General features: G+C 73.2%; 94 protein-coding genes and 1 riboswitch (2 of these 95 only partly in view). Of the genes, 35 read left to right on the top strand and 59 right to left on the bottom strand.

Annotated features, from left to right (window positions below):
* Positions 1-765, bottom strand: the 5' portion of a protein-coding gene (locus tag ACH4OA_RS18340; protein WP_397969777.1) for a sulfurtransferase. 87 nt of this gene lie to the left of the window's left edge; 765 of the gene's 852 nt are visible here — the first part of the coding sequence; the start codon lies at positions 763-765; the stop codon falls past the left edge of the window.
* Between ACH4OA_RS18340 and ACH4OA_RS18345 the strand changes: the two genes are divergently transcribed.
* Complete coding sequence (locus ACH4OA_RS18345) at positions 764-961, top strand: hypothetical protein (protein ID WP_365883702.1); 198 nt, start codon at positions 764-766, stop codon at positions 959-961. The genes ACH4OA_RS18340 and ACH4OA_RS18345 overlap by 2 nt on opposite strands.
* Positions 962-1,087: 126 nt before the next feature.
* On the top strand, positions 1,088-1,873 hold the full coding sequence (locus tag ACH4OA_RS18350) for a VOC family protein (protein ID WP_397969779.1): 786 nt from the start codon (positions 1,088-1,090) through the stop codon (positions 1,871-1,873).
* A 44-nt stretch (positions 1,874-1,917) separates the two neighbouring features.
* On the opposite strand, the gene ACH4OA_RS18355 is transcribed toward ACH4OA_RS18350, so the two are convergent.
* From ACH4OA_RS18355 to ACH4OA_RS18370, 4 genes are all read right to left on the bottom strand, one after another.
* Entirely contained in the window at positions 1,918-2,568 is a 651-nt protein-coding gene (locus ACH4OA_RS18355; RefSeq protein ID WP_365883704.1) for a thymidine kinase, read from the bottom strand.
* Positions 2,569-2,611: 43 nt separating this feature from the next.
* The gene (locus tag ACH4OA_RS18360) at positions 2,612-3,808 is read right to left on the bottom strand and encodes an alkaline phosphatase family protein (protein WP_397946249.1); all 1,197 of its coding nucleotides are present in this window, start codon (positions 3,806-3,808) and stop codon (positions 2,612-2,614) included.
* Entirely contained in the window at positions 3,808-4,404 is a 597-nt protein-coding gene (locus ACH4OA_RS18365; RefSeq protein ID WP_365883706.1) for a DUF5998 family protein, read from the bottom strand. The genes ACH4OA_RS18360 and ACH4OA_RS18365 overlap by 1 nt, the downstream gene beginning before the upstream one ends.
* Before the next feature lie 979 nt (positions 4,405-5,383).
* On the bottom strand, positions 5,384-8,305 hold the full coding sequence (locus ACH4OA_RS18370; RefSeq protein ID WP_397946248.1) for a GNAT family N-acetyltransferase: 2,922 nt from the start codon (positions 8,303-8,305) through the stop codon (positions 5,384-5,386).
* 176 nt (positions 8,306-8,481) lie between these two features.
* Here ACH4OA_RS18370 and ACH4OA_RS18375 point away from each other — a divergent pair, with 176 nt between their 5' ends.
* A complete protein-coding gene (locus ACH4OA_RS18375) occupies positions 8,482-8,763 on the top strand; it encodes an HPr family phosphocarrier protein (protein ID WP_397969781.1) in 282 nt (93 codons plus the stop codon).
* Between the two features lie 192 nt (positions 8,764-8,955).
* On the opposite strand, the gene ACH4OA_RS18380 is transcribed toward ACH4OA_RS18375, so the two are convergent.
* The 4 genes from ACH4OA_RS18380 to ACH4OA_RS18395 all read right to left on the bottom strand — a co-directional run bounded on the left by ACH4OA_RS18380 (position 8,956) and on the right by ACH4OA_RS18395 (position 13,787).
* Positions 8,956-9,642 carry a GntR family transcriptional regulator gene (locus ACH4OA_RS18380; protein ID WP_365874014.1) on the bottom strand — a complete coding sequence of 229 codons (687 nt, stop codon included), beginning with the start codon at positions 9,640-9,642 and terminating at the stop codon, positions 8,956-8,958.
* Between the two features lie 198 nt (positions 9,643-9,840).
* The gene (locus ACH4OA_RS18385) at positions 9,841-10,596 is read right to left on the bottom strand and encodes a M23 family metallopeptidase (protein WP_365874016.1); all 756 of its coding nucleotides are present in this window, start codon (positions 10,594-10,596) and stop codon (positions 9,841-9,843) included.
* Positions 10,597-10,608: 12 nt separating this feature from the next.
* Positions 10,609-10,760: riboswitch (cyclic di-AMP (ydaO/yuaA leader) on the bottom strand.
* Between the two features lie 238 nt (positions 10,761-10,998).
* The gene (locus ACH4OA_RS18390) at positions 10,999-12,387 is read right to left on the bottom strand and encodes a M16 family metallopeptidase (RefSeq protein WP_397938948.1); all 1,389 of its coding nucleotides are present in this window, start codon (positions 12,385-12,387) and stop codon (positions 10,999-11,001) included.
* Positions 12,384-13,787: a pitrilysin family protein gene (locus ACH4OA_RS18395; protein WP_365874020.1), complete on the bottom strand. Its 1,404-nt coding sequence runs from the start codon at positions 13,785-13,787 to the stop codon at positions 12,384-12,386. Before ACH4OA_RS18395 ends, ACH4OA_RS18390 begins: the two co-directional genes overlap by 4 nt.
* Before the next feature lie 328 nt (positions 13,788-14,115).
* Here ACH4OA_RS18395 and ACH4OA_RS18400 point away from each other — a divergent pair, with 328 nt between their 5' ends.
* Positions 14,116-16,572 carry a DNA topoisomerase (ATP-hydrolyzing) subunit A gene (locus ACH4OA_RS18400; RefSeq protein ID WP_397969783.1) on the top strand — a complete coding sequence of 819 codons (2,457 nt, stop codon included), beginning with the start codon at positions 14,116-14,118 and terminating at the stop codon, positions 16,570-16,572.
* Between the two features lie 182 nt (positions 16,573-16,754).
* On the opposite strand, the gene ACH4OA_RS18405 is transcribed toward ACH4OA_RS18400, so the two are convergent.
* Together ACH4OA_RS18405 and ACH4OA_RS18410 are read right to left on the bottom strand one after the other, a co-directional pair.
* Positions 16,755-17,837, bottom strand: a complete 1,083-nt coding sequence (locus ACH4OA_RS18405) for a CobW family GTP-binding protein (RefSeq protein ID WP_397969839.1) — start codon at positions 17,835-17,837, stop codon at positions 16,755-16,757.
* A 168-nt stretch (positions 17,838-18,005) separates the two neighbouring features.
* Positions 18,006-19,172, bottom strand: a complete 1,167-nt coding sequence (locus ACH4OA_RS18410; RefSeq protein WP_397969785.1) for a citrate synthase — start codon at positions 19,170-19,172, stop codon at positions 18,006-18,008.
* Between the two features lie 115 nt (positions 19,173-19,287).
* Here ACH4OA_RS18410 and ACH4OA_RS18415 point away from each other — a divergent pair, with 115 nt between their 5' ends.
* From ACH4OA_RS18415 to ACH4OA_RS18430, 4 genes are all read left to right on the top strand, one after another.
* Positions 19,288-20,583, top strand: coding sequence for a citrate/2-methylcitrate synthase (locus tag ACH4OA_RS18415; RefSeq protein ID WP_397969787.1), 1,296 nt, complete (start codon positions 19,288-19,290; stop codon positions 20,581-20,583).
* 71 nt (positions 20,584-20,654) lie between these two features.
* Complete coding sequence (locus tag ACH4OA_RS18420; protein ID WP_365874028.1) at positions 20,655-21,596, top strand: sucrase ferredoxin; 942 nt, start codon at positions 20,655-20,657, stop codon at positions 21,594-21,596.
* A gap of 99 nt (positions 21,597-21,695) precedes the next feature.
* Complete coding sequence (locus ACH4OA_RS18425) at positions 21,696-23,369, top strand: ATP-binding protein (RefSeq protein WP_397969789.1); 1,674 nt, start codon at positions 21,696-21,698, stop codon at positions 23,367-23,369.
* Positions 23,366-24,040: a response regulator gene (locus tag ACH4OA_RS18430; RefSeq protein WP_397943288.1), complete on the top strand. Its 675-nt coding sequence runs from the start codon at positions 23,366-23,368 to the stop codon at positions 24,038-24,040. Before ACH4OA_RS18425 ends, ACH4OA_RS18430 begins: the two co-directional genes overlap by 4 nt.
* A gap of 31 nt (positions 24,041-24,071) precedes the next feature.
* Here the strand turns inward: ACH4OA_RS18430 and ACH4OA_RS18435 are convergent, their stop codons facing one another.
* The 6 genes from ACH4OA_RS18435 to ACH4OA_RS18460 form a co-directional block, all read right to left on the bottom strand.
* Positions 24,072-25,667 (bottom strand): cation acetate symporter, encoded by a 1,596-nt coding sequence (locus ACH4OA_RS18435; RefSeq protein WP_397969791.1) that lies wholly within the window; start codon positions 25,665-25,667, stop codon positions 24,072-24,074.
* A complete protein-coding gene (locus tag ACH4OA_RS18440; protein WP_365874036.1) occupies positions 25,664-26,221 on the bottom strand; it encodes a DUF485 domain-containing protein in 558 nt (185 codons plus the stop codon). The genes ACH4OA_RS18435 and ACH4OA_RS18440 overlap by 4 nt, the downstream gene beginning before the upstream one ends.
* A 69-nt stretch (positions 26,222-26,290) precedes the next feature.
* Positions 26,291-26,980, bottom strand: coding sequence for a response regulator (locus ACH4OA_RS18445; RefSeq protein WP_397969793.1), 690 nt, complete (start codon positions 26,978-26,980; stop codon positions 26,291-26,293).
* Positions 26,977-28,128: a sensor histidine kinase gene (locus tag ACH4OA_RS18450; protein WP_397946238.1), complete on the bottom strand. Its 1,152-nt coding sequence runs from the start codon at positions 28,126-28,128 to the stop codon at positions 26,977-26,979. The genes ACH4OA_RS18445 and ACH4OA_RS18450 overlap by 4 nt, the downstream gene beginning before the upstream one ends.
* Positions 28,125-28,646: a DUF1453 domain-containing protein gene (locus ACH4OA_RS18455; RefSeq protein WP_397969795.1), complete on the bottom strand. Its 522-nt coding sequence runs from the start codon at positions 28,644-28,646 to the stop codon at positions 28,125-28,127. Before ACH4OA_RS18455 ends, ACH4OA_RS18450 begins: the two co-directional genes overlap by 4 nt.
* 496 nt (positions 28,647-29,142) lie before the next feature.
* On the bottom strand, positions 29,143-31,266 hold the full coding sequence (locus tag ACH4OA_RS18460) for a DNA topoisomerase IV subunit B (protein ID WP_365874044.1): 2,124 nt from the start codon (positions 31,264-31,266) through the stop codon (positions 29,143-29,145).
* Between the two features lie 440 nt (positions 31,267-31,706).
* Here ACH4OA_RS18460 and ACH4OA_RS18465 point away from each other — a divergent pair, with 440 nt between their 5' ends.
* Complete coding sequence (locus tag ACH4OA_RS18465) at positions 31,707-31,937, top strand: hypothetical protein (RefSeq protein ID WP_365874046.1); 231 nt, start codon at positions 31,707-31,709, stop codon at positions 31,935-31,937.
* Positions 31,938-32,037: 100 nt separating this feature from the next.
* Here ACH4OA_RS18465 and ACH4OA_RS18470 read toward each other — a convergent pair whose 3' ends face one another.
* From ACH4OA_RS18470 to ACH4OA_RS18500, 7 genes are all read right to left on the bottom strand, one after another.
* Complete coding sequence (locus ACH4OA_RS18470; RefSeq protein WP_397943278.1) at positions 32,038-32,895, bottom strand: serine protease; 858 nt, start codon at positions 32,893-32,895, stop codon at positions 32,038-32,040.
* A gap of 122 nt (positions 32,896-33,017) precedes the next feature.
* On the bottom strand, positions 33,018-34,562 hold the full coding sequence (locus ACH4OA_RS18475) for an RNA polymerase sigma factor (RefSeq protein ID WP_397943277.1): 1,545 nt from the start codon (positions 34,560-34,562) through the stop codon (positions 33,018-33,020).
* A 432-nt stretch (positions 34,563-34,994) separates the two neighbouring features.
* On the bottom strand, positions 34,995-35,882 hold the full coding sequence (locus tag ACH4OA_RS18480; protein ID WP_397943275.1) for a FadR/GntR family transcriptional regulator: 888 nt from the start codon (positions 35,880-35,882) through the stop codon (positions 34,995-34,997).
* A 162-nt stretch (positions 35,883-36,044) separates the two neighbouring features.
* Positions 36,045-38,729 (bottom strand): ATP-binding cassette domain-containing protein, encoded by a 2,685-nt coding sequence (locus ACH4OA_RS18485; RefSeq protein ID WP_397969797.1) that lies wholly within the window; start codon positions 38,727-38,729, stop codon positions 36,045-36,047.
* Between the two features lie 197 nt (positions 38,730-38,926).
* Positions 38,927-39,685 carry an NUDIX hydrolase gene (locus ACH4OA_RS18490; protein ID WP_365874883.1) on the bottom strand — a complete coding sequence of 253 codons (759 nt, stop codon included), beginning with the start codon at positions 39,683-39,685 and terminating at the stop codon, positions 38,927-38,929.
* A 152-nt stretch (positions 39,686-39,837) separates the two neighbouring features.
* A complete protein-coding gene (locus tag ACH4OA_RS18495; RefSeq protein WP_397969841.1) occupies positions 39,838-41,754 on the bottom strand; it encodes a glycogen debranching N-terminal domain-containing protein in 1,917 nt (638 codons plus the stop codon).
* 929 nt (positions 41,755-42,683) lie between these two features.
* Positions 42,684-44,351 carry a DUF4192 domain-containing protein gene (locus ACH4OA_RS18500; RefSeq protein ID WP_397969799.1) on the bottom strand — a complete coding sequence of 556 codons (1,668 nt, stop codon included), beginning with the start codon at positions 44,349-44,351 and terminating at the stop codon, positions 42,684-42,686.
* Between the two features lie 143 nt (positions 44,352-44,494).
* On the opposite strand from ACH4OA_RS18500, the gene ACH4OA_RS18505 reads away from it, so the two are divergent.
* Complete coding sequence (locus ACH4OA_RS18505; RefSeq protein WP_397969801.1) at positions 44,495-46,660, top strand: RecQ family ATP-dependent DNA helicase; 2,166 nt, start codon at positions 44,495-44,497, stop codon at positions 46,658-46,660.
* Positions 46,661-46,964: 304 nt separating this feature from the next.
* On the top strand, positions 46,965-47,585 hold the full coding sequence (locus tag ACH4OA_RS18510) for a hypothetical protein (RefSeq protein WP_365874891.1): 621 nt from the start codon (positions 46,965-46,967) through the stop codon (positions 47,583-47,585).
* A 484-nt stretch (positions 47,586-48,069) separates the two neighbouring features.
* Here the strand turns inward: ACH4OA_RS18510 and ACH4OA_RS18515 are convergent, their stop codons facing one another.
* The 6 genes from ACH4OA_RS18515 to ACH4OA_RS18540 all read right to left on the bottom strand — a co-directional run bounded on the left by ACH4OA_RS18515 (position 48,070) and on the right by ACH4OA_RS18540 (position 52,488).
* Entirely contained in the window at positions 48,070-48,699 is a 630-nt protein-coding gene (locus ACH4OA_RS18515; RefSeq protein ID WP_365874893.1) for a hypothetical protein, read from the bottom strand.
* Positions 48,700-48,767: 68 nt separating this feature from the next.
* Positions 48,768-49,469 carry a ribonuclease HII gene (locus tag ACH4OA_RS18520; RefSeq protein ID WP_365874895.1) on the bottom strand — a complete coding sequence of 234 codons (702 nt, stop codon included), beginning with the start codon at positions 49,467-49,469 and terminating at the stop codon, positions 48,768-48,770.
* Positions 49,470-49,550: 81 nt separating this feature from the next.
* Positions 49,551-50,111, bottom strand: a complete 561-nt coding sequence (locus tag ACH4OA_RS18525) for a TetR/AcrR family transcriptional regulator (RefSeq protein ID WP_397969803.1) — start codon at positions 50,109-50,111, stop codon at positions 49,551-49,553.
* Between the two features lie 25 nt (positions 50,112-50,136).
* Positions 50,137-51,042, bottom strand: coding sequence for an ADP-ribosylglycohydrolase family protein (locus tag ACH4OA_RS18530; RefSeq protein ID WP_397969805.1), 906 nt, complete (start codon positions 51,040-51,042; stop codon positions 50,137-50,139).
* Positions 51,043-51,054: 12 nt separating this feature from the next.
* Positions 51,055-51,714 carry a histidine phosphatase family protein gene (locus ACH4OA_RS18535; RefSeq protein WP_397969807.1) on the bottom strand — a complete coding sequence of 220 codons (660 nt, stop codon included), beginning with the start codon at positions 51,712-51,714 and terminating at the stop codon, positions 51,055-51,057.
* A gap of 168 nt (positions 51,715-51,882) precedes the next feature.
* Positions 51,883-52,488 (bottom strand): YdbC family protein, encoded by a 606-nt coding sequence (locus ACH4OA_RS18540; protein ID WP_365874903.1) that lies wholly within the window; start codon positions 52,486-52,488, stop codon positions 51,883-51,885.
* Between the two features lie 148 nt (positions 52,489-52,636).
* On the opposite strand from ACH4OA_RS18540, the gene ACH4OA_RS18545 reads away from it, so the two are divergent.
* Positions 52,637-53,167, top strand: coding sequence for a TerD family protein (locus tag ACH4OA_RS18545; protein ID WP_397943267.1), 531 nt, complete (start codon positions 52,637-52,639; stop codon positions 53,165-53,167).
* Between the two features lie 74 nt (positions 53,168-53,241).
* Here ACH4OA_RS18545 and ACH4OA_RS18550 read toward each other — a convergent pair whose 3' ends face one another.
* Both ACH4OA_RS18550 and nrdR read right to left on the bottom strand, forming a co-directional pair.
* Positions 53,242-56,133 carry a vitamin B12-dependent ribonucleotide reductase gene (locus ACH4OA_RS18550; protein WP_397943265.1) on the bottom strand — a complete coding sequence of 964 codons (2,892 nt, stop codon included), beginning with the start codon at positions 56,131-56,133 and terminating at the stop codon, positions 53,242-53,244.
* A 165-nt stretch (positions 56,134-56,298) separates the two neighbouring features.
* Positions 56,299-56,850: a transcriptional regulator NrdR gene (gene nrdR / locus ACH4OA_RS18555; RefSeq protein WP_365874909.1), complete on the bottom strand. Its 552-nt coding sequence runs from the start codon at positions 56,848-56,850 to the stop codon at positions 56,299-56,301.
* Positions 56,851-57,412: 562 nt separating this feature from the next.
* On the opposite strand from nrdR, the gene lexA reads away from it, so the two are divergent.
* Positions 57,413-58,192, top strand: a complete 780-nt coding sequence (lexA, locus tag ACH4OA_RS18560) for a transcriptional repressor LexA (protein ID WP_365874911.1) — start codon at positions 57,413-57,415, stop codon at positions 58,190-58,192.
* Between the two features lie 170 nt (positions 58,193-58,362).
* Here the strand turns inward: lexA and ACH4OA_RS18565 are convergent, their stop codons facing one another.
* From ACH4OA_RS18565 to ACH4OA_RS18580, 4 genes are all read right to left on the bottom strand, one after another.
* Positions 58,363-60,336, bottom strand: coding sequence for an ATP-dependent DNA helicase (locus ACH4OA_RS18565; protein WP_397943263.1), 1,974 nt, complete (start codon positions 60,334-60,336; stop codon positions 58,363-58,365).
* Between the two features lie 336 nt (positions 60,337-60,672).
* On the bottom strand, positions 60,673-61,443 hold the full coding sequence (locus ACH4OA_RS18570; RefSeq protein WP_397969809.1) for a GNAT family N-acetyltransferase: 771 nt from the start codon (positions 61,441-61,443) through the stop codon (positions 60,673-60,675).
* Positions 61,444-61,554: 111 nt separating this feature from the next.
* On the bottom strand, positions 61,555-63,666 hold the full coding sequence (locus ACH4OA_RS18575; protein ID WP_397969811.1) for an IucA/IucC family protein: 2,112 nt from the start codon (positions 63,664-63,666) through the stop codon (positions 61,555-61,557).
* A 267-nt stretch (positions 63,667-63,933) separates the two neighbouring features.
* Positions 63,934-65,547, bottom strand: coding sequence for a diaminobutyrate--2-oxoglutarate transaminase family protein (locus tag ACH4OA_RS18580; RefSeq protein ID WP_397969813.1), 1,614 nt, complete (start codon positions 65,545-65,547; stop codon positions 63,934-63,936).
* Positions 65,548-66,157: 610 nt separating this feature from the next.
* On the opposite strand from ACH4OA_RS18580, the gene ACH4OA_RS18585 reads away from it, so the two are divergent.
* The gene (locus tag ACH4OA_RS18585; RefSeq protein WP_397946228.1) at positions 66,158-67,381 is read left to right on the top strand and encodes a trypsin-like serine peptidase; all 1,224 of its coding nucleotides are present in this window, start codon (positions 66,158-66,160) and stop codon (positions 67,379-67,381) included.
* Positions 67,382-67,518: 137 nt separating this feature from the next.
* Here the strand turns inward: ACH4OA_RS18585 and hflX are convergent, their stop codons facing one another.
* The 6 genes from hflX to miaA form a co-directional block, all read right to left on the bottom strand.
* The gene (gene hflX / locus ACH4OA_RS18590) at positions 67,519-69,009 is read right to left on the bottom strand and encodes a GTPase HflX (RefSeq protein WP_365877034.1); all 1,491 of its coding nucleotides are present in this window, start codon (positions 69,007-69,009) and stop codon (positions 67,519-67,521) included.
* A 159-nt stretch (positions 69,010-69,168) separates the two neighbouring features.
* A complete protein-coding gene (locus ACH4OA_RS18595; protein ID WP_397969815.1) occupies positions 69,169-70,731 on the bottom strand; it encodes a M1 family metallopeptidase in 1,563 nt (520 codons plus the stop codon).
* An 81-nt stretch (positions 70,732-70,812) separates the two neighbouring features.
* Positions 70,813-73,122 carry a RelA/SpoT family protein gene (locus tag ACH4OA_RS18600; RefSeq protein WP_397943254.1) on the bottom strand — a complete coding sequence of 770 codons (2,310 nt, stop codon included), beginning with the start codon at positions 73,120-73,122 and terminating at the stop codon, positions 70,813-70,815.
* Between the two features lie 187 nt (positions 73,123-73,309).
* Complete coding sequence (gene dapF, locus ACH4OA_RS18605) at positions 73,310-74,179, bottom strand: diaminopimelate epimerase (RefSeq protein ID WP_397969817.1); 870 nt, start codon at positions 74,177-74,179, stop codon at positions 73,310-73,312.
* 76 nt (positions 74,180-74,255) lie between these two features.
* On the bottom strand, positions 74,256-74,912 hold the full coding sequence (locus tag ACH4OA_RS18610; RefSeq protein WP_397969842.1) for a hypothetical protein: 657 nt from the start codon (positions 74,910-74,912) through the stop codon (positions 74,256-74,258).
* 107 nt (positions 74,913-75,019) lie between these two features.
* Positions 75,020-75,958, bottom strand: a complete 939-nt coding sequence (gene miaA, locus ACH4OA_RS18615; protein ID WP_397943250.1) for a tRNA (adenosine(37)-N6)-dimethylallyltransferase MiaA — start codon at positions 75,956-75,958, stop codon at positions 75,020-75,022.
* Between the two features lie 184 nt (positions 75,959-76,142).
* On the opposite strand from miaA, the gene ACH4OA_RS18620 reads away from it, so the two are divergent.
* Both ACH4OA_RS18620 and ACH4OA_RS18625 read left to right on the top strand, forming a co-directional pair.
* On the top strand, positions 76,143-76,553 hold the full coding sequence (locus ACH4OA_RS18620; RefSeq protein WP_365877024.1) for a hypothetical protein: 411 nt from the start codon (positions 76,143-76,145) through the stop codon (positions 76,551-76,553).
* A gap of 31 nt (positions 76,554-76,584) precedes the next feature.
* Positions 76,585-76,980, top strand: a complete 396-nt coding sequence (locus ACH4OA_RS18625) for an antitoxin (RefSeq protein ID WP_397969819.1) — start codon at positions 76,585-76,587, stop codon at positions 76,978-76,980.
* 88 nt (positions 76,981-77,068) lie between these two features.
* Here the strand turns inward: ACH4OA_RS18625 and ACH4OA_RS18630 are convergent, their stop codons facing one another.
* Together ACH4OA_RS18630 and miaB are read right to left on the bottom strand one after the other, a co-directional pair.
* Positions 77,069-77,782, bottom strand: a complete 714-nt coding sequence (locus ACH4OA_RS18630; RefSeq protein ID WP_397943244.1) for a class III extradiol dioxygenase subunit B-like domain-containing protein — start codon at positions 77,780-77,782, stop codon at positions 77,069-77,071.
* Positions 77,783-78,022: 240 nt separating this feature from the next.
* Positions 78,023-79,552, bottom strand: coding sequence for a tRNA (N6-isopentenyl adenosine(37)-C2)-methylthiotransferase MiaB (gene miaB / locus ACH4OA_RS18635; protein WP_365877018.1), 1,530 nt, complete (start codon positions 79,550-79,552; stop codon positions 78,023-78,025).
* A gap of 369 nt (positions 79,553-79,921) precedes the next feature.
* On the opposite strand from miaB, the gene ACH4OA_RS18640 reads away from it, so the two are divergent.
* Positions 79,922-80,443 (top strand): regulator component, encoded by a 522-nt coding sequence (locus tag ACH4OA_RS18640; protein ID WP_365877016.1) that lies wholly within the window; start codon positions 79,922-79,924, stop codon positions 80,441-80,443.
* Positions 80,436-81,605 carry an MAB_1171c family putative transporter gene (locus ACH4OA_RS18645; protein ID WP_397969820.1) on the top strand — a complete coding sequence of 390 codons (1,170 nt, stop codon included), beginning with the start codon at positions 80,436-80,438 and terminating at the stop codon, positions 81,603-81,605. Before ACH4OA_RS18640 ends, ACH4OA_RS18645 begins: the two co-directional genes overlap by 8 nt.
* A gap of 147 nt (positions 81,606-81,752) precedes the next feature.
* Here ACH4OA_RS18645 and ACH4OA_RS18650 read toward each other — a convergent pair whose 3' ends face one another.
* Positions 81,753-82,574, bottom strand: a complete 822-nt coding sequence (locus ACH4OA_RS18650) for an SDR family NAD(P)-dependent oxidoreductase (RefSeq protein ID WP_397969844.1) — start codon at positions 82,572-82,574, stop codon at positions 81,753-81,755.
* Positions 82,575-83,041: 467 nt separating this feature from the next.
* On the opposite strand from ACH4OA_RS18650, the gene ACH4OA_RS18655 reads away from it, so the two are divergent.
* The 5 genes from ACH4OA_RS18655 (at position 83,042) to ACH4OA_RS18675 (ending at position 88,200) form a co-directional block, all read left to right on the top strand.
* Positions 83,042-84,073, top strand: a complete 1,032-nt coding sequence (locus ACH4OA_RS18655) for a LacI family DNA-binding transcriptional regulator (RefSeq protein WP_365877544.1) — start codon at positions 83,042-83,044, stop codon at positions 84,071-84,073.
* 760 nt (positions 84,074-84,833) lie between these two features.
* Positions 84,834-85,961 carry a cellulose binding domain-containing protein gene (locus tag ACH4OA_RS18660; protein WP_397943239.1) on the top strand — a complete coding sequence of 376 codons (1,128 nt, stop codon included), beginning with the start codon at positions 84,834-84,836 and terminating at the stop codon, positions 85,959-85,961.
* Between the two features lie 108 nt (positions 85,962-86,069).
* Positions 86,070-87,188 carry a lytic polysaccharide monooxygenase gene (locus ACH4OA_RS18665; RefSeq protein WP_397969822.1) on the top strand — a complete coding sequence of 373 codons (1,119 nt, stop codon included), beginning with the start codon at positions 86,070-86,072 and terminating at the stop codon, positions 87,186-87,188.
* A 148-nt stretch (positions 87,189-87,336) separates the two neighbouring features.
* Positions 87,337-87,696: a DUF6204 family protein gene (locus ACH4OA_RS18670; RefSeq protein WP_365877538.1), complete on the top strand. Its 360-nt coding sequence runs from the start codon at positions 87,337-87,339 to the stop codon at positions 87,694-87,696.
* A gap of 60 nt (positions 87,697-87,756) precedes the next feature.
* A complete protein-coding gene (locus ACH4OA_RS18675; RefSeq protein WP_365877536.1) occupies positions 87,757-88,200 on the top strand; it encodes a MarR family transcriptional regulator in 444 nt (147 codons plus the stop codon).
* A 50-nt stretch (positions 88,201-88,250) separates the two neighbouring features.
* Here the strand turns inward: ACH4OA_RS18675 and ACH4OA_RS18680 are convergent, their stop codons facing one another.
* Positions 88,251-88,658 (bottom strand): MazG nucleotide pyrophosphohydrolase domain-containing protein, encoded by a 408-nt coding sequence (locus tag ACH4OA_RS18680; protein ID WP_365877534.1) that lies wholly within the window; start codon positions 88,656-88,658, stop codon positions 88,251-88,253.
* Positions 88,659-88,755: 97 nt separating this feature from the next.
* Here ACH4OA_RS18680 and ACH4OA_RS18685 point away from each other — a divergent pair, with 97 nt between their 5' ends.
* The gene (locus ACH4OA_RS18685) at positions 88,756-89,754 is read left to right on the top strand and encodes a TAXI family TRAP transporter solute-binding subunit (RefSeq protein WP_397943234.1); all 999 of its coding nucleotides are present in this window, start codon (positions 88,756-88,758) and stop codon (positions 89,752-89,754) included.
* 124 nt (positions 89,755-89,878) lie between these two features.
* Here the strand turns inward: ACH4OA_RS18685 and ACH4OA_RS18690 are convergent, their stop codons facing one another.
* Both ACH4OA_RS18690 and ACH4OA_RS18695 read right to left on the bottom strand, forming a co-directional pair.
* Positions 89,879-91,309 carry a sensor histidine kinase gene (locus ACH4OA_RS18690; protein ID WP_397943232.1) on the bottom strand — a complete coding sequence of 477 codons (1,431 nt, stop codon included), beginning with the start codon at positions 91,307-91,309 and terminating at the stop codon, positions 89,879-89,881.
* Between the two features lie 9 nt (positions 91,310-91,318).
* Positions 91,319-92,005, bottom strand: coding sequence for a response regulator transcription factor (locus ACH4OA_RS18695; RefSeq protein WP_397943230.1), 687 nt, complete (start codon positions 92,003-92,005; stop codon positions 91,319-91,321).
* Between the two features lie 302 nt (positions 92,006-92,307).
* Here ACH4OA_RS18695 and ACH4OA_RS18700 point away from each other — a divergent pair, with 302 nt between their 5' ends.
* From ACH4OA_RS18700 to ACH4OA_RS18735, 8 genes are all read left to right on the top strand, one after another.
* Entirely contained in the window at positions 92,308-93,084 is a 777-nt protein-coding gene (locus ACH4OA_RS18700; protein ID WP_365877525.1) for an amino acid ABC transporter ATP-binding protein, read from the top strand.
* A gap of 65 nt (positions 93,085-93,149) precedes the next feature.
* Positions 93,150-93,977: a glutamate ABC transporter substrate-binding protein gene (locus ACH4OA_RS18705; RefSeq protein ID WP_397943228.1), complete on the top strand. Its 828-nt coding sequence runs from the start codon at positions 93,150-93,152 to the stop codon at positions 93,975-93,977.
* Between the two features lie 75 nt (positions 93,978-94,052).
* Positions 94,053-94,721 (top strand): amino acid ABC transporter permease, encoded by a 669-nt coding sequence (locus ACH4OA_RS18710; protein WP_358694101.1) that lies wholly within the window; start codon positions 94,053-94,055, stop codon positions 94,719-94,721.
* A complete protein-coding gene (locus ACH4OA_RS18715; RefSeq protein WP_397943226.1) occupies positions 94,718-95,614 on the top strand; it encodes an amino acid ABC transporter permease in 897 nt (298 codons plus the stop codon). Before ACH4OA_RS18710 ends, ACH4OA_RS18715 begins: the two co-directional genes overlap by 4 nt.
* 177 nt (positions 95,615-95,791) lie before the next feature.
* Positions 95,792-97,429, top strand: a complete 1,638-nt coding sequence (locus tag ACH4OA_RS18720; protein WP_397969823.1) for an FAD-dependent monooxygenase — start codon at positions 95,792-95,794, stop codon at positions 97,427-97,429.
* A 271-nt stretch (positions 97,430-97,700) separates the two neighbouring features.
* Positions 97,701-97,907: a putative leader peptide gene (locus ACH4OA_RS18725; RefSeq protein ID WP_365877516.1), complete on the top strand. Its 207-nt coding sequence runs from the start codon at positions 97,701-97,703 to the stop codon at positions 97,905-97,907.
* A 70-nt stretch (positions 97,908-97,977) separates the two neighbouring features.
* On the top strand, positions 97,978-98,520 hold the full coding sequence (locus ACH4OA_RS18730; RefSeq protein ID WP_397943220.1) for a cysteine dioxygenase: 543 nt from the start codon (positions 97,978-97,980) through the stop codon (positions 98,518-98,520).
* Positions 98,517-98,957 carry a rhodanese-like domain-containing protein gene (locus ACH4OA_RS18735; protein WP_365877512.1) on the top strand — a complete coding sequence of 147 codons (441 nt, stop codon included), beginning with the start codon at positions 98,517-98,519 and terminating at the stop codon, positions 98,955-98,957. Before ACH4OA_RS18730 ends, ACH4OA_RS18735 begins: the two co-directional genes overlap by 4 nt.
* A gap of 115 nt (positions 98,958-99,072) precedes the next feature.
* Here the strand turns inward: ACH4OA_RS18735 and ACH4OA_RS18740 are convergent, their stop codons facing one another.
* The 5 genes from ACH4OA_RS18740 to ACH4OA_RS18760 all read right to left on the bottom strand — a co-directional run bounded on the left by ACH4OA_RS18740 (position 99,073) and on the right by ACH4OA_RS18760 (position 103,113).
* Positions 99,073-99,237 carry a hypothetical protein gene (locus ACH4OA_RS18740; RefSeq protein WP_397969825.1) on the bottom strand — a complete coding sequence of 55 codons (165 nt, stop codon included), beginning with the start codon at positions 99,235-99,237 and terminating at the stop codon, positions 99,073-99,075.
* Between the two features lie 99 nt (positions 99,238-99,336).
* On the bottom strand, positions 99,337-100,158 hold the full coding sequence (recX, locus tag ACH4OA_RS18745; RefSeq protein WP_365877510.1) for a recombination regulator RecX: 822 nt from the start codon (positions 100,156-100,158) through the stop codon (positions 99,337-99,339).
* A 3-nt stretch (positions 100,159-100,161) separates the two neighbouring features.
* Positions 100,162-101,292 carry a recombinase RecA gene (gene recA, locus ACH4OA_RS18750; protein WP_365877507.1) on the bottom strand — a complete coding sequence of 377 codons (1,131 nt, stop codon included), beginning with the start codon at positions 101,290-101,292 and terminating at the stop codon, positions 100,162-100,164.
* 231 nt (positions 101,293-101,523) lie between these two features.
* Positions 101,524-102,663 (bottom strand): AI-2E family transporter, encoded by a 1,140-nt coding sequence (locus tag ACH4OA_RS18755; protein WP_365877546.1) that lies wholly within the window; start codon positions 102,661-102,663, stop codon positions 101,524-101,526.
* 255 nt (positions 102,664-102,918) lie between these two features.
* Positions 102,919-103,113, bottom strand: coding sequence for a DUF3046 domain-containing protein (locus ACH4OA_RS18760; RefSeq protein WP_365874227.1), 195 nt, complete (start codon positions 103,111-103,113; stop codon positions 102,919-102,921).
* A gap of 80 nt (positions 103,114-103,193) precedes the next feature.
* Between ACH4OA_RS18760 and ACH4OA_RS18765 the strand changes: the two genes are divergently transcribed.
* The 3 genes from ACH4OA_RS18765 (at position 103,194) to ACH4OA_RS18775 (ending at position 110,300) form a co-directional block, all read left to right on the top strand.
* On the top strand, positions 103,194-104,138 hold the full coding sequence (locus ACH4OA_RS18765) for a hypothetical protein (RefSeq protein WP_397969827.1): 945 nt from the start codon (positions 103,194-103,196) through the stop codon (positions 104,136-104,138).
* A gap of 204 nt (positions 104,139-104,342) precedes the next feature.
* Positions 104,343-109,409, top strand: a complete 5,067-nt coding sequence (locus ACH4OA_RS18770; RefSeq protein ID WP_397969828.1) for an ATP-dependent helicase — start codon at positions 104,343-104,345, stop codon at positions 109,407-109,409.
* 45 nt (positions 109,410-109,454) lie between these two features.
* Entirely contained in the window at positions 109,455-110,300 is an 846-nt protein-coding gene (locus ACH4OA_RS18775) for an Fpg/Nei family DNA glycosylase (RefSeq protein ID WP_397943211.1), read from the top strand.
* A gap of 312 nt (positions 110,301-110,612) precedes the next feature.
* Here ACH4OA_RS18775 and ACH4OA_RS18780 read toward each other — a convergent pair whose 3' ends face one another.
* The 6 genes from ACH4OA_RS18780 to rimO all read right to left on the bottom strand — a co-directional run.
* Positions 110,613-110,879: a hypothetical protein gene (locus tag ACH4OA_RS18780; protein ID WP_397943209.1), complete on the bottom strand. Its 267-nt coding sequence runs from the start codon at positions 110,877-110,879 to the stop codon at positions 110,613-110,615.
* A 135-nt stretch (positions 110,880-111,014) separates the two neighbouring features.
* Positions 111,015-111,485 carry a DNA starvation/stationary phase protection protein gene (locus ACH4OA_RS18785; protein ID WP_365874237.1) on the bottom strand — a complete coding sequence of 157 codons (471 nt, stop codon included), beginning with the start codon at positions 111,483-111,485 and terminating at the stop codon, positions 111,015-111,017.
* A 194-nt stretch (positions 111,486-111,679) separates the two neighbouring features.
* Positions 111,680-112,054, bottom strand: a complete 375-nt coding sequence (locus tag ACH4OA_RS18790; protein ID WP_365874239.1) for a helix-turn-helix transcriptional regulator — start codon at positions 112,052-112,054, stop codon at positions 111,680-111,682.
* Between the two features lie 109 nt (positions 112,055-112,163).
* Positions 112,164-112,709 carry a CinA family protein gene (locus ACH4OA_RS18795; protein WP_397969829.1) on the bottom strand — a complete coding sequence of 182 codons (546 nt, stop codon included), beginning with the start codon at positions 112,707-112,709 and terminating at the stop codon, positions 112,164-112,166.
* Positions 112,706-113,464: a CDP-diacylglycerol--glycerol-3-phosphate 3-phosphatidyltransferase gene (gene pgsA, locus ACH4OA_RS18800; RefSeq protein WP_365874243.1), complete on the bottom strand. Its 759-nt coding sequence runs from the start codon at positions 113,462-113,464 to the stop codon at positions 112,706-112,708. Before pgsA ends, ACH4OA_RS18795 begins: the two co-directional genes overlap by 4 nt.
* Positions 113,461-114,158: the end of a 30S ribosomal protein S12 methylthiotransferase RimO gene (gene rimO, locus ACH4OA_RS18805; RefSeq protein WP_397946217.1), read on the bottom strand. The gene runs 775 nt beyond the window's last position; only the last 698 of its 1,473 coding nucleotides appear in the window; its start codon lies beyond the right edge, outside the window; the stop codon is at positions 113,461-113,463. Before rimO ends, pgsA begins: the two co-directional genes overlap by 4 nt.

Consider the following 114,158-nt stretch of genomic DNA (forward strand, 5'->3'; position numbering starts at 1 on the left):
GCCCGCCACGGCCAGCGCGAGCACCTCGTGGGCGGCGGAGACGCCCGAGCCGCAGTACACGCCGACCTCCGTGTCCCCGGACACCCCGAGTGCCTTGAAGCGGTCCTTCAGCTCCGCCGCGGGCAGGAAGCGGCCGTCGGGACCCACGTTCTCCGTCGTCGGCGCCGACACCGCGCCCGGGATGTGCCCGCCGACCCGGTCGACCGGCTCCGCCTCACCGCGGTACCGCTCCCCCGCGCGGGCGTCCAGCAGTACGCCCGTGCGGGCCAGCGCCGCCGCCCCGTCCGCGTCCAGCAGCCCCGCCTCCCGCGGCGCCGGCACGAAGTCGCCTTCCGCCGGGACGGGTACCTCGGTGGACAGTTCGCCGGTCCAGGACGGCAACCCGCCGTCGAGCACCCGCACGTCCGGGTGACCCGTCCAGCGCAGCAGCCACCAGGCGCGCGCGGCCGCCCAGCCCTGTCCGCCGTCGTACACGACGACCGGGCGGGTGGCCGACACGCCGGCGCGGCGCATCGCGGCGCCGAACTCGGCGAGGTCCGGCAGCGGATGGCGGCCCCGTGCGCCCGGCGCGGCGGCCAGTTCCCGGTCCAGGTCGACGAAGACGGCGCCGGGCAGGTGCCCGGCCGCGTACTCCGCCCGGCCGTCGAAGGCCGGCGCGCCCGCCGCCTTGGCCAGGCTGAGCTGCCAGCGCACGTCCAGCAGCACGGGCGGGTGGCCGCCGGTCAGCTCGGGTGCGAGTTCGGATGCGGTGATGATGGCTGTCATGGCGTCCATCCATACGCCAGGGGTGGCCGCGGCGTCCAGGGACGGCTACTCTGCTCGGCCGGACACGCTCGATCACTACGCGTACCGGATCGAGCACGTGCCGTACAACCGGCGGACATCCGTCGGCCATCGTCAGGAAGCGGTGAAAGACGGCGGATCGGGCATCCTCTCCGGGTACGGCCGGGCGGCGCGGTAACGCCGCGCGGCTCCGCGGGGGGGGTGCGCGCACACCGGTACGGGCGCGCGCGCCGGCGCTCTGGACACCCCTTCCGGGCAGCGGAAGCGACACGGCCACCGCGAGGGGCCGGGGAGAGAGTGATCGATGACCGAAGCACGGGATTCAGCCGGTCCGCACGCGCGGCGGGTGCCCGGCGCACCCTGCTGGGTGAGCCTGATGGCGCACGGGCTGGATGCCACGGAGGAGTTCTACGGCGAGCTGTTCGGCTGGCGGTTCCGGCCGGGCCCGCAGCAGCTCGGGCCGTACGTGCGGGCGCTGCTGGACGGGCGCGAGGTGGCGGGCATGGGCCGGCTGCCGTCGGACCGCCGGCTGCCGGTCGCCTGGACGCCGTACCTCGCCACGGACGACGTGGACCGGACCGCCGACGCGATCCGGCTGTGCGGCGGCACGGTGGCCGTCGGCCCGCTGGACGCCGCCGAGGCCGGCCGGATGGCGATCGCCTCCGACCCCGCCGGTGCGGTGTTCGGGATCTGGCAGGGCGTCAGGCACCCCGGCACGGCGCTCGGCGGCACGCCCGGCACGCCCGTCTGGTACGAACTGCGGACCTACGAGACGGAGAGCGTCACGAAGTTCTACAAGAGCCTGTTCCCCTTCGAGGAGGAGCCGGCGACCGGTTCCGGCCGGACGACGCTGCTTCTGGACGGCCGTCCGGTGGCCGGGCTGCACGGCATGGGCCAGGATCTGCCCCGGGAGCGGGGGCCGCACTGGCAGACGTACTTCGAGGTCGCCGATCTGGGCGACACGCTGCGGCAGGTGGTGGCGCTGGGCGGCCGGATCCTCGCGCCGGCCCAGGACGGCCCGCACGGGCGGGTGGCGACGGTGGCGGACCCGGAGGGTGCCGAGTTCTCGGTGGTCCAGGACCCGCGCTGAGCCTCCGCGAGGGCGGCTGCGCCCCGCGGGCCGGTCCGGCGGGGTCAGGAGGACGAGACGGGCAGCACGTCCGGGGACAGGGCCGCCGCGCGGGCCGACGCGGCGGTCATCCGGCGCCGGTGGTGGCGGCGGCACAGCACCTCGTAGCCGACCTCGCCCGCGGACTGGTTGACGTCCCCGACGACCACCTGGGCGCCCTCGACCACCATCGCGCCGCCTACCGTGCGGGCGTTGTGCGTGGCGCGGGCGCCGCACCAGCACAGCGCCTCCACCTGGAGCACCTCGATCCGGTCGGCCAGCTCCACCAGCCGCTGCGAGCCCGGGAACAGCTTGGAGCGGAAGTCGGTGGTGATGCCGAACGCGAACACGTCCAGACCGAGATCGTCCACCACGCGCGCGAGCTGATCGATCTGTTCGGGCGCGAGGAACTGCGCCTCGTCGGCGATCACATAGTCGGCCCGGCCGCCCTGCGAGAGATGGTCCACGAGGTACGCGTACAGATCCTGGCCGTCCGCCACCTCCACCGCGTTGGTGACCAGGCCCAGCCGGGAGGACAGCTTGCCCTCGCCCGCACGGTCGTCCCGGGTGAAGATCATGCCGGCCAGGCCGCGCGCGGAACGGTTGTGCTCGATCTGCAGAGCCAGCGTCGACTTCCCGCAGTCCATCGTTCCGGAGAAGAACACCAGCTCGGGCATGAGGGGTTGAGCACCTTTCGGCAAGGGAGGGCAGGAGGACGGGTCAGGAGCGTACTTCGAGCAGCGGGACGAGCTGCTCCGCCGGGGTCATCGAGCCGTGGTTGCCGGTCAGCGCCGACTCCTTGGGCTCCCGCTCGGAGGCGATGACCAGCACGTCGTCGTGGGCGGCGGCGACCACGTCCCCGATCCGCGGGTAGACGCGCTCGTCGCATGCGCCGGGCGGCCCGAACCAGCCGGCCGCGATCGCCTCGTCCCGGGAGGCCACCCAGAACTGCTCGCCGAGCACCTCGCGCCACACGGTCAGTACGTCGTTCGCGGCGCCCGGGACCGCGTACACGTGCCGGGCCCGGCCCTCGCCGCCCAGCAGGGCCACGCCGGCGCGCAGCTCCCAGTCCTCGTCGAAGTCGATCCGGTGCTGCTCGTCGAACGGGATGTCCACCATGCCGTGATCGGCGGTGACGTAGAGGGCGCTGCGCGGGGGCAGTTGTTCGGCCAGCCGCTGGGCGAGCCGGTCGACGTGCATGAGCTGGCCGCGCCAGGTGTCGGAGGCGACGCCGTAGCGGTGTCCGGAGCCGTCCAGCTCGGCGTAGTACGTGTACACCAGCGCGCGGTCGCCGGCGGCCAGTTGGGCGGCCGCGAGGTCCATGCGGTCCTCGCCGCTGAGCCGCCCGTGGAAGCGGCCGCCGCTGAGCGCGATCTTGGTGAGCGGGGTGTGCTCGAAGGTGGGCGAGGAGACCTGGGCGGCGTGCACCCCGGCCGCGTGGGCCAGCTGGAAGACGGTGGGGTACGGCTGCCAGGCGCGCGGTTCGGTGTACGGCTGCCAGCGGAGCTGGTTCATCAGCTCGCCGGTGGCCGGGTTGCGTACGGCGTACCCGGGCAGGCCGTGGGCGCCGGGCGGCAGGCCGGTGCCGACGGAGGCGAGGGAGGCGGCGGTGGTCGCCGGGTAGCCGGCGGTGAGCGGGCGGCCGGTGCCGCCGCGGGAGCTGCCGAGCAGGGAGGTCAGGAAGGGCGCCTCGTCCGGGTGGGCCCTGAGCTGCTCCCAGCCGAGTCCGTCGACCAGGAAGACGCAGACCCGGTCGGCCGGGGTCAGTTCCCCGATCGTGGCGGTCAGCCCGGGTACGCCCATGCCCGCGGCCAGCGTGGGCAGCAGGTCGGCCAGGGAGCCGGTGCCGTACTCGGGCAGCGGCGCGGTGGCCGGGGAGAGGGGTTCCGGGTGGTCCCAGGCGGAGAGCTGGGACATCAGCGGGTGAGGTCCGCGGTCGCCTCGGAGATGGCCTGCGCGAAGGCGAGCGCCTGGCGCACCGTCTCCGGGCCGTCCCCGGCCTCGCTGACGCGCAGGCTCAGGTCGTCCGCCGTGGAGCTGCCCGTGTAGCCGTGGTCGGCGTCGCAGTTGGGATCGCCGCAGGCGGCGGGCTCCAGGTCGATGCGGTTGACCGCGCCCCAGCCGATGGTCAGCACGACCTCGCGGGGCAGGGTGCCCGGCGTGTACTGCTCCGGGTTCGCGACCACCCGGCTCACCACGACCGACGAGACCCGGTCCAGCTTCACGGACTCGGTGGAGGTGGTGGCGTACGGCGTCGGCGACGTGGTGTCGGCGGCCTGCTCGTCGGTGTGGCTGACGATGAAGCGGTTGCCGGTGAGGACGAGCACGGTGACGTGCCGGCGGACCTCGTTCTGGTCGAACGTCGTCTCCTGGTGGACCAGGTACGACCGGATGGGCTCGCCGCCCACAGCGGCCTCCACCGCCTCGGCCACGAGGGCCGGGTAGTAGCCGCTGCGCTCGATCGCCGCGCGCAGCCCCTGGGTCGTCGTACTGGTCTTGGCCATGACGTCCATCCTAATCCGTGGGCAAGGGCGCTCCGGGCCAGTCGCGCGGACGGGGGCGGCGGGTACGCCTTGGCGCGGGGGGCCGCGCAGGGGGCCGGGACGCGCCACGGGCCGGCCGGCAGCGGCCGGCCCGGCACGGGCCGCCCGTGCCGCCGTCGCCTCGACGGCCGGGGGGCCAGCTTCGGTCGGCCGGTATCCGGCTCCGGGCACGGTGGCCGGTACTGTCCGGCCGGCCGCCAGCGGCCGACCGGTGGCGGCTGACCCGGCACGAGCCGCCGTGCCGCCGTCGCCTCGACGGTTGGGGGCCAGCTTCGGTCGGCCGGTATCCGGCTCCGGACACGGTGGCCGGTACCGTCCGGCCGGCCGGCCGGGACCCGATCGACAGGCACGCCGTCGGATCACGACGGCCGGGCGCCCGGCGCCGGGCACGGTGGCCAGTACCGCTCGGACGGCTGGGGCCCGGCCGCGGTCATGGCGGCCGGGCCCCAGCGACGGGCCCGCCGTGTTCGACGCCCTCGGATCACGACGACCGGTGCCCGGCTCCAGGCCCGGTGGCCGCCATCCGCATCGGCGGCCGGGGCCCGGATTCGGGCACGGTCGCCTGCCGTCCACCTCCCGGCCGGTGTTCGGCTTCGGGCACGGTGGCCGGTGCCGCCCGGCTGGCCGGGGCCCGGCCGCCGTCATGATGGCCGGCGCCCGATCGACGGGCACGCCGTGATCGGCGCCACTCGGATCACGACGGCCGGGACCCGGATTCGGGCACGGTGGCCGCCGTCCGCCTGGGCGGCCGGTGCCCGCCTCCGGGCACGGTGGCCGGTGCCGCCCGGACGGCCGGGGTCCGGCTTCCGTTACGACGGTCCGTGCCGCCCTGGCGGTCGGTGTCCGGCCGCCAGGGCGGCACGGCCGGTGGCCGCATCGGGCGCGGGGTTTCCCTGGGCGGAGGGACGTAGGCGGCGGGCGGTGATGGCCGCGTGTCCCGCTCCCCCGTTCAGTAGACCGGCATCGTGCGTGGACCGAGGTCGTCGCGGGCGGGCGGGGGTGCGAGCCGTACCGAGGCGCCGAGGACGCTCACGCCGTGCGGCGCGACGACGACCGGCTCCAGGGTGACCGCGACCACCTCCGGGTGGTCGTCGACCAGCCGGGACACCCGCAGCAGCAGCTCCTCCAGGGCCGGGGTGTCGACGGGCGTGGAGCCGCGCCAGCCGAACAGCAGCGGGGCCGTGCGGATCGAGCGCACCAGCGAGGTCGCCTCCCGGTCGGTGACCGGGATCAGCCGGTGGGCCATGTCGCCGAGGAGCTGGGAGGCCGCACCGGCCAGGCCGAAGGACAGCACGGCACCGGCGGCCGGATCGATCACCGCGCGCACGACGGTGTCGACGCCCCGGGGCGCCATCGCCTGCACCACCGGCCGTACCTCCTCGGGCTGCCCGAACAGCTCGGTCAGCTCGGCGTACGCCCGCAGCAGCTGCTCCTCGTCGGCGAGGTCCAGGCGGACGCCGCCCAGGTCGGCGCGGTGTCTGAGGTGCGGGGCGGTGGCCTTGAGGGCCACCGGGTAGCCGAGCGCGCGGGCGGCTTCGGCGGCGGTGTCCGGGGTGGGCGCGGGCAGGGCGCGGCGCACCGGGATGCCGTAGGCGCCGAGCAGCCGGCCGGTCTGCGCGGCCGAGAGGGTGAGCCCCTGTCCGCGCGCGAGCAGCTCGCCGATCAGCCGGGCGGCGCCCTTCTCGTCGATGTCGTCGAACTCCGGCACCCGGCCGGGATCGGCCGCCTCCCGCCGCCACTGCGCGTACTTCACGGCTTCGGAGAGCGCCCGGACGGCGCGTTCGGCGGCGGGGTAGGCCGGGATGAGGTGGGTGCCCTCGGGCGGGGAGCCGTGGGGCGGCCGTACCGCTCCGGTGCCCGCTCCGGTGGCCGGCCGGTCGGGTAGCGCGGTGGTCGGCCGTGCGGCGGGCCGATCGGGCAGCGCGGTGGACGGCCGGGCGGCGGGGCGGAACGGCGGGGTGCCGCTCCCGGTGGCGGGCGCCTTGTCGGCGGCCCCCGGTGCCGTGCTCGTCGCGGCCGACAGCGCTTCCGCCAGCCCGCCCAGTTCCACATGCACCACCAGCACCGGCTTGCCCGGGACCGCGGCCGCGGCCGACCGCAGCGCCTCCGCCAGCTCCGCGTCCCCCGGCGACCCTTCGCCGATCGCGGGTATCGCCGTCACCACGACGGAGTCGCACGTGTCGTCGGCCAGCGCCGCGGCGAGCGCCCGGTGGAAGTCCTCCGGTGTCGCTCCGGTGGTCAGGTCCACCGGCCGCCCCGGCCGCAGTCCTTCGGCCAGACACCGGTCGTACGTCAGCACGCCCAGCGACTCCGAGTTGCCGAGGATGGCCACGCGCGGCCCCGCCGGCAGCGGCTGCCTGGCGAGCAGCAGGCCCGCGTCGACCAGCTCGGTGATGGTGTCGACCCGGATGACGCCGGCCTGCCGCAGCAGCGCGGACACCGTCGCGTGCGGCAGCCGGGTGGCGCGCACTGCGTGGCCCGGCGGGGCGGTGCCGGTGCCCTGGACGACGACGAGCGGTTTGGCGGCGGCCGTGCGCCGGGCGAGCCGGGTGAACTTGCGGGGGTTGCCGATGGATTCCAGGTACATGAGGACGACGTCGGTGTCCGGGTCGTCGTACCAGTACTGGAGGACGTCGTTGCCGGAGACGTCGGCGCGGTTGCCGGCGGACACGAACGTGGAGACGCCCGTGACCCCGGTCACGCCGCCGCCGCGCCGGTGCAGCCGGGACAGCAGGGCGATGCCGATGGCGCCGGACTGGGCGAAGAGCCCGATGCGGCCGGGCCGGGGCGGCTCGGGGGCGAGCGAGGCGTTCAGCCGGACGCCGGGGGCGGTGTTGATGATCCCGAAGGCGTTCGGGCCGATGATGCGCATGCCGTACGCGCGCGCGGCCCGGACCAGGGCCCGCTGCCGTTCGCGGCCCTCGGGTCCGCTCTCGGCGTACCCGGCGGAGAGCACGACCAGTCCCTGGACGCCGCTCTCGCCGCACTCGGCGACCGCGGCGGGCACGTGCTCGGCCGGTACGGCGACGACGGCGAGGTCCACATGCCCGTCGATGTCGCGCACCGAGCGGTACGCGGGCACGCCGTCGATCTCCTTGAGGTCCGCGGGGAACGCCTTGTTCACGGCGTGCAGCGGGCCCGGGTAGCCGGCCGCGCGGAGGTTGCCGAGCAGGCTGCGGCCCACGCCGCCCGGGGCGCGGCCGACGCCGACGACCGCGACCGAGCCGGGCGCGAGCAGCCGGCGCACCGAGCGGGCCTCGGCGCGCTGTTCCCGGGCGTGCTGCACGGCCACGGAGCGGTCGGTGGGTTCGAGGTCGAACTCCAGGCGGACGACGCCGTCCTCGAAGCTGCGCTGCTGTGTGTAGCCGGCGTCCGTGAACACCTTGATCATCTTGGTGTTGGCGGGCAGCACCTCGGCGGCGAAGCGGCGGATGCCGCGCTCGCGCGCGACGGCCGCGATGTGCTCCAGGAGGGCGGAGGCGACCCCGCGGCCCTGGTGGGCGTCCTGCACCAGGAAGGCGACCTCGGCCTCGTCGGCGGGCGCCGGGGCGGGCAGGCCGGCGGCGCCGATGCGGTCGTAGCGTACGGTGGCGATGAACTCGCCGCCGATGGTGGCCGCGAGCCCCACCCGGTCCACGAAGTCGTGGTGCGTGAAGCGGTGGACGTCCTTGGCGGAGAGCCGCGGGTACGGCGCGAAGAAGCGGTAGTACTTCGACTCGTCCGAGACCTGCTCGTAGAAGCTGACCAGGCGGTCGGCGTCATCGACGGTGATGGGCCTGATGCGCGCGGTGCCACCGTCGCGCAGCACCACGTCCGCCTCCCAGTGGGCGGGGTAGTGGTGCCGGTCCTGCCGGTCCGCCGAGGTCTGCATGGGCCCCAGAGTACGGCTCGTGTACGACAATGGCGCGAGGCAGTCCGTGGGGGCGGAACGCCGGACCGAGGCCGCGGTCCGGAGCCGCACCGGGGCGGGACACGGGTCCCCTCCGGGCATGCTTCACGATATGGGAAACTGGTCTAGACAACCTGAACACCGAAGGGCAGCAACACATGGCTGAGCGCCGCGTCAACGTCGGCTGGGCCGAGGGCCTTCACGCCCGCCCCGCCTCCATCTTCGTCCGAGCCGCCACGGCCACAGGCGTCCCGGTGACGATCGCCAAGGCCGGGGGCAACCCCGTCAACGCGGCCTCCATGCTGGCCGTCCTGGGTCTGGGCGCCCAGGGTGGCGAGGAGATCGTCCTCACCTCCGACGCCGAGGGCGCGGACGCCGCCCTGGACCGTCTGGCCAAGCTGGTCGCCGAGGGCCTGGACGAGCTGCCCGAGACGGTCTGACCGTCCGCGCACCGAGGCGGAGCAATACCGGAAGCCGTGCCGTCCGCACCGGATGGCGCGGCTTCCGCGTTTTCCCGGCCGCATTTCCGCCCGGCGCCCGGACGGCCGGTGCCGAGTAATTCCCGGCACCGGGAAAACGGCAGCGGAAAATACCCGCCACCGAATAGCTCTTCTTTGTATACGGTGCCCGTGTTAAAGCCGCAGACCCGATACGTTTACGGCATGTTGCGAAGTCCTCACCCGGTCCCCGGCACGAGTGGAACGCAGCCGGTGCGCGCCCGTGGCCCGCTCGGCGTGCAGCGCCGTCAGCGCCCGCGCGCGCTCGCCGTCCCCGCGCGCCACGGCGTCCACGATGGCGCCGTGCTCCGCCCAGGTCTCCGCCGGGCTCACCGGGGGCTCCACCGTGTACATCCACGCGATCTTGTGCCGCAGCTGGGTCAGCACCGCGGTCAGCGACGGGCTGCCGGACGCCTGCGCCAGGGTCTCGTGGAACCAGCCGCCCAGCGCGCGCAGATCCTCGCTGTGCCCCCTCCTGGCCCGCTCCTGGCCCAGCCGGACCAGGCCGCGCAGCACCTTCAGATGGGCCTCGGTGCGCCGCTGGGCGGCCCGCGCGGCGCCCAGCGGCTCCAGCAGCGTCCGCATCTCCAGCACGTCGGCGGCCTCCTGCTCGGTCGGCTCGGCCACGCACGCGCCCGCGTGCCGGCGCGTCACCACGAAGCCCTCGGCCTCCAGGGTGCGCAGCGCCTCGCGGACGGGGACGCGGGAGACGCCGTAGCGGCGGGCCAGGACTTCCTCGGTGAGGCGGCTGCCGCGCTCGTAGACACCGGCGACGATATCGTCCCGGACAGCGGTGCACACCGAGTGCGCCGGAATACGCATGACCGACCTCCGCCTTAATCCCCGTGAAACGCCGACGATGGACGCGTGTTCCGTGACTCTATGACAATGAGCCGGAATTTCCGACGGCGGGTCGTAATTCATGGATATTTTTTGGTCAGCGGGCCCGGCGGACAGCACGGAATACGGCGAAAGCCCCGGCTCGGAGAGCCGGGGCTGGGAAGGACCGCGCGGGACGCGTCAGATGTGCACGCCGTGGCCGCGGAGGTAGGCGACGGGGTCGACGTCGGAGCCGTACTCGGGAGTCGTGCGCGCCTCGAAGTGCAGGTGCGGCCCGGTGACGTTGCCGGTGGCGCCGGACAGGCCGATCTGCTGGCCCGGGACGACCTGCTGGCCCACGGTGACGCCGATGGACGACAGGTGCCCGTACTGCGTGTACATGCCGTCGGCCATCCGGATCACGATCTGGTTGCCGTAGGCGCCGCCCCAGCCCGTGGAGACGACCGTGCCGGAGCCCACCGCGTGGACGGCCGTGCCGCTGGCCGCGTGGAAGTCGATGCCGGTGTGCGAACCGGAGGACCACAGGGAGCTGCTGGCCCGGTAGGCCGTGGAGACGTAGGAGTGCGCGATGGGGGCGACGAAGGTGTTCAGCCGCTTGCGCTCGGCCTCGCGGGCGGCACGGGCCTTGGCCTGGCGCACCTCCTCGGCCCGCTTGGCGGCGGCCTTCGCGGCGGCCTCCTCGGCCGCCTTCCGCTCGGCGGCCTGCTGCTGCGCGGTGGCCTGGGCGTCGATCAGGCCGGCGACGTCCTCGGTCGCGGCGAGGACCGGGGTGAGGCCGGTCTGGTCCGCGGGGTTCCCGGCGGCGACCGCCGGGGAGGCGGCGAGGGAGCCGAGCACGCCCGTGGTGGTCAGGGCCGCGACGCCGGCCGCCTGCGCGGTGGTCCGCTTGACCCGGCCGGGCTTGCGGTGCTTGCCGGTGGCGCACATGAACGCCATGTGGTGGCTGGTCCTTTCCTTCCCTCTCGCCTACCGGGTTAGCTGACGGGTTCGGAGCAGGAAGGTCTCCTACGGGCCCCCTCGCGGGCGCCCGATTCACCCCAGGGACGTGGGTCCCCGGCTCCCCTGGCTCGCGCCGTACGGGGACTCGGCGATGACTGTCCGGTGCCGCGGGTGCGGCGCACTGCCTGACGAACAGCCCAGGTGACGCTACGGCGGCCCGCTTTCCCACCTCAAACGAATCCGGCTTTTTGTAGCGCATCCCACAGGGCAGACAGGCAACCTCCGCCCCAAAACGGGCACCTGAGGGAGCGAGTGGAACAGTGGAGGCCCTGACGGCCGGTGCACCGTCAGGGCCCCCATGCGCGCTTGCAGTGCCCGCCGCGTACGCCGTGCGGGGCGCTACTCGGCCGACACCACCGTCACTTCACCGATGCCGAGCGCCTCGACCGGTGCCTTGATCTGGGCGGCGTCGCCGACCAGGACGGTCACCAGCCGGTCCACCGGGAAGGCGTTCACGACGGCCGCGGTGGCCTCCACGGTGCCCGTGGCGGCCAACTGCCGGTACAGCGTCGCCTGGAAGTCGTCGGGCAGGTGCTGCTCGACCTGGTCGGCCAGCGTGCTGGCGACGGCCGCCGCGGTCTCGTACTTCAGCGGCGCCACCCCGACCAGGTTCTGTACGGCGACGTCCCGCTCGGCGTCGGTCAGGCCCTCCGCCGCGAGGGTGCGCAGCACCTTCCACAGGTCGTCCAGCGCGGGACCGGTGTTCGGCGTGTCCACGGAGCCGCTGATGGCGAGCATCGCGGCGCCCGTGCCGTCCGGCGCCGAGCGCAGGACCTGGCCGAAGGAGCGCACGCCGTAGGTGTAGCCCTTCTCCTCGCGCAGGACACGGTCCAGACGGGAGGTGAGGGTGCCGCCCAGGCAGTACGTGCCGAGCACCTGCGCGGGCCACACCCGGTCGTGCCGGTCGGGGCCGATCCGGCCGATGAGCAACTGCGTCTGCACGGCGCCGGGCCGGTCCACGATGACCACGCGCCCGGTGTCGTCGGCGGTCACCGGCGGCACCGGCCGGGGCTCGCCCGGCGTGCCGGTCCAGGTGCCGAGGGTGTCGTCGAGCAGCGCGTCCAGGTCGATGCCGGTCAGGTCGCCGACGACCACCACGGTGCCCGTGGCGGGCCGCACATGCCGGTCGTAGAAGGCGCGTACGGCCCCGGCGTCGATCTTCGCGACCGTCTCCTCGGTGCCCTGGCGCGGCCGGGACATCCGGGAAGCCGCCGGGAACAGCTCCCTGGAGAGCTCCTTGGCGGCCCGGCGGGAGGGGTTGGCCAGCTCGTGCGGGATCTCGTCCAGGCGGTTGCGGACGAGGCGCTCGACCTCGCTCTCGGCGAACGCGGGCGCGCGCAGGGCGTCGGCGAGCAGTCCGAGGCCCTTGGCCAGGCGGGAGGCCGGGACCTCCAGGCTGATCCGCACTCCGGGGTGGTCGGCGTGCGCGTCCAGGGTGGCGCCCGCACGCTCCAGCTCCGCGGCGAAGTCCTCGGCGGAGTGCTTGTCGGTGCCCTCGGAGAAGGCCCGCGCCATGATCGTGGCGACACCGTCCAGGCCGGCCGGCTCGGCCTCCAGCGGCGCGTCCAGCAGCACCTCCACGGCGACGACCTGCTGGCCGGGGCGGTGGCAGCGCAGCACGGTCAGGCCGTTGCCGAGCGCGGCGCGCTCGGGGGCCGGGAACGCCCAGGGCCTGGCGTCACCGGGCTGCGGCTGGGGGTGGAACTCCATGGTGGCGAGTTCGGTCACTGGGCCGTCTCCTCGTTCTCGGTCTCGTCGCGGGCCGCCTCTACGGTCGCTTCCTGCTCCGGGTCCTCGGGGATCCCGGTGTCCTCGACGGCCTCCGGGGACTTCGGCTCGTAGACGAGGACGGCGCGGTTGTCGGGCCGCAGGCGGGCCTTGGCGACCTCCTGGACCTCCTCCGGGGTCACCTCCAGGACGCGCTGGACGGCGGTCAGGGCGAGCTGGGGGTCGCCGAACAGGACGGCGAACCGGCACAGTTCGTCGGCGCGGCCGGCGACCGTGCCGAGCCGGTCCAGCCACTCGCGCTCCAGCTGGGCCTGGGCGCGCTCCATCTCCTCGGGCGTCGGGCCCTCGGCGGCGAACCGGGCCAGCTCCTCGTCGATGGCGGCCTCGATCACCGGCACCTCGACGTCACCGGAGGTCTTCACGTCCAGCCAGCCCATGGAGGGCGCGCCGGCCAGCCGCAGCAGCCCGAAGCCGGCGGCCACGGCCGTACGGTCGCGGCGCACCAGGCGGTTGTACAGGCGGGAGGACTCGCCGCCGCCGAGGACGGTCAGGGCGAGGTCGGCCGCGTCGCACGCGCGCGTGCCGTCGTGCGGGAGCCGGTAGGCGGCCATCAGGGCGCGCGCCGGCACCTCCTCCACGACGACCTCGCGCAGCTGCTCGCCGATGACGTCCGGCAGGGAGCCGTCGCGGGGCGCGGGCTTGCCGTCGTGGGACGCGATGGAGCCGAAGTACTTCTCGACCCAGGCGAGGGTCTGCTCGGGGTCGATGTCGCCGACCACGGAGAGCACCGCGTTGTTCGGCGCGTAGTAGGTGCGGAAGAACTGGCGGGCGTCCTCCAGGGTGGCCGCGTCCAGGTCCGCCATGGACCCGATCGGCGTGTGGTGGTACGGGTGGCCCTCCGGGTACGAGGCCGCGGTCAGCCTCTCGAAGGCGGTGCCGTAGGGCACGTTGTCGTAGCGCTGGCGGCGCTCGTTCTTGACGACGTCCCGCTGGTTCTCCATGGACTCCTCGTCCAGGGCGGCCAGCAGCGAGCCCATGCGGTCGGCCTCCAGCCAGAGCGCCAGCTCCAGCTGGTGGGCGGGCATGGTCTCGAAGTAGTTGGTGCGTTCGAAGCTGGTGGTGCCGTTCAGCGAGCCGCCGGCGCCCTGCACCAGCTCGAAGTGGCCGTTGCCCTTGACCTGCGCGGAGCCCTGGAACATCAGGTGCTCGAAGAGGTGGGCCAGGCCGGTGCGTCCCTTGACTTCGTGACGGGAGCCGACGTCGTACCAGAGGCAGACCGCCGCCACGGGGGTCAGGTGGTCCTCGGAGAGCACCACGCGCAGACCGTTGGCCAGGCGGTGCTCGGTCGCTGTCAGGCCCCCGGAGCCTGCCTCGGCTGTGGTCGTGTGACCCATGGGCATGTACGTCCCTTCGCGAGCGGAGGCGGTCGAAAGAAACCGCGGTGTTCCTGCCGTTCCTGCCACTGTATGCAAAGCGTGCGGGGCCCCGGCGAAGTTCCCGCGGCACGTACGCCGACAGCGGATCGCGCGCTTCCCGCCGGACGTGCGCGGCGGCGGATCGCGTAGCCTGCCTCGGACCCCGCCCCGGACGGTCTCCCGCCGCCAGGGCCGGGCCGCTCCCCGGAGCGGCCCGGGCCCCGCACCGGGTCGTGGCACGGCTTGTCAGTGCCTCGGTCCACAATGGTCGGCGTCAGATCCGTCCCACGCTTCAGCAAGGAGCCAGGCAGCGATGGCCCGCCGCAGCACCAAGACCCCGCCGCCCGACGATTCGTTCGAGGAGAGGATCCTCGACATCGACGTCGTGGACGAGATGCGTGGCTCCTACCTTGAATACGCCTATTCGGTCATCTACTCACGCGCCCTGCCCGACGCCCGTGACGGCCTCAAGCCGGTGCACCGCCGGATCGTCTACCAGATGAACGAGATGGGCCTGCGCCCCGAGCGCGGCTATGTGAAGTGCGCCCGGGTCGTCGGCGAGGTCATGGGCAAGCTGCACCCGCACGGCGACGCGTCGATCTACGACGCGCTGGTGCGCATGGCGCAGCCCTTCTCCATGCGCGTGCCGCTCGTCGACGGCCACGGCAACTTCGGTTCCCTGGGCAACGACGACCCGCCGGCCGCCATGCGGTACACCGAGTGCCGGATGGCCGAGGCGACGGGCCTGATGACCGAGTCGATCGACGAGGACACGGTCGACTTCGCCCCGAACTACGACGGCCAGGAGCAGGAGCCGGTGGCGCTGCCCGCCGCCTTCCCGAACCTGCTGGTCAACGGCGCCTCGGGCATCGCGGTCGGCATGGCCACGAACATGCCGCCGCACAACCTGCGCGAGGTCGTCGCCGCCGCCCGGCACCTGATCCGGCAGCCGAACGCCGACCTGGACGCGCTGATGAAGCACGTCCCGGGCCCCGACCTGCCCACCGGCGGCCGGATCGTCGGCCTGGACGGCATCCGGGACGCGTACGCGACCGGCCGCGGCACCTTCAAGATGCGCGCCACCGTCTCCATCGAGGACGTCACCGCGCGCCGCAAGGGCCTGGTCGTCACGGAACTGCCGTTCACGGTCGGCCCCGAGAAGGTCATCGCGAAGATCAAGGACCTGGTCAACGCGAAGAAGGTCCAGGGCATCGCCGACGTCAAGGACCTCACCGACCGCGAACACGGCCTGCGCCTGGTCATCGAGATCAAGAACGGCTTCGTGCCGGAGGCGATCCTGGAGCAGCTGTACAAGCTGACCCCGATGGAGGAGTCCTTCGGCATCAACAACGTCGCCCTGGTCGACGGCCAGCCGCTGACCCTGGGGCTGAAGGAGCTGCTGGAGGTCTATCTGGACCACCGCTTCACCGTGGTCCGGCGCCGCAGCGAGTTCCGCCGCGGCAAGCGGCGCGACCGGCTGCACCTGGTCGAGGGCCTGCTGACCGCGCTGGTCGACATCGACGAGGTCATCCGGATCATCCGGTCCAGCGAGAACTCCGCGCAGGCCAAGGAGCGCCTGATCGAGCGCTTCTCGCTGAGCGACGTGCAGACGCAGTACATCCTCGACACGCCGCTGCGCCGGCTCACCAAGTACGACCGGATCGAGCTGGAGGCGGAGAAGGAGAGGCTCACCGCGGAGATCGCGGAGCTGACCCGGATCCTGGAGTCGGACGCGGAGCTGCGCAAGCTGGTCTCCGCGGAACTGGCCGCCGTGGCGAAGAAGTTCGGCACCGACCGGCGCACGGTCCTGCTGGAGTCGGGGGCCGCTCCGGTGGCCGCCGTCCCGCTCCAGGTGGCCGACGACCCGTGCCGGGTGCTGCTGTCCTCCACCGGGCTGCTGGCCCGTACGGCGACCGACGAGCCGTTGCCGCGGGCGGGCGCCAAGCGGGTCAAGCACGATGTGATCGTGTCGGGGGTGCCGGCGACCGCGCGCGGGGTGATCGGCGCGGTGACCTCGGCGGGCCGGCTGCTGCGGATCAACGTGGTCGACCTGCCGCGGCTGCCCGAGCCGGTGACCGTGCCGAACCTCTCCGGAGGAGCCCCGCTCGCGGAGTTCGTCTCCCTGGACGACGACGAGACGGTGGTCTGCCTGACCACGCTGGACGAGTCGTCCCCGGGTCTGGCGCTGGGCACCGAGCAGGGTGTCGTCAAGCGGGTGGTGCCCGACTATCCGTCCAACAAGGACGAGTTGGAGGTCGTCACGCTCAAGGAGGGCGACCGGATCGTCGGCGCGATGGAGCTGCGCACCGGCGAGGAGGACCTGGTGTTCATCACGGACGACGCGCAGTTGCTGCGCTTCCAGGCGTCGATCGTCCGGCCCCAGGGCCGTCCGGCGGGCGGTATCGCGGGCATCAAGCTGACCGAGGGCGCGAAGGTGATCTCGTTCACGGCGGTCGACCCGGCCGCCGACGCGGTGGTGTTCACGGTGGCGGGCTCGCGCGGCACGCTGGACGACTCGGTGCAGACGACGGCCAAGCTGACCCCGTTCGACCAGTACCCGCGCAAGGGCCGGGCCACGGGTGGCGTGCGCTGCCAGCGGTTCCTGAAGGGCGAGGACTGCCTGTCGCTGGGCTGGGCGGGCCCGGCGCCCGCACGGGCGGCGCAGAAGAACGGCACTCCCGCGGAGCTGCCGGAACCGGACCCGCGCCGGGACGGCTCGGGCACGTCGCTCCCGAAGACGGTATCGGTGGTGGCGGGCCCGGTGCTGTGAGCACGGCCAGTGCTGTGAGCGGGCCGATCCTCTAGGGACGGCCGGTTGCCTGAGCGCGGCCGGGGCTTTGGGGGGTGGTCGGTGCTGGGGGCCGCCGGGGCTTCAGGGCGGCCGGGGCTTCGAGCCCCGGCCGTCCTTCGGGCCGGGGCGCCCGAGCGGGGTCGCGGCGGCCACGGCGGGGGCTAGACGGGCGGGTCCGGGTCCTCCAGGTCGGGTTCCGTCTCCTCCGAGCCCTGTACGTAGCGCAGGACGCCCCACATGCCGTGCTCGTCGGCGTGCGGGGTGTCGTTCTCGCACGCCTGGAGCTCCTTGCGGAGGGCGTCCGCGTCGATACCGGAGCCGATCAGCACGAGCTGGGTGAGCCGGTCGTCGCCGGCCGGCCAGGGCTCGGGGTAGAAGCGCAGGAACCGGCCGACGGCATGCACGGCGTAGCGGTGGAGCGGGTCGTACGGCCCGAAGCCGATGTACCCCTTGATCCGGTACAGCCCCTCCGGCCGGCTGTCCAGGAACCGCATGAGCCGGCGCGGTTCCAGGGGCACGGCGGAGGTGTAGGACAGGCTGTCGTAGCCGGAGTGCAGGTGGCCGGCCCGGTCGTGGCCCCCGTCTTCGTCCTCCTCGTGGTCGTGCAGGTCGTCGAAGGACAGCTGCCCGACGCGCTCCTCGCTCGGCCGGCAGTCGAAGAGCAACTCGGGATCGATCCGGCCGTAGGTGGCGGGGACGACGGCGGCGCGGTCGGCGAAGGAGCCGACGAGCCGCAGGACCCGACCGGGGTCGTCGGCGCGGTCCAGCTTGTTGACGACGACCAGGTCCGCGAGGGCGAGGTGCCGGTCGATCTCGGGATGCTTCGCGCGCGTGTCGTCGAACTCGGCGGCGTCGACCACCTCGACCAGACCGCCGTAGACGATCCCGGGATGCTCGCTGGCGAGGACCATGCGCACGAGTTCCCCCGGCTCGGCCAGCCCGCTGGCCTCGATGACGATCACGTCGACGCCGGTGGCGGGCGCGGCCAGCCGGTCCAGGTAGAGGTCGAGTTCGCTCGTGTCCACGGCACAGCACAGGCAGCCGTTGCCGAGCGAGACGGTGGAGTCGCCGAGGGCGCCCGCGACGGCCATCGCGTCGATCTCGATGGCGCCGAAGTCGTTCACGATCGCCCCGATGCGGCTGCCTCCGCTGCGGTGCAGCAGATGGTTGAGCAGCGTGGTCTTCCCGGAGCCCAGGAAACCGGCGAGCACGACGACCGGGATCTGCCGTGTGACGACCGGGATCTGCCGTGTGCTGCCGCTGTCTTCCGGACCGCTTTCCCAGCTGTTCCCCAACGGGCGACCTCTCTGACGTGACCAACGCGCACCGGCTCGCGTCGGCGGACGGGCAGGGCCGACGCGTCCAGGATACGAGCGGCCGGACACCCGCTCTCGTGCCCGCCGGGGCGTCCGTCACTCGGGCAGGGGCACCGCCGCGTGCGGTTCCGGACCCACGTACCGCGCCACCGGCCGGATGATCTTCGAGTCGGCCGCCTGCTCCAGGATGTTGGCGCTCCACCCCACCACCCGGGCCGCGGCGAAGGTGGGAGTGAACATCTCCCGGGGCAGACCGCACAGTTCCATGACCAGACCGGCGTAGAACTCGACGTTGGTGTGCAGTTCGCGGCCGGGCTTCAGCTCGGCGAGGATCGCCTCCACCCGGCGCTCGACCTCCACCGCGAAGCGCACCCGGGGCCCGCCGAAGCCGAGGGCGATCTCCCGCAGCATGCGGGAACGGGGGTCCTCGGTGCGGTAGACGGCGTGTCCGAAGCCCATGATCCGGTCGCCGGCGAGGACCCGTTCGCGGATCCAGGTGTCGATCCGGTCGGGGGTGCCTATCGCGTCCAGGGTGTCCAGGGCCCGGCTGGGCGCGCCTCCGTGCAGGGGTCCGGAGAGGGCTCCCACGGCGCCGGTCAGACAGGCCGCCACGTCCGCGCCGGTGGAGGCGATCACGCGCGCGGTGAAGGTGGACGCGTTGAATCCATGGTCAATGGTGGAGATCAGGTATTGCTCGACCGCACGGGCCCGCTCCCGATCCGGTTCCGAACCGGTCAACATGTACAGGTAGTTGGCCGCGTACGGGAGGTCTTCGCGCGGTTCCACCGGCTCCAGGCCCCGGCCGAGCCGGTACAGCGCGGTGAGCAGGGTGGGTACGGCCGCGCAGGCGGCCACGGTGTCGGCGCGCCGCTGGTCCGGGCCGAGGTCGTACACCGGCCGGAAGCCCCGCGCGGCGCCCAGCAGGGACAGGGCCGTGCGGAGTCCGGCCAGCGGTCCGGAGCGGTGCCCGGCCCCGGCGATCGCGGGCAGGGCCGCACGGACGCCGTCGGGCAGGCGGCGCAGAGCGGCGGTCTCGGCGGTGAAGGCGGCGCGCCGCCGCGTGCCGGGGAGCGTGCCGTGGACCAGCAGGTGCCAGACGTCCTCGAAGCCGCGGGTGCGGGCGAGGTCGACGGCCGGGTACTGGCGGTAGTGGTAGAAGCCCTCCCTGCCGCGGACGTCACCGACCTCGGTCTCGGTGACGACGACGCCCGCGAGACCGCGCGGGGCGTCGATGAGCGGAGTGGCGGCGTTGTTGACGGTCATGGTCGTCCTCCCTTGAACCTTGATCCGACTGTCCTTGCTTGACTGACTCCCTGTCAACATTGATTACATCAATGTGTAGCCGTCAATGTGTGCAGAGGCGGCTACGGTGGCCCCCATGCGCGATGACGACACCGCTCCCCACCGCCCCGGGCGCCGGCTGACCACGAAGGAGACCGCGGAACTGCTCGGTGTGAAGCCCGAGACGGTCTACGCGTACGTGAGCCGCGGCCTGCTCGGCAGCAGACGCGAGCCCGGCGGCCGGGCCAGCACCTTCGAGGCCGGGGAGGTGGAGGCGCTCGCCCGCCGCAACCGGCGCGAGGCCGCCGGCACTCCGGGCACCGGCGGCGACCTGTCCGTGCGCACCCGGATCACGCTGATCGAGCGCGACCGGTACTACTTCCGCGGCGTCGACGCCGTCGAACTGGCCGCCCGGCACTCCTACGAGGAGGTCGCGGAGTGGCTGTGGACCGGCCGGCTGATCCCGGGGGTGTCGTTCACCGCGCCCGAGGCCACCGTCCAGGTCGCCCGCCGCGCGGTGGACGCCCTGTCCGAGCACGCCTCCCCGGTCGACCGGCTGCGGGTGGCGGCGATCGCCGCGGCGGCGGAGGACCCGCTGCGCTTCGACCTGTCCGAGGAGGCCGTGCTGCACACGGCGCGCCTGCTCGTCCCCACCCTCGTCGCCGCGCTGCCGCCGGCCCTGCACACCCACCGGGACGAGGGTCCGCTGGCGCACCGCCTGTGGGGCCGGCTGACCGGCCGCCCGGCCGACGAGGCGTCGTTGCGCGTCCTGGACACCGCGCTGGCCCTGCTGGCCGATCACGACCTGGCCGCGTCCACGCTCGCCGTCCGGGTCGCCGCCTCCGCCCGGGCGCACGTGTACGCGGCCGTCTCGGCCGGGCTCGGCGTGCTGGAGGGCCCGCTGCACGGCGCGGCCAGCGGCCTGGCCCACCGGATGCTGCTGGACGTGCTCGACCAGGGCACCGCGGTCCCGGTGATCGCCGAGGAACTGCGCGCCGGCCGCCGCGTCCCCGGTCTCGGCCACCGGCTGTACGCGGGCGAGGATCCGCGCGCCCGGGCGCTGTTCGGCCTGCTGGAGCAGCTCCCGCGCGCGGAGTCCGCGCTGCTCGCCGCGCGTGACGTGGTCGCCACGGCCGCCCGGCACACCCCGCTGCACGCGAACGTGGACCTGGCCCTGGCGGTGTTCACCGCGTCCTGCGGCATGCCCGCCGCGGCCGGCGAGACGATCTTCGCCGTCGCCCGGACGGCGGGCTGGATCGCCCACGCCCTGGAGGAGTACGGCGAACGCCCGCTGCGCATGCGCCCCAGCGGCCACTACGTCGGTCCGCGCCCGCCGCAGCCCCTCCCCGACCAGGGACTCGCGCCGGACTCGGCCGCCGCCGGGCCGGCCTGACCGCACGAGAGGGCCGGGACACGGCCGGGGCCGGAAGTCACCGCACGGGCAGTCAGGTTAGGCTCACCTCTGTGAGTAGGTGTGCGACGGTCTCCCGGAGCCTCGACGAGCCGGTTTCCGGTACGGCTGCCACGGCGGCGACGTGGCTGCTGCTGGAACAGCCCGGCCCCTGGGGCGACAAGGCCCTCACGTCCAGTCACCTCGACCCCGCGCTGGGCCGGGCGCTGGAGGCCGCCGCCGACGGGACCGGCGTACGGATCGCGCTGATCCGGCGTCCCGGCCGCCATGCCGACCCCGGCCCGCCCCCGGTCCGGCAGGTGTACGCCGCGCACACCGTGCCCGGGCGGGTGTGGCTGCACAGCGCCGCCACCCGCGATCCGCGGCGCCTGCTCGACCTGGACTTCGCCGGCCTCGGGGCGGGCGACCACCGGTCCTTCGGCGCGGCGCTCGGCGGGCGGCCCCATCAGGGTGACCCGCTGGCGCTCGTGTGCACCAACGGCAAGCGCGACCGCTGCTGCGCGCTCCTCGGCCGTCCCCTCGCCACCGAGCTGGTCGCCTCCGGTGTGCGCGGTGTCTGGGAGGTCACCCATCTGGGTGGACATCGCTTCGCGCCCACGGTGCTCGTCCTGCCGTACGGCTACGCCTACGGCCGCGCCGAGGCGCACACCGTGAAGGAGGCCCTGCACGGTGTCCAGCAGGGGCGTGTGGTGGTCGAGGGCTGCCGGGGCTGCTCGGCGTGGGAGCGGCCCGGCCAGGCGGCGGAGCTGGCCGTCCGGACGGCCGCGGGCGAGTACCGGGCGGGTGTGCTGAGCGTCGTACGGACCGAGGGGACGGCCGCGCGCCGGGAGGTCACCGTCGCGCACGCCGACGGCCGCCGGTGGCGGGTCACCGTGGCGCAGGGCGCGTCACTGCCGCCCCGCGCGGAGAGCTGTGGCGCGGCGGTGCTCGGTTCGCCCGCGCGGATGGACGTGCTCGACGTGCGCGAGCTGCGGACGACGGCACTGGCGAGCTGACCCGGCACCGTCGCGCGTCAACATTGATCAACACTGGATCAAGAGATCCACTCCGGACCGGCTGGGGCGCTTCCGGCCGTCCCACGTACCGTCGTGGGTATGAGCCCCACTCCCCCCGTACGCCGTCTGCGCCTCGGCCTGCCCCGGCGGATGTTCTCGCAGGTGCTGCTGATGCAGGTGGCGATCGCCGCGGGGGTCGCGGTGCTCGCGACCGGGCTCTTCCTGGCCCCGCTGAGCAAGCAGCTGGACCAGGAGGCGATGCGCCGGGCGCTGGCCATCGCCGAGACCACCGCGCAGGATCCGCAGATCGCGCAGGGCGTGCGCGCCACCCGGCCGGACCGGAACGGTCCCGTGCAGCGGGAGGCGGAGCGGATCCGGCGGGCCACGCACGCCGAGTACATCGTGGTGCTGGACCGCGGCTGGGTGCGCTGGTCGCACCCCACGCCTGCGCAGATCGGTCGGCGGGTCTCCACCGACCCCTCCGACGCGCTCGCCGGCAAGGAGGTCATGGAGATCGACAACGGCACCCTGGGCCGCTCGGCACGCGGCAAGGTGCCGCTGTACGACGACGGCCACCGCATCGTCGGCGCCGTCTCGGTCGGCATCGCCTACGACAGTGTGCGGGCGCGGCTGATCAGCGCCATCCCGGGGCTGTTCGCGTACGCCGGCGGCGCGCTCGCGGTGGGCGCGCTGGCGGCCTGGCTGATCTCCCGCCGGGTCCAGCGGCAGACCCGGTACCTGGCCTTCTCCGACATCTCGGCGCTGCTCGCGGAGCGCGAGGCGATGCTGCACGGCATCAGGGAGGCGGTGGTGGCGCTGGACCGGGGCGGCCGCATCCGCCTGCTCAACGACGAGGCACGGCGCCTGCTGGGCGTCGGCGACGAGGCCGTGGGGCGGACACCGGACGAGGCGCTCGGCGCGGGCCGTACGACGGATGTGCTGGCCGGCCGGGTCAGCGGCACCGATCTGCTCACCGTGCGCGGCCAGCGCGTGCTGGTCGCCAACCGCATGCCCACCGGTGACGGCGGTGCCGTGGCCACCCTGCGCGACCGCACCGAACTGGAGCAGCTGGGACGCGAACTGGACTCCACGCGCGGCCTGATCGACGCGCTGCGCGCCCAGGACCACGAGCACGCCAACCGCATGCACACCCTGCTGGGGCTGCTGGAGCTGGAGATGTACGACGACGCCGTGGAGTTCGTCGGCGAGGTGGTCGGCGACCACCGGGCCACCGCCGAGCAGGTCACGGAGAAGATCCAGGACCCGCTGCTGGCCGCGCTGCTGGTCGGCAAGGCGACCGTGGCGGCCGAGCGCGGGGTCGTCCTGTGGGTCTCGGACCGTACCCGGCTCCCGGACCGGCTGGTCGATCCGCGGGGGCTGGTCACGATCGTGGGCAACCTCGTGGACAACGCCCTCGACGCGGCCGCGGGCACCCCGCACGCGCGCGTGGAGGCGGAGTTGCGCGCGCGGGGCCGCGCCGTCGTCCTCAGGGTGCGCGACTCGGGTCCCGGGGTCCCGGAGGACCGACGGGAGCTGATCTTCACGGAGGGCTGGTCCACCAAGAAGCCGCCCGCGCACGGCCGGCGGGGCATCGGGCTCTCCCTGGTGCGCCGGCTCGCCGAACGGCAGGGCGGGAGCGCGGTCGTGGGCCCCGCGGCGGGCGGCGGCGCGGAGTTCACCGTGGTCCTGCCGGAGGCGCTGACCGAGCCGGAACCGGCGGTGCCCGGACAGGCGCCCGGCGCCGCCTGCGTCGCCGTGGAGGAGGCCCGATGATCGAGGTCCTGGTCGTGGACGACGACACCCGCGTCGCCCGCGTCAACGCCGCCTACGTGGCGAAGGTGCCCGGCTTCCACGTGGCCGGCGAGGCGCACAGCGCGGCCGAGGCCCTGCGCCAGGTGGAGGCCCTGCCGCGGCTCGATCTCGTCCTGCTGGACCACTACCTGCCCGACGACACGGGTCTCGCGGTGGTCCGGGAGATGCGCCGGCGCGGCCACCAGGCCGACGTGATCATGGTGACGGCGGCGCGGGACGTGTCGACGGTGCAGGCGGCCATGCGGCAGGGCGCGTTGCAGTACCTGGTGAAGCCGTTCGCCTTCGCCGGTCTGCGGGCGAAGCTGGAGGCGTACGCCGAGCTGCGGCGCACCCTGGACGGCGGCGGCCAGGCGGAGCAGGCGGAGGTGGACCGGATCTTCGGCGCACTGTCCGCACCCTCGGAGCCCGGCCTGCCCAAGGGACACTCCCCTACGACGGCCGAACTGGTCCGCCAGGCGCTGCTGAACGCGGACCGCCCCCTGTCCGCCCAGGAGATCGCCGAGCGGACGGGGGTGAGCCGCCAGACCGCCCAGCGGTATCTGAAGCTGCTGGAGCGCACCGGCCGGGCCCGGCTGTCCCTCAAGTACGGCGACGCGGGCCGCCCGGAACACCGGTACGAGTGGGCGACCTGACCCCGGCCCGGTCCGGATGGTCGGACAGGTCCTAGGCGGCCCCGGCTCCGGTCAGCGCGCGCACTTCCGCCTCGGCGTACTTGGCCTCGTCCACGATCTCGCCCGAGGTCACCGTGCCCAGCCAGCCGGCGAGGAAGCCGAGCGGGATGGAGACGATGCCCGGGTTCTCCAGCGGGAAGTACTGGAAGTCGACGCCCGGGAACAGCGACTCCGGGCTGCCGGACACCACCGGGGACAGCAGGACGAGCGTGACCGCCGGCAGCAGCCCGCCGTAGACGGCCCACACCGCGCCCCGCGTGGTGAACCCACGCCAGAACAGCGAGTACAGCAGCACCGGCAGATTCGCCGACGCGGCGACCGCGAAGGCGAGGCCCACGAGGAAGGCGACGTTGAGATCGCGGGCCAGCAGACCGAGCGCGATCGCCACGGCACCGACGCCGACCGCCGCACACCGCGCCACCGCCACCTCACTGCGCGGGGCCCTGTCGCCGGAGCGGCGCAGCGTCGCGTACAGGTCATGGGCCACCGAGGCGGAGGAGGCGAGCGTGATGCCCGCGACCACGGCGAGGATCGTGGCGAACGCCACGGCGACGACCACCGCGAACAGGACGGTGCCGCCCGTGGAGCCCGGTCCGCCGCCCAGGTCGAGGGCGAGGAGGGGCACCGCGGTGTTCCCCGCCGCCTGGGACGCGCGTACGGCCCCCGGCCCCACCAGCGCCGCCGCGCCGAATCCGAGAACCATCGTCATCAGGGAGAAACCGCCGATCAGACCGATGGACCACACCACGGAGCGACGCGCGGCCCGCGCGGTCGGCACGGTGTGGAAACGGGACAGGATGTGCGGCAGGCCGGCCGTGCCCAGCACCAGCGCGAGACCCAGGCTGATGAAGTCCAGCCGGGCGGTCCAGGTCCCGCCGTACTTCAGCCCCGGCGCCAGGAACGCCCTCCCGTGGCCGCTGCGCTCCGCCGCGGTGATCAGCAGCCGGTCCACGTCGCCGTGGAAGCGCAGCAGCACCAGCACGGTCAGCAGGACCGTCCCGCCGAGCAGCAGGACCGCCTTGACGATCTGGACCCAGGTGGTGGCCCGCATCCCTGCCCACGACACATAGACCACCATGAGCGCGCCGACGCCCGTGACCGCCCAGACCTGGACCGCGCCGCTCGTCCGCCCGAGCAGCAGCGCCACCAGGCTGCCCGCGCCGACCATCTGCGCCACCAGATACAGCACGGACACCACGACCGAGGAGGCCCCCGCGGCGACCCGCACCGGACGCGCGCTCAGCCGCGCGGCCACCACGTCGGCCAGCGTGAACCGCCCGCAGTTGCGCACCAGTTCGGCGACCAGGAACAGGACGACCAGCCACCCGACGAGGAAGCCCACCCCGTACAGCAGCCCGTCGTACCCGTACAGCGCCACGAGTCCGGCGGTGCCGAGGAAGGAGGCGGCCGACATGTAGTCGCCCGCGATGGCAAAACCATTCTCTATCGGAGTGAACAGCCGCCCGCCGGTGTAGAACTCCTCCGCCGAACCGTGCCGCCTGCGGCTCACCCAGGCCGTGATCCCTAGGGTGAGCGCTACGAACCCGCCGCACAGCAGCAGGACCAGAGCCTGATGGTCGCCGGTCACCGGGCGCACCTCCGCGCTCCGCGGGTCAGTTCCTGGGTGGTCCAGCGCAGCTCCAGCGCGGCCGGGTCCCGGCGCAGCCGCGCATGCCGGGCGTAGGCCCAGGTGAGCAGGAACGTGGTGAGGAACTGCCCGAGCCCCGCGACCAACGCCACGTTCACCGCCCCCACCACGGGCCGGGCCATGAACCCGGGTGCGGCCGTCGCGGCGATCACATATCCCACGTACCAGGTCAGGAAGCCCGTGACTCCCGGGACCACGAACCGCCGGTACCTGCCGCGCACCTCCTGGAACGCCGCGCTGCGCTGCACCTCGACATACACGTCATCGACGCTCATCGCCGTCGCGGCGGACCCGAGGCGCGCGGGCGGCACGTCCGGCGCCGGTCCGCCGGCCCCGTCCGGTGTGCCCCAGCCCGTGGTCGGTTCGTCGTGCCACGGGTCCCGGCACGACCCGTGGCAGGAGTGCCCGTCGTGCTCCGCGTGCTCTTCCTGAGTCCCGTCCGCACTCTCGGGACCGTCTCCGGTGTGGTGGAGACGACCGTTGCTTGACTGCATGCCCAAGGATGGACAGAACGGGAAGATCTCTGACTTCTCTTCCTCGCGCTCTTCACCCCATCAGGTGATTCACCAGGTGGGCGGCCGCACCAGCCCCTTGCTATAGGCGTACCGCACGGCCTGGGCGCGGTCCTTGAGGCCCGCCTTGGCGAAGAGGTTGTTGATGTGCGTCTTCACGGTGGCCGCCGACACATGCAGCCGGTGGGCGATCTCCTGGTTGCTGAGCCCCTCGGCGATCAGCACCAGGACCTCGGTCTCCCGTGTGGTCAGCCCGTCGGGCGGCCGGCCGGCCACCGGTGCGGGCTCGGGCTCCGGCTGTGACAGCCGCTCCAGCAGCCGGCGCTGGACACTCGGTGACAGTCCCGCCTCTCCCGACAGCACGCTGTGCACGGCACGCACGATCTCGTCACCGCCCGCGTCCTTGGTCAGGTATCCCCGGGCGCCGGCCCGCAGCGCGGGGAACAGCGACTCGTCGTCCGCGTAGGTGGTGAGCACCACGACCTGGGTTGCGGGATAGCGGGTCCGGATCCTGCGGGTGGCCTCCACGCCGTCGCAGCGCGGCATCCGGAGGTCCATCAGGACGACGTCCGGCGCCAGTTCACCGGCCAGCCGCACCGCCTCCTCGCCGTCGCCCGCGGCTCCTACGACCTCCACGCCGGGCAGCAGTCCGAGCAGCATCACGATGCCCTCACGGACCACGGTCTGGTCATCGGCGACGACCACCCGCGCGGTCTTCGCCACCCTCTCCGGCTCCGTCATAGCGGCACCTTCAGCGTCACCATGAACCCTCCCTCGTCCGGTCCCGCGTCCAGCGAACCGCCCAGCAGTTCGGCGCGCTCCCGCATGCCCAGCAGACCGTACCCGCCGCCGGATCCGTCGAGTTCGCCCGGCCGCCCACCCGAGTCCCGCACGTCCAGCGTCACTTCCTGCTCTCCGTAGTCGAGCCGCACCTCCACTCTGGCGCCGTGGGCGTGCTTGCGGACGTTCGTCAGCGCCTCCTGCGCGACCCGCCGCACGGCCTGGGACGCTTCGGCCGGCAGCCGTCTGCGTTCACCTGTGACGGTGACCTCGGCTCCGTCAGCCGTGCTGACGAGTTCGCTCAGGAAGTCCTCCAGGGGAGTCAGCTCGCCCCGCAGCGCGGACAGCGCCTGCCGGGTCTCGGCGAGGCCGTCGCGGGCCATGCCCCGGGCGGCCACCACCCGCTCCAGAATCCGCCCCCGGTCCGCGCCCCTCTCGATCAACAGCCGGGCAGCCTCCAGGTGCACGAGCTGCGCCGAGAGGCTGTGCGCCAGCACGTCGTGGATCTCCCGTGCGATGCGGGCCCGCTCGGCCAGCGCCGCGGACTCGGCCTCGGCGGCACGTGCGGCACGCTCCTGGGCGAGCAGCCGCTGCGCGCTGCCCCGGGCTTCCGCGTCCAGCCGCAGCACGTACCCCGCGAGGGCCATGCCGGCCACGGTGGCGGCCGTGGTCAGCCAGACGTCGTTGGTGAACGCGGAGTACGAGGCCAGCGCCACCGACGCGACGGGGAGCGCGGCCCCGAGCGGCAGCCGCTCCAGCGCGCCGACTCCGCAGCCGCACCAGATGACCAGGGCCGGCCCTCTGAATCCCGTCGCCTCGGCCGCGACCGCGATGCCCAGGGGCACCCCCATGAGCGCCAGGGACGGCACCAGGCGGTGCCCGTAGGTCGTCCGGAAGAAGGCCCAGGAGACGAGAGCCGCGAGGATGACTCCCCCGACCGCGCCGAGCGCTTCCCAGAGGCCGACGTGCCGCTGGCTGAAAGCGGCCCACAGCAGCATGGCCAGCACCAGCAGGCGGACCACCCAGGCGAGCAGGCGCCGGGACCGGCTGATGCCCAGAGGGCCGAGCGCTTCGCGTGACGGCCAGCGTGTCCAGGCGTTCTCTGTCACACGGACTCCTTCCAGGCCGGCCGGCTGCCGGCACCGTACGCCGGGACGGGACCGCTCTCGCTGCCGAGGCTCCGGGCCCGCCAGGCCAGGACCGCACCACGCACCAGCAGCGTGCCGGCGAGGCCGAGCAGCAGTGCCGAGCTGTCCTGGTGCACACCGCGTAGGGCGCCGAGGGCGAAGACTCCGGCGCGCAGGGCTATGCCGACGATCCATACGGCGATGCTCGCCGTGGTGCTCTTGGCCCACACGGCGTCGTCCGGTGCCGTCCAGACCCGGGTGGTCCAGCCCCAGCCGGCGCCGGTGAGCAGGCCGATGAGCAGTTCGACCGCGAGCAGGACGGCGGATTCCACGCGGTGGTGGGCGTCGAGGACGCCGGGCTCGCGCAGCGCGACGACGGCGAGGACGACGGGCGGCAGCCACCAGCGCCGGTCGGCGTTGATTGCGTGCGCGCGGAACTGCCGCGTGATCACTAGGGCGACGACGGCCACGATCACCAGCGCGTTGACGAGCCCGGACATCGCAGCCTCCGTGAGCGGAAAGGTGAGGCCGGAGCGGGTGCATCCGGCACCTTCGAAACTACGGAGATCCGCAGGTCAGCGAATCGGATCCAGGGTGGATCACGGGTGGATCCGCGGAGCGGCCCGCCTCCACCCGCGGGTGGAGAGACGGTAGGGGGTGGATGAGGGGCTGAGCGAGGGGCGCGGGGTGGGGGCGCGGGACGCGCGGGGTGGGGGCGCGTGGGGCGTGGGGCGCTGTTGCGGCGAGGACGGTGCTGGGGCGTAGGCGGGCGCTCAGGCGCAGGCGGGGGCAGGGCCGTGGGCGGTGGCAGTGGGGCGGGTGGGGGCAGGGCCGGAGGACTCGGTGCGGCCGCACGTTGGCCGTCAGCGGTTGCCCGCCTTCCGCGTCAACCGCTCGGCAGGCTCAAGGGCCCTGCTGGCGGCAGGCCGCGGGCCCTGCTGGATATCCAGCAGGGCCCCGTCCTTCCCGCCTCGCCGGCGATGCCCGGCGCGGCGGCTACGCGTCGATGCGGGAGCGGTCCAGCGTCGCCGCCGAACTGGAGATGAACTCCTTGCGGGGAGCCACGTCGTTGCCCATCAGCAGGTCGAAGACCTGCTCGGCGGCCTCCAGGTCGGAGAGGTTGATGCGGCGCAGGGTGCGGTGGCGCGGGTCCATCGTGGTCTCGGCCAGCTGGTCGGCGTCCATCTCGCCGAGGCCCTTGTAACGCTGGATGGAGTCCTTGTACCGGATGCCCTTGCTCTGGAACTCCATGAGCTTGTCGCGCAGTTCCCGGTCGGAGTACGTGTAGACGTACTTCTCCTGGCCCTTCTTCGGCTGGACCAGCTCCAGGCGGTGCAGTGGCGGCACGGCGGCGAAGACGCGGCCGGCCTCGACCATGGGCCGCATGTAGCGCTGGAACAGCGTGAGCAGCAGGCAGCGGATGTGGGAGCCGTCGACATCGGCGTCGGTCATCATGATGATCTTGCCGTACCGGGCCTGGTCGATGTCGAAGGTACGGCCCGAGCCCGCTCCTATGACCTGGATGATCGCCCCGCACTCGGCGTTCTTGAGCATGTCGGTCACCGACGACCGCTGCACGTTGAGGATCTTGCCGCGGATCGGCAGCAGGGCCTGGAACTCGGAGTTCCGCGCCAGCTTGGCCGTGCCGAGCGCGGAGTCGCCCTCGACGATGAACAACTCGCTGCGGTCGACGTCGTCGCTGCGGCAGTCGGCCAGCTTGGCCGGCAGGGACGAGGACTCCAGGGCGGTCTTCCGGCGCTGGGCGTCCTTGTGCTGGCGGGCCGCGACCCGGGTACGGGCGGCGGCGACCACCTTCTCCATGACCACCCGGGCCTGGGCGGCGGCGTCACGCTTCGTGGCCGTCAGGAACGCCTTGAGCTCGCTGGTGACCACGTTGTTCACGATGCGACGGGCCGCCGACGTGCCGAGGACCTCCTTGGTCTGTCCCTCGAACTGGGGTTCGGCCAGCCGGACCGTGACGACGGCGGTGAGGCCCTCCAGGGCGTCGTCCTTGACGATGTTGTCCTCGGCCACGCGCAGCATCTTCTTGGCGCGCAGCACATCGTTCAGCGTCTGGGTGAGAGCCTGCTCGAAGCCGCTGACATGGGTGCCGCCCTTGGGGGTGGCGATGATGTTGACGAACGACCTGACCGTCGCGTCGTACCCGGTCCCCCAGCGCAGCGCGATGTCGACGCCCAGCTCGCGGGTGACCTCGGTCGGGGTCATCTGACCGTGATCGTCCAGGACCGGGACGGTCTCCTTGAACGTGCCCTTGCCGGAAAAGCGGAGGACGTCGCAAAGCGCCTTGTCGCGCGCCAGGTACTCGCAGAACTCGCTGATGCCGCCGTCGAAGCGGAAGGACTCCTCACCCTTGCTGCCTCCCTCGCCGAGGCCGAACTCGTCACGGACGACGATGGTCAACCCGGGCACCAGGAACGCGGTCTGCCGGGCGCGCTGGTGCAGCGTCTCCAGGGAGAGCTTGGCGTCCTTGAGGAAGATCTGCCGGTCGGCCCAATACCGCACGCGCGTGCCGGTGCGCGTCTTGGGGATCTTCTTGGTCTTGCGCAGGCCGCTCTTGGCCTCGAACGTGGCGTCGGCGCCGCCGGCGGCGAAGGCGCCGGGCACGCCGCGCCGGAAGCTGATGGCGTGCGTGTGGCCGCTGCGGTCCACTTCGACGTCGAGACGGGCGGAGAGGGCGTTGACCACGGAGGCGCCGACGCCGTGCAGACCGCCGGAGGCGGCGTAGGAGCCGCCGCCGAACTTTCCGCCCGCGTGCAGCTTGGTCATGACGACCTCGACGCCGGACAGGCCGGTCTTCGGCTCCACGTCGACGGGGATGCCGCGGCCGTTGTCGCGCACCTCCACCGAGCCGTCGTCGTGGAGGATCACCTCGATGTAGTCGCAGTAACCGCCGAGGGCCTCGTCGACCGAGTTGTCGATGATCTCCCACAGGCAGTGCATCAGGCCACGGCTGTCGGTCGAGCCGATGTACATGCCCGGACGCTTGCGCACGGCCTCCAGGCCCTCGAGGACGAGCAGGTGCCGCGCGGTGTAGTTGGAACCGTCGCGGTCTGCTCCTGCCAGCAGCGCTGTGGACGGCACGGACGTATCGGCGGTCACGCGGTTCGCTCCTCGCTGAATTTCAGGTGGCCCCCTTTTGGGTAAGGGGGCGGCTTCGGTCGCCGCTCAGAGGGTACCGAGCCCTGGTAGAGCCGGTGTAACGCCACCCTCGGCGACACCTCACCCTAGTCCAGGCTCGTATGAGTGTTCGATCCCTCGATGGAGTGAAGCACATATCACGTTCCCTTTGGGGCATGAACCATTTAGGCTCCGGGCACGTCCTCATGAACAACCGGCAACCCGGCCGGGAGGACGAGACAGCAAGACAGCGCGAACCCGTAGGCATACAAGAGACGCAATACGGCACATTCGCCGCCAACCGGCAGCAGACAGCCGGCTCGGAAGATTTTTTTCGAGAAAGGGCCAGGAGCGGGAACGTTTTCGGCCTGGTTGGATGTTGTCCCTGGTACGACAGCTCGTCGAGCTAGAGAAGAGGCGACGTGACTACTGTTCTGACCCCCGCGAGCCCGCTGACGGCCGCCGATCGCTGCGACCGCTGCGGCGCCCAGGCATACCTGCGCGTGGTCCTGCTCAGCGGCGGAGAACTGCTCTTCTGCGCCCACCACGGTCGCAAGTTCGAGCCGGAACTCAAGAAGATCGCCGCTGAGATACAGGACGAGACGGAACGGCTGACCTCCGTTCCGGACACCGCTTCCACCGAAGAGCGCTGATTCTCGCACCCACGACGAGCCAGCCCCGGCACAGGCCGGTGATCGGGCGGCCCCTCCCCACCAGGAGTGGCCGCCCGTGCTCATATCCGCGCGTGCGCCCTCACGAGCCGCCCCGGGACGCCTGCGGGGCCCCGGCGGGCTCCAGCGCCCGTACGACCTCCGAGACGCGCGTGTAGACACCGGGGAGCCCCGGCCGGCCGCAGCCGCTCCCCCAGGAGACGAGGCCGATCAGCCGTCCCCCGGCCACCAGAGGACCACCGCTGTCCCCCTGGCAGCCGTCGGGACCTCCGGTGATCTCACCGGCGCACAGCATCGTGCCGGCCCGGTAGGTGCCCTCGGGACCGCCCGGGAAGGCGCGGGCGCACACGTCGTCGGACAGGACGTGCACCTGGGCGGCGCGCAGCCGCCGCGCGTAGGCTCCTTCACCGGTCGTGTCACCCCACCCGGACACCAGCGCCTTGGTGCCGGGCCGGTAGCCCGGGTCGCCCGCGCGCGCCATGGCGATGACCGCGCTCTGCGGCAGCGGTGCGGCGAGCGTGAGCACCGCGAAGTCGCCGGAGTTCGTCCTGACGTCGTACCGGGGGTTGAGGCGGATCTCCCGTACGGCGATCTCCTCGCCCCGCGCCGACAGCAGGTCCGTGCGGCCCGCGATGACCTTGAGGTCGCGCACCCGGTTCGGCGGGGCTCCGAGGGCCTCCTCACCCAGGCAGTGGGCCGCGGTGAGGACCGTGCTGCGCCCGACGGCCACAGCGCCGCAGAACTGGCCCGCCCGGGTTCCGCCGAACCGGTCACGGCTGGCCAGTGCGACCGTCCAGGGGGCCTGCGAGACATCGATCGGGAATCCTCCGACGACCACGCCGCCGGCGCCCGCGGGGGCGGCGGTCACCAGGGGTATCGCGACCATGGCGGCCAGCAGGGACAGCGGCCGGACCAGCGCCCGGACAATGGAACGGCGCATGCGTGCTCCTCACTCTGGGGACGCCCTGGGGCACCCAGAGTGATCCACGGAGCGGCATCCCGCAGCACGAAGGCCCGGCTCCCGCGATCGGGAACCGGGCCTTCGCCGTCATACGACCGGACCTAGTCGAGGTAGTCGCGCAGCACCTGGGAACGCGACGGGTGGCGCAGCTTCGACATGGTCTTGGACTCGATCTGGCGGATGCGCTCACGCGTCACGCCGTAGACCTTGCCGATCTCGTCGAGGGTCTTCGGCTGACCGTCGGTGAGACCGAAGCGCATGGAGACCACGCCGGCCTCGCGCTCGGACAGGGTGTCCAGCACGGAGTGCAGCTGTTCCTGCAGGAGCGTGAAGCTGACCGCGTCGGCCGGGACGACGGCTTCGGAGTCCTCGATGAGGTCGCCGAACTCGCTGTCGCCGTCCTCACCCAGCGGGGTGTGCAGCGAGATGGGCTCACGGCCGTACTTCTGGACCTCGATGACCTTCTCGGGGGTCATGTCGAGTTCCTTGGCCAGCTCCTCCGGGGTGGGCTCACGGCCCAGGTCCTGGAGCATCTGGCGCTGCACGCGGGCCAGCTTGTTGATGACCTCGACCATGTGCACCGGGATGCGGATGGTGCGGGCCTGGTCGGCCATGGCGCGGGTGATCGCCTGCCGGATCCACCAGGTGGCGTACGTGGAGAACTTGTAGCCCTTGGTGTAGTCGAACTTCTCGACGGCGCGGATCAGACCGAGGTTGCCCTCCTGGATGAGGTCCAGGAAGAGCATGCCGCGGCCGGTGTAGCGCTTGGCCAGGGAGACCACCAGACGGAGGTTGGCCTCCAGCAGGTGGTTCTTGGCGCGGCGACCGTCCTCGGCGATGATCTCCAGCTCGCGCTTGAGCTTCGGGGCCAGCTTGTCGGAGTTGGCCAGCTTGTCCTCGGCGAACAGACCCGCCTCGATGCGCTTGGCCAGCTCGACTTCCTGCTCGGCGTTGAGCAGGGGGACCTTGCCGATCTGCTTCAGGTAGTCCTTGACCGGGTCGGCGGTGGCGCCGGCCGCGGCGACCTGCTGGGCGGGCGCGTCGTCCTCGTCCTCGTCGGACAGGACGAAGCCGGCGCTCTCGGCGCCCTCGGGCTCGTCGGCGACCTTGGTGTCCTCGAGCACCTCTTCTTCGAGGAGCTCGGCGTCGTCCTTCTTGGCCGTGGTCTTCTTGGCGGCCGTCTTCTTCGCGACCGTCTTCTTGGCGGCCGCCTTCTTGGCGGGCGCCGCCTTCTTCGCGGCAGCCTTCTTGGCGGGTGCGGCTTCCTCTACCGAGTCACCGGTGACCGCGGCGGTGGGTGCCGCGGGGGCGGCCGTGGTGGCGGTGGCCTTACGGGTGGTCACCGCCTTGGCCGCGACCGTCTTGGTGGCGGTGCGCTTGGCCGGGCTCTTCGCTGCGACGCTCTTGCGGGTGCGCTTGGGCTCTGCGGCACTGACCATCAGCGTCACACCCTCTTCCTCAAGAATCTGGTTGAGGCTGCGCAGTACGTTCTTCCACTGAGTGGCCGGAATCTGGTCAGCTTCGAAGGCCCGACGCACATCGTCGCCGGCGATCTGCCCCTCAGCCTTTCCCCGCTCAATGAGCGCCATGACAGAGACGGACTCGGCGATCTCCGGCGGGAGCGTACGGGATGTGCTGGCCGACACGAACAACCTCTCGGAACGTTGGAAAACGGCTTCCGGCACCGTCCACTGCGGACAGGAGCCGACCACCGGCCTGGGGACGGGCCGACGGCGCGGGCGGGGCCGGGGAAGATGCACAGCGCCATGCACGGCGTCCGTATTCCCTCCGCGGCTATCACCTCTTAGGTCATCGCGCTGTCTCCACGAGCGTTACGCCCATTCTGCGTGGCCCGAGTCACACCCCGTAAGTATCCAAAAGCGGTCAGATAAGCACATAAGACGTCATCAATGGCCGCATCCCGGCCGCACCCCTGCACCGGAGGCCCCGTCGCACCGTCGGACCCCGCCGGACAGGAATCCGGCGAAGTCCGACGGCGGCCGGTACCCGCGCCCGAGTCCACCGCGAACACCGGCGGGACGCCGCACACCGGCGACCGCACCGCGCCCCTCGCGGGATCAGTGCTCGCGCGGCGCGGGCACCACGCGTTCCACCTCCGGGTGGACCGTCAGCAGCTGGCGCATGGCCGTCTCCGCCGCCGTGGCGTCACCGGCGCCGAGCGCGTCCACGATCCGCGCGTGCTGCGCGAGGGACGTCTCGTTCGGGCGGTCACAGGCGGTGACCGGGCCGCCGGAGACCTGGAGTGCCGCCGAGACGATGCCGGAGAGGTGCTCCAGCATGCGGTTGCCCGCGATCTGGATCAGCATCGCGTGGAACTCGGTGTCCGCGCGCGCGTAGGTGAGCGCGTCACCCTGCGCCATGGCGTGGCTCATGATCTCGACCATGTCGCAGAAGCGCTGCTGCACCTCCTCGCGTCCGTGCCCGGCGGCGAGACGGGCGGCGAGCGGCTCGATCGTCCAGCGCAGCTCGCTCAGCTCCCGGCGCTGGTCGTCGCGCTGCGGCCCGAAGGCCCGCCACTCGATGATGTCCGGATCCAGCAGGTTCCAGTCACTGACGGGACGCACGCGCGTGCCCACGTTCGGCCGGGCGCTGACCAGGCCCTTGGCCTCCAGGACGCGGAGCGACTCGCGGACGACGGTGCGGGAGACCTCGAAACGCTGGCCGATCTCCTCGGGCACCAGCGGGCGGTCCGAGCCCAGATCCCCGGAGACGATCATCTGTCCGAGCTGCTGGACGAGTTGGCCGTGCAGCCCGCGTCCGCGGCTGCCCGCGGCCCGCCGGCCGACACGGCCCAGTTCGGGCTCCCCGCCGTCCCAGGAAGGCGTGCCGACCCGGTCGGCCACCGGGGCTTCGGCGTAGGGGTAGCGGTCGAGTTCGCCCGGGCCGGCCAGACCGGAGTCTGTGGAGCGGGCGGCGGTCATCATGGTGTGCGCAAGGGTACTCACGCATCCTTTGTCGGCGTCGCTTCCAACTCCCTTGAGGTCTTTGGTGAAAAGCACACGAAAGGGTGATCGCTCACCCCGTCGCAATTGACGCCTTATCGGAAAGAAATGGGCTTTCTGCGGGGAGTTGTGGGCAGGGCAGGGCCTCAAGTGTGCGCACAGCGGTCAGCGCAGTCTGGTGCGCAGCGCCGTGCACAGGTACGCGGCGAGCAGCCCGAGGAGCGACAACGCCAGTGATCCGCCTACGGGTTGGGCGAGCACCCGCGCCACGGCGAGCAGATACCGGTCCCCTCCGAAGGGCCACTGCAACAGGTAGACCTCCCGCATCCGCACCGGGAAGTCGGCCGCCAGCCGCGCGGCCGGTCCCTGGAGCGCCTTGTGCGCGAGGGGCACGACGAGAACGGGTACGGCGAGGACGGCGGCCAGTCCGGCCGTCGTGGACCGGAACACACCGGCCGCCAGCACACCGGCCCAGGCACAGCCGACGACCAGCCCGAACCAACCGGCCGTGAGCGAGAGCCAGTCCGCGGGAACTTCCGTCAGCTCCCGTCCGTAGACGACGTAGAGCACTTCGGCGTCGCAGCCCACGGTGAGGAAGGCGAGCAGCGCCGCGGTGGCTCCGGAGACGAGCAGTTTCGCGGTGAGCAGCCCGAGCCGGCGGGGGACGGTGCCGCGGTCCGCCGCCAGGGCGGGGTGGCGGAACTCGTCGCCGAAGGCCAGCGCGCCGAGCAGTCCCGCCGCGAGCGCCGCGGGCGGCAGCGGCAGCTGACGCGGCCAGGCTCCGAACAGCCGCGCCTGCGGAGTGTGCCCGATCCGCGCCAGGAGTACGGCGATGAGCGCGGAGACGGCGAGCGCGGCTCCGCAGGTGACGAAACCGGTGCCGATGCCTGCGGCGCGGCGGATCTCGTAGCGCAGGGGCCTGAGGGGGCTCGGTGCCGGGCGGACGGAGATGGGGGGCGGGAGAGGCGAGGAGGCGGCGCGGACGCCTTCGGTGCGGGCGGCGTGTCCGGGCTGTGGCTGCCGGGCGCCGGGGTTCCTGGCTCCGGGCAGGAGGGTGCGGGAGCCGGTGAGGGCCGTCGCCGGGGCGCTCGCGTCGCCGGGCCGCGGTTCGCGGGTCGGTGTCCCTTGGCCGGGGGCGGTCCGCGCTGCGGCCGTCGAGTCGGCGGACCGGCCGTCACCGGCTCGGGCCTGGCCCCTGCCGGCCGGGTTCTGTGCGCCGGAAGCGGCGGCGTCGTGCGCCGTGCCGGCGGCCGGCGAGGCGTCGCGGGCGCCGGAGACGGCCATGCGGTGATCGGCTCCGGTCCGCTGGTCGACGGCGTGCGTTCGCCCGCCGTCCGCATCGCTCGGCCATGCCGGAAGTCCGCGCCCGGACGCGGACTGCCGCTCTCCCGGGGGCTGGTCCTCCACTGCCGGCACCGCATCCGGTGACGGCGGTGCGGCCACAGCGCGCTGCTGCCGCTGCTCCCGTTGTCCGGCCGGATGCCCGTTGGCCGTGCCGGCACTGGACGAGAACTCCTGTGCCGGGCGGTACGGGTCCAGTGCGGTCCGGTCAACGGCCGCCGACTGATGTCCGGCTGCCGCCGGGCCCGGCCCCGTGCCGCCCGATGCCGCCGATTCGGGGCGCGGTTCCGACACCGGGCAGCCGGTCCCGGCCTCCCGGGACACGGCGGGTCCTGCGTGTTCCGGCTTCGCCGACGCCTCGGCCATGTCCCGGTCACGGTCTGCGGATGAGCCGACGAGCCCGGACCGACCGGCCTCCGGTGCGGGTTCCAGTGTCGTGCGGCCGGGCGCCGTAGGTCCGTGGCCCGTCCGCACCCGGCCCGCCGGGGCGTGCTCCCGGTCCTCCCGCGGGGTGCCGGACGCCGCCGTGCCCCGCTCCGCCGGGCCGCGTTCCGGCTGGGCCCACCGGTCGGCCCGGGGTGAGCCGGGGACGGACGGCCGCGGTTCCCCGTCGACGCCCTCGGCCCCGGCTCCGGGCCCCATGTCTCCTTCCTCGTCGGCCAGTTGATGGACCAGGATGCCGTGGCGGAACGCGATCTCGCCGACATCGGCGGTCGTGCTGCCGTACACCGAGAGGCGGTTGCCGTCCTCGCGTACGACTTCGACGGAGCGGCGGCTCGTACGGGCGTCCTTGGCGACCAGGGCCGCCAGGCGTGCGGCATGGGGGCTGCGGACGGCCACCCGCGGACGCAGCCGGGTACGGGCGAAGGCCCTGGCCTCCTGGTCGGCGACGAGCCTGCCGCCGTCGAGCGTGACGACCCGGTCGGCGGTGCGGGCCGCTTCCTTGGGTTCGGCCGTGGTGAACAGCACCGTGCCGCCCTGGGTGGCGTGGGCCCGCAGCATGCCGTGCAGCCACTGCGCCTCACGGACGGAGAGACCGTCGGCGGGTTCGTCCACGACGAGCGTGTGCGGGTCGGACAGCAGGGCGCAGGCGAGACCGAGTCTGCGGTCCATGCCGCGTGACAGGGTGCCGAGGCGTTCCTCACGGAGACTGACGAGGCCGACCACTTCGAGTACCTCGTCGGCTCGCCGCGCGGCAACTCCCGTCGCGGCGCACAGCATGCGCAGATGACCACGGACCGAACGGGCCGGATGGCCCGGCACGTCACCGAGGAGCACGCCGACTTCCCGCGCCGGATGGGCGATCCGGTGCAGGGGGCGGCCCCTGAAGTAGGTGATGCCGCGCCCCGGTTGGAGCTCAAGCATGAGTTTGAGCGTCGTCGTCTTGCCCGCGCCGGCGCGCCCGAGGAGCGCGGTGACTTGCCCGGCGCGCACTTCGAAGGAGACGTCGTCGACGGCGGGCGGATGCGCCTTGCGGGGATTGCTGGTCAGTCCGAAGGCCTGGATCACCTGCAGTAAGATAGCGCGCTATGTCCTGTTTTTCGGGTATACAACGATTTGCGGGAAGGCGCCATGTGGCCTGACCCCGTCGGTGTGCTCCGTTCGAAGGAACCGGCACCCGGCACGGGAGGTCCGGCGGTCCGGTCGTTCGGGGTGCCGCCGGCCCGTCCCTCAGACCTCGGGGCCCGAAGGGCCCGAACCGTCCCTCAGACCTCGGGGCGCAGCATCGGCGGGTTGAGCAGCGTGGCGCCGCCGGCCCGGAAGAGCTGGGCCGGCCGTCCGCCCTGGCGCGTGGTGGTTCCTCCGGTGGGGACGAGGAACCCGGGCGTACCAGTGACCTTGCGGTGGAAGTTGCGCGGGTCGAGCGCCACGCCCCACACCGCCTCGTACACCCGGCGCAGCTCGCCGACGGTGAACTCGGGCGGGCAGAAGGCGGTCGCCAGTGACGAGTACTCGATCTTCGAGCGGGCGCGTTCCACACCGTCGGAGAGGATCTGGGCGTGATCGAAGGCGAGCGGCGCCACCGGTTCGCCGTCACGACCGTAACCACCCTGCTGGAGCAGTTCCTCGACCGGGGCCCAGCGCGCGTTGCTGGCGTCACCGCCGGCACGCGGCGCGGGCAGGTCGGGCGCGAGCGCGAGATGCGCGACGCTGACCACGCGCATGCGCGGGTCCCGCTTGGGGTCGCCGTAGGTGGCGAGCTGCTCCAGATGCGCTCCGTTGTCCGGGACCGGCACCGAGGCGTCGTGGGCGCACAGCCCGGTCTCCTCCGCCAGCTCGCGCGCCGCCGCCTGGGACAGGTCCTCGTCGGCCCGTACGAAGCCCCCGGGCAGCGCCCAGCGCCCCTGGAAAGGAGGCTCGCCCCGGCGGACCGTCAGCGCGCACAAGGCATGGCGGCGCACGGTCAGCACGACCAGGTCCACGGTGACGGCGAAGGGCGGGAAGGCTGACGGGTCGTAGGGCATGCCGCGATCATAGTCGTCTGCCTGACGATAAACACTCCCTCTACGGTGGCTTCGGTGGTGGTTCCGCTTGTTCCGGCCTGGCGCGCGGGACCGGCCCCCGCGCACCCGCAACCGGTGGCATCGCACGAGGACGTCGTCCTCCTCTTGAGAGGTCAGGCGCCCAGTCGCAGGCCGTCCGCAGCCTCCTCCACCATCGCCAGTCCCAGTCGGCTGACACGTACGGCGAAGGGAGCGCCCGCGACACGCAGCCCGCTGAGGCCCAGTTCGCCGAGGGGCGCGCTCCGCACGGGCCGCAGGGTGACCGTGCGACCCGGGGTGTCGGGGCGGATACCGGCGAGGGCGGTGAGCAGAAGGACCACGGAGGCCGCGGCGGTGGCCGCCGGACGGCAGGCCGCGGGGTGCGGGAGGGGCGCGGAGCCGGCGGTGCGCTGTTCGCCCGCGAACATCTCGGGCAGTCGGTGGCCGAAGTGCTCCGCCGCGTCCAGCAGCCCGGTCAGCAGGCCGGTCGCTTCCTTGTCGTAGCCGGCCGCCGCCAGTCCGGCGACCGCCAGTGCGGTCTCCTGGACCCGCACGGCCCCGGTGCGGTGGCCGAACGGGTTGTGCCCCGCCTCCTTGGCGCCAAGGCCCCGCAGTCCCCAGCCCGTGTCCATGGCGGGGCCGCCGAGGAGCCGGGCGACGTATTCGGTGCGCACCTTGTCCAGCAGGCCCGGGGCGAACCGGCCGGCGCCGAGCAGGCCGGTGTCCAAAAGGTGGACCGCGGTGGCGGTCAGGTGGGGCACGGGGCGGCCGTCCGGTGCCAGGGCCGCGGCCGGGCGCCCGCCGCCGCGGTCCTCCACCCAGAACTCGGCGTGGAAAGCCGCTCTGAGTGCCTGCGCCCACTGGCGCAACTCCGCGGCGCCGGGTCTGCCGTAGGCGTCGAGGAGATCCGCGCCGAGCTGGGCCGCGCGGTGCGCGTGGGCCTGGGTCTCGCAGCGGGCCGGGCCGGCGGGATACGGGTCGGTGAGGTAGGTGCCGTCGCCGACGGTGGTCCGCAACCAGGTCAGACAGCGCTCGGCAGCGGGCAGCAGATCCCGGGTCTCCTCCTCGGGCAGCCCCCAGCGGCGGGCCTCGGCGAGCAGGACCGGGAAGAGCAGCGTGGCTTCCATGCCTGTGCAGCTCGGCGGGAAACGCGGGCCCGTGTCGCGTCGTGGGCCGGGGATCAGACCGGCCCGGGGGCCAGGGCCCGCGAGCTGGGTGCGGGCCAGGGTGCGCAGGGTGCCCGCGGCGAGACGGGTCCCCAAGGGAAGCGTCATGCGGGCGGCGGCGAGGGCTTCGGCCGGGGCCATTCCGCAGCGCCAGGGGGCGCCCGCCGCGAGGTGGGTGTCGGCGGGATGCGCGGGGTCGCGCAGGAGCAGTGCCTGAAGGTCGGCGATGGCCGAGCGCAGCAGCGGGGCCAGCCGGGGGTCGTCGCCCTCCGCCCGTGCGGGAGCGAGAGGTGCGGTAGCGGTGTGCCCCGCGGCCCGCAGAGGGGCCGAGCCGTCGGGCCGCACCCTCAGTTCGACGGCTGCCGTTCCGCCGGGTGGCAGTGCCAGTTCCCAGCGCAGCAGTCCGGCGGACGCCAGGGCGTCGGTGGGTGGCGGGTCGGCGGTGACGCAGGCGGCGGCGTCGGCCGTGGCCCAGCGCAGGCCCGAGCCGTGGACGCTGGCCGGCAGTTCGGGTCCTGCCGTGCCGGCGGCGACAGCACCGAGTTCCGCCAGGTCGGTACCGAGGCTGACCTCGAGCGGCAGGCGCAGCGGACGCAGGGCGGCGTTGCGGAGAGTGATCCGCTCGGTTCCGTCGGCGTGGCGGGTCCGTTCGACGACGACTTCGGGGTCGGGGCCGATGGCCGGGGAAGCGCGCAGTGTCGCCACGAAACGGGCGCTGTCGGCTCCGGTCATCCTGGCCTGCACGGGCAGCGGTTCCCGGCCCGCCACGCGCACCAGGCACCGGGAGAGCAGCCGTCGGCCACCACGGTAGAAGCCGTCCAGTCCCTGTCCGGCGAGCTGCCCCGGCTCACCGGAGATGGCGAGACCGGGCAGAGCCACACAGATCAGCGCGGTGTGCGTAGGCGGCAGCTCGGGCGCGGGGCGGCCGCCCGGGGCCGGGTGCGGCGCGGAAGCCGAGCGGGGTGGCGGCGCGGGGAGAGGCGGGGCCGAGGGAGGTGATGTGGCCGCGGGCGGTTGTGTGGCCGCGCGTGGCGAGGAAGCCGAACGGGGTGGCTGCGCCGAGAGAGGCGGGGTCGAGGGAAGCGATGTGGCCGTGGAGGGTTGTGCGGCCGTACGGAGTGACGGGGCCGTCACTGGCTGGCCCGCGCCGGGTCGGGCCGGGCCGGGGGACGGTCGGCTGTTCTGGGGCGCGAGGGCCCGTTGACGTGGGCCCGTGGGTGGGGCGAGGGGCGGACTGGAGGGTGCTGTGCCGGGGCCGGCACCGTCCGTCGCGAACGGCTCGTGCGTTCCCCCGGGCGGACCTTCACCGGTGGCGTGGGGCGGAGTCGGCTGCTGGTGCATGGGGTGGCTTCTTCTGTGCTCGGTGCGCCTCGTGGGTGCCGGGCGGCCGGTGGGTCGCCCCGGGTGACAGGGGACGTACGGCGGCACCACCCGTACCGGGGTTCCGCCACTCAGGTGAACGGCGGGAGACTCGTCCGGGTCACGGCCGGCGGCGGGGAAGCCCACCGAATGGCGCTGTGGTCCCCTGCGCTGCGCCGGCTCCCTCAGCACCACCGGCTGGATCGCCGGCCGAGGCCGCGCCACGGCGGCCGGCCGACGGGGACGGCCTCGGAGTACGGCCGACCGGATGCGTTCCGCCAGCCGGTGGCGGCCCCGCGCCAGGGGTCCGCGGCGGCACGGAAGGACTTTCCTGATTTCGGTCTCCGCAGGTGGGCCGGCCTTTCCGGCAGAGGCAACCGCCCGCCTGCGCCCGCACCGGCCGGCGATCACCCCACTCCGCCGGACCGCGTCCCACCGCGGCGCCCGGACCACGCTCATCCGTCGTCTCCCGGTCGCGGGCGGCCGCCGTCCGACGGGGCATCGCCGGTCGCGGTGTCACCGGGGCCGGTCACACGCGTGCGCGTGGTGCTCACGCCCCGGCCACCGGGCCGGGTGGCCTCGGTGGCCGACGACCGGGGGCGGGAGTCGGCCGGTCCGCGCCGGCCCGTCTTCACCCGGGCCGTGGGACGTCCGTCCCCGCTGCCCGCGGATCGGGCTCGGCGCCTCCGCCGCCCGCCCGCACGAAAGTCACGGCTCTCGTCGTCGGCCGGGTCCGAGGGACGGTTGGGCTCGGCGTGCACGTGCGAGGCCGCCGGGACGCCCTGTGCCGCGACCTGCCGCCGCGCGCTCTCTTCTCCCGTGGCCCCTTGGCGCGTGGTCTCGTCTTCTGTGAGGTGTTGCCGCGTGCTCTCCTCCGCAGCAGCCCCTTGCCGGAGGGCCTGCCGGCGCGTGGCCGGCTCCGGTGTGCTCCGCGCCGGTGTGTGCTCCTCGCTCTCCGCGCGCAGGCAGCGGCGGACCGCCTCCGGGTCGAGCCCCTCGTTGCACGCCTGGTGCAGCAGGCGGGCGAAGAGGTAGTCGGGATCCGCGCCCAGTGCCATGGCCAGTGCCTCGCGTGCCTCCAGTTCGTCGCCCGTGGACCAGGCGACCCAGCCCGCGAGGGTCAGCGGCGCGGCGGCGTGCTCGCCGTAGGGGCCGACGCAGCGGCGGGCCAGGGCGCGCCAGAGCCGCAGAGCCGGGGCCGCCTCCTCTCCCTCCATCCAGGCAGCGGCCTTGTCGCGGGTCGTGCGGTCCTGGAGTCCGAGGATCAGGGCCGCGGCCTCGTCGGCTGCGAGGAGGCCGTCGTCGCGTACGTCCGCCGGGCGCGTGCCGGGGACCGGTGCGGCGGCGGCGAAGCGGTGGATGACGCGCTCGGCGAGGACGAGGGTCTCCTCCGCCACTTGCTGGCGGCTCGTCTCATCGAGGATGCGGGGCAGCAGGCTCATGCCCGCCGCGTCGAGGGCGATCTGCTGGGGCAGCGCCGCGGCGGATTCCCAGGGCTGCAGCCTGGCGCGCAGCTCCTTCAGCGTGCCGCGCACCTGGAGGCCGGCGTAGGTGGCCGCCGCGGCGATCACGGAGGTGCCGGGCAGGCCCATCGGTGTGCCGTCCTCGGGGCAGCAGCTGCCGGCCGGGCAGCAGTACGACCAGAAGCGCCCGTCGGAGACGCACAGGGCCTCGATGACCGGCACGTCCAGGCTGCCGCACTCGGTGCGCATCAGCTGGGCCAGCCTCTCCAGCCGTCGTTTGACGTCCCGGCCGGACTCTCCGGGGGCCGGTTCCTGGCAGACGTAGGCCACCATCGCCTCGGGCCGGGTGCCGCGCCGCTCGCTGCCGGTCACCAGTCCGCGGGCCAGTTGCCGGGCCGCGGCCTCCCAGTCCTCCCCGTTCGCCGGGATGCCGAGCCGGGCCCGGCCGCCGAACCTGCCGCGGCCCCCGCGGTCGTGCAGGGCGACGAGGACCATGCTGTCCTCCGGGCGGTACCCGAGCAGGTAGGGCAGGGCGTCGGCCAGCTCGGCCGGGGTGCGCAGGGTGACCTGCGCGACGTGGTCCGCCGGTCCGGCCGACGGGGCGTGCGCGGAGATCCCGTCGTTTTCGGAGGGTCCGGCGGTTTCGCTGTGATTCGTCATGCGGCGACCATCTCGCGGATTCCAGAATTCCGCTTAAGGGCCTGTGGATAAGTCGAATCAGGGACACGACAAGACGATCGCTTGTCCACAGCCGCGCCCGGAGACCCGCCCGGTTGTCGGTCCCGTCCTGTTGTATGGAACCCATGGAGCACACGAGCAACGCGGATCTCCGGGCAGCGGCCGATGCCGTTCTCGCCCGGCTCGTCGGGGACGCCACGGGCGCCGCCCGGCTGCGCGAGGACCAGTGGCGGGCGATCGAGGCGCTGGTCGCCGACCGGCGCCGGGCCCTGGTCGTACAGCGCACGGGCTGGGGCAAGTCCGCGGTGTACTTCGTCGCGACCTCGCTGCTGCGGGCCGCGGGAAGCGGTCCGACGGTGATCGTCTCGCCGCTGCTCGCGCTCATGCGCAACCAGGTGGAGGCGGCGAAGCGGGCGGGCATCCACGCCCGGACCATCAACTCGGCCAACACCGAGGAATGGGAGGCCGTCCAGGCCGAGATCGCGGCGGGCGACGTCGACGTGCTGCTCGTCTCGCCGGAACGGCTGAACAACCCCGACTTCCGCGACCAGGTCCTGCCCAAACTGTCCGCGGCCACCGGCCTGCTGGTCGTGGACGAGGCCCACTGCATCTCCGACTGGGGCCATGACTTCCGTCCCGACTACCGCAGGCTGCGCACCATGCTCGGCGACCTCCCCCCGGGCGTCCCCGTGCTCGCCACCACCGCCACGGCCAACGCGCGGGTGACCGCGGACGTCGCCGAGCAGCTCGGGACGGGCGGCACATCCGACGCGCTGGTGCTGCGCGGGCCGCTGGACCGGGAGAGCCTGAGCCTCGGCGTGCTGCGGCTGCCGGACGCCGCGCACCGGATGGCCTGGCTCGCCGACCACCTCGACGACCTGCCGGGGTCCGGGATCATCTACACGCTCACGGTCGCCGCCGCGGAGGAGGTCACCGCGTTCCTGCGGCAGCGCGGACACGCGGTCAGCTCGTACACGGGCAAGACGGAGAACGCCGACCGGCAGCAGGCGGAGGACGACCTGCTCGCCAACCGGGTCAAGGCCCTGGTGGCCACCTCCGCGCTCGGCATGGGCTTCGACAAGCCGGATCTCGGTTTCGTGGTCCATCTCGGCTCGCCCTCCTCCCCCATCGCCTACTACCAGCAGGTCGGCAGGGCCGGCCGCGGCGTCGCCCACGCCGAGGTACTGCTGCTGCCGGGCAAGGAGGACGAGGCGATCTGGGAGTACTTCGCGTCGCTGGCCTTCCCTTCCGAGGACCTGGTCCGGCGCACCCTCGACGTCCTCGCCCGGGCGGACAGACCCCTGTCGCTGCCCGCGCTGGAACCCCTGGTCGAACTGCGCCGTTCCCGGCTGGAGACCATGCTGAAGGTTCTCGACGTGGACGGGGCGGTGCACCGGGTCAGGGGCGGCTGGACGGCCACCGGACAGCCGTGGTCGTACGACACCGAGCGCTATGCGTGGGTGGCCCGGCAGCGCGCGGCCGAGCAGCAGGCGATGCGCGAGTACGCGAGCACCACCGAGTGCCGGATGGAGTTCCTCCAGCGTCAACTGGACGACGAGGGCGCCAAACCGTGCGGCCGCTGCGACAACTGCGCGGGACCGCGCTTCACCGCGGACCTGTCCCCGGACGTTCTGAATGCTGCGCGCAGCGACCTGGACCGGGCCGGGGTGGAGGTGGAGCCCCGGCGCATGTGGCCGACCGGGCTCCCGGCCATCGGCATCGACCTCAAGGGACGCATCCCGGCCGGCGAACAGGCCTCGCCGGGGCGGGCCCTGGGGCGCCTGTCGGACATCGGCTGGGGCAACCGGCTGCGTCCGCTGCTCGCCCCGCAGGCACCGGACGCGGCGGTGCCGGACGACGTGGCGCGAGCCGTGGTGGGCGTCCTGGCCGACTGGGCCCGCGGCCCGGGCGGCTGGGCCTCCGGTGCCCCCGATGCCACACCCCGGCCGGTGGGCGTGGTCACCATGGCCTCGCACACCCGGCCCCGGCTGATCCACTCCCTGGGCGCCCGCATCGGCGAGATCGGCAGGCTCCCGGTGCTCGGCTCGGTGGAATACGCCGGGGATGTGCCCCGGATGACACGCAGCAACAGCGCACAGCGGCTGAAGGCCCTCGCCGGAGCGTTGACGGTGCCGCCGGCTCTGGCGTCGGCGCTCGCCGAGGCCGGCGGTCCGGTGCTGCTGGTCGACGACTTCACGGAGACGGGCTGGACCCTGGCGGTCGCGGCGCGCCTGCTCCGGCGGTCGGGGGCGGCCGGCGTACTGCCGCTGGTCCTCGCCGTTCAGGGATGAGCACGGCGTTGCCGCTGGTCCGCGCCGTCCGGGCGTGCTCGCCCGGTCGTCCGCGGAGAGGTGGCCGGACCGCGGGCGGAGTTGTCAGGCGTCATCGGCCTGCCGTTTGGGTAGGGGATATAAGCCACGCACCACCAGATAACAGCCGGTGGCCCCAATTGCTCGTTGCCGCAACCAAGTTCGACAGGAAGAATCGAGATCCGCTACCCGTGCTGCTCGACCGTGACCGGTTGGGCTCCGGCCCGGTGCGCTCCCCTGAATCCGACCCCGCCCGCAGTGTGGGCGCGTAGCCGAAGGGAGGAACGTGACCTTCGGATTCGCATCGTCCTCGGCCGCCTCCTTGTCGACGTCCGCGTCCGCCGCTTCCGCCGGTCGCCTGCTTGAGCCGGCGGAGTGGGCCGCCGCCGGAATCCCCCTGCTGCGCAATCCCCGCGAGGTCGTCAGCGGGCTGCATACCCGGCACCGCCCGAAGCCGCTCACAGCGGTCGTGGCCGTGCTCGACCCGGACGAACGGGTGCGGGCGAGCGCCTCGTTCACGCGCCGCGCGGACCCCGCAGACGGCTGGATGTTCCGCAACGTCCTGCTGGCCCAGCTGCGCCGGGTGATTCCACACGACCTGCGACGGCGTACCCCGGTGCGCACGGCCGTCCTGCTCTACTGCCGTGAGGGTGACGCGCAGTGGACCGAGGAGGACGGCGCCTGGATGTGGGGGCTGCGCGACGCCTGCACCCTGCACGGGCTGCGCTGCGGCGCGTACATCACGCTGACGCACGACGGCTGGCAGGTGCTCGGCGAGGGCCGCGGCGGACGCCGGCCGAACGCGCACTCGGAGCCGGAGCCGTTCGCCACCGCGGAGGGCCCGCCGCTCGTGCCGCGCACGGGTGGTCCGGTCTCCGAGGTGCTGCGCCGCGCGGCGGCTCGCTGACTCACGGAACAGCGCGGTGCGGCGGTACGACCATGGGTGCCGTGTCCGGGGACAGGTGGCCGCGGGTCCGGACGAGGCGCGTGCGGTGCGGCTGACCGGGCACCGGCCGCGCTCCGCCGCCGCGGCGCACCAACTGGGCTACGCCACGATCAAGCCACCGCGCCGGACCGGACTGGCCCGACCGATCCCGGCCCCGGCCCCAGCTTTTGCGCCCCGCCCCGGGGTGACCCGCGACGGCGCACCGGCGGGCGTTCATGGCCGCGCCGGCGGGACGGGCCGCGGGCGGGCGGGCATCGCCGTGGCGGGGACCGCCGTACCCTCCCGGCGCGCAGCCGCTGCCCGCGTCTCCCGGCGGCGCCTCAGGAGCCGCTCCGCCGGCGGCGCGGCGACGACCCGTCGTCCGGGCACGCCAAAAGCCACACCGTACGGATCGCGCCGGAGCGGCTTCTACGGCACCCCGGTGTCCCGGGGTGCCGGACGCGGCTCAGACGCCGGCGCCCAGCACCGAGTTGATCTGCTGCGGGTCGCCGCAGACGATCAGCAGCGCACCGGCACGGGCATGGGCCAGCGGCAGGGCGGTGGCGGCGACGGAGGCGGGACCTCCGTTGACGGCCACGACGACCACCGCGCGGGACGCGGCGCGGGAGACCGCGGCGGCGTCCGCGTAGAAGACGTCGTCACCGGCGTCGTGCTGCGCCCAGTAGGACGCTTCGCCGAAGGACAACTCGTGCTCCGCCCACGGGTGCTGGGCGCCCGTGGTGATCACGAGCACGTCACCGGGGGCACGGCCCGAGTCCAGGAGCAGGTCCACCGCCTCCTCGGCGGCGTCGAGCGCACCCTCGGCCGAAGCCGGGATCAACTGGATCTGCGGGCTCGCCGCGGCGGCGGGAGCGGCCGGACCGGAAGGGCCGGGCTTGACCGGAGCCACGTCACGCTGCGTGCGCTGCACCGGCGGCGTGGGCCGCAGAGGGCCGGGACGACCGGGGCGGGACGGAGCCGCGGGGCGGGGGCCGGGTACGGGGCGAGGGGTCGGCGCGGTACGGCCACTGGCCGGAGTGGCGCGGGGACCCTGGGCACTCTCGTGAATCTGAGGCTCCTCGGGAATGAGAGGCATGAGCTGATATTTATCAAACGTTGGTGCGGCGCGGATGGCCGGGTGGCACATCAGTGCGAGCGGAACCGTCAGAAATCGAAGCCGAGCTGGCCCTCGATTACCGGAACGTTTCCGTCCGCCCAGCTGCGGACCTTCTTGAGGTGCCGCCACTGAGGCAACGCATCAAGATACGCCCACGACAAACGGTGGTGCGGGGTGGGTCCCCGTTCCGCCAGTGCGGCCTTGTGCACGGGCGACGGATACCCGGCGTTGTCCGCGAATCCGAAGTCTGCATGGTCGATACCCAGTTCGGCCATCATTTTGTCGCGCTGAACCTTGGCGATCACCGACGCCGCCGCCACGGCCACACACGAGCGATCGCCCTTGATCACCGTGCGGACCTTCCAGGGAGCGCCGAGGTAGTCGTGCTTCCCGTCGAGGATCACGGCGTCGGGGCGGGCCGGCAGGGCGTCCAGGGCACGGACCGCGGCGAGCCGCAGCGCGGCCGTCATCCCCAGGTCGTCGATCTCCTCCGGGGAGGCATGCCCCAGCGCGTAGGCCGTCACCCATGACCGCAGGGTCTCGGCGAGTTCCGTGCGCCGCCGGACCGTGAGCAGCTTGGAGTCGGTCAGTCCCTCGGGCGGGCGGCGCAGTCCGGTGATGGCCGCGCAGACGGTGACGGGACCGGCCCAGGCGCCGCGCCCCACCTCGTCGACACCGGCAATGACCTTCGCTCCGGTCGTGGCGCGAAGGGAGCGCTCGACGGTGTGAGTAGGTGGTTCGTACGGCATGGCGCCCTTAGCGTACGCCGCCGGGATCGTCGCGCGACACCCCGGTCACCGGACCGGCGCCGAGGACGGCGGCGCGGGCCGTCAGGCTCCGTAGGGCCGCAGCAGCGGGAGCATGAGCCGGTCGACCATCTCTTCGAGGTTCTGATCTTTCCATTCGCTTGCGCACATCTTCGAGCGGTACATCATCATGGCGGGGACGGCGTCGAGGACATATCCGTTGACGGCGTCCGCGCGGACCTCTCCTCGCTCTATTCCACGGGTGATGACCTCGCGAAGCAGTGTGATGGTCGGCTCGACGACGTTCCCGACGATCACTCCCTGGAAACGCCCCGCTTGCCCGTCATCACATTCGTGAATGACCGAGCGCAGCGCGACACCAGGGCGGGAGTACATGACCTGCCGCACCTGCCGGCACAGGGCGAGCAGGTCCGCGCGCACGCTGCCGAGGTCCGGGGCCTTGTCCACCTGGGGCAGTCCGGACACGAGGGCGTCCGCGACCAGGTCCTCCTTGGAGGACCAGCGGCGGTAGACGGCCGCCTTGCCGGTCTGGGCACCGGCCGCGACACCCTCCATGGTCAGCCCCTTCCAGCCGACCGTGCCGAGCTGCTCCAGGGTGGCGTCGAGGATGGCGCGCTCCAGCACGGCACCGCGCCGACGACGGAACCCGTCAGACGCCCGTGGGCACCCAGTCCGGCAGGGCCTCGGTGCGCTTCACCCATGCGGCGGGCGGGGCCCCCGCCTCACTCGCGGCGAGCACGCCCCCGACGATCGCGCAGGTCGTGTCGATGTCCCCGCCGACCTGGGCCGTGGTCCAGAACGCCGACGCGTAATCACCGAGGGACCGCGCGGCGGACCAGAGCGCGAAGGGGACGGTGTCATGGGCGGTCGTACGGCGTCCGCAGCCCAGGACGGCCGCGACGGTGGCCGCGTCGCCGTAGTCCAGCATGTCCCGGGCGCGGCGCAGGCCCTGGCCGACCGCGCTCTTCGGCACGAGGGCGACGACCCCGTCCAGGAGCGCCTCGGGGGCGGGCGGACCGTCCGGCGAGCCGGCCAGTGCCGCCGCCGCGGCGACGGCCATGGCGCCGACCACGGCTTCCCGGTGCTGGTGCGTGGTGTACGCCGAGATCTCCGCCTGGTGGGTCGCCTGCTCCGGGTCGTCCGCGTACCAGGCGCCCAGCGGCGCGATCCGCATCGCCGCGCCGTTGCCCCAGGACCCCAGGCCGGCGAAGAGTCCGGCCGCCAGCGGACGCCAGTCCTCACCCGCACGGACCAGACGGAGCAGCTCGCTGACCGCCGGGCCGTATCCCCGGTCGACGTCGTGGTGCTCGGCGAAGGAGCGGGCCAGCGCGTCCTGGTCGATCCGGTGGTGGGCGGCGAGGACGGCGACCACGGAGCAGGCCATCTCGGTGTCGTCCGTCCACTGCCAGGGGCCCGCGGGCAGCTCGCGGCGCTTGAGCAGGGGATGGTGCGCGGGCACGAAGAACTGGGAGCCCAGCGCGTCCCCCACCGCCAGCCCGCGCAGGCTCGTCAGCGCACGCGCCAGGCGCCCGGAGGATGAGGAGTCAACGGTCATCGCCCTGCCACTTTATCCGGTGCCCCAGTACGGCACCGGTTCGCGCCACCGCTCGAAGGGCCGGTCGAGTGTGTACTTGCCGTCCTCTCCGAGAACGAGCATCCGCATCTCGGCGTTCCCGGGATTGGACAGCGACTCGAATTCCGCGACCGTCCAGTGGAACCAGCGCATGCAGAACAGCCGCATGGCGAGCCCGTGGGTCACCAGGAGGACGTTCGGCGGGTGGTCGGGGGCCTCGAAGCTGCGGAACAGGCTCTCCAGGAAGCCGCCGACCCGGTCGTACACGTCGGCGCCCGACTCGCCCTGCGGGAACCTGAAGAAGAAGTGGCCGTAGGCGTCGCGGTAGGCCTTCTGCAGCCGTACGTCGTCGCGGTCCTGCCAGTTGCCCCAGTCCTGCTCGCGCAGTCTGGGCTCCTCCCGGACACGTATCAGCCCGGGGTCGAGGCGGAAGCCGTCGAGCGTCTCGTGGGTGCGGCGGTACGGGGAGACGTACACGCTCACCTGCTCCCGGCCGAACAGCTCCCGGAGCCGTTTCCCGGTCTCCTCGGCCTGCTGGCGGCCGCGCTCGGTCAGCGCGAGGGCGTGGTCGGGCTCCCGCTCGTACACGGAGTCGTCGACGTTGCCCATGGACTCGCCGTGCCGGACAAGGACGATGCGCCGTGGTCGTGCCATGCCAAAACCCTAGATCGAACGACGGGGAGCCGAGCACCCGCACCGGCTCCATACGGCGTAGGTCACAGGATATACGGCGTAGGTCACACGTTCCCGGGTGCCGGAACAACTCAGCGTCATCGCGAGACTACCCGGGCGGTACCGGTGAACACCTGTACGGCCGTCGGCTCAGACCGTCCAGGAGGGCTCCAGGTCCACGAGGTCACCGGAGAGCGCCGCGATGTCCGCCTCCGTCTGGGCGCGCAGGGCGAGGCGCTCCACACGCTCCGTCCGGTACTTCCCGTGCTCGGCCGCCGACCGCCACATCGACAGGACCAGGAACTCCTGCTCGGGCGCCTCCCCGAACATGCCGCGGATCATGCCGGGCGAGCCGGCCATCGCGGGGTTCCAGACCTTCTCCTGCATGAGGGTGAAGTGCTCGACACGCTCCTCGCGGACCCGGCACAGGGCCACGCGGACCAGATCGGCGTCGGTGAAGCGCGGCTCGAAGCCCGTCTTCACGTCGAAGCGGTACTCGAACAGCTTGGCCTGGGCGTCCTTGAACGTGCCGGACTGGGCGGCGGCCAGGCGGTCGTGGGAGCGGGCCATGAAGGAGTCGTAGAAGGCCCGGCTCTCCCAGAAGGCGAAGGTGTGCGCCACTCCCGGCCGCTGCCGGCTCCAGCCCCCGCCCTGTCCCCGGAAACCCGGCTCCCCCAGAAGCCCCGCCCATTTCCGCTGCCCCCGCTCGAACCCGCGGCGGTCCACCACGGTGCAGCGAATCCACTTGACCAGCACCGCGCCATCGTAAGGCCACGGACGTGGCGCCGGTCACGCTCCTCGGAGATCGCCCGCACGCGCCCCCTCGTGCATGGCACGATGGACAAGCAATCCCCGCTGCACGGGAGTTGGGGTCGAGCGAGCCACAGGGGGAAGGGGAAGCCCAGTGACCGGCTTCAATAAGGGAATCAGCAAGGTCGAGGTCTCGCTCAAGTGGGACCCCAGTCCTGCGGGCCGTCCGCCGACCGATCTCGACATCGTCGCCGCGACCTTCGAGTCGGGTGACGCGTACGGGAGTCCGGCCTATCTGGTGCACTTCGACAGCCGCTCACCGGACGGCACGATCACCCTCAACCGTGACAGCACGGACGGCAAGGGGTTCGGCTGGGACGAGGTGATGACGCTCGAACTGGAACGGCTCGACGGCCGCTACACGCGCGTGGTGGTGGGTGTCGTCATCCAGCAGCGGTACGGACAGCGGTCCTTCACCGGGGTGCTGAACCCGGCCATGCGCATCCGTGAGGGCTACACCGTGCTCGCCGAGGACGACTTCGCCGCGGTGCCCGCCGCGACGGCCGCCACGATCGCCGAGTTCGTCCGGGACGGCTCCGGGGAGTGGACCTTCCGCCCCGGCGTGCACGGCTTCGACGACTCGGAGACCTTCACCCAGGTCATGGGCCGGGCACACCGGCCCTGACCTGCGCGCGCGATCCGCATGGGTAAGGGGCGCCGGCCATGGCCGGCGCCCCTTACTTCACGGACGGCGTGTCATCAGCTGCAGCCGCTGGTGGAGCCGCAGCCCTCGCAGATGTAGCAGGAACCGGCCCGCTGCATCTTCGTGCCGCAGGAGAAGCACAGCGGGGCGTCGGCCTGGATGCCCAGCTGCATCTCGACCAGCTCGGCGCTGGTGTGGGCCTGCTTCGGGGCGGGCTTGGCCGCCTCGGTCTCCGCCTTCGGCGTGGCGACCGCCTTCAGCTCCTGGGCCCGCGGGGCGGACTGGGCCAGGCCCTCGACGTCGACCTCGTCGTCGGCCGGCTCGTAGGAACCGGTCTCCAGGTGGCGCTGACGCTCCTCGGCGGAGTGGATGCCGAGCGCGGAGCGGGTCTCGAAGGGCAGGAAGTCCAGCGCCAGGCGGCGGAAGATGTAGTCGACGATCGACTGGGCCATCCGCACGTCCGGGTCGTCCGTCATACCGGCCGGCTCGAAGCGCATGTTGGTGAACTTCGAGACGTACGTCTCGAGCGGAACGCCGTACTGGAGGCCGACGGAGACGGCGATGGAGAAGGCGTCCATCATGCCCGCGAGGGTGGATCCCTGCTTGGACATCTTCAGGAAGACCTCGCCGAGACCGTCGTCGGGGTAGGAGTTGGCGGTCATGTAGCCCTCGGCACCACCGACCGTGAAGGACGTGGTGATCCCCGGACGGCCCTTGGGGAGGCGCTTGCGGACCGGGCGGTACTCGACGACCTTCTCGACCTTGGTCTCGACGGCCGCGGGCTCCTCGGGCTTCTTCTCGTCCGCCGTGTCCTTCTTCTTGGCGGAGAGCGGCTGGCCCACCTTGCAGTTGTCGCGGTAGATCGCGAGCGCCTTGACGCCCAGCTTCCACGCCTCGAAGTAGATTTCCTCGACCTCTTCGACGGTCGCCGTCTCCGGCATGTTGACCGTCTTGGAGATGGCGCCGGAGATCCACGGCTGGATCGCGGCCATCATGCGGACGTGGCCCATCGGGGAGATGGCGCGCTCGCCCATGGCGCAGTCGAACACCTCGTAGTGCTCCTGCTTGAGGCCGGGAGCGTCGATCACGTTGCCGTGCTCGGCGATGTGGGCGACGATCGCCTCGATCTGCTCCTCCTGGTAGCCCAGGCGGCGCAGGGCCTGCGGGACGGTGCCGTTGACGATCTGCATCGAGCCGCCGCCGACCAGCTTCTTGAACTTCACCAGCGCGAGGTCGGGCTCGACACCGGTGGTGTCGCAGGACATCGCGAGACCGATGGTGCCGGTCGGCGCCAGGACGGACGCCTGGGAGTTACGGAAACCGTTCTTCTCGCCGAGACGCAGGACGTCCTGCCAGGCCTCCGTGGCGGCGGCCCAGACCGGGTTGTCCAGGTCGTCCATGCGGACGGCCGTGCCGTTGGCGTCGGCGTGCTGCTTCATGACGCGCTGGTGGGCGTCGGCGTTGCGGGCGTAGCCGTCGTAGGTGCCGACGACCTCGGCCAGCTCGGCGGAGCGGCGGTAGGCCGTACCCGTCATCAGGGAGGTGATGGCGCCGGCCAGGGCGCGGCCGCCGTCGGAGTCGTAGGCGTGGCCGGTGGCCATCAGCAGGGCGCCGAGGTTGGCGTAGCCGATGCCGAGCTGGCGGAACGCGCGGGTGTTCTCGCCGATCTTCTGGGTCGGGAAGTCCGCGAAGCAGATCGAGATGTCCATCGCGGTGATGACCAGCTCGACGACCTTCTGGAAGCGCTCCGTCTGGAAGGACTGGTTGCCCTTGCCGTCGTCCTTCAGGAACTTCATCAGGTTCAGCGAGGCCAGGTTGCAGGACGTGTTGTCCAGGTGCATGTACTCGCTGCACGGGTTCGACGCGGTGATCCGGCCGGACTCGGGGCAGGTGTGCCAGTTGTTGATCGTGTCGTCGTACTGGATGCCCGGGTCGGCGCAGGCCCAGGCGGCCTCGGCGATCTTGCGGAAGAGCGCCTTGGCGTCGACCTCCTCGATGACCTCGCCGGTCATCCGGGCCCGCAGACCGAACTTGTCGCCCTCCTCGACCGCCGTCATGAACTCGTCGTTCACGCGGACCGAGTTGTTGGCGTTCTGGTACTGGACGGAGGCGATGTCGTCGCCGCCCAGGTCCATGTCGTAACCCGCGTCGCGCAGGACGCGGATCTTCTCCTCCTCCTTGACCTTGGTCTCGATGAAGTCCTCGATGTCGGGGTGGTCGACGTCGAGCACGACCATCTTGGCGGCGCGGCGGGTGGCACCACCGGACTTGATGGTGCCGGCGGAGGCGTCGGCGCCGCGCATGAAGGAGACCGGGCCGGAGGCGTTGCCGCCGGAGGAGAGCAGTTCCTTGGAGGAGCGGATGCGGGAGAGGTTCAGGCCGGCCCCGGAGCCGCCCTTGAAGATCATGCCCTCTTCCTTGTACCAGTCGAGGATCGACTCCATGGAGTCGTCGACGGACAGGATGAAGCAGGCGGAGACCTGCTGGGGCTGCTTGGTGCCGACGTTGAACCAGACGGGGCTGTTGAAGCTGAAGATCTGGTGCAGGAGGGCGTACGCCAGCTCGTGCTCGAAGATCTCGGCGTCGGCGGGGGAAGCGAAGTACTTGTAGTCCTCACCGGCCTTCCGGTACGTCTTCACGATGCGGTCGATCAGCTGCCTCAGGCTGGTCTCGCGCTGCGGGGTGCCGACGGCACCGCGGAAGTACTTGCTGGTGACGATGTTGACCGCGTTCACCGACCAGAAGTCGGGGAACTCGACGCCACGCTGCTCGAAGTTGACCGAGCCGTCGCGCCAGTTGGTCATGACGACGTCACGGCGCTCCCACGTCACCTCGTCATACGGGTGCACTCCGGGCGTGGTGTGGATGCGCTCGATACGCAGTCCCCTGGTGGCCTTGGCGCCCTTGGCTCGGGAACCTCGTGCCGGACCGCTCGCCGTCTCTGTCATGCCGCCTCCCTGTACGGGCGAAAACGCCCTGAAGTGCCCATTTGTTCCTATGGACACGTGTTTCCGTCTTGCGTCGCGGGCACCCTCAGCCGCCGCCCGCGACAGGTCTTTGTTCGCCGCCGCACGACCGGAACCGGGATCCGTGCCCGGGTTCCGGCCCGCCGGTCAGTCGGCGGCGCGCGCGGGCGCGGGGACCTCGGTGGTCCCGCCGGGCCCGCGATCGTCTTCCTGGCTCCCCGTTCCCGCGTCCTGCCCGTCCACGCCGGGGTCTCGCGTCGCCTGCCTCAGCTCCGCGATGGCAGCCTCGAAGTCCTCGAGCGAGTCGAACGCCCGGTAGACCGAGGCGAACCGCAGAAAGGCGACGAGGTCCAGCTCCTGAAGCGGACCGAGTATGGCCAGCCCCACGTCGTGGGTGGTCAGCTCGGCGCTTCCGGTCGCGCGCACCGCCTCTTCGACCCGCTGCCCGAGCTGGGCGAGCGCGTCCTCGGTGACAGGCCGCCCCTGGCACGCCTTGCGCACGCCGTTGATGACCTTGGTGCGGCTGAACGGCTCGGTGACCCCGGACCGCTTCACCACCATGAGCGAGCACGTCTCCACGGTCGTGAAACGACGGGAGCAGTCAGGGCACTGGCGGCGCCTGCGGATGGACGTGCCGTCGTCGGTCGTACGACTGTCGACCACGCGGCTGTCGGGGTGCCTGCAGAAGGGGCAGTGCATGTTCTCCAACCCTCCTCACAGCAGACTCGTCAGCCTCGCTGGACCCATGGGCCTCGCGAAGCAGCCCTAAGCATAGGCGATCGTCGAGCCGGTTCCGACCGGGGGGACCACAACTTGTGGGCTGCTGTAGCCATCCAACCACTAGATGTGGGGATCGGCCGATACGTGGAGGCAGAGACGCGTGTCGCGCCGGACCGGCGCCCCGGGCGCCGGCGGGGGCCCGCGGAAACACGCGGGCGCACAGCCGCGGCGCCGTGGCGCTCGCGGGGATACGGTGGGCGCCACAGGGAGAAGGCGTGGCGCTCCCGCAGAGAACGGGCCCCGGCTCCCGGACCGCGGGATTCCGGATGGCAGACTGAGAACACCGCTCACGAGGCGACCGGCCTCGGTGGTGAAGAGTACAACAATGGGCGCTTTTGTCCGGCAAGTGTCGCGTGACCTATACACCCAGACACACGATCACGACAGGTGAATCGGACTTTTTCACTCGAACGTGTGTTTGGCGCAACCTTTCGAAAGCAACTACCGTTGTGCAGCAGGGAGACCATCGAGAGGGGCCGACGTGACCACCACCGCAGACAGTGCCGCCATCACCGCCCAGGACCGCTCCCAGGGCCGGGTCGAGCCGGTACACGCGATGAACGAAGCCACGAATCCCGAGGGACACAAGCGCTCCCTGCCGGGCCGACCTCCAGGCATCCGGGCGGACAGCTCCGGACTCACCGACCGGCAGCGCCGGGTGATCGAGGTCATCAGGGACTCGGTGCAGCGGCGGGGCTACCCGCCGTCCATGCGGGAGATCGGCCAGGCCGTCGGTCTCTCCAGCACGTCCTCGGTCGCCCATCAGCTGATGGCGCTGGAGCGCAAGGGCTTCCTGCGCCGCGACCCGCACCGCCCGCGCGCCTACGAGGTCCGCGGGTCGGACCAGACGGTCACCGTGCAGCCCACGGACACCGCCGGCAAGCCCGCCGCGTCGTACGTCCCGCTGGTCGGCCGGATCGCCGCCGGCGGCCCCATCCTCGCGGAGGAGTCCGTCGAGGACGTCTTCCCCCTTCCCCGCCAGCTCGTCGGCGACGGTGAACTCTTCGTCCTCAAGGTCGTCGGCGACTCCATGATCGAGGCCGCGATCTGTGACGGCGACTGGGTCACCGTGCGCCGCCAGCCGGTCGCCGAGAACGGCGACATCGTGGCCGCCATGCTCGACGGCGAGGCCACCGTCAAGCGCTTCAAGCGCGAGGACGGCCACGTCTGGCTCCTCCCCCACAACGCGGCCTACGAGCCGATCCCCGGCGACGACGCCACCATCCTGGGCAAGGTCGTCGCCGTACTGCGGCGCGTCTGACCGCTGTGGCGGGCGAGCCCTGCTCGCCCGCACTCCCTGACCGGGCCCCGGGACCCCTGCGCCGGTTCCGGGGCCCTGCTCGCCTCCGAGGCGGCCCGGCGAGGCCGAGTCGACCGAGGGGTGGCCGATCCGGCCACCCCTCGGTCAGCTGAGGTCCGCCCTCGGCCGGGTCACTTGCCGTCGGCCGTCGCCGCCGCGTCGATCGCGGCGAGGGACCTGCGGACCTGATTGCGGTCCGTGGTGTACCAGAAGTCCGGAAGTGACGCCTTGAGGTAAGCGCCGTAGCGCGCGGTGGCCAGCCGCTGGTCGAGCACGGCGACCACACCGCGGTCACCGGACGCCCGGACGAGACGGCCGGCCCCCTGCGCCATGAGCAGGGCGGCATGGGTGGCGGCCACCGCCATGAAACCGTTGCCGCCGGCGTCCTCGACCGCCTTCTGGCGCGCGCTCATCAGCGGGTCGTCGGGACGCGGGAACGGGATCTTGTCCATGACGACCAGCTGACAACTGGGGCCCGGGACGTCGACGCCCTGCCAGAGCGACAGCGTGCCGAAGAGACACGTCTTCGGGTCGGCGGCGAAGTTCTTGATCAGTTCGCCGAGCGTCTCCTCGCCCTGGAGGAGGATCGGGAACTCCGGGATCCGCGAGCGCAGCTCCTCCGCGGCGAGCTGCGCGGCCCGCATGGAGGAGAACAGCCCGAGCGTGCGCCCGCCGGCCGCCTGGATCAGCTCGGTCAGCTCGTCCAGCATGTCGGCGCGGTCACCGTCGCGCGCCGGACGCGCCAGGTGCTTGGCGACGTACAGGATGCCCTGCCGGGGATAGTCGAAGGGCGAGCCGACGTCGACGCCCTTCCACTTCGGCAGGTCCTCGCCCTCCGCGCCCTCCGGGCCGAGCCCCAGGGAGGCGCCGACCCCGTTGAAGTCGCCGCCCAGCTTGAGCGTGGCCGAGGTGAGGACCACGGACCGGTCGGCGAAGAGCTTCTCCCGGAGCAGGCCGGAGACCGACATGGGAGCGACCCTGAGGGACGCGCCGAAGCGGTCGTGCCGTTCGTACCAGACGACGTCCCACTCCGAGCCGTTCACGACCCGCTCCGCCACGTCGTGCACCGACTCCACCGAGGCGAGCGCCTGCTTGCGGACCGCGTCCTCGTCCTGGACGGACTTGTCGCGGGTCGCGCCGATCGCGGAGATCACCGTACGGGCGGCGTCCCGCAGGGCCGTCAGGGCGTAGCCGAGGTCTTCCGGGATCTCCTCCAGGCGACCGGGCAGGGCGAGTTCCATGAGCCGCTCGAAGCCCTCGGCGGCGGTCTGGAGCTGGTCGGCGGCCTTCTCGTTGACCAGTTTGGCGGCTCGGCGGACGGCCCGGTTGACCTGGCCGGGAGTGAGTTCGCCGGTGGCGACGCCGGTGACGCGGGAGACGAGTTCGTGTGCCTCGTCCACGATCAGCACCTCGTGCTGCGGCAGCACCGGGGCGCCTTCGATGGCGTCGATGGCCAGCAGGGCGTGGTTCGTGACCACGACCTCGGCCAGCTTGGCCCGCTCCCGGGCCATCTCCGCGAAGCACTCCGCGCCGTACGCGCACTTCGACGCGCCCAGGCACTCCCGCGACGACACCGACACCTGCGCCCAGGCGCGGTCGGAGACACCGGGGGTGAGGTCGTCCCGGTCGCCGTTCTCGGTCTCGTCCGCCCAGTCCCGCAGCCGCAGCAGGTCCTGGCCCAGCTTGCTGGTGGGCGCGGCGGCCTCGAACTGGTCGAAGAGCCCCTCCTCCTCGTCCTGCGGCATGCCCTCGTGCAGGCGGTGCAGGCACAGGTAGTTCGACCGGCCCTTGAGCATGGCGAAGTCGGGGCGGCGGCGCAGCAGCGGGTGCAGGGCGTCCACCGTGCGCGGCAGGTCCCGCTCCACGAGCTGGCGCTGCAGGGCGAGGGTGGCCGTCGCCACGATCACCCTGTCTCCGTGCGCGAGCGCGGGCACGAGATAGCCCAGCGACTTACCGGTGCCGGTGCCGGCCTGGACCAGCAGGTGGGATCCGTCGTCGATCGCCTCGGCGACCGCTTCGGCCATGGTCACCTGGCCGGGGCGCTCCGTGCCGCCGACGGCGGAGACGGCGGCATGCAGGAGTTCGGAGAGGGAGGGCTTCGTCATAGCCCGACCACCCTACGGCCCTGCACTGACAAACGGGGGGTCGTGGCGGGGGTGGGGGGCTGGATCACGGCCGGGGCTCCTGGGTGGTGGGCGGGTCGGTGGGGGGTGACTGGGCGAGGGCGGCTCGGGGGCTCACGGGAGGCGGGCGGCTCGGAGACTCAGCTGGGCGAGGGCGGCTCGGATGGTCAGCTGTCCGAGGTCGGCTCGGAGGCTCGGCCTCGGGTCTCGGGTCTCCGCTCTCGGTTGGTGTGGACGCGCGCCGAATTTTTCTCTCCGGTCCGGGAACACCGCGGCACCGCCGTTCGTCTCTCATGGTGAGCACCCGTGCACGGTGCGCTACAGCACATCGCGCAGGACCCGGTCCCGGATCATGAGGGCGGCCCGCTTGCCGGGCAGGTCGACCTCGGCCTCGAACCGGAAACCGGCGCTCAGGAACGCGGCGACGGAAGGAGTGTTGCGAAGATCGGGTTCCGCCACCACCCGTGTACAGGCGGGGCGCCGGTCGAGGATCAGGTCGGCCACGGCACGCAGCAGGACGGAGCCCAGTCCTCGGGCCCGGTTCGCGGCGTCGCCGACGAGGAGATGGATCCCGGCGTCGTGCGGACGGGCCGGGTAGCGGCGGGCCAGCGGATCCAGGTCCGCCCGGTAGACCTCCCAGTAGCTCATCGGGGTGCCGTCCAGCACGCCGAGACACGGTACGCAGCGCCCGTCGCCGTGGAACTGGGCCCGCACGTGGTCCTCGGTCCGCCGCCGGGGCCCGGCGAGTTCCCAGAAGTCGGCGACGGCCGGGTCGTTCATCCACCGGTGGATGAGCGGCACGTCCTGGTCGACGCGTACGGGCACGAGCCGGAAGGCGCCGGCCGGGGTCGTGACCGGGCCCCAGGCGGCGAGCCGGCCGAGGGGTCCGGCCGTCGTCCCGGCCCGCAGGGCGAGGAACTCGGCGGGCAGCTCCAGGTTCAGCGTGTCCTCGCCGTCCGGGTCGTCGTCCTCGACGGTGAGCCCGCCGAACGGGGAGGTCCGGGGGCCCGCGGTGGACTCCCGTGGACCGGCGCTGTTCAGGTCGGCGAAGGCGGGGCCGGTCCCGGCGATCACTTCGGTGGGAGGCACGGATGCTCTCCTCTCAGGAGACGAGGTGGGTCAGGGCCCTCGGAGGACCGGCAAGGCGGTGCGGCGCGCGGAGGGCGCGGTCCGCTCAGGCGGTGCGCGGAGGGGTGCCGCTCAGGAATGAAGGGGGTTGGCGATGGTGACGTAGACGGACTGGGTGTCGACCGGGCCGGCGAGTTCGTCGAGTCCGCGCAGCCGGGTCAGCAGGTTGGCCTTGCAGCGCAAGCCGGGTGAGTCGAGCAGGAGGCCGGGCAGGGAGGAGCGCAGCGGTGCCGGCCCCGACGCCAGGGCGGCGAGGAACCGGCGGAAGGCCGCGAGGAGCAGTCGCTCGTCGGCGAGGTGCTGGGAGCCGAGGGCACCGATCAGGCCGAAGACGTTGTTCACGGCGAGGTAGTAGGCGAAGCGCTCGTCGGCGACCTCGTCCGGGACGAAGGTGTCGCTGTGCTCGCCGATGCCGGGCAGCCGGGAGGCCAGTTCGGCCCGCCGGGACGCGCGGAAGTAGTACCCCTGGTTGTCGCGGTACCGGCCGCCGGCGGGCCAGCCGTCGCCGTCCAGCAGGAGCAGCGTGTTCTGCTGGTGCGCTTCGAGGGCGATGCCGGCCTCGCCGTCCAGCCAGAGGACGGGCCGGACGACCTGCTCCAGGTAGCGCAGGAACCACTCCGCCGCCACGGCGCCGAGGGGCCGGCCGGTGCGTACGGCGAGCCGTGTGAGGAGGTGGGCCAGGCGTGACCGCACCGGCCAGGCGGCCGGCCGCGGTGCGGTGTCGGCGGGCGGTACGGCGAAGGGGCGGGGTGAGAGGAGTCCGGCGACGCAGCCGACGTCGTCGGCCGGGGTGAACGGGTTGTGCCGGATCATCACGTCGAGTCCCGGCAGGGGCAGTCCGTCCGGGTCGTCGACGGCGAGCCAGGCCGGGTCGCGGACGATGTCGAAGGCGGGGTGCGCCGTCCGCCACCGCTCGGCGAGCCCGGTGCGCAGCAGCCGGTGGACCTCGACTCCGCGGTGGAGTTCCTTGCGCAGGTTCTCCCGCCGGGAGTTGGTGATGCGCAAGGCCAGCGAGAGCTTGAGCATCGCGGGGGCGCCGGGCCGGTGGACGGTGCGTACGGAGGAGGTGGGGTGCCAGTGGGTGCCGAGTGGGCCGAGGTCGCGGAGGAGGCCGGAGTCGAGGAGTGCGGCGACGGCCGGGCGGTGCCGTACCTCGCGTGCCTGCCAGGGGTGCAGGGGCAGGGCGGTGTAGCCGTCGGGCAGCGGCAGGCCGGGGCCGGCGAGGTGGTGGACGAGATCACCGGCGGGAACGGGACGGCCGCGCTCGGTCCAGGCCGAGTCGGTGGCGAGGAGGGAGGGGGCGACAGCGAACCAGTGCAGGGGGAAGGAGCCGTGCGTCTCGGGTGAGTAGCGGCCGGCTTCCGCCTCGGTCAGGCCTTCCCGGCTCTTCGGGGCCGGGTGCAGCGGGTGCCCGAGGAGGAGAGCCTGTTCGGCGCTGAGGAAGAGGTCGGGGGCGTCGGCCGGATGGTCACGCCGGTGCCGGATGAACTCCGCGGTACGGCGCACGGAGTCGGCGACCCTGGCTACGAGGTCGCCGTCGTCGGGACCGTGGCCGGTGGCCAGGTCGGGTGCGGGGTCCTCGGCTGGGGCAGGGTGGGAGCCGCTGGTGCCGGGGCCGGCACCCGGTCGAGTGCCGGTGCCGCCCGCGGGCCCAGGGATGGTGCCGGTGCTGCCGCCGGGAGGCGTACCGGGGCCGTCGAGGAGACGTGGTCGGGCCCCGTCATCCGGGGTGTGCGGCGTGGTCGCCTGGATGCCGGGCGACTCCCTGGACAGCAGGGCCGCGAGGGTGACGGCGTCGACGGGTGGCGCGGTGTCGGGCGCGTAGGCGAGGCGCAGCGGGCCGAAGCGGTGCCAGCCGGTCGGGGACCAGTAGCGGACCGGCGCGATCAGGGCGGTGCCGCTGGCGGGCAGCGGGATGCGCAGGCTCGCGGTGGCGGGTGCGGCGAGGCCGGTCTCCCGTACCCAGCACCGCAGGAGGTTCTCGGCGGTGGCGGCCTGGGCCGCGCCGCGGGGATCGGGGTCCTCCAGCGGGTCGGGGCCGGGCACCGTCCGGCGCGCGGGGTCCACCTGGCGCTTCTTCTGCTGGGGGACGGCGTCGGTGAGGGGTACGGCGGGCTGGGCGGCGGGGTCTCCCTGGTCGTCGGGGGCGCCGGAGCGGCCGTCGGGGGTGGGGGTGGCGTTCATGACGGCTCCTCTGGGCTGAAGTGGGGTGGCGCTGCCTGCCTCCGGCACCCGCTCGGCCGTCCCGGACCGGTGACCGGCGGCTGCCTGGGCGGCGTGCGGCCGGGAGCCGGGCGGGCGGGGAGAGCGGGTGGGTCGAGGGGCTGTGAGGTGGTGGCCGGCGGTCGGTGCCGGCCGGGGTGCCCGGAAGGGGGCGGAGTGCGGAAGGGATGCGGGGAGGGCCGTAAGGCCCGGGCCGGCGCCGGTGGCCGGGTGGGGCGTGCCCGCGGGTCAGCCGGTGGGCTGGGCGGAGTCCGGGCGGCGTTGCCGGCGCGGGCCGTGGGTCGGGCCATGGGTCGTCTGGTGCCGGACGGCTGCCGCGATCGCGTCGGTCAGACGGTCGAGTACGGCCGTCACCTGTTCGTCGCTGATCGTCAGCGGCGGAAGCAGCCGGACCACGGACGCGTGCCGGCCGCCGAGTTCCACGATGAGTCCGCGGCGCAGACACTCGCGCTGGACCGCCGCGGCGAGTTCGGGCGCGGCCGGGTACGGAACGCGGCGGGGAACCGGTCGGGTCGGTGCCGAGGTCGGGCCGCCGGGGACACCTGGGGCAGCCCAGGCACCGGGACCGGGACCGGGACCGGGACCGGGACCGTCGAGAATGGTGGGGGCGCCCGTCGCGCCGGGGTGGCCGGCGACGGGGTCGTCGGGGATGCCGGGCGCGCCGGCCGGGCCGCGTTCTGCCGGGGTCGTCCGGTCCGGCTCCGGGTTCACCAGTTCGATGCCGATCATCAGTCCGCGGCCCCGTACGTCGCCCACCCAGGCGTACTCCCGGGTGAGGTCCGCGAGCTGCGTCAGCATGCGGGAGCCGAGGGTGGCGGCTCGTTCGGCGAGGGCGTTCTCGCGGACGTAGGCGAGGGTGGCGGTGCCCGCCGCCATGGCGAGCTGGTTGCCGCGAAAGGTGCCGGCGTGGGCGCCGGGCTGCCAGGTGTCGAGATCGTCGCGGTAGACGATGACGGCCAGCGGGAGACTGCCGCCGATGGCCTTGGACAGGACCATGACGTCGGGCGTGATGCCGCTGTGGTCGACGGCCCAGAAGGCGCCGGTGCGGCCGACTCCGGTCTGGACCTCGTCGGCGATCAGCGGGATGGAGCGGTCCGCCGTGAGCCGGCGCATACGGCGCAGCCAGTCGTCCGGCGCGGGGATCACTCCGCCCTCGCCCTGGACGGGTTCGAGGATCATCCCGGCAGGCAGGGGGACGCCGGACTTGGGATCGTCCAGGAGGGTCTCGGTCCAGCGGGCGGCGAGTTCGGCGCCGGACGGGCCGCCGAGGCCGAACGGGCAGCGGTAGTCCTGCGGATAGGGCAGGCGGGTGACCCGGACGTCCTGGGCACCGCCGGAGGCGGCCAGGGCGCCGGCGGTCATGCCGTGGTAGGCGCCGGTGAAGGCGAGGACGCCGCTGCGGCCGGTCGCGGTGCGGACCAGTTTGAGGGCGGCCTCGACGGCGTCGGTACCGGCCGGTCCGCAGAACTGGACGCGGGCATGGGCGGCGAGTCCGGGCGGGAGGGTGCTGAACAGCTCGGTGACGAAGGCGTCCTTGACCGGGGTGGCGAGGTCCAGGACGGAGAGGGGCGCTCCGGAGTCGAGGACCCCGCGGATGGCTTCCAGGACGACCGGGTGGTTGTGGCCGAGGGCGAGGGTGCCGGCACCGGAGAGGCAGTCCAGGTAACGGCGGCCGTCGGCGCCCTCGATGGTGAGCCCGCGCGCCCGCACGGGGACGATGGGCAGGGCGCGGGCGTAGGTGCGTGCCGAGGACTCCCGCGCCGACTGGCGTCTGAGGATCCCCTCCTGCACGGCCCGCGCTTCCCCGGGTGTGCCTCCAGCCATCGACTCCGTTACGGCCACGGCGCGTTGTCCTCCCGGCTGCTCACAGGCGAGTTGTTCTACGGGTACCGGCCCGGACGCCGGGCCACACCGGCTACAACCGCCGACCGTTCGGGCGGTTACGGGGTCGCGGTGAGAACCTTGGCCGGACGGCGTGGCTGTCGTGACCCGCCGTCTCGCCGACCGGCGCCCGGACGGCGGCCGTTGGGGTCGCCGGGCAGCGCGGGCGCCGGGGCCGTCGGACCGCGCGGGCGCCGGAGCGTGGGTGTCGGGCCGCGCGCGCCGGGTCGTCAGGCAGATGTGTGCGGGGGCGTCGGGCCAGAGTGCGCCGGGTTGACAGGCCGGTGTGCGCCGGGGTTCGTCAGGCCGCGCGCGTGCCGTCAACGGCGGCCGGGGCGCGGCCGAGTCGGGTCGCGCTCCGTCCGGGCGGTGCGCGCGGAGCCGGTTCGTTCCCTGCTCAGGCAGCCTGTGACGGAACCGTTGCCCTCCCGGCAGAACTCCCCCACAGCGACCGCATAGTGTGTGTTGCCGTTCCCAGAAGGTCGCGGGACCGGCAGGAACCGTCCATGGTTCGCCGCCGGTTCCGGGGCCGTAGCGCCGAGTTCCTTTCACAGCAGGGGGAGTCACGAACATGCGATCCATACGGCCGTCGTTCACCGCTCGGCGAGGAAGGGGTGGTCGCCGCACCTCCGCCTCGCTGACGGCGGTCGCCCTCGTCTCGGCGCTGGCGCTGACCGCCACCGCCTGTAACGGCGACGGTGACGACCATGCCGACGGCAACCCGTCCGCGACCGCCGCGGGCACCGGCGACGGAAAGATCAGGATCCCGGAGGACCTCAAGCAGAGGCTCAAGGAGCACGGGATCGACATCGACAAGTGGAAGAACGGCGCCTGGAAGAACTGGAACAAGGACGACTGGCTGCGCGAGGCCAACGACTTCATCAACCCGGTCATCAAGGGCCTGTGGGACCCGGACCGGATGCGCGGCGCCGACGATCCGGACCGGGGCGTCGACGACAACGACCTCTCGGGTGACCAGGGCGTGACGGACCCGACGCCGACGCCGGTGCAGGCGCAGGCGGTCGCGCCGCCGTACCACTCCAGCGCGGCCACGTCCGGCAAGCTGCTCTTCGACTCCCCCGAGGGCACCATGGTCTGCTCGGCGACGGTCGTGCAGGACCCGGCGCACCCGGGCAAGTCGAACCTCGTCTGGACGGCCGGTCACTGTGTGCACGCGGGCAAGAAGGGCGGCTGGTACCGCAACATCGCCTTCGTGCCGTCGTACAACGACCAGGGCATGTCGGCGGCCGGGCTGGAGCACGCGACCCGGGCCGAGGTCGCGCCGTACGGCGTGTGGTGGGCCGACGCGGCGAAGACCTCGCAGCAGTGGATCAGCGAGGGCGGCCAGACGGGCGGCAACGGTGCCTCGTACGACTTCGCCGTCATCCATGTGGCGCCGGAGCAGGGCGGCAGCGGCAAGTCGCTGGAGGAGACGGTCGGCGGGGCGCTGCCGGTCGACTTCGACGCGCCGGCCGTGCCGAAGGTGGACAGCATCACCGCGACCGGTTACCCGGCGGCGGCGCCGTACGACGGCCGGCTGCTGTACCAGTGCCAGGACAAGCCGGGGCGGCTCTCCATCGAGCAGTCCGACCCGACGATGTACCGCATCGGCTGCTCGATGACCGGTGGGTCCTCCGGCGGCGGCTGGGTGGAGACGGGCGCCGACGGCAAGCCGGCGCTGGTGTCGAACACGTCCATCGGCCCGGTGAGCGCCGGCTGGCTGGCCGGTCCCCGGCTGGGCGAGGTGGCCAAGAAGCTGTACGACTCGGTGAGCGAGCAGTTCGCCGGGCGTTGAGAGAAACCGGGCGGCGCGGTCGGTGTGCCGACGCGGTGAACCCGGCGAGGCCCCGCCGCCCACCCGCGCGCTGAACACGGCGAAGGCCCGCCGCCCCTGGAGGGACGGCGGGCCTTCGTGGTGCCGTGTGCCGTGGGTCAGGCTGCGGAGACCGGTGTGTACGGAGTCAGGTCCGCCGCCAGTTCCTCGTGCACCCGGACCTTGAGCAGGGTGCCCTCCGCGGTGTGCTCCTCGGAGAGCACCTCGCCCTCGGTGTGGGCGCGGGCGACCAGCTTGCCGTGGGTGTAGGGCACGAGCGCCTCGATCTCGACCGCGGGGCGGGGCAGCTCGTCGTCGATCAGGGCGAGCAGCTCCGCGATGCCCTGGCCGGTGCGCGCCGAGACGGCGATCGAGCGCTTCTCGACCCGCAGCAGCCGCTGGAGGACCAGCGGGTCGGCCGCGTCCGCCTTGTTGATCACGACGATCTCGGGCACGCCGGTGGCGCCGACGTCCCGGATCACCTCGCGCACGGCGGCGAGCTGCTCCTCCGGGGTGGGGTGCGAGCCGTCCACCACGTGCAGGATGAGGTCGGAGTCGCCGACCTCCTCCATGGTGGAGCGGAACGCCTCGACCAGGTGGTGCGGCAGGTGCCGGACGAAGCCGACGGTGTCGGTCAGCGTGTACAGCCGGCCGCCCGGGGTCTCGGCCCGGCGGACGGTCGGGTCCAGGGTCGCGAACAGGGCGTTCTCGACCAGGACACCGGCGCCCGTGAGGCGGTTGAGCAGGGAGGACTTGCCGGCGTTGGTGTAGCCCGCGATGGCCACGGACGGCACCTTGTGGCGCCGGCGCTCCTGGCGCTTGATCTCGCGGCCGGTCTTCATCTCCGCGATCTCCCGGCGCATCTTCGCCATCTTCTCGCGGATCCGGCGCCGGTCCGTCTCGATCTTGGTCTCACCGGGGCCACGCGTGGCGAGGCCGCCGCGACCGCCACCCATCTGCCGGGACAGCGACTGACCCCAGCCGCGCAGCCGCGGCAGCATGTACTGCATCTGCGCGAGCGCGACCTGCGCCTTGCCCTCGCGGGACTTGGCGTGCTGGGCGAAGATGTCCAGGATCAGGGCCGTACGGTCGATGACCTTGACCTTGGCCACGTCCTCCAACTGGATCAGCTGGCCGGGGCTCAGCTCACCGTCGCAGATGACGGTGTCCGCGCCCGTTTCGAGGACGATGTCCCGCAGCTCGGCGGCCTTGCCGGAGCCGATGTAGGTGGCCGGGTCGGGCTTGTCGCGGCGCTGGATGACGCCGTCGAGCACGAGCGCGCCCGCCGTCTCCGCGAGGGCGGCCAGCTCCGCGAGGGAGTTCTCGGCGTCCTGTGCGGTGCCGGTGGTCCATACGCCGACGAGCACGACCCGCTCCAGACGGAGCTGGCGGTACTCGACCTCGGTGACGTCCTCCAGCTCGGTGGAGAGGCCGACGACACGGCGCAGGGCCGCGCGCTCGGAGCGGTCGAACTGTTCTCCGTCCCGCTCGCCGTCGATCTCGTGGCTCCAGGCGACGTCCTCTTCCATCAGGGCATCGGCCCGAAGACCCTCGGGATAGGTGTGCGCGAGGCGCTTGGTGTCCTGGGGAGAGGAAGAAGAGGAGGTCATTGGATCCTTACGTCGATAGGGTCGCCGTTGCGGCATCGGTGCGGCGGTCACGAGGACCGCTCGTCTTGTTCAACGCACGGGTACCCCGGGAGATTCCCGTGTCCCCTGCGTGCGCCGACCCGTAGATGGTCGCACGGGACGGCGCGTCTCGTCACGGGGTTATCGCCGGGTGTGGGGCGGGGCTCCCTTGGCCGCCGCGGTCGGCTTCCAGTCCGGGTGGCCGGGCATGGGCGGGGTCTTCTCGCCGTACAGCCAGGGCCTGAGGAAGTCGCCCAGGTCGCGGCCGGCGACGGCGGAGGCCAGCCGGACGAAGTCGGCGGTGGTGGCGTTGGCGTCCTGGTGCTCGTCGACCCAGATCCGCTCAAGGCGCTCGAAGGCCGGCCGGCCGATCTCCTGCCGCAGGGCGTAGAGGACGAGGGCGGCGCCGTCGTAGACGTTGGGCCGGAAGATGCCGATCTTCTGGCCGGGGGCGGGCGGCTTGGGCCGGGCGGGCGGACCGCCGGCCTCGCGCCAGCGGTCGGAGGCGCCGTAGGCGGCCTTCATCCGGTCGGCCAGCGGCCGGTGCGCGGTCTCCTCGGAGTACAGCGCCTCGTACCAGGTGGCGTGGCCCTCGTTCAGCCAGACGTCGGACCAGGCGCGCGGGGTGACGCTGTCGCCGAACCACTGGTGGGACAGTTCGTGGACGAGGATCGACTCCAGGTACCACTGCGGGTAGTCACCCTCGGTGAACAGCTTCTTCTCGAAGAGCGAGAGGGTCTGGGTCTCCAGTTCGAAGCCGGTGGAGGCCCCGGCCATGAGGACGCCGTAGGTCTCGAACGGGTACCGGCCGACCTTGCTCTCCATCCAGGCGATCTGGTCGGGTGTCTTCGCGAGCCAGGGTTCGAGCGCCTTGCGGTCGGCGGCGGGCACGACGTCGCGCAGGGGCAGTCCGTGCGGTCCCTCGCGGCGCACGACGGCGGAGCGGCCGATGGACACCTGGGCGAGTTCGGTGGCCATGGGGTGCTGGGTGCGGTAGGTCCAGGTGGTGGTGGGGCCGACCCGCTCGGCGCCGGCGGGCAGGCCGCCCGCGACGACCGTGTAGTCCTTCGGCGCGGTGATCCGGAAGGTGAACATCGCCTTGTCGGACGGGTGGTCGTTGCACGGGAACACCAGGTGGGCGGCGTCGGCCTGGTTCGCCATGGCGAGGCCGTCCGCGGTGCGCACCCAGCCGCCCTGCTGGTCCGCGCCGTAGACGGGGTCGCTGGTGTGCCGGACGGTGATCCGGGTCCAGTCGCCCTCGGCCAGCGGGTGCGGCGGGGTGACGACGAGGTCCTCGCCGGCGCCGGTGAACTCGGCGGGGCGTCCGTCGACCTCGACGGAGCGCACGGTGCCGTGCGCGAAGTCCAGGTTGAGCTGCTCCAGGTCGGCGGTGGTCCAGGCGTCGATGGTGGTGACGGCCTCCAGCGGCTTGTCGTTGCTGCCGGAGTAGGTGAGGGAGATGTCGTACGAGGCGACGTCGTAGCCGGGGTTGCCGAGGTAGGGGTAGAGCCGGTCGCCGACGCCGAGGGGTTCGGCCGGGGCCGCGGCGGCGACGAGGCAGACGCAGACCGCGGAGGCGAGCAGGGCCGCCGCGCGGTGCCGGGAGATCGGGGAGCGGGTCCGGTGCGGCAAGAGTGCGGGGCGGGGCCGGCGCCCGGGGATCTCGGGCCGGGTCCGGGCGCGGGAGCGGGGGGTGAGCAGCATGGACCACCGCTACCAGGGCCTGTCCGCCCGGCGGCGGCGACGCGCGCCCGGCCCACTCGATCGGGTAGCCGGACGCCCGCGTCAGGAGGGCGGTGTCTGGTGCTGGGCGCGGCCGACGTCGTACACCCCGGGGACGTCCCGCATGGCGCGCATCAGGGCCGGGAGCCGGGCGGCGTCGGGGAGCTGGAGGGTGTAGGTGTGCCGGACCCGCTGCTGGCTGGGCGGTTCGACGGTGGCGGAGACGATCTCGGCGCCTTCCAGGGCGATGGCCTCGGTCAGGTCGGCGAGCAGATGGGGGCGGCCGAACGATTCGGCGACCAGGGTGACCCGGCATCCGGCGGTGTCGCCCCAGCGCACGCCGGTCTCCGCGCGCCCCACGCTCTTCATGTGCGCCACCACGGCGCACTCCACGCGGTGCACGGTGACCACTCCGCCGCGCACCGGGAACCCGGTGATCTCGTCCGGCGGTACGGGCGTGCAGCAGCCGGCCAGCCGTACGACGGCGCCGGGCCGGTCCGCGAGAACGTCGGCGGGCCGGGGCCACGGGGCGGGTCCGGCGCCGTCGGAGGGCGCGTCCGGGTGGGTGGCGGAGGCGGTCGCCGCGGCGGTGCCCGGGGCGGCGGCGGTCCCGGCGGGCGTGTCCCGGGTGCCGCGTGGTCCGGCGCCGTCGTCCGGGTCGGCGCCGCCGCCGGGGTGGGTGGCCAGCCAGCGCTGGATGGCGATGCGGGCGGCCGGTGTGTGGGCGTGCTCCAGCCATTCGCGCGACGGCTCGGACGCCGGGTCCTGGCCCATCAGGAGCTGGACGGTGTCGCCGTCGCGCAGGACCGTGCTGAGGGTGGCGAGGCGGCCGTTGACGCGGGCGCCGATGCAGGCGTGCGCGTCCTCGCCGTACTGCGCGTAGGCGGCGTCCACGCAGGTGGCGCCCTCGGGCAGGCCGAGGGTGCCGCCGTCGGGGCGGAAGACGGTGATCTCGCGGTCCTGGGCGAGGTCCTCGCGCAGGGTGGACCAGAAGGTGTCCGGGTCGGGCGCGGCCTCCTGCCAGTCGAGGAGGCGGGAGAGCCAGCCGGGCCGGGTCGGGTCGGCGCGTTCGCCGTCGGCGGGGGCGCCGGGCGCGGCCGGGTCGGCCGCGGTGGTGTCGGCGGCGGGCGCGTACGGGTTGCCGAGGGCGACGACGCCGGCCTCGGCGACCTTGTGCATCTGGTGGGTGCGGATGAGGACTTCGACGACCTGGGCGGCGGCGGGGGTCCCCCCGCGCGGGGCGGTGCGCGGCTGGGGCTGGGCGACGGCGGTGTGCAGGGACTGGTAGAGGTTGAACTTCGGTACGGCGATGAAGTCCTTGAACTCCGAGACGACCGGCGTCATACAGGTGTGCAGTTCACCGAGGACGGCGTAACAGTCCGCGTCCTCGTTCACCAGCACCAGCAGCCGGCCGAAGTCGGTGCCGCGCAGCCGGCCGCGTTTGCGGGCCACGCGGTGGACGGAGACGAAGTGCCGGGGGCGGATGAGGACTTCGGCGGGGATGCCGGCCTCGCGCAGCACCGCGCGCACCTCCTCGGCGACCTCGGCGAGCGGGTCGGCGGGGCGGGCGGCGTTCTCCGCGACGAGGCCGCGGGTGTGCTCGTACTCCTCGGGGTGGAGGATGGCGAAGACCAGGTCCTCCAGTTCGGTCTTGAGGGCCTGCACGCCGAGGCGTTCGGCGAGCGGGATGAGGACGTCCCGGGTGACCTTGGCGATCCGCGCCTGTTTCTCGGGGCGCATCACGCCGAGGGTGCGCATGTTGTGCAGCCGGTCGGCGAGTTTGATCGACATCACGCGCACGTCGTTGCCGGTGGCGACGAGCATCTTGCGGAAGGTCTCGGGCTCGGCGGCGGCGCCGTAGTCGACCTTCTCCAGTTTGGTGACGCCGTCGACCAGATACCGCACCTCCGCGCCGAACTGCTCCCCCACCTGATCCAGCGTCACCTCGGTGTCCTCGACGGTGTCGTGGAGCAGGGAGGCCGTCAAGGTCGTGGTCTCGGCGCCGAGTTCGGCGAGGATCAGGGTCACGGCGAGCGGGTGCGTGATGTACGGCTCGCCGCTCTTGCGCATCTGGCCGCGGTGCGAGGACTCGGCCAGGACGTACGCGCGGCGCAGCGGTTCGAGGTCGGCGTCGGGGTGGTGGGCGCGGTGCGCCTCCACGACGTGGCCGATCGCGTCGGGCAGCCTGTCGCGGGCGGCGGGGCCGAGCAGCGCGGCACGGCCGAGCCGGCGCAGGTCGAGCCGGGGCCGGGCCTTCCGGCGCGGCGCGTCGGGCGGCGCGGACGCGGTGAGCGCCTGCGCCACCGCCGGGGCCAGCACCACTGGTGGCGCCGCCGGTCCAGGGGTCGCAGGGTTCGTGGCCTCCGCACTCATGGGCACCTCCGGCTCGTGGACCGGCGGACGGAGCCCCAGGGCGCACATGGCTCAGGGATGGCGACGTTCCCCCCGTCCGTGCCGGTGCTTGATGCTACCGACCCCACCACGTGCGACCGACCGCCTCTCGCCGAGCGTGAAACGGATCACCCATTCGAGCGACGGAATCGAGGTTTAGGTTTCCGGGTCAGCCGAACGCCTGGGCCAGCCACTCCGCGTCGAACGTCCCCTCGGCGACGATCACGGCGGGGCCGGTCATCTCGATCTCGCCGTCCGGCCGCTCGGTGATGACCAGGCGTCCGCCGGGCACGTCCACGGTGTACGTCGCCGGGGTGCCGGTGACGGCCGGGTCGGCGCCGTCGCGGCGGGCGGCGGCCACGGCGACGGCGCACGCGCCCGTGCCGCACGAGCGGGTCTCGCCGGAGCCGCGCTCGTGCACGCGCAGGGCGACGTGCCGGGGGCCGCGGTCGACGACGAACTCGACGTTCACACCGTCCGGATAGGCGGCCGCCGGGCTGACCGGGGGCGCGCTGTACAGATCGCCGGCCTGCGCCAGGTCGTCGACGAAGGCCACCGCGTGCGGGTTGCCCATGTTGACGTTGCGCGCGGGCCAGCTGTGCTCGCCGACGCTCACCGTGACGTCCCCTTCGGGGAGGCGGGCGCGGCCCATGCCTACGGTGATGTCGCCGTTCTTCGCGATGTGGACCGTCTTCACGCCCCCGCGCGTGGCGATGGTGTGGTCGCCTTCGGCGAGCTGACCGGCGTGCTGGAGGTAGCGCGCGAACACCCGCACGCCGTTGCCGCACATCTCGGCGACCGAGCCGTCGCCGTTGCGGTAGTCCATGAACCACTCGGCCTCGCCGGCCATCGCCCGGGCCTCCGGGTGCGCCGCGGACCGTACGACGTGCAGCACGCCGTCCCCGCCGAGGCCCGCCCGGCGGTCGCACAGCGCGGCCACGGCGGCCGGGGACAGGTCGAGGGCGTTGTCCGGGTCCGGCAGGATCACGAAGTCGTTCTCGGTGCCGTGACCCTTGAGGAAGGCGATCCGTGTGCTCATTCCTCGATCGTACGGGAGCGGACCGCGCGCCCCTCCTGGGGACGTTCCGGCCGCCCCGGCACGCTCCGGGGACGCGTCAGCGCAGTCTGGCCACCCGCCACACGGCGAGGATCACCACCAGGGCGACCAGCAGGACGTAGCCGAGTACGACGCGCCAGTCGGGGCGGCGGCCGGAGCCGCGCGGGGGCAGGCCGGGCCAGGTGTGGCCGACGCGGCGGGCGGCCATCATGCCCCAGCCGGCCGCGCAGGAGCAGATCAGCAGGCCGAGCATGGCGATGACGGCGCCGCTGTCGCCGAAGTCGAAGGCGAGCGGGAAGGCGAACATCAGGGAGCCGACCGCGGAGAGGCCCACGATGGGCGCGAGCTGCCAGATGCGCAGCCGGCGCTGCGGGCGCAGCTCGACCTCGACCTCCGGGCCGCCCGGATACATCTCCTCGGGCGCCGGTCCGTCGGCGGTGACGCCGCCCGCGGTCTCGTCGGGCCCGTCGTCGGCCAGCCGGTCCCCGGGCAGGCCGTCGTCGGCGAGGCGGTTCTCGGGGGGCCGGGCTTCGGAGAGGCCCACGTCGGGGAGGCCGATTTCGAGGAGGTGATCGCCGGGCAGGCCGACGCCGGGGAGGTGGTCCCCGGGTGAGCCGTCGTCGGCGAGGCCGCCGTCTTCGTCCCGGCCGCGGCCGTCACCCTCGGTGGTGACGTGCTCGGCACTGCGTGCGGTGTCGCGAGGGCCGGCCTCCATCGCCACGCGCCCTCCCAACTAGGCTCCACTTGGTCGATCGAAGCTCGATGATGGCACGGCGCCACAGGCCGCGATGACCGGCGGCGCATCCCGATGCCATGACGTGATCAGGCTGTAACCGGTCGTTCGACCAACGCCAGGGCCTGCTGCGGAAGTTCCCCGCGGTCCGCGACGGCCCCACTCAACCAGTGCACCCGGGGATCACGCCTGAACCAGGAATCCTGGCGGCGCGCGAAGCGCTTGGTGGCTCGCACGGTCTCGTCCCGCGCTTCCGTTTCGGTGCACTCCCCGGCCAGCGCCGCCAGTATCTGCTGGTAGCCGAGCGCGCGCGACGCCGTGCGCCCCTCGCGCAGACCCTGCGCCTCCAGCGCGCGCACCTCGTCCACGAGGCCCGCCTCCCACATGCGGTCCACGCGCCGCGCGATGCGGTCGTCCAGTTCCGGCCGCCCGACGTCGACGCCGATCTGGACGGTGTCGTAGACGGAGTCGTGGCCGGGCAGGTTCGCCGTGAAGGGCCGGCCGGTGATCTCGATCACCTCAAGCGCCCGGACGATACGGCGCCCGTTGCCCGGCAGGATCGCGCGCCCGGCGTCGGGGTCGGCGGCGGCCAGCCGGGCGTGCAGGGCGCCCGGGCCGCGCAGCGCCAGCTCCTCCTCCAGCCGGGCCCGGACCTCCGGGTCGGTGCCGGGGAACTCCAGGTTGTCGACGGCTCCGCGGACGTACAGACCGGAGCCGCCGACCAGGACGGGCCAGCGGCCCTCGGCGAGCAGGGCGTCGATCCGGGCGCGGGCCAGCTTCTGGTACTCGGCGACGGAGGCGGTGACCGTCACGTCCCAGATGTCCAGCAGGTGGTGCGGGACGCCACCGCGCTCCTCGGGCGTCAGCTTGGCGGTACCGATGTCCATCCCCCGGTACAACTGCATGGAGTCGGCGTTGACGACCTCGCCGCCGAGCTGCTGGGCCAGGAAGACACCGAGATCGGACTTTCCGGCCGCGGTGGGTCCGACGACGGCGATGACGCGCGGGGCGACGAGTGCACTGCTCACCGCACCAGTCTCGCAAACCTCCCGGCGGGCTCTCGAACGAGTTACGTGACAGGGCGCTTCCCGGGTTCGTTGCCCGGGGCGAGACGCCGCCTGCCGGCCTGCCGGGGGCGGAAACCCGGGCGGCGCAACCGTACGCACCGGGTGACGCGGGATTTCGCCCGCACGAGTACCGTATGGAGTGGATATGGGCGTGTTTGCACGGCTTCTCGGCAGGTCGAAGACGGCTCCGGAGGTGTCGGACGCGGCGGCCCGGACCGGTCTGGAGCCGGACGGGGCCGAGGCGGAGCCGGCGGGCCGGGCGTTGGCGGCGTGGACCGGCGGAGCGGACCCGGAAGGAGCGGACGCCGAAGGAGCGGACGCGACCGGAGCCGGGGCCGTCGTGGCGGAGGCGAGGGATGGCTGGGAGGCGGACGCGGTGGCCGCGACCGGTGTGGTGACCGCGGCGGACGCGGGCGACGCGGCTGGGGACAGGCGCGAGGCCGTGACCGCGCGGGCGGACACCGGCCGGGACGGTGGGTCCGAGGGCGGCATCCCCCGGCAGCAGTCCGCCGGGCAGGTCGCCGACAGCGCGGCCGGCGAGGGCGCCCGCAGGTAACGGCCCGCGAGGAAGGTGGACCATGGGTCTGATGGACAGTATGAAGGCCAGGCTGGGCCCGGCCAAGGACAAGGTCTCGGACCTCGCCCGGCAGCACGGGGACAAGGTCCAGCACGGGCTCGACAAGGCCGCGAAGGCCGTCGACGAGCGGACCAAGGGCAAGTACAGCGACAAGATCCAGGCGGGCACGGGCAAGGCCAAGGAGGCCGTGGACCGCCTCGCGCAGCAGAGCGGCCCGACGGGCACGACGGAGTCGACCGGACCGGCGGCTTCGACCGGCCCTACGGCATCGACCGGACCGACGGCTTCTACCGGTACGGCTACTAGCGGTACGTCTTCGACCGGTACGAGGACACCGCCGCCCGACCCGATGACGCCGACCCGCCCGGAGGGATCACCCCCGGAGGGGCCACCGCCGGTTTCCTGAGCCTCGGCCGTGGGCACGGCCTGCGCGGCGGACGGCCGTGGAGCGACACGGCTCCCGGCCCTCCGCCGCCGCTCCTGCCCTCCCGACCTCAGGACCAGGCCGCGACCAGATACCCCACGCCGTACGGCGCGCCCTCGTACAGCAGGGCGCCGGTGAGGCCGGCGTCCTGAGCCGCGCCGGCGAGGACCTGCCAGGGAGCGCGGCCGGCGGCCTGCAGTTCGCGGGCGAGCCCGGGGTCCAGCGCCCGCAGGGCCGCCAGGTCCGCCGCGCCGAGCGCCCGCGCGACCTCCGCGTCGAAGGGCGCCGCCCGTTCGTCCAGGTAGCCCGGTGCCTTGAGCGTGCGGCAGGCGCTGGCGTCGCCCAAGACCAGCAGCGCCACCCGCGCGGCCCGGCCGGCGAGTGCGCGGCCGGTCTCGGCGCACCGCTCCGGTTCCAGCGTGTCGGCGACGCCGAGTCCCTCGATCGGGGCGTCGGCCCAGCCGGTCCGCTCCAGCAGCCAGGCGCCGACGGCCAGCGAGGCCGGCAGCTCGCGCTCGGGGGCAGGCCCGGTGGCGGCTCCCAGGCGTACGTCGACGTCGACCCCGAAACCGCGGAAGGTGCCCGGGGCGCCCTGTGGGAACGTGCCGAGCCCGTCCGGACCGGCGGTGCCGACGACGACCAGCAGGTCGGGGCGGGCGGCGGCGAGCACGCCGAGCGCGTCGGAGCAGGCCGCGCGAGCGGCGTCCAGTTCCGGAGCGGCGCCCGCGGCGACCTCGGGCACGAACAGTGGCGGACAGGGACAGACTGCGGCGGCGACAAGCATGATCGGCAGGGTAGCCCCACGGGCGGCCGGCCGCTGTCGATCCCCGGCCGGACCGCCTATTCCTCTACGTCAGCCCCCGGCCGGACCGCTCAGCACCGGCTCACTGCCCGTACCGCTTGCGCGCCCCCGTGTCACCCCGTACCGCGTCCGCGACCCCGTGTCACCGTCGTACCGCACCCGCACCCGCACCCGCACCGCACGGCGCCGGCTCGCCGCCCGTGCCGCGTCCGCGGCCCGGGGTCAGTCGCAGCCGCAGCCGCTTCCCGCGGCCACCGGCAGCGGCTGCGGGGCGCCGATCTTCGGCAGGCCCAGCATCACGCCCGCCGGCTTCGCGGCCTGAGCCGCGTTCCGCTTCTCCCAGGCGTCGCCCGCGCGCGTGCGGCGCACGGCGAGGACGGGGCCCTCGGCGAGGAGGTGGTGCGGGGCGGCGTAGGTGATATCGACGGTGACGACGTCACCGGGGCGGACCTCCTCGTCCGGCTTGGTGAAGTGGACCAGGCGGTTGTCGGGGGCGCGGCCGGAGAGGCGGTGGGTCGCGCCGTCCTTGCGGCCCTCGCCCTCGGCGACCATCAGCTCCAGCGTGCGGCCGACCTGCTTCTTGTTCTCCTCCCAGGAGATCTCCTCCTGGAGGGCGACGAGCCGCTCGTACCGCGCCTGCACGACCTCCTTGGGGATCTGGTCCTCCATGGTCGCGGCGGGCGTGCCGGGCCGCTTGGAGTACTGGAAGGTGAAGGCCTGGGCGAACCGGGCCTCGCGGACGACGTGCAGCGTCTGCTCGAAGTCCTCCTCGGTCTCGCCGGGGAAGCCCACGATGATGTCGGTGGTGATCGCCGCGTGCGGGATGGCGGCCCGCACCTTCTCGATGATGCCGAGGTACCGCTCCTGGCGGTAGGAGCGGCGCATCGCCTTCAGGACCGTGTCCGAGCCGGACTGGAGCGGCATGTGCAGCTGGGGCATGACGTTCGGGGTCTCGGCCATGGCCGCGATCACGTCGTCCGTGAAGTCCCGGGGGTGCGGGGAGGTGAAGCGGACCCGCTCCAGGCCCTCGATGTTCCCGCAGGCGCGCAGCAGCTTGCTGAAGGCCTCGCGGTCGCCGATGTCGGAGCCGTAGGCGTTGACGTTCTGGCCGAGCAGCGTGATCTCCGAGACGCCCTCGCCGACCAGGGTCTCGATCTCGGCGAGGATGTCGCCGGGCCGGCGGTCCTTCTCCTTGCCGCGCAGGGCCGGCACGATGCAGAAGGTGCAGGTGTTGTTGCAGCCGACGGAGATGGAGACCCAGGCCGCGTACGCGCTCTCGCGGCGGGTGGGCAGCGTGGAGGGGAACGTCTCCAGGGACTCGGCGATCTCCACCTGCGCCTCTTCCTGGACGCGGGCGCGCTCCAGCAGCACGGGCAGCTTGCCGATGTTGTGCGTGCCGAAGACGACGTCCACCCAGGGCGCCTTCTTCACGATGGTGTCGCGGTCCTTCTGCGCGAGACAGCCACCGACCGCGATCTGCATGCCGGGGCGGGAGGCCTTCCGCGGCGCGAGCCGGCCCAGGTTGCCGTACAGCCGGTTGTCGGCGTTCTCCCGGACCGCGCAGGTGTTGAAGACGACGACGTCCGCGTCACCGTCCGCCCCTTCGGGGGCCCGCACGTATCCGGCCTCTTCCAGCAGCCCGGCCAATCGCTCGGAGTCGTGGACGTTCATCTGGCACCCGTAGGTGCGGATCTCGTAACTCTTGGGGGCGGGAACGTCCACTGCCGGGCTCCGGTCGCTGCTGCTGGTCATGGGTTCCAGGGTAGGCGGTCCGCGCCGGGCGGTGTCCCGGAGTCCCGCGGCCCGGCCCGGCGGTCCGCCGTGCCGGGCGGGGGCGGCGGAACGTACGGTTCCCGGTGCCGTGACGGCAGTCACAACAGTCCCGTCGGCACCGTCCGCTGCCCCTGCGGGCAACGGGCACCGCCCGCGCCGGGCAGGAGACGTTTTCCGCCAAAGGGCGTCCGAAAGCCCGAACAGACGTGTTCAAGAGGGCGGGCGACCTGCTTAGGTGGATCGGTGAGACGCCACAGGGAGTTCGCCGCCGCCCCCGGCGCAGCAGAGACGGGGAGACGTTCCAGCCGTTCCGGCCGGTGAGAACAGCGAACGGGGGTGACACCACGGATGAGGAGAACGAACGAGCACGCCGCGCTCCAGCGCCGGTGCGCCGCGATCCTGCGTGACCTCGGGGTGGAGCGGTCGCTCTCCCTGGAGGCGGTCCGCGCGCGGGTGGAGGAACTCAGGGGCCGCCCGCTGGTGCTCAGGGAACTGCCCGAGCAGGCCGCGGCCATCGGCGCGTGCGGGCTGTGGCTGGGCACCGACGACGCCGACTACGTCTTCTACGAGCCCCGGACCGCGCCGCTGCACCAAGAGCACATCATCTTGCACGAGATCGGCCATGTGCTGTGCGACCACCACCGGAGCGTCACGGACGACGGCGGTCCGCCGGCCGGACCGCTGCTGGGCCCTCCGCAGCCCCAGCTGGTCAGGCGGCTGATGGCCAGAACCAGTTACACGACCACCGAGGAGCAGGAGGCCGAGATGATCGCCAGCCTGATCCAGTGCGCCGGGAAGACCGGCCGGGTGGGCGGGCCCCTGGGACGCCTCGGCGCCTTCCTGGGAGTGACGGCGGACGCCGGTGACTGAGCTGGCGGCCCGGGTCGGACTCGCCGGCGTCATCGCCCTGTGGTGCGCGCTGGTCTGGCGGGCGCGGCCCGCGCTGCGCCGGCCGCGGCTGCGGGGTCTGTGGGTCACCGTGATGGCGGCGGCCACCGCCATCACGCTGTTCCAGCCCCGGGTCGTCACCGGGCTCACGTCCGCCGGTGTCGGCGTCCACACGGTGTCCCTGGTCCGCAATCTGATCGGCGTGCTGAGCGCGGGGCTGGTCCTGCTCTTCGTGATCGACTCCGGCCGCTCCCCGCGGCTGCGCCGCTCCGTGGCGGTCGGGCTGACGGCGGCGCTGGTGTCGCTGCTCGTCCTGGACCTGCTGTGGGCCGGGCGGACGTCCGCGGGAACGGTGTCCGCGCAGCGGCCCGCGTCCGCCGAGACCGCCTACTGGCTGATCCTCATCGCCGCCCACCTCGCCGGGGACGCGGTCGCCCTGGTGGTCTGCTGGCGGTACAGCCTCCGCACGGACGAGCGCGATCTCGTCTGGTCGCTGCGGCTGTTCGCGGTGGGCAGCGTCCTCGCCCTGGTGTTCTGGTCCGGTTACCTCTGCCACCTCTACGGCCTCGCGCCCGGCCTGCTGCCCTGGCTGAGCGTCGTCATGGCGGCCCACGGCCTCCTGCGGGCGGCCTCGCTGCTGGTGCCCACCGCGACCGCGCTGGCCCGGTCGGCGACCGCGCTGCGGACCACCTGGCAACTGTGGCCGCTGTGGCGGGACCTGGTCACCGCGGTGCCCCACGTGGCGCTCGCCAGCCCCCGGCGGACCCGCGTCCAGGAAGTGCTCCGCCTGCGCTATCCGCTGGCGCTCCAGGCACACCGGCAGACCATCGAGACGTACGACGCGCTGCTGACGCTCCAGCAGTACGTGCGGCCGGACGCCTACGAGAAGGCGCACCGGCACGCCCGGCGGGCCGGGGTGCGGGACGACCGGCTGGCCTCCGCCGCGCTCGCCGGTGTCGTCGGCCAGGCCCGCCGCGCCGTACTCGGCGGTGTGCCGCCGGCCGACCCGCACCCGCTGCCCGGGGTGACGCACGGCAGCCCCGAGACGCTGCTGCTGATCGCCCGCATGTGGCCCGCGATGACCGACGCGCTGCCCTGCCACACCCGGCCCGCCCGGACCACCGGCGCCTGCGAGTCCCCCTGAACCCCGGCGCGTAGGCCGCCGGGCTCCGCGAGCCACCCTGAAGGGGGACCGCCCCGGCCCCTGACCCTGCGGGCCCCCGGGCTACGGCGTGCCGGACCGCCCCGGTCCCTACGGCGCCGAGCCGCGGCGCGCCGGCCAGGGGCGGGCTCAGGAGGTGGCGCCGTCGCGGGGGGTGATGCGGTAGTCGAACGCGAGGGTGCCGGGGTCGATGGCGGTCGCTCCGCCGTCGACGGTGAGCACCGCTCCGTTGACGTACGACGCGGCCGGCGACAGCAGCCAGGCGATGGCCTCCGCGACCTCGCGCGGCTCGCCCGGGCGGCCCTGGGGCAGCAGCCTGGTGGCCTCCGCGTACGCGGCCTCCTTGTCGCCGCCCGGCAGGTCCGCCTCCTCGGCGAAGCGCGTCATGCGCCGGTCGGCCATCTCGGTCCGCACCCATCCCGGGCACACGGTGTTGGCCCGCACGCCCTGCCGTCCGTAGTCGACGGCGACGGACCGGCACAGCTGGAGCAGGGCCGCCTTGGAGGTGGCGTACGGGGCGTTGCTCGTACCGTTGCGCAGGGCGGACACCGAGGCCACGGCGACCACCGCGCCACGGGACTCCAGCAGGTGCGGGATCGCGGCGCGCAGCAGGAGCAGCGGGCCGGTCACGTTGGTGCGCATCACCTCGTCCCAGTCCTTGAGCGACATGTCCCCGACGGCCCCGCCGCGCCCGATGCCCGCGTTCAGCACCACACCGTCGAGCCGGCCGTAGGCATTCAGGGCCGCCTGGACGAGTCCCTCGGCCGCGTCGGGGTCACCGACGTCGGAGGGGTGCGCCAGCGCGCCGGTCTCCCGCGCGAGGCGCTCCAGCGGCTCGGGCCGGCGCCCGGAGACGACCACGTGGTGCCCCGCCTCGCCGAGCAGCCGGGCGGTGGCCTGGCCGATGCCCGAACCTCCGCCGGTCACGACGACAACCCGCTTGTCCTCCACCAGTTCAGGCCCCTTCATCCGGATCGACCAGATCCACGAGATCGACGAGATCGCCGAGTTCACCAGCAAGCGGGTCCGAGCTTAGATCCCGCCGATCTTGCGGTGACGACTTCCGGCCAGCGCCCGGCCGGCCCCGGGACGAACCGGTCCGGCCGTCCGCACGGGGTCCGGGCCCGGCGCGGTCCGTCCCGGCCGGGTCCCGGGACGGACCGGGCCGACCCTCCCGCGCCGCCACCGGCCCGTGCCCCGATGCACCGGGCGGCCGCACCGGCGCACCCGGCGGCCTCGGCGCCCGCGACACCAGGGCGCGGTCGCGGCCCGCCGGCCGTGCCGGGGTGCCCGTCGGCCACGGCGGACCGGTGAGCGGACCGGTTCCCGTGGTCGGTCTCCGGCCGTCGTCCACAAGAAGCCGTGTGCGCGGTGGCCCCGGAATCGTAAGATCGGGGATCTCTTGGGGGGAGGTGTCCATGGGCAGGCGGCGCCCTGACACACCGACGCTGGAGGAGGTGGCCGCCCGCGCAGGAGTGGGCCGGGGCACGGTCTCCCGCGTCGTCAACAACGCGGCCGGCGTGAAGGATTCGACGCGCCAGGCCGTGCAGCAGGCCATCGCCGAGCTGGGGTACGTGCCCAATCTCGCGGCCCGGTCCCTGGCCGGACGGCGTGCCGACGCCGTCGCGCTCGTCATGACGGAGCCGGACTGGCGGATGTTCGCCGAGCCGTTCTTCTCCGAGATCGTCAGCTCGCTCGGCGACGCGCTGGCCGACACCGGGATGCAGCTGCTGCTGACCCTGGTCCGCTCGGACGCCGAGCGGCGGCGGTTCCTGGAGTACGCCCGCGGCGGCCGGGTCGACGGCGTGCTGATGATGTCCGTGCACGCCGACGACCCGCTGCCCGACATGCTGGCCGAGGCCCGGCTGCCGACCGTGCTGCTGGGCCGCCGCTCGGGGGACGAGCGGGTCAGTTACGTCGACGCGGACAACACCGGCGGCGCCCGTACGGCGGTCTCCCATCTGCTGGCCACGGGCCGCAGGGCGATCGCCACGATCACCGGGCCGCTCGACATGTACGCCGCCCAGTGCCGGCTGCGCGGCTACCGCGAGGCACTGGTCTCGGCCGGGCTGGGCACGGACGGCTCCTGGATCGCCGAGGGCGACTTCACGGAGGAGAGCGGTCAGCGCGCGATGGCCCGGCTGCTGGCCCGGCACCCGGAGATCGACGGTGTGCTCGCCGCGTCGGACACCACGGCGGCCGGTGCGCTCAGGGAACTGCGCGCCGCGGGCCGCCGGGTTCCGCAGGACGTCGCCGTCATCGGGTTCGACGACTTCCCGCTGGCCGAGCGGACCCAGCCCCGGCTGACCACGGTCCGTCAGCCGGTGGCGGAGATCGGCCGGGCCATGATCCGGCTCCTGCTGGAGGAACTGGACGAGCTGGACGAGCCGTCGGTGGCCTGGCGCCACGTCATCCTCCGCACGGAACTGGTCCTGCGCGACTCGGCCTGACGACCACGGCCCGACCGCAACCGGGCCCGGACCGACCCCCGCCGCAACCCGGCCGGGGCCGACTCCCGCCTCAACCCGACCCTGGGCGGCTCGATGCGGCCCGAGGGCCGACCCCCGCCGCGACCCGGCCCTGGGCGGCGCGATGCGACCCGGGGCTGACCCCCACCGCAACCGGGCCCGGACCCTCCCCCGCCACAACCAGGTCCCGGGCCGGCCCCCGGCGCAACACGGTCCGGGGCCGCGCAATCCGGTCCGGGGCCGACCTCTGCCGCGATCCGGCCCGGGGCCGCGCGATCCGGCCCGGGGGCCGACCCCCGCCGCAACCCGGCCCGGGGCCGACTCCCCCGGGCGCGCGCACCGTACCTTCCCGCCGGCCCGGCCTCGTGCGGTCCCGGCTCAGGCCCGGCAGCAGGGCACCGACGGCCCGGCGAGGTGGCTCGCCCGAGGGCGTATGGGGCGGGGGCGGATGCGTGTGGGGGGGTGCTGCGGCGGGGCCTGCTGGAGGGCACGTGCGGGGGCGGGCCGAGGGAGCCAGGAGCGCCCGCAACCACCCACCGGGAGCGCTCCCAGCACCCCTGCCCCTCCACCTCCCACCCCTCCCACCTGCACCGTCGAAACCTCTTCGACACAGTCCACGCGCACCACCTTGTCAGGGACATGGACTCTCCTTACAGTCCCTCCAACGGAGGTAATGGGAGCGCTCCCACCTTCCCCCGCCTTGGAGCGCTCCCGCCACCCGACCGTCCCCGAGAGGACCCGCATGCGACCGTCAAAGCACTCTGCACGTGGAGCGAGTGGCCTGTTCGGCGCGCTCCTCGCCGCACTCGCCGCACTGGCGGCCGTGCTCACCACGGCCCCCGCGGCACACGCCGACACCGCGATCTGCGAACAGTACGGCTCGACGACGATCCAGGGACGCTACGTCGTCCAGAACAACCGCTGGGGCACCAGCCAGCCCCAGTGCATCACCGTCACGGACACCGGATTCCGGATCACCCAGGCCGACGGCTCGGTGCCGACGAACGGCGGCCCGAAGTCGTACCCGTCCGTCTTCAACGGCTGCCACTACACCAACTGCTCGCCCGGCACCAGCCTGCCGGCCCGGCTCAGCACCATCTCCAGCGCGCCGACCAGCATCTCGTACGGCTATGTGAGCAACGCGGTGTACGACGCCGCGTACGACATCTGGCTCGACCCCACGCCCCGTACCGACGGCGTGAACCGGACCGAGATCATGGTCTGGTACAACAAGGTCGGCTCGATCCAGCCCGTGGGCTCGCAGGTCGGCACCGCGACCGTGGCCGGACGCCAGTGGCAGGTGTGGTCCGGCAACAACGGCTCCAACGACGTGCTGTCCTTCGTCGCCCCGTCGGCGATCCAGAGCTGGGGCTTCGACGTCATGGACTTCGCACGACAGGCCGTCTCCCGCGGACTGGCGCAGAACGACTGGTACCTGACGAGCGTCCAGGCCGGCTTCGAGCCCTGGCAGAACGGCGCCGGGCTCGCCGTGAACTCCTTCTCCTCCACCGTCAACACCGGCGGCGGCTCCCCGGGCGGTCCCGGTGCCCCGGCCGCCTGCGCGGTGACCTACGCGACGAACGTCTGGCCGGGCGGCTTCTCCGCCGACGTCACCGTCGCCAACACCGCCGCCACCCCGGTCGACGGCTGGCGGCTCGGCTTCACCCTGCCCGCCGGACAGCGCGTCACCAGCGCCTGGAACGCCGCCGTCTCGCCGTCCTCCGGCGCGGTCACGGCGACGAACCTCGCGCACAACGGCCAGATCGCGCCCGGCGCCCGGGTGAGCTTCGGCTTCCAGGGCACGTACGGCGGGACGTTCGCCGCACCCGCCGGTTTCAGCCTGAACGGCACCGCCTGCACCACCGCATGACAGGTCCGCGCGTCCACGCATCCGGCAGGAGGAGCGCACATGAGTCAACCACCGGACGACAACCACCCGGGGCGTACCGCCCGTCCGATCCAGCGGAAGGAGAGAACGATGGCCCGACGCGGCAGGCTCCTGTCGGTCGCGGCGGCCTTGTCGACCCTGCTGATGGCGCTCGGCCTGGCCCTGTTGGGGCAGGGCAGTGCCAAGGCGCACGGGGTCGCGATGCTGCCCGGATCCCGTACCTATCTGTGTTACCTGGACGGCCGCACGGCGACCGGCGGGCTGAACCCGACCAACCCGGCGTGCAAGGACGCGCTGGCCAAGAGCGGCGCCAACGCGCTGTACAACTGGTTCGCGGTCCTGGACTCCAACGCCGGCGGGCGCGGTGCCGGTTACGTCCCGGACGGCACCCTGTGCAGCGCCGGCGACCGGTCGCCGTACGACTTCTCCGCCTACAACGCGGCCCGCTCGGACTGGCCGCGGACCCATCTGACCAGCGGGGCGACGATCCAGGCGCAGTACAGCAACTGGGCGGCGCACCCGGGTGACTTCCGGGTGTACGTCACCAAGCCCGGCTGGTCGTCCGCCTCCGCGCTGCGCTGGGCCGACCTCGACCTGATCCAGACGGTCACCAACCCGCCCCAGCAGGGCTCGCCGGGCACCGACGGCGGCCACTACTACTGGGACCTGAAGCTGCCCTCCGGCCGCTCCGGCGACGCCCTGATCTTCATCCAGTGGGTGCGCTCGGACAGCCAGGAGAACTTCTTCTCCTGCTCCGACGTCGTCTTCGACGGCGGCCACGGCGAGGTGACGGGCATCGGCGGCTCCACCGGCACGCCCACCCCGACACCCACCCCGACCCCGACACCCACCCCGACCCCGACCCCGACCCCCACGGACCCGCACACCGGTTCCTGCATGGCCACCTACTCCGTGGTCAGCTCCTGGAGCGGCGGTTTCCAGGCGACCGTCGAGGTCATGAACCACGGCACCGCCCCGCTGGACGGCTGGGCCGTGACCTGGAAGCCCGGCACCGGGACCAAGGTCAGCAGCGTGTGGAACGGGACGTCGGCCACCGCCTCCGACGGCACGGTCACGGTCCGCAACGCGGACTACAACCGGGTGGTACCCGCCGACGGCACCACCACCTTCGGCTTCACCGCCACCTCCACCGGCAACAACCTCCCCGCCGGATCGATCGGCTGCGCCACGGCGCAGAGCGCCTCCTAGCGCACCGCACGCCGCGCACCGCCTCCCCCGCCCGCACCCGGGGAGGCGGTGCGTTCCGCTTGCCGGACCGCCCCGGCGTCCGGCCCCGGGGACGGCAGCCGCGGCAAACCCGGTGGAGGTCCGGCGTCCCGGTGTTTACAGTCGCGCCATGACCACACGGACCTTCCGCATCATCGTCCGCGGCACCTTCGACGGCCTCACCGAGGCCCAGCGTGCCGCTCTGCTCGCCGACGCCGCCGACCACGACGTCCTGCGCGCCGCCTTCACCGCCGAGGGCACCCTCACCTACGACATCGCCGCCCGGCCCGCCTTCGCCTTCCGCTTCTCCGCCACGGGCGAGAAGGAGGACGACATCCTGGCGGCGACGGAACGGGCGGAGAAGACGGCCGCGTCCTGGCTGGCCGAGCGTGGCTACGGCTTCAAGCACCTGCGGAGCACCGCCGAGGACCTGTCCCAGGCTCCGCTGGGCAAACGGCAGCGCCGGGCCGCCCGGACGGCCGGCTCGTGAACCGCGGGCCTAAACTTGAGTAGTCAAGGAGTCGGCAAGGGAATCGGGGAGGCGGGCGCGATGAGCGAGCCCCTGGACGCGGCGCTGCGGCTGGTACGGGCGCAGGCGGCGGTCGTACGGCGCTTCGACGCGCGGCTCGGCGGGCTGCACGGCGTCAGCCTCGCCGACTTCACCCTGCTGCTCCGGCTGGGCCAGGCGGCCGGTGCCCGGATGCGCCGGGTGGACCTGGCCGAGGCGCTGGGGCTGACCGCCTCCGGGGTGACCCGGGGGCTGGCCCCGCTGGAGCGGATCGGGCTGGTGACCCGGGAACCGGACGCCCGGGACGCGCGGGTGGCGTACGCGGCGCTGACCGCGACGGGCCGGCGCCGGCTGGCGGAGATGCGGGTGACGGCCGAGGAGACCGCCGCCGAGCTGTTCGCCGGCCCGTCCTGGCCGGCCACGGACCTCGCACACCTCGCGACCCTGCTGACCCGCCTGGGCGGCACGGGCCTGCGGGACCACTGAGCACCGGACCACAACCCCGGGCCCCGCTCCCCCGTGCAGCCCCGCGACCGTCAGGCCGCGCCGCCCGGTATCCAGCCCTGGCGGCGCAGTACGGCCGACACGTCCGGGGCCTCGTAGTGATCGCCCTTGAGCACCTTGCCGTCGGCGCGGCGGGCGATCCGGCCGTCGGGGCCGATCTTGCTCATGTTGGCGCGGTGCACCTCGGCGATCACCTCGTCGAGGTCGATGCCGTGCACCAGGGCCGTGCCGTAGGCGACGTACACCACGTCGGCCAGCTCGTGCGCGAGCCGGTCCAGTGGTCCGTCCACCGCGACCTCGGCCACCTCCGCGGCCTCCTCCGCGAGCAGGTCGCCGCGGTGGGCGGCCAGTTCCGGGTCCACCTCCGTCGGCGTGCCGCGGACGTCGAGACCGAAGGCGCGGTGGAACTCCTGGACGAGGCGGGCGGGCGAAGTACTCATACGGCGACTGTAACGGCCGCCACCGACAACGCCCCGGCCGTGACCGCTGTGCTCCCGGCCCTGGTCAGCGTCGTGCGCCGGCTGGCAGGATCGCCGCATGTCCAAGATGTTCGCCCGGGCCGGCGGGCGCAGAGCGCTGTGGGTCCCGGCCGTCGGTGTCGTGGCCCTCGGGCTGCTGCTGTGGTGGCTGCTGCCGCTGGGCGAGGACCCGCCGAGCGGGACGATCGTGTTCAGCACCGGTACGCCCCGCGGCGTGTACCAGGAGTACGGCGAGCGGCTGCGCGCCGAGATGGGCAAGGACATGCCTGGGGTGCGGGTGAAACTGCTCAACAGCGCCGGCTCCCAGGAGAACGTCGAGCGGGTGGCGACCGGGCAGGCCGACTTCACCATCGCGGCGGCCGACGCGGTGGCGACGTACGAGCTGGGGCACGGCAGCGGCGCCGGACGGCTGCGCGGTGTGGCCCGGCTCTACGACGACTACGTGCACCTCATCGTGCCCCGCGGCTCGGACATCCGGAGCGTCGCGGACCTGCGGCACCGGCGGGTGGCGACCGGGCTGCCCCACTCGGGGGTGCGGCTGATAGCCGACCGGGTGCTGGAGGCCGCCGGCATCGACCCGCGCGAGGACATCACGCCGTCGGCGGACGGCATCGACACCGGGCCCGCGCGGCTGCGGGAGGGGAAGATCGACGCCTTCTTCTGGTCCGGCGGGCTGCCCACGAAGGGGCTGTCCGGGCTGGCGCAGGAGGGCGCCTTCCGGTTCGTGCCGATCGGCGACGACCTCGTGGCCCGGCTGCACGCCCAGGGCGCGGCGGCGCGCTACTACCGGTCCACGAACATCCCCGAGTCGGCCTATCCGCGCATACAGCAGGGCACGCAGGTGCCGACGATCGCGGTGTCCAACGTGCTGATGACCCGTACGGACGTCGATCCCCGGCTGACCGAGTGGCTGACCCGCACGGTGATCAAGAGCCGGGACGGCATCGGCGCCCACGTCCACTCCGCGCAGCTCGTCGATCTGCGCACCGCCATCTACACCGATCCGCTGCCGCTCCAGGAGGGCGCCCGGCGCTACTACCGGTCGGTGAAGCCGTAGCGCGCACGGCGGGCACCGGCCCGGCAGCCCGGCGGGCCGGCGGGCCCGCAACCCGGCGGGCCCGCAACCCGGCGGCCCCGCAGCCCGGTGTCGGCGGACGCCCGGTGTCAATGGACGCCCGGTGTCAGCGGGCGTCCGTGGTGCCCCGGGCGTGTTCCGCGTACCGGGGCACCCTGACGGTAACCCGCAGCCCGCACGGCTCGTGGTGGGCGTAGTCGATCGAGCCGCCGCCCGCGGCGAGCAAGGCGCGGGTGACGGACAGGCCGAGGCCCGAGCCGTTGACGTTCTGGTGCCGGCCGCTGCGCCAGAACCGGTCGCCCACGCGCGCGAGTTCCTCGTCGGTCAGGCCGGGGCCGGTGTCCGTGACGACGACCGAGGTGGTGCCGCCGTCGGCGAAGACCGCGATCCGCACCGTGCCGCCCTCGGGCGTGAACTTCACGGCGTTGTCGACCACCGCGTCCAGGGCGCTGGACAGGGCGATCGGGTCCGCCCAGCCGGTGACGGGCGGGCAGTCACCGGTCAGCAGGACGCCCCTGGCGCGGGCGGCCGGCGCCCACGCGGCCAGCCGTTCCCCGGCCAGCGCGCCGATGTCGGTCAGCCGGAGGTCTGCCTCGGCGTGCTCGGCCAGCGCCAGGTCGAGCAGGCCGTCCAGGACCTGCGCGAGGCGCTTGCCCTCGGTGCGGACCGAGGCGATCTCCGCGTTGTCCTCGGGCAGTTCCAGGGCGAGCAGTTCGATGCGCAGCAGCAGCGCCGCGAGCGGGTTGCGCAGCTGGTGCGAGGCGTCGGCGACGAAGGCGCGCTGCTGCTCCAGCACGGCCTCGACGTTGTCCGCCATCTCGTTGAACGAACGGGCCAGCCGTCTGAGTTCCGGCGGGCCGCCCGCGACCGCGACCCGGGACTTCAGCCGCCCGGTGGCGATGTCGTGGGTGGTGGCGTCCAGGACCCGGACCGGCCGCAGCACCCAGCCGGTCAGCCTGAGCGCGGCGCCGACGGCGAGCAGCATGGCCGCGATCTCGCCGGCGCCGATGAACAGCCAGCCGCGCAGGATCCGGGAACGCAGCTGCCCGGTGGGCGAGTCGGTGACCACGACCGCGACGACGTCGCCGTCCCGGATCACCGGCGAGGCGACGACGAGCCGGCTGCGCTGCCAGGGCCACGCCTGCGGCGGGTCGTGGCTGCGCCGGCTCAGCAGCGCCTCGTCGAACGCCCTGCGCACCTCGCCGGTGCCCGGTACGGCCCAGTTGCCGGGCGCGTTGGCCATCGCCTGGCGGCCGTTGCGGTAGAAGACGCCCGCGCGGATGCCGTAGACGCCGTAGTAGCTCTCCAGTTCGCTGCGCAGGCTCTCCAGGCGTTCGTCCGTGGTGGTGCGGCGGGAGCCGCCGGGCGCGTCGGTGACGAACTGGGCGAGCGAGGCGAACCGGGCCGTGTCGTCGATCCGGTCGACGACGACCCGCTGCTGCCGCGCGGCGGCCACGCTGGCGGCGAGCGGCAGGCCGAGCGCGAGCAGGACGGCCGCCAGCAGCACGATGAGCAGCGGCAGCAGCCGGGTGCGCACCCGTCCCCGCTAGGCGGCCGGGGCGACGAGCCGGTACCCGACGCCGCGTACGGTCTCGATCAGCGCGGGCATGCGGAGCTTGCCGCGCAGGGAGGCGACGTGCACCTCCAGGGTGCGGCCGGTGCCCTCCCAACTGGTGCGCCAGACCTCGCTGATGATCTGCTCCCGCCGGAAGACCACCCCGGGCCGCTGCGCGAGCAGGGCGAGCAGGTCGAACTCCTTGCGGGTCAGCTGGATCACCACGCCGTCCACGCTGACCTGGCGGGTGGGCAGTTCGATGCGCACCGGGCCGAGCAGCAGGGCGCTCCCGCCGCCGGTGGCGGGGTCCTCGTGGGCGGTGCGCCGGCTGACGGCGTGGATCCGGGCGAGCAGTTCCCCGGTGTCGTACGGCTTCACGACGTAGTCGTCGGCGCCCATGTTGAGCCCGTGGATGCGGGAGCGGACGTCGGCGCGGGCGGTGACCATGATGACCGGGGTGGTGGTGCGCTTGCGTATCTTGCCGCAGACCTCGTAGCCGTCCTGGTCGGGCAGGCCGAGGTCGAGCAGGACGACGCCGAAGCCGTCGCCCTCGGGGACGAGTGCCTGGAGGGCCTCCTCGCCGCTGCGCGCGTGGGTGACCTGGAAGCCGTGCCGTGCGAGGACGGCCGACAGGGCCGCGGCGACGTGGTTGTCGTCCTCGACGAGCAGCAGTCTCATCCCGGCCCCCTCCGGTTCAGCGGTCGTTCGGTCTCGGTCCCGTCCGTCGTGCACGGCGGCGGATCACCGGCACGCGCGCGTGCACCATGGCAGTGACGCCGATGGAACAGGACGGCGTCAAGAGGGTTCAGGTTGCCCGTCCCTTCCGTTATCCGGCCGATACGCGCACCGGCCCCCTGTACTACGACACGTGTCCGATTGCTATCGGATCGTGATGCTCAGATCTCCCTCAGATGTGATGACGCAGGTCACGCGGCTCACTACTGTCCTCGGAAACCCGAGGAGGACGGAGCCCGAGAGCGATGACCAAAGTACCGGTGGCCAAGGAAGACGTGGCCACGTCCGACGAACTGGTCGTCCTGAAGAGCGTCAACAAGCACTTCGGCGCGTTGCACGTGCTCCAGGACATCGACCTGACGATCGCCCGCGGCGAGGTCGTCGTGGTCATCGGGCCCTCCGGGTCCGGGAAGTCGACGCTGTGCCGCACCATCAACCGTCTGGAGACGATCGACTCGGGCACCATCACGATCGACGGCAAGCCGCTGCCGCACGAGGGCCGGGAGCTGGCCCGGCTGCGGGCGGACGTCGGCATGGTCTTCCAGTCGTTCAACCTCTTCGCGCACAAGACCGTGCTCGAGAACGTGATGCTGGGTCAGGTCAAGGTCCGCAAGGCCGACAAGAAGCAGGCCGAGGAGAAGGCCCGCGCCCTGCTGGACCGGGTCGGCGTGGGCACCCAGGCGGACAAGTACCCCGCCCAGCTCTCCGGCGGCCAGCAGCAGCGCGTGGCGATCGCGCGGGCGCTGGCGATGGGCCCGAAGGTCATGCTGTTCGACGAGCCGACCTCCGCCCTCGACCCCGAGATGATCAACGAGGTGCTGGAGGTCATGCAGCAGCTCGCGCGCGAGGGCATGACGATGATCGTCGTCACGCACGAGATGGGCTTCGCGCGTTCGGCCGCGAACCGGGTCGTCTTCATGGCGGACGGCCGGATCGTCGAACAGGCCACGCCCGACCAGTTCTTCAGCAACCCGCGCAGCGACCGGGCCAAGGACTTCCTGTCCAAGATCCTGCACCACTGACCGGCGCGGCCCGCACCGCACGTGCCCCAGGGACTCGTTCCTCACCACTCAGAAGGATGTTCAGCATGAAGCTCCGCAAGGTCACCGCCGCCTCGGCCGTCCTCCTCGCCCTGTCCGTGACCGCCACCGCGTGCGGCGGCGGCAGCGACGACAAGGGTTCCGGCGGCAAGAAGATCTCCATCGGCATCAAGTACGACCAGCCGGGCATCGGCCAGAAGACGCCGCAGGGGTACGCGGGCTTCGACGTGGACGTGGCCACCTACGTCGCCGAGAAGCTGGGGTACAAGGAGGACCAGATCGAGTGGAAGGAGTCGAAGAGCGCCGACCGCGAGACCATGCTGAAGCGCGGTGACGTCGACTTCATCGCCGCCTCGTACTCGATCACGCCGGAGCGCCAGAAGCTGGTCGACTTCGCCGGCCCGTACCTGCTGGCCCACCAGGACGTGCTGGTCCGCGCGGACGACGCCTCGATCAAGTCGGCCGCGGACCTCAACAAGGCGCGGCTGTGCTCGGTCACCGGCTCCACCTCGGCGCAGAACGTCAAGGACAAGCTGGCCCCCAAGGCGCAGCTCCAGAAGTATCCGACGTACTCCGCCTGTCTGACCGGTCTGCAGAACAAGGCGATCGACGCCCTCACCACGGACGACTCGATCCTCGCCGGTTACGCCGCCCAGTCGCAGTTCAAGGGCAAGTTCAAGCTGGGCGGCCTGAAGCTGACCAACGAGAACTACGGCATCGGCGTCAAGAAGGGCAGCGACCTCAAGGCCAAGATCAACAAGGCCCTGGAGGAGATGGTCTCCGACGGTTCCTGGCAGAAGGCCGTGGACAAGAACCTCGGCCCGGCCGGCTACAAGAACGAGCCCGCCCCGAAGATCGGCGAGATCAAGAGCTGAGGCAACGCCCGAGGGGTGCGCCGTCCGCGCGGGCGGCGCACCCGGGCATCCCTACACGCGGAAGCGCGGGAGATCGTGTTCGACTTTCTTGACGGTTACGACGTACTGGGCGCCTTCTGGACGACCGTGCAGCTGACGCTGCTGGCCGCCGCGGGCTCCCTGGTCTGGGGCACCCTGCTGGCCGCCATGCGGGTGGGTCCGGTGCCGCTGATGCGCGGTTTCGGCACCGCCTACGTGAACATCGTGCGGAACATCCCCCTCACGGTGATCATCCTGTTCTCGTCGCTGGGCCTGTACCAGACCCTGCGGATCACCCTCGGTGCCGGTGACGACGTGGACACGGCCAACTTCCGGCTGGCGGTGCTCGGACTGGTCGTCTACACGTCGGCCTTCGTGTGCGAGGCGATCCGCTCCGGCATCAACACCGTGCCGGTCGGCCAGGCGGAGGCCGCGCGCGCCATCGGACTCAGCTTCACCCAGGGGCTGTTCCTGATCGTGCTGCCGCAGGCGTTCCGGGCGGCCGTCGGCCCGCTGACCAACGTGCTGATCGCGCTGACGAAGAACACGACGGTGGCGGCCGCGATCGGCGTCGCCGAGGCGGCGCTGCTGATGAAGGACATGGTCGAGAAGGAGGCGCAGTTGCTGCTGATCTCCGCGATCATCGCGTTCGGCTTCTGCTGCCTGACCCTGCCGACCGGCCTGATCCTCGGCTGGGTGGGCAAGAAGGTGGCGGTGAAGCGATGACCTCGGTCCTGTACGACGCCCAGGGACCGCGCGCCAAGCGGCGCAACGTCCTCTACACGGTGCTCTTCCTCGTCGCGCTCGCGGCCCTCCTGTGGTGGCTGTACTCGTCCCTGGACGCCAAGGGCCAGCTCGCCTGGGCCCTGTGGAAGCCCTACCTCGGCGGCGGCGCCGAGGCCTACTCGACCTACATATGGCCGGGCCTGCAGAACACGCTGAAGGCGGCGGCGCTGTCGATGGTCATCGCGCTGCCGCTGGGCGCCGTCCTCGGTATCGCGCGGCTCTCGGACCACGTGTGGGTACGGGTGCCCGCGTCGGTCGTGGTGGAGTTCTTCCGCGCGATCCCCGTGCTGGTGCTGATGATCTTCGGGCTGGCGCTCTTCGCCCAGTACACCGACGTGAACTCGGACGACCGCCCGCTCTACGCCGTCGTCACCGGTCTGGTGCTCTACAACGCGTCGGTGCTCGCGGAGATCGTCCGCGCGGGCATCCTCGCGCTGCCGAAGGGCCAGTCCGAGGCGGCCATGGCGATCGGCCTGCGCAAGGGCCAGGTGATGCGGCTCATCCTGCTGCCGCAGGCCGTGACCACGATGCTTCCGGCCATCGTCAGCCAGCTCGTGGTCATCGTGAAGGACACCGCGCTCGGCGGCGCCGTCCTCACCTTCCCTGAACTGCTCGCCTCGGCGAACACCATGAGCGGCTACTACGGCGCCAACACCATCGCGTCCTTCACGGTGGTGGCCGTCATCTACGTGATCATCAACTTCTCGCTGACCTCGTTCGCGAGCTGGCTGGAGGGCCGGCTGCGGCGGCGCAAGAAGTCGACCGGCGTGGTGCTGAGCGCCGAGAAGACGGCGGACGTCCAGGGCGCCGCGGGGACCGGAACCTCCGCCTGACGCCAGGTCAGACCCGAATGCACCACCCGGAGGCAGTGGCCTGATCGCCACTGCCTCCGGTCGCTTGACGCAAACTCTGCCAATGGGTTGCATACGCTTTGTGATCGTGCACCCCGCTCCGCCTTCCTGTTCACTTGTCTCCGTCAGGGCATCGTCACGGGCAGGGGGCGGCGCGTCATGGACCCGGTGATCATCGTCGGAGCGGGGCCGGTCGGACTGACACTCGCCCTGCTGCTGACCCGTCAGCGCGTGCCCGTCGTCGTGCTGGACGAGGGCCCCGGCAAGGACGAACCCCGCCCCGCGCGCACCGTCGTCCTGCACGAGGACACGGCCGGCCTGCTGGAACGGCTGACCGGAGCGGCGCTCGGCGCGCACGGCGTGCGCTGGGCCGGGTGGCGGTCGCTCCGGCGCAAACAGGTGCTCACCGAGATCGCCTTCGCCGAGGACGATCCCGCCGCCCCGCTGCACATCGCCCAGCACGTCGTGACGGACGCCCTGCGCGCGGCCCTCGCTGGCGAACCGCTGGCCAAGGTGGCCGTCGACAGCCGCCTGGACGCGGTCGAGCAGGAGCGGGCCGGCGTCACCGCGCACACCCGCGGCCCCAAGGCCACCTGGTGGCGCGGCAGTTACCTGGTCGGCTGCGACGGCCCCCGCTCCACCGTGCGCAAGTTGCAGGACATCCGCTTCCCGGGCCGTACGGCGGTGGAGCGGCACGCGGTCGCCGCACTGCGGACCGAACTCCCGTGGGAGGCACACGCGGTGCTCCACCGGATGCCGCCGTGGCGGTCGTCCGGACCTGCGGTCACGGAGGTGACCGCCCGCCCCCTGCCGGACGGCGCCTGGCGCCTGGACTGGCTGCTGCCGCCGGGCAAGGACCTGGTCACGCCCGAGATGCTGGTGAGCCGCATCCGGGAGACCCTCACGGGCTGGACGGGCAGCGCCGCACCGGCGTACGACCTGCTCGACACCGGAGTCCACACGGTGCACCACCGGCTGGCCCGCCGCTGGCGCGCCGGCCGGGTCTTCCTCGCCGGGGACGCGGCCCACCTGCTCGGCGCGGCCGGCACCCAGGGGCTCGACGAGGGTTTGCGGGACGCCGGCAACCTCGCCTGGAAGCTGGCCGCCGCCTGGCACCACGGCCCGCACGAGGCCCTGCTGGACAGCTACCAGACCGAGCGGCGCGCGGTGGTCGCCGCCCGGCTGCGCGCCGCCGACCAGGCGCTGCCGGGGCTGCGGGGCGGCGGCGGGCTGCGCGGCATCGTGCCGGGCGCCGCCCGGGGCCATGACGCGCTGCTCACCGACGGCCACCTGGGCCGCGGCCCGCTGGGCGCGTCCGGTACGTACGCCGGCTCGCCGCTCATGCCGGGCCGGCTGGAGGCGGCCATCTCCGTGGACACCCCGCCGGGCGCGCCGGTCACCGACGTCCGGGTCACGGCGGAGGACGGGTCCTTCGTCCCGCTGCGCGACCGGCTCGGGCGCGGCGCGCTGCTGGTCGTGCTGATCGCGCCCGGCACGGGTGTGTGGGACCGCAAGCACTGGGTGTCCGCCGGGGTGATGCCCCGGCTCGCGGCGGCCGTGACCGCGCTGCCGCACCCCGCCGAGCTGCTGGTCGCCGAGAGCTACCCGGGCGCGCCGGCCCACAGTGTGCTGCTCGTACGGCCCGACGGCCACCTGGTCACGGCGCTGAGCGGGGTCCGCCCGGCCGACCTGTACACGGCGGCGGAAGCCGCGCTGGGCGGCGCGGCCCCGGCGGAGGGGACGGCGGAGCGGGAACAGGAACCGGCGACGGCGGAGGCGGCGTCCGGCGCGCGGTGAGGGGCGGCGGGGGTGCGCGCCGTGGGTGTGTGCGGCGGGGGTGCGTGCGGTGGGCGCGCGCGGCAGGTGCGTGCGGTGGATGCGCGGGGGCGGGTGCACACGCTGAGTGCGCGCGGCGGGGGGCGCGCGGTGGAGGGGCGTGCTGTGGGGGCGTGCTGTGGGGGCGTGCGCGGCGGGTGCGCGCTGAGTGCGTGCGGTGGGAGCGTGCGATTGCGCGGGGCCGGGTGGCGGTCCGCGCCGGGGTGCGTGTCGGGGAAGTGCGCAGGTCCCGATGTGCGCCGGTGGCGTGCGCGGGCCCGGACCCGGTGCGCGCCGGGCGTACCCCCCGGCCTTCCGTCCACGAGGTGACACCCGGTTGACCGGGATACGCCGGCATGCTGTACTCCGGATCGTGACCGACACCTACGTGCGCCTGTGGCGGAGGGTCCATATGGACCTCGTCCGCTACGCGGGCTGCGTCTGTCACCCGTCCTGCTGAATTCGCGCCCCCTCCCTCACCGGGCGCCCCCGCGCGCCCGTTTCCGCGAACGCCCCACAGGACGGTTCCCGTGTCTGCCCCCTTCTCCTCCCCCCTGCCCTCGGCCGTGTCCCCCCGCTCCGCGCCCACGCAGGCGGACCTCCTCGGCTTCGTCCGGCGTGCGGCGGCCGACGCCGAGCTGATCGCCTCCCTCCCGCTCGACCCGGAGGGCCGCACCTGGGTGCGGCTCCAGGGACCGCGCGGCAGCGAGGCCTGGCTGATCGGCTGGCCGCCCGGTACCGGTACCGGCTGGCACGACCACGCCGACTCGGTCGGCGCGTTCCTCACCGCCTCGGGCGCCCTCACCGAGAACTCCCTCGCCACCCGGCTGCCCACCGACGGCTGGAAGACCCTCGAACTCAACGACGGCGTGGACCGCGTACGCCGGCTGCCCGCCGGGCAGGGCCGCGCCTTCGGCCGCCACCATGTGCACGAGGTGCTCAACGAGTCCCTTGACCGGCACGCGATCTCCGTCCACGCCTACTACCCGCCGCTCCCCCACATGCGCCGGTACAGCCGCACCGGCCAGGTGCTGCGCCTGGAGCAGGTCGAGCGCGCGGAGGACTGGCAGTGAGCGGCACGGGCGAGCGGCCGGTGACGAGCGGCGGACCGGACGGACGGCCGCCCGGCATCGACGAACTGCTGGACCGGGTACGGGCCGGCTACCGGCGGATCGAGGCGCGCGAGGCGCACGAGGCCGCGCGCGCCGGTGACGCCCTGCTGGTCGACATCCGGTACGCGGCGCTGCGCGAGCGGGACGGACTCATCCCGGGTGCCGTCGTGGTCGAGCGCAACGAACTGGAGTGGCGCCTCGACCCGCAGGGCAGCCACCGCCTCCCCGAGGCCACCGGACACGACCTGCGGATCGTGGTCGTCTGCAACGAGGGCTACGCCTCCAGTCTCGCCGCCGCCTCCCTCCACCAGCTCGGCCTGCACCGGGCGACGGACCTGGTGGGCGGTTTCCAGGCGTGGCGGGCGGAGGGCCTGCCGGTGGAACCGGCCACGGCCTGACCGCACCCGGCGGACCGCCGAACGCGCCGACGGGCCGTGGACACCCTGCCTCGGCGGGTGGTGTCCACGAACCACCGGCGCTTCGGCGTTCCCCTCCCGGCCTCGCCGGCGCCGGCTACTCCCCGGCCGTCGCCACCGTCACCGCCCGCACCCGGAGCGCCACGCGTCCCGGCACGGCACTGGCCACGAGCGCGAGGACACCGACGATCCCGACGACGCAGGCGTAGACGAGCGGGCGGGCGGAGCACTGCGGTGGCCCGGTGTCCTGGCGGAGGGGCACCCCACCCGTGCGCGGCGGGGGTTGACCCCACCCTGATCCCGGCCGGCGCCGGCGCCGGTCCGCACCGGCCGGTCCGGCACGCCCGCGCCGCGGGTCCCGTCAGATGTCCCCGTCCCCGAGGAAGTCCGTGTCCTCGCCCTCCTCCTCCAGGGCCTGGCGGACGACGCGGAGGGCCATGCCCTCGGGATAGCCCTTGCGGGCGAGCATGCCCGCGAGCCGTCGGATCCGTTTGTCGCGGTCGAGGCCCCGGGTGGCCCGCAGCTTGCGGGCGACGAGTTCCCGGGCGGTCTCCTCCTCCTGCTCGGAGTCGAGCCGGGCGACGGCGTCCTCGATCAGCGCCGGGTCGACTCCCTTGGTGCGCAGTTCCCGGGCGAGGGCACGGCGGGCGAGTCCCCGCCCATGGTGCCGGGACTCCACCCAGGCGTCCGCGAAGGCGCCGTCGTCGATGAGCCCGACCTCCTCGAACCGGGACAGCACCTCCTCGGCCGCGGCCTCGGGGATCTCCCGCTTGCGCAGCGCGTCCGCGAGCTGTTTGCGGGTGCGCGGGGTCCCGGTGAGCAGGCGCAGGCAGATCGCCCGTGCCCGCTCCACCGGGTCCCCTGAAGACTCCCCCCGCTCGTCCCTCGCCGAGGAGGGGGCGCCTTCGTCCTCACCGGGCGCGTCGCCGAAACCGCGCCGCCGGCCACGCCCGCGCCCGCGGCCCCCGCCCCGCGGGCCGTCCTCGTCACGCCGGCCGGACCGGTCGCGCCCGCCGTACTCGCCCGATACGCCGTGTTCGCCGTGCCCGTCGTCCCGCGGTCCGTCGTCCGGTGGTCCGTCACCACCCTCCGGGACGGAGTCCGGGCGGCTCCCGGTGCCCCTCCCCCGTGGGGCACCGGGAGCGGCGTACTCGTACCCGGCCCAGTCGGTTCGTCGTGTCACGGGTCAGCTCTTGGCTGCGGCGGCCTTGGGCTTGGCGGCCTTGGCGGCCGCCGGGGCGGGCACCACCTTGGCGGAGTCCTCGGCCACGACGGGGGTGACCGCGGCGTCGGCGCCCGGCTCGGCGGCGGGCTCCTCCGGCCGGACCCCGACGCCCAGCTTCTCCTTGATCTTCCTCTCGATCTCGTTCGCCAGGTCGGGGTTGTCCTTGAGGAAGTTGCGCGCGTTCTCCTTGCCCTGGCCGAGCTGGTCGCCCTCGTACGTGTACCAGGCGCCGGCCTTGCGCACGAAGCCGTGCTCCACGCCCATGTCGATCAGACCGCCCTCGCGGCTGATGCCCTGGCCGTAGAGGATGTCGAACTCGGCCTGCTTGAAGGGCGGCGCGACCTTGTTCTTGACGACCTTGCAGCGGGTGCGGTTGCCGACCGCCTCCGTGCCGTCCTTCAGGGTCTCGATGCGGCGGATGTCGATGCGCACCGAGGCGTAGAACTTCAGCGCCCGGCCACCGGTCGTGGTCTCCGGGGAGCCGAACATCACGCCGATCTTCTCGCGGAGCTGGTTGATGAAGATCGCGGTGGTCTTGGACTGGTTGAGCGCGCTGGTGATCTTCCGCAGCGCCTGGCTCATCAGGCGGGCCTGCAGACCCACGTGGCTGTCGCCCATCTCACCCTCGATCTCCGCGCGCGGGACGAGCGCGGCGACGGAGTCGATGACGATGAGGTCCAGGGCACCGGAGCGGACCAGCATGTCCACGATCTCCAGGGCCTGCTCGCCGTTGTCCGGCTGGGAGAGGATCAGGTTGTCGATGTCGACGCCCAGCTTGCGCGCGTACTCGGGGTCGAGGGCGTGCTCGGCGTCCACGAAGGCCACCTGGCCGCCGGCCTTCTGCGCGTTCGCCACGGCGTGCAGGGTCAGGGTCGTCTTGCCGGAGGACTCCGGTCCGTAGATCTCCACGACACGGCCGCGCGGCAGGCCACCGACGCCGAGGGCGACGTCGAGCGCGGTCGACCCGGTCGGGATGACCTCGATGGGGTCCCTCGACCGCTCGCCCATGCGCATGACCGCGCCCTTGCCGAATTGTCGTTCAATCTGCGCGAGCGCGGCTTCGAGCGCCTTCTCGCGGTCGGTTCCTGCCATGGGTTCCACCCGGTTTGCTTGAGTCGATCGCTTCACGTCAAAGACGCTAACGCCTGCCACTGACAATGCGCCCCGACGCAGGTGCAGCCTGTGGATAACTGAGGGACATCATCCCGCGAACCGGGACAAAATCTCCAATCCTGAGCCTTGCCTGAGCCTCCATATGAATAGATGTTCGATTTTGGTGTCAAGCGCGCCCCACGGCCTCCGGGACCGGGCCGGTGGACCGGCCTACGACCGGCTCTGCCCGCCGGGCCGGCCGGCCCACCGCTGTCGCACGCGCGCGAGCGCTCCGGGACCGGAGCGGCTCCTGCTGCTGCGGTGGCCGTGCACCCGGGGATCGTCCGTGACGGCGTACCGCTTCACGTACGCCCCGAGGAACGCCTGGAGGGTGGCGACCGCCGGGATGGCGATCAGCGCGCCGACCGCGCCCAGCAGCGCGGTGCCCGCGATGACCGAGCCGAAGGCGACCGCCGGGTGGATGTCGACGGTCTTGGCGGTCAGCTTGGGCTGGAGCATGTAGTTCTCGAACTGCTGGTAGATCACGACGAAGACCAGCACCCACAGCGCGTACCAGGGGTTGACGGTGAACGCGATCAGCATCGGCAGCGCGCCCGCGAGGTACGTCCCGATGGTGGGGAGGAACTGCGAGACCAGGCCCACCCAGACACCGAGCACGGGCGCGTACGGCACGCCCATGACCTCCAGCAGGATGTAGTGCGCGACCCCGGAGATGAGCGCCATGAGTCCGCGCGAGTACAGATAGCCGCCCGTCTTGTCGACGGCGATCTCCCAGGCGCGCAGCACCTCGGCCTGGCGCGCGGGCGGCAGGACGGAGCACAGGGCGCGGCGCAGGCGGGGGCCGTCCGCGGCGAAGTAGAACGAGAACAGGGCGACCGTGAGGAGCTGGAAGAGCCCGCCGAGCACCTGGGTGGACACGTCGAGGACGCCGGCCGCGCTGTTCTGCACGTACTTGCGCAGCCAGTCGGAGTGGAGCAGGCCCTCCTGGATGTCCACCCGTTTGAGGTGGGTGTGGAAGGTCTGGTTGATCCAGTGGATCAGCGAGTCGAGGTATTCCGGGAAACCCTCGATCATCTTGACGATCTGGCCGGCCAGCATCGAGCCGAGCAGGGTGACGAACCCGGCGACGGCGACGGTCAGTCCGAGGAAGACCAGGAAGGTGGCGAGGCCCCTGCGCATGCCACGGGCCGACATCCGGCTCACCGCCGGCTCGACCGCGAGCGCCAGGAAGAACGCGATCAATATGTTGATCAGGAGACCGGTCAGCTGGTGGAAGGCCCAGCTGCCCAGCTGGAACGCGGCGACCAGCGCGAGCGCGAGCACCATGGCGCGGGGCAGCCAGCGCGGCATCCGGCCGCCGGGCGCGACGGGGTCGGGGAGCGGGGGCCGGCCGGGCGGGGCCGGGGCCGCCTGCCGGGCGGACGGCTCGCCGTCCGCGGCAGTGGGTGCAAGGGAGTCCTCGTCGATCGATGCCACGCGCCCAGTCTCGCCCACGCCACGGACAACCGGAGCCCGCCGGGGAGCTTCGCGCCGGATCGATGCCGTACTGTCGAATTCGGGGCCGGCGGTCCCGGCGTCCCGCCCGCCGTCAGCGCGTCTTCCCGGTCAGCGCCTTTCGCCCGGTACGTCCATGACCGCGCAGACCACGCGCCACACGTCCTTGGCCGCCCAGCCGGCGTCCAGTGCCTCGTGCACGGTGCGTCCGCCCAGTTCCGACATGACGTGATCGCGCGCGAAGATCTCGGCGTACCCCGGACCGAAGTGCTCCGCCATTCGCTGCCAGAAGACCGTCAACCGCATGACTCCAGTATCCCGCCCCCGGGGGGCGGCCCTGTCCGGGAGGGCCTGCCGGGACCGCGGTCCGCCCTACGGTCTGACCCATGGCAGATTCAGGAGCTTCCCCACTCCCCTCCGCGCCCCCGGCGCGCTCCCCGCTCTTCCGCGCCGAGCAGTTCGTGTGGCTCACCGCGCGCGTGCTGGAGCAGCGTCTCTTCGCCTACCACTTCCTGCACGGCGGCCCGGAGCCGGTGGAGACCGCGCTCGACGCCTACCGCAACGAGGACGGCGGGTACGGACACGCGCTGGAACCCGATCTGCGCGGGCCGGTCAGCCAGCCCCTGCACACCGCGCACGCGCTGCGCGTGCTGGACGCCGTCGGGCGCTGCGGCGGACAACGGGTGGAGCGCGTGTGCCGCTATCTGACCTCGGTCTCCACCGCGGACGGCGCCCTGCCGGCGGTCCATCCCAGCCAGCGCGGGTATCCGGCGGCGCCGTTCGTCCCGGTCGTCGACGATCCTCCCAGCGAGCTGTTGTCCACCGGCCCGGTGGTCGGGCTGCTGCACCGCAACGAGGTGTGGCACGCCTGGCTGTTCCGGGCCACCGACTACTGCTGGCGGGCGGTGGAGTCCCTGGAGAAGTCCCACCCGTACGAGGTGGAGGCCGCCGTGGCCTTCCTGGACTCCGCTCCCGACCGTCCGCGCGCGGAGTCCGCCGCCGGCCGGCTGGGCCGCCTGGTGCGGGAGCAGCGGCTCGCGGCGCTGGAACCGGACCGTCTCGACGCGTTCCCGGTCGCCGCCGGCTACGCCCCCGGCGAGCACCACTTCCCGCACGACTTCGCCCGGAGCCCGGACTCGCTCGCGCGCGCGTGGTTCACGGACGACGAGATGGAGCGGTCGCTGGACCACCTGGCCGCCGGGCAGCAGGAGGACGGCGGCTGGCCCGTCACCTGGCGCCGGTGGGCCCCGGCGCCCGCGCTGGAGGCACGCGGCCTGGTGACCATCGAGGCCCTGCGCACCCTGCGGGCCCACGGCCGCTTCGTCGGCTGAGCCACCGGCCTCCCCGGCCGGTGTGGCACGGGCGGGCCAGGGTGGCGCGGGCCGGCTGGGGGTGGCGCGGGCCCGCCGGGGTGGCGCGGAAAGCAGGCCCGTCATGGCCGGCCGTACGACTGGTCACACCGGCCGGCCGGCGCGGGTGGCGTTCCGTTTGCCCAGGTCAGGGCGATTGTCAGTGGGCGGGTGCAGGATGGACGCATGGTCAGCTCCGCACACCGGGCCTTGGACGGCTTCTCCCCCGCGACCCGCGGCTGGTTCACGGGGGCCTTCTCCGCGCCCACCGCCGCCCAGGCGGGCGCGTGGCAGGCCATCCGGGAGGGCTCGGACGTGCTGGTGGTCGCCCCGACCGGCTCGGGCAAGACGCTGGCCGCGTTCCTCGCCGCCCTGGACGAGCTGGCCTCCGCGCCGCCCCCGGCCGACCCGAAGAAGCGCTGCCGGGTGCTGTACGTGTCGCCGCTGAAGGCCCTGGCCGTCGACGTCGAGCGCAATCTGCGCAGCCCGCTGACCGGCATCCGCCAGGAGTCCGTGCGGCTGGGCCTGCCCGAGCCCGAGATCCGGGTCGGCATCCGGTCCGGCGACACCCCGGCCGCCGAGCGCCGCGCCCTGTCCACGCGCCCGCCGGACATCCTGATCACCACCCCCGAGTCGCTGTTCCTGATGCTGACCTCGGCCACGCGCGACGCGCTCACGGGCGTGGACACGGTGATCCTGGACGAGGTGCACGCGGTCGCGGGCACCAAGCGCGGCGCGCATCTCGCGCTCTCCCTGGAGCGGCTGGACGAACTGCTGCCGCGGCCCGCCCGCCGGATCGGCCTGTCGGCGACCGTGCGCCCGGTCGACGAGGTGGCCCGCTATCTGTCGCCGCGCCGCAAGGTGGAGATCGTCCAGCCGGAGTCCGGCAAGGAGTTCGACCTCTCCGTGATCGTCCCGGTGGAGGACATGGGCGAGCTGGGCGGCGCCCCGGCCGCCGACGCCGCCGAGGGCGGGGAGCGGCCGTCGATCTGGCCGCATGTGGAGGAGCGCATCGCCGACCTGGTGCAGGCCCACCGGTCCACGATCGTGTTCGCCAACTCGCGCCGCCTGGCGGAGCGGCTGTGCAACCGGCTCAACGAGATCGCGTACGAACGGGCGACCGGTGAGCCGCTGGCGGAGCACCACTCCCCGGCCCAGCTGATGGGCGGGTCGGGCGCGGCCCAGGGCGCGCCGCAGGTGATCGCCCGCGCGCACCACGGGTCGGTGTCCAAGGAGCAGCGGGCCCTGGTCGAGGAGGACCTGAAGGCCGGCCGGCTGCCCGCGGTGGTGGCCACCTCCAGTCTCGAACTGGGCATCGACATGGGTGCCGTGGACCTGGTCGTGCAGGTCGAGTCGCCGCCGTCGGTCGCCTCCGGGCTCCAGCGCGTGGGCCGCGCGGGCCACCAGGTCGGCGCGGTCTCGACCGGTGTCGTCTTCCCGAAGTACCGGGGCGATCTGGTGCAGGCGGCCGTGGTCACGGAACGGATGCGCACGGGTGCCATCGAGTCGCTGCGGGTGCCCGCGAACCCGCTGGACGTGCTCGCGCAGCAGGTGGTGGCCATGACGGCGCTGGACACCTGGCAGTTCGACGACCTGCTGGCCGTGGTGCGCCGCGCGGCCCCGTTCGCCTCGCTGCCCGAGTCGGCGTTCACGGCGGTCCTGGACATGCTCGCGGGCCGCTACCCCTCGGACGCGTTCGCCGAGCTGCGCCCGCGCGTGGTGTGGGACCGCGTGACCGGTGACATCACCGGCCGCCCGGGCGCGCAGCGCCTCGCCGTCACCTCCGGCGGCACGATCCCGGACCGCGGTCTGTTCGGGGTCTTCCTCGCCGGCTCCGACCCCAAGAAGGGCGGCGGCCGGGTCGGCGAGCTGGACGAGGAGATGGTCTACGAGTCCCGGGTGGGCGACGTCTTCACGCTGGGCACGAGCTCCTGGCGGATCGAGGACATCACCCGTGACCGCGTCCTGGTCTCGCCCGCGCCGGGCGTGCCGGGCCGGCTGCCCTTCTGGAAGGGCGACCAGCTCGGCCGCCCGCTGGAGCTGGGCCGCGCGGTGGGCGCGTTCCTGCGCGAGGTCGGCTCGCTGCCCCGGGACGCCGCGCGGACACGCCTGCTGGCGGCCGGCCTGGACGCGTGGGCGGTGGACAACGTGCTGGCGTACCTGGACGAGCAGCGCGAGGCGTGCGGCCACATCCCGGACGACCGCACGATCGTCGTGGAGCGGTTCCGTGACGAGCTGGGCGACTGGCGGGTCGTCGTCCACTCCCCCTTCGGCGCCCAGGTCCACGCCCCCTGGGCGCTCGCCCTCGGCGCCCGCCTCTCCGAGCGCTACGGCATGGACGCGCAGGTCATGCACGCCGACGACGGGATCGTGCTGCGCCTGCCCGATGCCGATCTGATGGGCCTGGACCTGCTCGACCAGGAGCCCGTGAAGGCCGGTACCGAGTACGACGGCGAGCAGGCCCCCATCGGCGCGGCCGATGTCGTCTTCGACAAGGGCGAGGTCGACCAGACCGTCACCGACCAGGTGGGCGGCTCGGCGCTGTTCGCCGCCCGGTTCCGTGAGTGCGCCGCCCGCGCGCTGCTGCTGCCGCGCCGCAACCCGGGCCGGCGCACCCCCCTGTGGCAGCAGCGACAGCGGGCGGCCCAGCTGCTCCAGGTGGCGAGCGAGTTCGGTTCGTTCCCGATCGTGCTGGAGGCGGTCCGCGAGTGCCTCCAGGACGTCTTCGACGTCCCCGGGCTGGTGGAGCTGATGGGCGACCTGGAGTCACGCAAGGTGCGCCTGGTGGAGGTCACCACCCCGGAGCCGTCCCCGTTCGCCCGCTCCCTGCTGTTCGGCTACGTCGCCCAGTTCCTGTACGAGGGCGACTCCCCGCTGGCCGAGCGCCGCGCCGCCGCGCTGTCGCTGGACTCGCGGCTGCTGGCCGAGCTGCTGGGCCAGGCGGAGCTGCGCGAGCTGCTCGACGCCGAGGTGCTGACCGAGCTGGAACGCGAGCTGCAGTGGCTCACCGACGACCGCCGGGTCAAGGACGTCGAGGGCGTCGCGGACGTGCTGCGGCTGCTCGGTCCGCTGACCGACGCCGAACTGGTCGCGCGGGGCGCCGATCCGCACTGGGCGCGGGAGCTGGCGGGCGCGCGCCGGGCCATCAGGGTGCGGATCGCGGGCGCCGACCACTGGGCGGCCGTCGAGGACGCCGGGCGGCTGCGCGACGCGCTGGGCACGGCGCTGCCGGTGGGTGTCCCGGAGGCGTTCACCGAGCCGGTCAAGGACCCGCTGGGCGATCTCCTCGCGCGCTACGCCCGTACGCACGGCCCGTTCACCTCGGCGACCGCTGCGGCCCGGTTCGGGCTGGGCGTGGCGGTCACCGAGGGCGCCCTGCAACGGCTGGCCGGGGCCGGGCGGGTCGTCCAGGGCGAGTTCCATCCGGCGGGCATCGGACAGGAGTGGTGTGACGCGGCGGTGCTGCGCCGGCTGCGCCGCCGCTCGCTCGCGGCCCTGCGGCACGAGCTGGAGCCCGTGCCGCCCGCCGCGCTCGCCCAGTTCCTGCCGCAGTGGCAGCACATCGGCAAGGGCCACGGGCTGCGGGGCGTGGACGGCCTGGTGCGCGCCATCGAGCAGGTGCAGGGCGCCTCCGTGCCCGCCTCCGCGCTGGAGAAGCTGGTCCTGCCCTCCCGGGTGGCGCAGTACACGCCCGCCATGCTCGACGAGCTGACCGCCGCCGGCGAGGTGGTGTGGGCCGGCGCGGGCGCCCTGCCCGGCAAGGACGGCTGGGTCTCGCTCTATCTGGCGGACGCGGCCCCACTGCTGCTGCCGGCACCGCACCCGCTGGAGCTGACCGCGCTCCACCAGTCCGTCCTGGACGCCCTCGCCGGGGGCTACGGCCTGTTCTTCCGGCAGATCGCCGACCAGGTCCGCGCCACCACGCACCCCGACGCCACCGATCCGCACCTGGCCGACGCCCTGTGGGACCTGGCCTGGTCCGGCCGGCTCACCAACGACACCCTGGCGCCGATGCGTGCCCTGCTGGGCTCCGGCCGCACGGCGGGTTCGACGGCGCACCGCGCCAAGCGTGCCGTGCCGCGCGGGCGCTACGGCTCGCTGACGGCCGCCGCGCGCACCGCCTCCCGCAGCGGCCCGCCGACTGTCGCCGGACGCTGGTCGCTGCTGCCCGTGGCCGAGCCGGACGCCACCGTGCGCGCGCACGCGCTGGCGCGCACGCTCCTGGACCGGCACGGCGTGGTCACCCGGGGCGCGGTCGCCGCGGAGGGCGTCGAGGGCGGCTTCTCGGCGGTGTACCGGGTGCTGTCGGTGTTCGAGGAGAGCGGTCAGGCCCGGCGCGGCTATGTGGTCGAGGGGCTGGGCGCGGCGCAGTTCGCGATGGACGGCGCGGTGGACCGGCTCCGCGCGGTGGCGAACGCCCGCGAGCGCTCCCAGGGCCTGCCCGCCCCGGCGGACAGGCACGGCTTCGACTTCCCGAGCCCCGGGAGCGGCCCGGGGTCCACGGCCGCGTGGCCGGCCCTGGGTGCCCTGGGGACCGGAGACGGCTCGGGTGCCCCGGACCCGTTCGGTGACGCGGACCGCGCCCCGCACGGCCACACCGCGCCCGGCGCCCTCGGCACGGCCGACGGCGCCTTCCCCCACCCTGGTCTGGACGGCGACTTCACCTGGCCGCCGGACGACCGCCCCGCCGCCGGCGGTCCGGTCCCGTCACGCGACCTCGCCGACCCGTTCGCCTCACCCGGCTACGGCGGCCCCCGCGGCGCCGGCCCCGCCCACGGCCCGGGCGCCTCCCCGGGCGGGACCCCGCGCCGTGGCTACGGCTACGGGCAGGACAGCGGCCGCCCGGGTCCCGCGGCGCCCGATCCCCGTGCCGTGGTCCTCGCCGCGGCCGACCCCGCGAACGCCTACGGCGCCGCGCTGCCCTGGCCGGAGCCGCCGACCGGTGCCGGCCACAAGCCGGGCCGCAAGGCGGGTTCGCTGGTCGTGCTGGTGGAGGGCGAGCTGACGCTGTACATGGAGCGCGGCGGAAAGACGCTGCTGGCCTGGCCCTCGGCACCGGACACCGCCGCACCGGACGACGTCCGGCTGCGTACGGCCGCCGAGGCGCTGGCCGCGGCGGCCCGCGCGGGCTCGCTCGGCACGGTCACGGTCGAGCGGATCAACGGCGCCCAGGCCCTGACGTCCCCGGCGGGCGCGCTCCTGGAGGCGGCGGGGTTCGTGGCGACCCCGCGCGGACTGCGCCTGAGAGCGTGACCCGCACCGCGCACCCCGGCCGGCCCGCCATGGCACGCTGGACGCATGCCCGAAGGTGACACGGTCTGGCAGGCCGCGCGGCGGCTGCACGAGGCCCTCGCGGGCAAGGCGCTGACCCGCAGCGACTTCCGCGTGCCCAAGTACGCGACGGTGGACCTGACCGGACGCAGGGTGCTGAGCACCATCCCGCGCGGCAAGCACCTGCTGACCCGCTTCGAGGGCGGTCTGACCCTGCACACCCATCTGCGCATGGAGGGCGCGTGGAAGGTGTACGGCACCGGCGAGCGCTGGCGGGGCGGGCCGGCCCACCAGATCCGGGCGATCCTCGGCACCGCCGACCGCACGGCTGTCGGCTACCGCCTCCCGGTCCTGGAACTGCTGCGCACAACCGACGAGGAGAAGGCCGTCGGCCACCTCGGCCCCGATCTGCTCGGCCCGGACTGGGACCCGGAGCGCGCCCTGGCCAACATCCTCGCGGACCCCGCGCGTCCGCTCGGCGAGGCGCTGCTGGACCAGCGCAATCTGGCCGGTATCGGCAACATCTACAAGAGCGAGCTGTGCTTCCTGCTCGGTGTGACCCCGTGGCTGCCGGCCGGCGCGCTCCCCGCGGACCGCGCCGGGAAGCTGCCCGGTCTGGCCAAGCGACTCCTAGAGGCGAACCGCGACCGCCCGGTCCGGCAGACCACCGGCCTCCACCAGTACGACCTGTTCGTCTACGGCCGCGCACCCCGGCCGTGTCTGCGCTGCCACACGTCCGTCCGGGTGGCCGACCAGGGCGACGGCTCCCAGGAGCGTCCCACCTACTGGTGCCCCACCTGCCAGCAGGGCCCCGCCCCCGCGCCCGGCTCCGCCCAACGCTGGCGCGAGCGCTACCCGCGCCGCACCGGCTGACCGGCCGGCGCCCGGGAACCGAACTCCAGGCCGCCGCAGCCCCACGCCGAACACCTCACAAAAGGGCCCGGGTCAACGTCTCGCAGAAGGGCCCCGGGCCACCACGGTCCGCACCCGGCGCCGCACCCGGCACCGGCACCGGACGCGCCGGTGCTCACGACGGACGGGCAGGCCCGCGATCCGGGTCCGGCCTCCACCAGCCAGCCGACGTCAGGCCGGCGTCCACGACCGGCCCGGCGCCCACGACCGGCCCGGCGCCCACGACCGGCCCGGCGCCCACGACCGGCCCGGCGCCCACGACCGGCCCGGCGTTCACGACCGGCCCGGCGTCCCGCCCGTACCCGACGCCCTGGTGACGGCCCCGGTCTGCCAGGCGTCCTCCCAGCGTCCCGCCGCCACGGCCCCGGTCGCCCGTGTCTTGGGCACACAGTGCACGGGCAGCAGGCTGATGCCCCAGCCGCCGGCCACGACGGCCCCCTCCAGCACCCCCGAGCCCTGCCCGGCGGCGAGCCGCAGCAGCGCCCACCACCACACGGCCGCCGCCCCGAGCGCCACCCCCCGGAGCACTATCCGCACCATGCCCGTCATCACCTCCAGCCGGACGCTAGACCGTCACCTGGCCCGCGCGGGAGGCGCACCGAGGGGCTCACCGATGCAGGCGCCGGGCCGCGCGGCGTGGAGACGGCGGGTCTCCTCGGCCGTCGGCCACACCCGCTACGCGTTCTCCGCCTGGAACATCCAGTGGTGTTTCTCCAGGTCCGCGGTGATCGCGATGAGGAGGTCCTGGGTGACGGGGTCCGGTCCGCCGGTGGCGTCCACCCGCTCCCGCATCCGGGTGATCACCGAGCCCAGCGCGTCCACCATGGCCGAGACCGCGTCCGTGTCCTTGACCCAGCCCGCCGGTGCGGTCCTGATACCGCTGGCGGAGGCCACCGTAGCGGCGCGTCCGTCGGGCGGTACGCCCAGCGCCGAGGCCCGCTCGGCCACCGTGTCCGAGTGGGTGCGGGCGGAGGCGACGACCTCGTCGAGCTGGAGGTGGACGGAGCGGAAGCGGGGGCCGACGATGTTCCAGTGGATCTGCTTGGAGATCAGCGCCAGGTCGATCAGGTCGACGAGCGCGCCCCGCAGCGCCTCGGACACGGTCTTCAGGTCGGCGTCGGCCAACGGGCTCTTCACGACGTACATCCGCTTCCTCCGGTGGTTCGGCGCCGTCACGTCCCTCCCACGATGACCGCACCGCGCACCCCCGGCAAACGGGGCATCGGCGGACACACATCACCCCGGATGGCACAAAGGCCCCAGCCGGGCTCGTCCAGGTCTTCCTGGGCAGCCCGGTCGGGGCCTCGTTCGTCTCGGGAGGAGCGGACCGCGCACGGACCTCAGGCGGCGACCACGTCCACGGCCTCCGCGGGCGCCTTGATGGTCACCCGTTCCGGTGGCACACCGGTCACCGACACCGAACCCAGCATCGGCCGGACCGGGGTGGGCACGGGCTCGGTGGCCGCGGCGGACCGGGCCAGTTCGGCGAGCGCGAGTTCGTCGCTCACCTCTCGCATGAGTTCCGACATCCGTACGTCCAGCGCGTCGCAGATGGCGGCGAGCAGTTCGGAGGAAGCCTCCTTCTGCCCCCGCTCCACCTCGGAGAGATAGCCGAGTGAGACTCGGGCGGACGAGGAGACTTCGCGCAGAGTACGGCCCTGGCGTTGGCGCTGCCGACGCAGCACGTCACCCAGCAGGCGACGGAGCAGAATCATCGGTGGCTCCCTCCTCGGACCGCGTAGCCGCATCCTTCTCGCCCCACCGTACCGCCTTGCGCCGCGGCCGTGCGGGGAGCGATGTCGTGTTCACTCAGGGCTGCAAACATCAAAACCCCCCGTTCCGTTCCGTATCCTGTGCCCGCTCATTCCCAGTCTGTTCGCCCGCCAGCTGCTCCAGGAGCACGGCGAGTACGCTCCGTACACTCTCCATACGAATTTCCGCGCGGCTGCCGTTCAACCGCAGCGCCCCGACTTTTCCGCCACCGGCAGAACCGGCGCGGGCGGTGAGAGGTCCGTCGACAGCCACGTACACCGTGCCGACGGGCTTGCCGTCCTGCGGGTCCGGGCCGGCCACTCCGGTGGTCGCGATGCCCCAGTCGGCGCCGAGCGCATTGCGCACTCCAGCCGCCATCTGGGCCGCGACCTGGGGGTCCACCGCTCCCCGCTGGGCCAGCAGGGTGGCGTCGACGCCCAGCAGTTCGTGCTTCAGCTCGGTGGCGTAGGCGGTGACCGAACCCCGGAACACCCGGGAGGCGCCGGGTACCCCGGTGATCTCCGCGGCCACCAGGCCACCGGTCAGCGACTCCGCGACGGCGAGGGTCTCGCCCCTCACGGTCAGTAGTCGCACCAGTTCGGTGGCCTGTGAACTCACGCTTGCCTCTCCTCCAACGCCGCGGCGCGCTCGGCCATTCCCCGCCGGCGCAGCACAATGGCCTGTCTTACGTAGTCGAGGCCCGTCACGACCGTGAGGACGACCGCCGCGGCCATCACCCAGAACCGCAGGCTGGCCAGCCATCCGGTCAGCGCCAGGACGTACATCCCGACGGCCACGCCCTGGGTGAGCGTCTTCAGCTTGCCGCCCCGGCTCGCGGGGATCACGCCGTAGCGAATGACCAGAAAACGCAGCAGCGTGATGCCGAGTTCCCGGCCGAGGATCACGATCGTGACCCACCAGGGCAGATCGCCGAGGGCGGACAGACAGATGAGCGCCGCACCCATGATCGCCTTGTCGGCGATGGGGTCGGCGATCTTCCCGAAGTCGGTGACCAGGTTGTATGTGCGGGCCAGATGCCCGTCGAACAGGTCGGTGATCATGGCGACGGCGAAGGCCGCCCAGGCCAGCGAGCGCCAGGCCGGGTCATAGCCGCCGCCCGCCAGCATCAGCGCCACGAAGCCGGGCACCAGGAGCAGCCGCAGCATCGTCAGCAGATTGGCGACGTTCCAGACGCTCGCCTGGTTGACGGCCGCCGCCGTGATCTTGCCACCGCGCGGGGGCCGGCCCCCGCCGTCGGGGCCTGAAGCAGAACCGGAGACCTCGGACGCCACGCCGTCGGCAGCGGCGGCGGAGCCCCGGGCGCCGTGCGCACCGGAGGGGCCGCCCGCGGCGGATGCCGGGACTCCGGTCATCTGCCCGCCTCCTCACTACACGCGAGCGAGCCGGTCAGCGGCTCGGCCACCAGATCGACACCTTCCGTACCGACCACCTTCGCCTCGACCATACGTCCGACACTCAGGCCCGCGCCGCTCGTGAGCAGCACCTGGCCGTCGGTCTCCGGCGCCTGGTGCGCGGCCCGGCCGTAGACGCCCTCCTCCTCGTCCACCGACTCGACCAGCACCTGCACGGTCCCGCCGACGCGCTCCTCGGCACGCTGCGAGACCAGTTCCTCGGCCAGCCGGGAGACGCGGGCCAGCCGCTCGGCGACGACGTCCTCGTCCAGCTTGCCGTCGTACGTCGCCGCTTCCGTGCCGTCCTCGTCGGAGTAGCCGAAGACACCGATGGCGTCCAGCCGGGCGCCGGTCAGGAAGCGCTCCAGCTCGGCGAGGTCGGACTCGGTCTCGCCGGGGAAGCCGACGATGAAGTTCGAGCGCACGCCGGCCTCGGGGGCCTTGCTCCGGATGGTGTCGAGCAGTTCCAGGAAGCGGTCGGTGTCTCCGAAGCGGCGCATGGCGCGCAGCACGTCGGGTGCGGAGTGCTGGAAGGACAGGTCGAAGTACGGGGCGACCTTGGGCGTGGAGGTCAGTACGTCGATGAGGCCGGGGCGCATCTCGGCCGGCTGGAGGTAGCTCACCCGGATCCGCTCGATGCCGTCGACCGCGGCCA

The sequence above is a fragment of the Streptomyces sp. NPDC017095 genome (assembly GCF_044332325.1).
Lineage (GTDB): Bacteria > Actinomycetota > Actinomycetes > Streptomycetales > Streptomycetaceae > Streptomyces.

Excerpts from the sequence above, each read along its gene's own strand:
- ACH4OA_RS18345 (WP_365883702.1), top strand. The coding sequence starts at position 764 with ATGGCGTCCATCCATACGCCAGGGGTGGCCGCGGCGTCCAGGGACGGC.
- ACH4OA_RS18350 (WP_397969779.1), top strand. The coding sequence starts at position 1,088 with ATGACCGAAGCACGGGATTCAGCCGGTCCGCACGCGCGGCGGGTGCCC.
- ACH4OA_RS18355 (WP_365883704.1), bottom strand. The coding sequence starts at position 2,568 with ATGCCCGAGCTGGTGTTCTTCTCCGGAACGATGGACTGCGGGAAGTCG.
- ACH4OA_RS18360 (WP_397946249.1), bottom strand. The coding sequence starts at position 3,808 with ATGTCCCAGCTCTCCGCCTGGGACCACCCGGAACCCCTCTCCCCGGCC.
- ACH4OA_RS18365 (WP_365883706.1), bottom strand. The coding sequence starts at position 4,404 with ATGGACGTCATGGCCAAGACCAGTACGACGACCCAGGGGCTGCGCGCG.
- ACH4OA_RS18370 (WP_397946248.1), bottom strand. The coding sequence starts at position 8,305 with ATGCAGACCTCGGCGGACCGGCAGGACCGGCACCACTACCCCGCCCAC.
- ACH4OA_RS18375 (WP_397969781.1), top strand. The coding sequence starts at position 8,482 with ATGGCTGAGCGCCGCGTCAACGTCGGCTGGGCCGAGGGCCTTCACGCC.
- ACH4OA_RS18380 (WP_365874014.1), bottom strand. The coding sequence starts at position 9,642 with ATGCGTATTCCGGCGCACTCGGTGTGCACCGCTGTCCGGGACGATATC.
- ACH4OA_RS18385 (WP_365874016.1), bottom strand. The coding sequence starts at position 10,596 with ATGGCGTTCATGTGCGCCACCGGCAAGCACCGCAAGCCCGGCCGGGTC.
- ACH4OA_RS18395 (WP_365874020.1), bottom strand. The coding sequence starts at position 13,787 with ATGCCCATGGGTCACACGACCACAGCCGAGGCAGGCTCCGGGGGCCTG.
- ACH4OA_RS18400 (WP_397969783.1), top strand. The coding sequence starts at position 14,116 with ATGGCCCGCCGCAGCACCAAGACCCCGCCGCCCGACGATTCGTTCGAG.
- ACH4OA_RS18410 (WP_397969785.1), bottom strand. The coding sequence starts at position 19,172 with ATGACCGTCAACAACGCCGCCACTCCGCTCATCGACGCCCCGCGCGGT.
- ACH4OA_RS18415 (WP_397969787.1), top strand. The coding sequence starts at position 19,288 with ATGCGCGATGACGACACCGCTCCCCACCGCCCCGGGCGCCGGCTGACC.
- ACH4OA_RS18425 (WP_397969789.1), top strand. The coding sequence starts at position 21,696 with ATGAGCCCCACTCCCCCCGTACGCCGTCTGCGCCTCGGCCTGCCCCGG.
- ACH4OA_RS18430 (WP_397943288.1), top strand. The coding sequence starts at position 23,366 with ATGATCGAGGTCCTGGTCGTGGACGACGACACCCGCGTCGCCCGCGTC.
- ACH4OA_RS18440 (WP_365874036.1), bottom strand. The coding sequence starts at position 26,221 with ATGCAGTCAAGCAACGGTCGTCTCCACCACACCGGAGACGGTCCCGAG.
- ACH4OA_RS18445 (WP_397969793.1), bottom strand. The coding sequence starts at position 26,980 with ATGACGGAGCCGGAGAGGGTGGCGAAGACCGCGCGGGTGGTCGTCGCC.
- ACH4OA_RS18455 (WP_397969795.1), bottom strand. The coding sequence starts at position 28,646 with ATGTCCGGGCTCGTCAACGCGCTGGTGATCGTGGCCGTCGTCGCCCTA.
- ACH4OA_RS18470 (WP_397943278.1), bottom strand. The coding sequence starts at position 32,895 with ATGCGCCGTTCCATTGTCCGGGCGCTGGTCCGGCCGCTGTCCCTGCTG.
- ACH4OA_RS18490 (WP_365874883.1), bottom strand. The coding sequence starts at position 39,685 with ATGCCCTACGACCCGTCAGCCTTCCCGCCCTTCGCCGTCACCGTGGAC.
- ACH4OA_RS18500 (WP_397969799.1), bottom strand. The coding sequence starts at position 44,351 with ATGACGAATCACAGCGAAACCGCCGGACCCTCCGAAAACGACGGGATC.
- ACH4OA_RS18505 (WP_397969801.1), top strand. The coding sequence starts at position 44,495 with ATGGAGCACACGAGCAACGCGGATCTCCGGGCAGCGGCCGATGCCGTT.
- ACH4OA_RS18515 (WP_365874893.1), bottom strand. The coding sequence starts at position 48,699 with ATGCCTCTCATTCCCGAGGAGCCTCAGATTCACGAGAGTGCCCAGGGT.
- ACH4OA_RS18520 (WP_365874895.1), bottom strand. The coding sequence starts at position 49,469 with ATGCCGTACGAACCACCTACTCACACCGTCGAGCGCTCCCTTCGCGCC.
- ACH4OA_RS18530 (WP_397969805.1), bottom strand. The coding sequence starts at position 51,042 with ATGACCGTTGACTCCTCATCCTCCGGGCGCCTGGCGCGTGCGCTGACG.
- ACH4OA_RS18535 (WP_397969807.1), bottom strand. The coding sequence starts at position 51,714 with ATGGCACGACCACGGCGCATCGTCCTTGTCCGGCACGGCGAGTCCATG.
- ACH4OA_RS18550 (WP_397943265.1), bottom strand. The coding sequence starts at position 56,133 with ATGACAGAGACGGCGAGCGGTCCGGCACGAGGTTCCCGAGCCAAGGGC.
- nrdR (WP_365874909.1), bottom strand. The coding sequence starts at position 56,850 with ATGCACTGCCCCTTCTGCAGGCACCCCGACAGCCGCGTGGTCGACAGT.
- ACH4OA_RS18565 (WP_397943263.1), bottom strand. The coding sequence starts at position 60,336 with ATGACGAAGCCCTCCCTCTCCGAACTCCTGCATGCCGCCGTCTCCGCC.
- ACH4OA_RS18575 (WP_397969811.1), bottom strand. The coding sequence starts at position 63,666 with ATGAACGCCACCCCCACCCCCGACGGCCGCTCCGGCGCCCCCGACGAC.
- ACH4OA_RS18585 (WP_397946228.1), top strand. The coding sequence starts at position 66,158 with ATGCGATCCATACGGCCGTCGTTCACCGCTCGGCGAGGAAGGGGTGGT.
- hflX (WP_365877034.1), bottom strand. The coding sequence starts at position 69,009 with ATGACCTCCTCTTCTTCCTCTCCCCAGGACACCAAGCGCCTCGCGCAC.
- ACH4OA_RS18595 (WP_397969815.1), bottom strand. The coding sequence starts at position 70,731 with ATGCTGCTCACCCCCCGCTCCCGCGCCCGGACCCGGCCCGAGATCCCC.
- ACH4OA_RS18600 (WP_397943254.1), bottom strand. The coding sequence starts at position 73,122 with ATGAGTGCGGAGGCCACGAACCCTGCGACCCCTGGACCGGCGGCGCCA.
- dapF (WP_397969817.1), bottom strand. The coding sequence starts at position 74,179 with ATGAGCACACGGATCGCCTTCCTCAAGGGTCACGGCACCGAGAACGAC.
- ACH4OA_RS18610 (WP_397969842.1), bottom strand. The coding sequence starts at position 74,912 with ATGGAGGCCGGCCCTCGCGACACCGCACGCAGTGCCGAGCACGTCACC.
- ACH4OA_RS18620 (WP_365877024.1), top strand. The coding sequence starts at position 76,143 with ATGGGCGTGTTTGCACGGCTTCTCGGCAGGTCGAAGACGGCTCCGGAG.
- ACH4OA_RS18625 (WP_397969819.1), top strand. The coding sequence starts at position 76,585 with ATGGACAGTATGAAGGCCAGGCTGGGCCCGGCCAAGGACAAGGTCTCG.
- ACH4OA_RS18630 (WP_397943244.1), bottom strand. The coding sequence starts at position 77,782 with ATGCTTGTCGCCGCCGCAGTCTGTCCCTGTCCGCCACTGTTCGTGCCC.
- miaB (WP_365877018.1), bottom strand. The coding sequence starts at position 79,552 with ATGACCAGCAGCAGCGACCGGAGCCCGGCAGTGGACGTTCCCGCCCCC.
- ACH4OA_RS18640 (WP_365877016.1), top strand. The coding sequence starts at position 79,922 with ATGAGGAGAACGAACGAGCACGCCGCGCTCCAGCGCCGGTGCGCCGCG.
- ACH4OA_RS18655 (WP_365877544.1), top strand. The coding sequence starts at position 83,042 with ATGGGCAGGCGGCGCCCTGACACACCGACGCTGGAGGAGGTGGCCGCC.
- ACH4OA_RS18660 (WP_397943239.1), top strand. The coding sequence starts at position 84,834 with ATGCGACCGTCAAAGCACTCTGCACGTGGAGCGAGTGGCCTGTTCGGC.
- ACH4OA_RS18665 (WP_397969822.1), top strand. The coding sequence starts at position 86,070 with ATGGCCCGACGCGGCAGGCTCCTGTCGGTCGCGGCGGCCTTGTCGACC.
- ACH4OA_RS18670 (WP_365877538.1), top strand. The coding sequence starts at position 87,337 with ATGACCACACGGACCTTCCGCATCATCGTCCGCGGCACCTTCGACGGC.
- ACH4OA_RS18675 (WP_365877536.1), top strand. The coding sequence starts at position 87,757 with ATGAGCGAGCCCCTGGACGCGGCGCTGCGGCTGGTACGGGCGCAGGCG.
- ACH4OA_RS18680 (WP_365877534.1), bottom strand. The coding sequence starts at position 88,658 with ATGAGTACTTCGCCCGCCCGCCTCGTCCAGGAGTTCCACCGCGCCTTC.
- ACH4OA_RS18685 (WP_397943234.1), top strand. The coding sequence starts at position 88,756 with ATGTCCAAGATGTTCGCCCGGGCCGGCGGGCGCAGAGCGCTGTGGGTC.
- ACH4OA_RS18695 (WP_397943230.1), bottom strand. The coding sequence starts at position 92,005 with ATGAGACTGCTGCTCGTCGAGGACGACAACCACGTCGCCGCGGCCCTG.
- ACH4OA_RS18700 (WP_365877525.1), top strand. The coding sequence starts at position 92,308 with ATGACCAAAGTACCGGTGGCCAAGGAAGACGTGGCCACGTCCGACGAA.
- ACH4OA_RS18705 (WP_397943228.1), top strand. The coding sequence starts at position 93,150 with ATGAAGCTCCGCAAGGTCACCGCCGCCTCGGCCGTCCTCCTCGCCCTG.
- ACH4OA_RS18715 (WP_397943226.1), top strand. The coding sequence starts at position 94,718 with ATGACCTCGGTCCTGTACGACGCCCAGGGACCGCGCGCCAAGCGGCGC.
- ACH4OA_RS18720 (WP_397969823.1), top strand. The coding sequence starts at position 95,792 with ATGGACCCGGTGATCATCGTCGGAGCGGGGCCGGTCGGACTGACACTC.
- ACH4OA_RS18725 (WP_365877516.1), top strand. The coding sequence starts at position 97,701 with ATGTGCGCCGGTGGCGTGCGCGGGCCCGGACCCGGTGCGCGCCGGGCG.
- recA (WP_365877507.1), bottom strand. The coding sequence starts at position 101,292 with ATGGCAGGAACCGACCGCGAGAAGGCGCTCGAAGCCGCGCTCGCGCAG.
- ACH4OA_RS18755 (WP_365877546.1), bottom strand. The coding sequence starts at position 102,663 with ATGCCGCGCTGGCTGCCCCGCGCCATGGTGCTCGCGCTCGCGCTGGTC.
- ACH4OA_RS18760 (WP_365874227.1), bottom strand. The coding sequence starts at position 103,113 with ATGCGGTTGACGGTCTTCTGGCAGCGAATGGCGGAGCACTTCGGTCCG.
- ACH4OA_RS18765 (WP_397969827.1), top strand. The coding sequence starts at position 103,194 with ATGGCAGATTCAGGAGCTTCCCCACTCCCCTCCGCGCCCCCGGCGCGC.
- ACH4OA_RS18770 (WP_397969828.1), top strand. The coding sequence starts at position 104,343 with ATGGTCAGCTCCGCACACCGGGCCTTGGACGGCTTCTCCCCCGCGACC.
- ACH4OA_RS18775 (WP_397943211.1), top strand. The coding sequence starts at position 109,455 with ATGCCCGAAGGTGACACGGTCTGGCAGGCCGCGCGGCGGCTGCACGAG.
- ACH4OA_RS18780 (WP_397943209.1), bottom strand. The coding sequence starts at position 110,879 with ATGGTGCGGATAGTGCTCCGGGGGGTGGCGCTCGGGGCGGCGGCCGTG.
- ACH4OA_RS18785 (WP_365874237.1), bottom strand. The coding sequence starts at position 111,485 with ATGTACGTCGTGAAGAGCCCGTTGGCCGACGCCGACCTGAAGACCGTG.
- ACH4OA_RS18790 (WP_365874239.1), bottom strand. The coding sequence starts at position 112,054 with ATGATTCTGCTCCGTCGCCTGCTGGGTGACGTGCTGCGTCGGCAGCGC.
- pgsA (WP_365874243.1), bottom strand. The coding sequence starts at position 113,464 with ATGACCGGAGTCCCGGCATCCGCCGCGGGCGGCCCCTCCGGTGCGCAC.